This window comes from Bernardetia aquimarina, from assembly GCF_042180575.1.
Taxonomy (GTDB): Bacteria; Bacteroidota; Bacteroidia; order Cytophagales; family Bernardetiaceae; genus Bernardetia.
The window spans coordinates 1,614,801-1,730,143 of the sequence record NZ_CP170094.1 but is presented as its reverse complement, the minus strand read 5'-3'; the positions used below and the strand labels follow the sequence as shown (position 1 = coordinate 1,730,143).

78 protein-coding genes and 1 pseudogene (1 of these 79 only partly in view) are annotated in these 115,343 nt (G+C 32.4%); 35 read left to right on the top strand and 44 right to left on the bottom strand.

Going from position 1 to position 115,343, the window contains the following annotated elements; all coding sequences use genetic code 11:
- Nucleotides 1-11,151 carry the 3' portion of a T9SS type A sorting domain-containing protein gene (locus ACE193_RS07190; protein ID WP_375562326.1) on the top strand. Its footprint begins 288 nt before the window's first position, so the window shows 11,151 of its 11,439 coding nt (coding positions 289-11,439); the start codon falls outside the window, past its left edge; it ends in the stop codon at nt 11,149-11,151.
- Between the two features lie 91 nt (nt 11,152-11,242).
- Here ACE193_RS07190 and ACE193_RS07185 read toward each other — a convergent pair whose 3' ends face one another.
- The 8 genes from ACE193_RS07185 to ACE193_RS07150 form a co-directional block, all read right to left on the bottom strand.
- Nucleotides 11,243-12,991, bottom strand: coding sequence for a 7TM diverse intracellular signaling domain-containing protein (locus ACE193_RS07185; protein ID WP_375562325.1), 1,749 nt, complete (start codon nt 12,989-12,991; stop codon nt 11,243-11,245).
- A gap of 136 nt (nt 12,992-13,127) precedes the next feature.
- On the bottom strand, nt 13,128-13,283 hold the full coding sequence (locus tag ACE193_RS07180; RefSeq protein WP_375562324.1) for a hypothetical protein: 156 nt from the start codon (nt 13,281-13,283) through the stop codon (nt 13,128-13,130).
- Between the two features lie 41 nt (nt 13,284-13,324).
- The gene (locus ACE193_RS07175; RefSeq protein ID WP_375562323.1) at nt 13,325-14,092 is read right to left on the bottom strand and encodes an IS1 family transposase; all 768 of its coding nucleotides are present in this window, start codon (nt 14,090-14,092) and stop codon (nt 13,325-13,327) included.
- Between the two features lie 152 nt (nt 14,093-14,244).
- The gene (locus ACE193_RS07170) at nt 14,245-15,372 is read right to left on the bottom strand and encodes an amidohydrolase family protein (protein WP_375562322.1); all 1,128 of its coding nucleotides are present in this window, start codon (nt 15,370-15,372) and stop codon (nt 14,245-14,247) included.
- 184 nt (nt 15,373-15,556) lie between these two features.
- On the bottom strand, nt 15,557-16,633 hold the full coding sequence (locus ACE193_RS07165) for a YncE family protein (protein WP_375562321.1): 1,077 nt from the start codon (nt 16,631-16,633) through the stop codon (nt 15,557-15,559).
- A 71-nt stretch (nt 16,634-16,704) separates the two neighbouring features.
- Nucleotides 16,705-18,567, bottom strand: a complete 1,863-nt coding sequence (locus ACE193_RS07160; protein WP_375562320.1) for an ABC transporter ATP-binding protein — start codon at nt 18,565-18,567, stop codon at nt 16,705-16,707.
- Nucleotides 18,568-18,710: 143 nt separating this feature from the next.
- Nucleotides 18,711-19,706: a YeiH family protein gene (locus ACE193_RS07155; protein ID WP_375562319.1), complete on the bottom strand. Its 996-nt coding sequence runs from the start codon at nt 19,704-19,706 to the stop codon at nt 18,711-18,713.
- Between the two features lie 108 nt (nt 19,707-19,814).
- A complete protein-coding gene (locus tag ACE193_RS07150; RefSeq protein WP_375563347.1) occupies nt 19,815-21,641 on the bottom strand; it encodes an ABC transporter ATP-binding protein in 1,827 nt (608 codons plus the stop codon).
- Between the two features lie 217 nt (nt 21,642-21,858).
- On the opposite strand from ACE193_RS07150, the gene ACE193_RS07145 reads away from it, so the two are divergent.
- Nucleotides 21,859-22,164, top strand: coding sequence for a hypothetical protein (locus ACE193_RS07145; protein WP_375562318.1), 306 nt, complete (start codon nt 21,859-21,861; stop codon nt 22,162-22,164).
- Between the two features lie 120 nt (nt 22,165-22,284).
- On the opposite strand, the gene ACE193_RS07140 is transcribed toward ACE193_RS07145, so the two are convergent.
- The 3 genes from ACE193_RS07140 to ACE193_RS07130 all read right to left on the bottom strand — a co-directional run bounded on the left by ACE193_RS07140 (nt 22,285) and on the right by ACE193_RS07130 (nt 25,298).
- Nucleotides 22,285-23,541: a serine hydrolase domain-containing protein gene (locus tag ACE193_RS07140; protein WP_375562317.1), complete on the bottom strand. Its 1,257-nt coding sequence runs from the start codon at nt 23,539-23,541 to the stop codon at nt 22,285-22,287.
- Between the two features lie 191 nt (nt 23,542-23,732).
- Entirely contained in the window at nt 23,733-24,461 is a 729-nt protein-coding gene (locus ACE193_RS07135) for a YqjF family protein (protein ID WP_375562316.1), read from the bottom strand.
- A 15-nt stretch (nt 24,462-24,476) separates the two neighbouring features.
- Nucleotides 24,477-25,298 (bottom strand): Uma2 family endonuclease, encoded by an 822-nt coding sequence (locus tag ACE193_RS07130; RefSeq protein ID WP_375562315.1) that lies wholly within the window; start codon nt 25,296-25,298, stop codon nt 24,477-24,479.
- Between the two features lie 256 nt (nt 25,299-25,554).
- Between ACE193_RS07130 and ACE193_RS07125 the strand changes: the two genes are divergently transcribed.
- Both ACE193_RS07125 and ACE193_RS07120 read left to right on the top strand, forming a co-directional pair.
- Nucleotides 25,555-26,121, top strand: a complete 567-nt coding sequence (locus ACE193_RS07125) for a hypothetical protein (RefSeq protein WP_375562314.1) — start codon at nt 25,555-25,557, stop codon at nt 26,119-26,121.
- Nucleotides 26,122-26,507: 386 nt separating this feature from the next.
- The gene (locus tag ACE193_RS07120) at nt 26,508-28,304 is read left to right on the top strand and encodes an ABC transporter ATP-binding protein (RefSeq protein WP_375562313.1); all 1,797 of its coding nucleotides are present in this window, start codon (nt 26,508-26,510) and stop codon (nt 28,302-28,304) included.
- A 79-nt stretch (nt 28,305-28,383) separates the two neighbouring features.
- On the opposite strand, the gene ACE193_RS07115 is transcribed toward ACE193_RS07120, so the two are convergent.
- Both ACE193_RS07115 and ACE193_RS07110 read right to left on the bottom strand, forming a co-directional pair.
- The gene (locus tag ACE193_RS07115) at nt 28,384-28,800 is read right to left on the bottom strand and encodes a hypothetical protein (RefSeq protein ID WP_375562312.1); all 417 of its coding nucleotides are present in this window, start codon (nt 28,798-28,800) and stop codon (nt 28,384-28,386) included.
- 70 nt (nt 28,801-28,870) lie between these two features.
- Nucleotides 28,871-29,287, bottom strand: a complete 417-nt coding sequence (locus ACE193_RS07110; RefSeq protein WP_375562311.1) for a RidA family protein — start codon at nt 29,285-29,287, stop codon at nt 28,871-28,873.
- 253 nt (nt 29,288-29,540) lie between these two features.
- Between ACE193_RS07110 and ACE193_RS07105 the strand changes: the two genes are divergently transcribed.
- Entirely contained in the window at nt 29,541-30,548 is a 1,008-nt protein-coding gene (locus ACE193_RS07105) for a hypothetical protein (protein ID WP_375562310.1), read from the top strand.
- An 88-nt stretch (nt 30,549-30,636) separates the two neighbouring features.
- Here ACE193_RS07105 and ACE193_RS07100 read toward each other — a convergent pair whose 3' ends face one another.
- Nucleotides 30,637-32,865 (bottom strand): peptidase domain-containing ABC transporter, encoded by a 2,229-nt coding sequence (locus ACE193_RS07100; protein WP_375562309.1) that lies wholly within the window; start codon nt 32,863-32,865, stop codon nt 30,637-30,639.
- A 364-nt stretch (nt 32,866-33,229) separates the two neighbouring features.
- Between ACE193_RS07100 and ACE193_RS07095 the strand changes: the two genes are divergently transcribed.
- The 5 genes from ACE193_RS07095 to ACE193_RS07075 all read left to right on the top strand — a co-directional run bounded on the left by ACE193_RS07095 (nt 33,230) and on the right by ACE193_RS07075 (nt 37,838).
- Entirely contained in the window at nt 33,230-33,409 is a 180-nt protein-coding gene (locus ACE193_RS07095) for a hypothetical protein (RefSeq protein ID WP_375562308.1), read from the top strand.
- A 520-nt stretch (nt 33,410-33,929) separates the two neighbouring features.
- On the top strand, nt 33,930-34,154 hold the full coding sequence (locus tag ACE193_RS07090) for a hypothetical protein (protein ID WP_375562307.1): 225 nt from the start codon (nt 33,930-33,932) through the stop codon (nt 34,152-34,154).
- A 344-nt stretch (nt 34,155-34,498) separates the two neighbouring features.
- A complete protein-coding gene (locus tag ACE193_RS07085) occupies nt 34,499-34,714 on the top strand; it encodes a hypothetical protein (protein ID WP_375562306.1) in 216 nt (71 codons plus the stop codon).
- A gap of 122 nt (nt 34,715-34,836) precedes the next feature.
- Nucleotides 34,837-36,450 carry a cysteine peptidase family C39 domain-containing protein gene (locus ACE193_RS07080; RefSeq protein WP_375562305.1) on the top strand — a complete coding sequence of 538 codons (1,614 nt, stop codon included), beginning with the start codon at nt 34,837-34,839 and terminating at the stop codon, nt 36,448-36,450.
- A gap of 41 nt (nt 36,451-36,491) precedes the next feature.
- Nucleotides 36,492-37,838 (top strand): HlyD family efflux transporter periplasmic adaptor subunit, encoded by a 1,347-nt coding sequence (locus ACE193_RS07075; RefSeq protein ID WP_375562304.1) that lies wholly within the window; start codon nt 36,492-36,494, stop codon nt 37,836-37,838.
- Nucleotides 37,839-37,869: 31 nt separating this feature from the next.
- Here ACE193_RS07075 and ACE193_RS07070 read toward each other — a convergent pair whose 3' ends face one another.
- Nucleotides 37,870-38,256, bottom strand: a complete 387-nt coding sequence (locus ACE193_RS07070) for an ester cyclase (protein ID WP_375562303.1) — start codon at nt 38,254-38,256, stop codon at nt 37,870-37,872.
- Between the two features lie 126 nt (nt 38,257-38,382).
- Here ACE193_RS07070 and ACE193_RS07065 point away from each other — a divergent pair, with 126 nt between their 5' ends.
- Nucleotides 38,383-39,654, top strand: a complete 1,272-nt coding sequence (locus ACE193_RS07065) for a carboxypeptidase-like regulatory domain-containing protein (protein WP_375562302.1) — start codon at nt 38,383-38,385, stop codon at nt 39,652-39,654.
- 1 nt (nt 39,655) lies between these two features.
- On the opposite strand, the gene ACE193_RS07060 is transcribed toward ACE193_RS07065, so the two are convergent.
- Together ACE193_RS07060 and ACE193_RS07055 are read right to left on the bottom strand one after the other, a co-directional pair.
- Nucleotides 39,656-41,668, bottom strand: a complete 2,013-nt coding sequence (locus ACE193_RS07060; protein ID WP_375562301.1) for a T9SS type A sorting domain-containing protein — start codon at nt 41,666-41,668, stop codon at nt 39,656-39,658.
- Between the two features lie 148 nt (nt 41,669-41,816).
- On the bottom strand, nt 41,817-45,926 hold the full coding sequence (locus ACE193_RS07055; protein WP_375562300.1) for a WG repeat-containing protein: 4,110 nt from the start codon (nt 45,924-45,926) through the stop codon (nt 41,817-41,819).
- A gap of 631 nt (nt 45,927-46,557) precedes the next feature.
- Between ACE193_RS07055 and ACE193_RS07050 the strand changes: the two genes are divergently transcribed.
- Complete coding sequence (locus ACE193_RS07050; protein WP_375562299.1) at nt 46,558-54,801, top strand: T9SS type A sorting domain-containing protein; 8,244 nt, start codon at nt 46,558-46,560, stop codon at nt 54,799-54,801.
- A gap of 118 nt (nt 54,802-54,919) precedes the next feature.
- On the opposite strand, the gene ACE193_RS07045 is transcribed toward ACE193_RS07050, so the two are convergent.
- From ACE193_RS07045 to ACE193_RS07035, 3 genes are all read right to left on the bottom strand, one after another.
- Nucleotides 54,920-55,897, bottom strand: a complete 978-nt coding sequence (locus ACE193_RS07045; protein ID WP_375562298.1) for an ISAs1 family transposase — start codon at nt 55,895-55,897, stop codon at nt 54,920-54,922.
- 316 nt (nt 55,898-56,213) lie between these two features.
- The gene (locus ACE193_RS07040; RefSeq protein ID WP_375562297.1) at nt 56,214-57,218 is read right to left on the bottom strand and encodes an ISAzo13 family transposase; all 1,005 of its coding nucleotides are present in this window, start codon (nt 57,216-57,218) and stop codon (nt 56,214-56,216) included.
- Nucleotides 57,151-57,420: a hypothetical protein gene (locus ACE193_RS07035; RefSeq protein ID WP_375562296.1), complete on the bottom strand. Its 270-nt coding sequence runs from the start codon at nt 57,418-57,420 to the stop codon at nt 57,151-57,153. The genes ACE193_RS07040 and ACE193_RS07035 overlap by 68 nt, the downstream gene beginning before the upstream one ends.
- A gap of 59 nt (nt 57,421-57,479) precedes the next feature.
- On the opposite strand from ACE193_RS07035, the pseudogene ACE193_RS07030 reads away from it, so the two are divergent.
- The 3 genes and pseudogenes from ACE193_RS07030 to ACE193_RS07020 all read left to right on the top strand — a co-directional run.
- Nucleotides 57,480-57,794: pseudogene (locus ACE193_RS07030) on the top strand (transposase); the annotation flags it as partial.
- A gap of 59 nt (nt 57,795-57,853) precedes the next feature.
- Entirely contained in the window at nt 57,854-58,348 is a 495-nt protein-coding gene (locus ACE193_RS07025) for an IS1 family transposase (RefSeq protein ID WP_375562295.1), read from the top strand.
- Nucleotides 58,335-58,610 carry an IS1 family transposase gene (locus tag ACE193_RS07020; protein ID WP_375562294.1) on the top strand — a complete coding sequence of 92 codons (276 nt, stop codon included), beginning with the start codon at nt 58,335-58,337 and terminating at the stop codon, nt 58,608-58,610. The genes ACE193_RS07025 and ACE193_RS07020 overlap by 14 nt, the downstream gene beginning before the upstream one ends.
- A gap of 180 nt (nt 58,611-58,790) precedes the next feature.
- On the opposite strand, the gene ACE193_RS07015 is transcribed toward ACE193_RS07020, so the two are convergent.
- Both ACE193_RS07015 and ACE193_RS07010 read right to left on the bottom strand, forming a co-directional pair.
- Nucleotides 58,791-59,318 carry a hypothetical protein gene (locus ACE193_RS07015; protein ID WP_375562293.1) on the bottom strand — a complete coding sequence of 176 codons (528 nt, stop codon included), beginning with the start codon at nt 59,316-59,318 and terminating at the stop codon, nt 58,791-58,793.
- Nucleotides 59,319-59,432: 114 nt separating this feature from the next.
- On the bottom strand, nt 59,433-60,125 hold the full coding sequence (locus tag ACE193_RS07010) for an OmpA family protein (RefSeq protein WP_375562292.1): 693 nt from the start codon (nt 60,123-60,125) through the stop codon (nt 59,433-59,435).
- A 476-nt stretch (nt 60,126-60,601) separates the two neighbouring features.
- Here ACE193_RS07010 and ACE193_RS07005 point away from each other — a divergent pair, with 476 nt between their 5' ends.
- Nucleotides 60,602-61,549, top strand: coding sequence for an FKBP-type peptidyl-prolyl cis-trans isomerase (locus ACE193_RS07005; protein WP_375562291.1), 948 nt, complete (start codon nt 60,602-60,604; stop codon nt 61,547-61,549).
- Between the two features lie 126 nt (nt 61,550-61,675).
- Nucleotides 61,676-63,358 (top strand): Zn-dependent hydrolase, encoded by a 1,683-nt coding sequence (locus ACE193_RS07000; protein ID WP_375562290.1) that lies wholly within the window; start codon nt 61,676-61,678, stop codon nt 63,356-63,358.
- 129 nt (nt 63,359-63,487) lie between these two features.
- On the opposite strand, the gene ACE193_RS06995 is transcribed toward ACE193_RS07000, so the two are convergent.
- Nucleotides 63,488-65,632, bottom strand: a complete 2,145-nt coding sequence (locus ACE193_RS06995) for a hypothetical protein (RefSeq protein ID WP_375562289.1) — start codon at nt 65,630-65,632, stop codon at nt 63,488-63,490.
- Between the two features lie 258 nt (nt 65,633-65,890).
- Between ACE193_RS06995 and ACE193_RS06990 the strand changes: the two genes are divergently transcribed.
- From ACE193_RS06990 to ACE193_RS06955, 8 genes are all read left to right on the top strand, one after another.
- Nucleotides 65,891-67,117: a pyridoxal phosphate-dependent aminotransferase gene (locus tag ACE193_RS06990; RefSeq protein ID WP_375562288.1), complete on the top strand. Its 1,227-nt coding sequence runs from the start codon at nt 65,891-65,893 to the stop codon at nt 67,115-67,117.
- 350 nt (nt 67,118-67,467) lie between these two features.
- Entirely contained in the window at nt 67,468-67,623 is a 156-nt protein-coding gene (locus tag ACE193_RS06985; protein ID WP_375562287.1) for a hypothetical protein, read from the top strand.
- A gap of 251 nt (nt 67,624-67,874) precedes the next feature.
- Nucleotides 67,875-68,258, top strand: a complete 384-nt coding sequence (locus ACE193_RS06980) for a helix-turn-helix domain-containing protein (protein ID WP_375562286.1) — start codon at nt 67,875-67,877, stop codon at nt 68,256-68,258.
- On the top strand, nt 68,258-69,154 hold the full coding sequence (locus ACE193_RS06975) for an IS3 family transposase (RefSeq protein ID WP_375563346.1): 897 nt from the start codon (nt 68,258-68,260) through the stop codon (nt 69,152-69,154). Before ACE193_RS06980 ends, ACE193_RS06975 begins: the two co-directional genes overlap by 1 nt.
- A gap of 329 nt (nt 69,155-69,483) precedes the next feature.
- Nucleotides 69,484-71,949 (top strand): T9SS type A sorting domain-containing protein, encoded by a 2,466-nt coding sequence (locus ACE193_RS06970; protein WP_375562285.1) that lies wholly within the window; start codon nt 69,484-69,486, stop codon nt 71,947-71,949.
- A 128-nt stretch (nt 71,950-72,077) separates the two neighbouring features.
- Nucleotides 72,078-74,099: a M43 family zinc metalloprotease gene (locus tag ACE193_RS06965; RefSeq protein ID WP_375562284.1), complete on the top strand. Its 2,022-nt coding sequence runs from the start codon at nt 72,078-72,080 to the stop codon at nt 74,097-74,099.
- Between the two features lie 400 nt (nt 74,100-74,499).
- Nucleotides 74,500-79,818 carry a Calx-beta domain-containing protein gene (locus ACE193_RS06960; RefSeq protein ID WP_375562283.1) on the top strand — a complete coding sequence of 1,773 codons (5,319 nt, stop codon included), beginning with the start codon at nt 74,500-74,502 and terminating at the stop codon, nt 79,816-79,818.
- 101 nt (nt 79,819-79,919) lie between these two features.
- Nucleotides 79,920-80,129 carry a PID-CTERM protein-sorting domain-containing protein gene (locus tag ACE193_RS06955; protein WP_375562282.1) on the top strand — a complete coding sequence of 70 codons (210 nt, stop codon included), beginning with the start codon at nt 79,920-79,922 and terminating at the stop codon, nt 80,127-80,129.
- Nucleotides 80,130-80,193: 64 nt separating this feature from the next.
- Here ACE193_RS06955 and ACE193_RS06950 read toward each other — a convergent pair whose 3' ends face one another.
- Nucleotides 80,194-80,784: a hypothetical protein gene (locus ACE193_RS06950; protein ID WP_375562281.1), complete on the bottom strand. Its 591-nt coding sequence runs from the start codon at nt 80,782-80,784 to the stop codon at nt 80,194-80,196.
- A 237-nt stretch (nt 80,785-81,021) separates the two neighbouring features.
- Here ACE193_RS06950 and ACE193_RS06945 point away from each other — a divergent pair, with 237 nt between their 5' ends.
- On the top strand, nt 81,022-81,597 hold the full coding sequence (locus ACE193_RS06945) for a hypothetical protein (protein WP_375562280.1): 576 nt from the start codon (nt 81,022-81,024) through the stop codon (nt 81,595-81,597).
- Here the strand turns inward: ACE193_RS06945 and ACE193_RS06940 are convergent.
- Both ACE193_RS06940 and ACE193_RS06935 read right to left on the bottom strand, forming a co-directional pair.
- Complete coding sequence (locus ACE193_RS06940) at nt 81,589-83,844, bottom strand: tetratricopeptide repeat protein (protein ID WP_375562279.1); 2,256 nt, start codon at nt 83,842-83,844, stop codon at nt 81,589-81,591. The two genes, ACE193_RS06945 and ACE193_RS06940, sit on opposite strands and share 9 nt — an antisense overlap.
- A gap of 121 nt (nt 83,845-83,965) precedes the next feature.
- Nucleotides 83,966-86,947: a CHAT domain-containing protein gene (locus tag ACE193_RS06935; protein ID WP_375562278.1), complete on the bottom strand. Its 2,982-nt coding sequence runs from the start codon at nt 86,945-86,947 to the stop codon at nt 83,966-83,968.
- A 233-nt stretch (nt 86,948-87,180) separates the two neighbouring features.
- Here ACE193_RS06935 and ACE193_RS06930 point away from each other — a divergent pair, with 233 nt between their 5' ends.
- Together ACE193_RS06930 and ACE193_RS06925 are read left to right on the top strand one after the other, a co-directional pair.
- The gene (locus tag ACE193_RS06930) at nt 87,181-87,630 is read left to right on the top strand and encodes a hypothetical protein (protein ID WP_375562277.1); all 450 of its coding nucleotides are present in this window, start codon (nt 87,181-87,183) and stop codon (nt 87,628-87,630) included.
- 188 nt (nt 87,631-87,818) lie between these two features.
- A complete protein-coding gene (locus tag ACE193_RS06925; protein WP_375562276.1) occupies nt 87,819-88,058 on the top strand; it encodes a hypothetical protein in 240 nt (79 codons plus the stop codon).
- 163 nt (nt 88,059-88,221) lie between these two features.
- Here ACE193_RS06925 and ACE193_RS06920 read toward each other — a convergent pair whose 3' ends face one another.
- Nucleotides 88,222-90,723 (bottom strand): TonB-dependent receptor domain-containing protein, encoded by a 2,502-nt coding sequence (locus ACE193_RS06920; protein ID WP_375562275.1) that lies wholly within the window; start codon nt 90,721-90,723, stop codon nt 88,222-88,224.
- Nucleotides 90,724-90,735: 12 nt separating this feature from the next.
- Here ACE193_RS06920 and ACE193_RS06915 point away from each other — a divergent pair, with 12 nt between their 5' ends.
- A complete protein-coding gene (locus ACE193_RS06915; protein ID WP_375562274.1) occupies nt 90,736-90,900 on the top strand; it encodes a hypothetical protein in 165 nt (54 codons plus the stop codon).
- Between the two features lie 65 nt (nt 90,901-90,965).
- On the opposite strand, the gene ACE193_RS06910 is transcribed toward ACE193_RS06915, so the two are convergent.
- Both ACE193_RS06910 and ACE193_RS06905 read right to left on the bottom strand, forming a co-directional pair.
- On the bottom strand, nt 90,966-91,475 hold the full coding sequence (locus tag ACE193_RS06910; RefSeq protein WP_375562273.1) for a hypothetical protein: 510 nt from the start codon (nt 91,473-91,475) through the stop codon (nt 90,966-90,968).
- 228 nt (nt 91,476-91,703) lie between these two features.
- Complete coding sequence (locus ACE193_RS06905; RefSeq protein ID WP_375562272.1) at nt 91,704-92,399, bottom strand: ATP-dependent Clp protease proteolytic subunit; 696 nt, start codon at nt 92,397-92,399, stop codon at nt 91,704-91,706.
- Nucleotides 92,400-92,647: 248 nt separating this feature from the next.
- Here ACE193_RS06905 and ACE193_RS06900 point away from each other — a divergent pair, with 248 nt between their 5' ends.
- Entirely contained in the window at nt 92,648-95,653 is a 3,006-nt protein-coding gene (locus tag ACE193_RS06900; protein WP_375562271.1) for a type ISP restriction/modification enzyme, read from the top strand.
- A gap of 98 nt (nt 95,654-95,751) precedes the next feature.
- Here the strand turns inward: ACE193_RS06900 and ACE193_RS06895 are convergent, their stop codons facing one another.
- The 8 genes from ACE193_RS06895 to ACE193_RS06860 all read right to left on the bottom strand — a co-directional run bounded on the left by ACE193_RS06895 (nt 95,752) and on the right by ACE193_RS06860 (nt 101,489).
- Nucleotides 95,752-96,069, bottom strand: a complete 318-nt coding sequence (locus ACE193_RS06895) for a YbjQ family protein (protein ID WP_375562270.1) — start codon at nt 96,067-96,069, stop codon at nt 95,752-95,754.
- Nucleotides 96,070-96,099: 30 nt separating this feature from the next.
- Nucleotides 96,100-96,615: a hypothetical protein gene (locus ACE193_RS06890; protein ID WP_375562269.1), complete on the bottom strand. Its 516-nt coding sequence runs from the start codon at nt 96,613-96,615 to the stop codon at nt 96,100-96,102.
- A gap of 15 nt (nt 96,616-96,630) precedes the next feature.
- Entirely contained in the window at nt 96,631-97,155 is a 525-nt protein-coding gene (locus tag ACE193_RS06885) for a hypothetical protein (RefSeq protein WP_375562268.1), read from the bottom strand.
- Complete coding sequence (locus ACE193_RS06880; protein ID WP_375562267.1) at nt 97,152-97,652, bottom strand: hypothetical protein; 501 nt, start codon at nt 97,650-97,652, stop codon at nt 97,152-97,154. The genes ACE193_RS06885 and ACE193_RS06880 overlap by 4 nt, the downstream gene beginning before the upstream one ends.
- Before the next feature lie 11 nt (nt 97,653-97,663).
- Nucleotides 97,664-98,104 (bottom strand): transposase family protein, encoded by a 441-nt coding sequence (locus tag ACE193_RS06875; protein WP_375558619.1) that lies wholly within the window; start codon nt 98,102-98,104, stop codon nt 97,664-97,666.
- Complete coding sequence (locus tag ACE193_RS06870) at nt 98,058-98,600, bottom strand: transposase family protein (RefSeq protein WP_375558620.1); 543 nt, start codon at nt 98,598-98,600, stop codon at nt 98,058-98,060. Before ACE193_RS06870 ends, ACE193_RS06875 begins: the two co-directional genes overlap by 47 nt.
- A 111-nt stretch (nt 98,601-98,711) precedes the next feature.
- On the bottom strand, nt 98,712-99,050 hold the full coding sequence (locus tag ACE193_RS06865) for a YbjQ family protein (protein ID WP_375562266.1): 339 nt from the start codon (nt 99,048-99,050) through the stop codon (nt 98,712-98,714).
- Nucleotides 99,051-99,107: 57 nt separating this feature from the next.
- Entirely contained in the window at nt 99,108-101,489 is a 2,382-nt protein-coding gene (locus ACE193_RS06860; RefSeq protein WP_375562265.1) for a carboxypeptidase-like regulatory domain-containing protein, read from the bottom strand.
- A 134-nt stretch (nt 101,490-101,623) separates the two neighbouring features.
- Between ACE193_RS06860 and ACE193_RS06855 the strand changes: the two genes are divergently transcribed.
- Nucleotides 101,624-102,403, top strand: coding sequence for a LuxR C-terminal-related transcriptional regulator (locus ACE193_RS06855; protein ID WP_375562264.1), 780 nt, complete (start codon nt 101,624-101,626; stop codon nt 102,401-102,403).
- Nucleotides 102,404-102,427: 24 nt separating this feature from the next.
- Here ACE193_RS06855 and ACE193_RS06850 read toward each other — a convergent pair whose 3' ends face one another.
- The gene (locus ACE193_RS06850; RefSeq protein ID WP_375562263.1) at nt 102,428-103,942 is read right to left on the bottom strand and encodes a GDSL-type esterase/lipase family protein; all 1,515 of its coding nucleotides are present in this window, start codon (nt 103,940-103,942) and stop codon (nt 102,428-102,430) included.
- 309 nt (nt 103,943-104,251) lie between these two features.
- Between ACE193_RS06850 and ACE193_RS06845 the strand changes: the two genes are divergently transcribed.
- Both ACE193_RS06845 and ACE193_RS06840 read left to right on the top strand, forming a co-directional pair.
- Nucleotides 104,252-104,467: a hypothetical protein gene (locus tag ACE193_RS06845; protein WP_375562262.1), complete on the top strand. Its 216-nt coding sequence runs from the start codon at nt 104,252-104,254 to the stop codon at nt 104,465-104,467.
- Nucleotides 104,464-104,664: a hypothetical protein gene (locus ACE193_RS06840; RefSeq protein WP_375562261.1), complete on the top strand. Its 201-nt coding sequence runs from the start codon at nt 104,464-104,466 to the stop codon at nt 104,662-104,664. Before ACE193_RS06845 ends, ACE193_RS06840 begins: the two co-directional genes overlap by 4 nt.
- Nucleotides 104,665-104,787: 123 nt before the next feature.
- Here the strand turns inward: ACE193_RS06840 and ACE193_RS06835 are convergent, their stop codons facing one another.
- The 5 genes from ACE193_RS06835 to ACE193_RS06815 all read right to left on the bottom strand — a co-directional run bounded on the left by ACE193_RS06835 (nt 104,788) and on the right by ACE193_RS06815 (nt 108,508).
- On the bottom strand, nt 104,788-105,483 hold the full coding sequence (locus ACE193_RS06835) for a hypothetical protein (RefSeq protein ID WP_375562260.1): 696 nt from the start codon (nt 105,481-105,483) through the stop codon (nt 104,788-104,790).
- 116 nt (nt 105,484-105,599) lie between these two features.
- Entirely contained in the window at nt 105,600-106,403 is an 804-nt protein-coding gene (locus ACE193_RS06830; RefSeq protein WP_375562259.1) for an IS110 family transposase, read from the bottom strand.
- A gap of 3 nt (nt 106,404-106,406) precedes the next feature.
- Nucleotides 106,407-106,613 carry a hypothetical protein gene (locus ACE193_RS06825; RefSeq protein WP_375562258.1) on the bottom strand — a complete coding sequence of 69 codons (207 nt, stop codon included), beginning with the start codon at nt 106,611-106,613 and terminating at the stop codon, nt 106,407-106,409.
- 448 nt (nt 106,614-107,061) lie between these two features.
- Nucleotides 107,062-107,715, bottom strand: a complete 654-nt coding sequence (locus tag ACE193_RS06820) for a 3-oxoacid CoA-transferase subunit B (RefSeq protein ID WP_375562257.1) — start codon at nt 107,713-107,715, stop codon at nt 107,062-107,064.
- A gap of 100 nt (nt 107,716-107,815) precedes the next feature.
- On the bottom strand, nt 107,816-108,508 hold the full coding sequence (locus ACE193_RS06815; protein ID WP_375562256.1) for a CoA transferase subunit A: 693 nt from the start codon (nt 108,506-108,508) through the stop codon (nt 107,816-107,818).
- A 219-nt stretch (nt 108,509-108,727) separates the two neighbouring features.
- Between ACE193_RS06815 and hemB the strand changes: the two genes are divergently transcribed.
- Nucleotides 108,728-109,723 (top strand): porphobilinogen synthase, encoded by a 996-nt coding sequence (gene hemB / locus ACE193_RS06810; protein ID WP_375562255.1) that lies wholly within the window; start codon nt 108,728-108,730, stop codon nt 109,721-109,723.
- Between the two features lie 68 nt (nt 109,724-109,791).
- A complete protein-coding gene (locus ACE193_RS06805; protein ID WP_375562254.1) occupies nt 109,792-110,418 on the top strand; it encodes an RNA polymerase sigma factor in 627 nt (208 codons plus the stop codon).
- A 72-nt stretch (nt 110,419-110,490) separates the two neighbouring features.
- On the opposite strand, the gene ACE193_RS06800 is transcribed toward ACE193_RS06805, so the two are convergent.
- A complete protein-coding gene (locus ACE193_RS06800) occupies nt 110,491-115,260 on the bottom strand; it encodes a gliding motility-associated C-terminal domain-containing protein (RefSeq protein WP_375562253.1) in 4,770 nt (1,589 codons plus the stop codon).
- Nucleotides 115,261-115,343: the final 83 nt, after the last annotated feature.

The window sequence follows — 115,343 nt, the reverse complement described above, 5'->3', positions numbered from 1 at the left end:
AGTGGAAATGCTTTCTCTTATGATGGAACAAATAGCCTTACCATAAATGGAGCTTCTACGAACTCTTCTACACAAGCAATTACTTTTGGAGGAACAAACACCTATACTTTTACAGGAGCTTATACAGCCGTTGCAGCTTCTGAAACTCGTTTTACAGGAACAAGTGCAGTTGATTTTAATAATAGTATAACTATTGGAAATGGCTCTACGTTTAGTTTTACACCTGATGCTACTACTACTGTTACAGGAGTATTTAATTCTACAACTACTTGTGCAGCTTTAAATACGATTAATTCTACTGGTGGAACTGCTAATGTTACTTTTACAGCAGCTTCTACTTGGACAAATACAGATGTTACCAATATAGCAGCCACAGGAAGTGTAACATTAGAAAGTGGAAGTCTTACTACAAGTTCTGGAATTACAGATAATACAACTAATAGAAATCTTTTTTGGGTAGGAGGAACAGGAAACTGGAATAATACAGCAAATTGGTCTTTAACAAGTGGAGGCGCAGGAGGCGAATGTATTCCCACAGCAACTGATGATGTAAATTTTGATGGTTCTTCTGGTTTGGCAGGTGGTACAGTTACTTTAGATGTAGCTGCACCTGTTCGTGATTTTATTTATGATGTAGCTGGTGCTACTTTTGATGCTGCCAATGCTCTTACTGTAAATGGAACAACGACTATTGCAACTACAAGAACAATTAGTTTTGAAGGAACAGATACCTATACATTTGTAGGGGATTATACAGCAGGTGCAACTTCAACAACTCTTTTTAGTTCTTTAGGAACTGTTGATTTTGATAATAATATCACTGTTGGAAATGGTTCTACGTTTAGTTTTACACCTGATGCTACTACTACTGTTACAGGAACATTTAATTCTACAACTACTTGTGCAGCTTTAAATACGATTAATTCTACTGGTGGAACTGCTAATGTTACTTTTACAGCAGCTTCTACTTGGACAAATACAGATGTTACCAATATAGCAGCCACAGGAAGTGTAACATTAGAAAGTGGAAGTCTTACTACAAGTTCTGGAATTACAGATAATACAACTAATAGAAATCTTTTTTGGGTAGGAGGAACAGGAAACTGGAATAATACAGCAAATTGGTCTTTAACAAGTGGAGGCGCAGGAGGCGAATGTATTCCCACAGCAACTGATGATGTGAATTTTGATGGAGCTTCTGGGTTAGCAGGAGGAACGGTTACTTTAAATGTAGCTGCACCTGTTCGCAATTTTATTTATGATGTTGCTGGAGCTACTTTTAGTGCTGCCAATGCTCTTACTGTAAATGGAACAACAAATATAGCTACGACAAGATCAATTACTTTTACAGGTGCTAATACTTATACTTTCATAGGAGATTTTACAGCAGCTTCTGCTACTACTACTGACTTTTCAAATACTAATTTAGCTTCATTTAGTAATGTTACTGTTGAAGAAGGAAGTACATTTAGATTTTCAGCTAATGGCGCAGCAATATCAACTGTTTCAGGTACTTTTACACCAAATGGAAATTGTACAAACCCTGTAGTTTTATCTGGAGATGGAGGTACTGCACCTGTTAATTTTACTAATCCTCAAACGTGGAGTGGAGTAAATGTAAATCAAATTAATTCTACTGGAGCAAACGTAACAGTGAATAGTATTAGTGTAGTTGTAACAGGAAATTTTACGGATAATACTATAATAGGAAGAGATTTATATTGGGTAGGAGGAACAGGAAACTGGTCTGACCCTGCTCACTGGTCACTTGCAAATAATGGAACAGGTGGAGGAGAATGTATCCCAACACTTATAGATAATGTGTTTTTTAATAGTTTTTCTTTTACAGCAGCAGGTCAGACAGCAACTTTGGATGTAGTTGGGCAATGTAGAGATATGACTTGGACAGGAGTAACAAATACACCCACTTTTGCAGGAAATGCTCAACTGACAATTGCAGGTTCGCTTACTTTTGCAGCAGCAATGAATCAAACGGGAAATGCTCCTACTTATGAAGGACTTGTAGTTTTTGGTTCTGCAACTACTCAAACAATCACAATGAATGGAAAAGGACTTAATAGAGTTCGTTTTGAAACAGGTGCAGCAGGAGAATGGATATTTCAAGATGCTTATTTAGTTCAGAATCAAACATTATTAAATTCTGGAATAATAAACACAAATAATCAAGATGTAGTTTCTGGGACAATTTCTACTAATAATAATCTTGTACCTGACAGAACACTAACTTTAGGTTCTTCAACTATCACACTTACAAGTGCTTCTACTACTGTTTTGGATTATAGGAATGATGCCAATTTTACATTAAATTCTGGAACAAGTACAATCAACATTACAGCAAATGCAACCACTATAGAAACTGGAGAATCTTCTAAAACAATTTCTAACCTAAACTATACAGGTGCAGGAAATAGAGTAATTCAAACAAATGCTACTAATTTGATTACATTTGGAGATATTACAACAGGAAATGGAGGACAATTAAATATTAATGGAACTTCTCCGAAAGTTTATAATAATATTACAACAGGAAATAATGTTGGTGGAACAATCAACGGAGTAAATACAAACCTAGGAAATACTATTAATGGAAATGTAACCCTTGGTACAAATGGAACTACTAGTTTTGCTGGAGGATATGATATAATTGGTAATTTTTCTTTTGGAAATAACAAAACAGTTAGGTTTAATACTGCTAATGATAGCAGATTTGGAGGAACTCTTGTTAGTGGAATAGGAAGTACATTCATAGCAGGAGGAAACAAAAACACTACTTTTGTAGGAGCATTTACTTTAAATAATAACGCACAAGCGACATTTAATAATTCAGGAGCTGCAAATATTAATTCATTCTCTGATATTAATATGAATAATGGAACTACGATTGCATTTAGTTCTATTACTGATAATACAGTTTCTGGAGATATAAATGTTTTGGGGCTTTGTTCGAATCCAATTACTATCACATCAAATAATCCTCCCACTCAAGCAAGGTTGCAACTTGCAAATCCTTTAATTTTAGAAGGAGCAATAGTTCAGAATATAGATGCTTCTTCTGGTGCTGCAATTAATGTTTCTAATGGTACAACAGCTAATAACATAAATGTAACAGGAAATACAGTAAGCCGAGATTTATATTGGGTACATAGTGCTGTAGGTGCAGGAAGTACAGCAAATTGGTACGATGCAGCAAACTGGTCTTCTGCTTCGGGTGGAACGACAGGAGAGTGTCCTCCTACAATTTATGACAATGTGTTTTTTGATGCAAGTTCATTCTCAGCAGTTAATCAAATAGTTGATATGGATGCTGATGCTTTTTGTAGAAATATGGATTGGACAGGCGTAACTAATACACCTCGTTTACAGTCTATTGGAGAAGATACAGATTTGTATGTAGGTGGAAATTTAGACTTCGGAAATATAAACACAGCAGGCGCAATGACTGTCGGAACAGGTGGAGTTCAGCCAAACGAAATTCGTAATATTTATTTTGTGGCTACTGAAGAACTTACAGTTCCTTTCTTTACTGCTGCTACATTGAACAACACTATTAATTTAGGTCTGATAGCACCAGCAGATGAAGATACAAACGGAAGGCGTTTTAAGAGAGCTTTTTTTGATAAAAATGCAGCAGCAGGAAATACAGTTGTAAATCCTGTAACTTGGACATTTGATTCTGATTTTAATCTTACTCAAGAAGCTGTTACATCAGGCGCACCTACTTATTCAACAGGAACAGTAAGAATGGTAGATGGAGATTTAATTACAGCAAATTTTAATATTCAAGTTAGAATAATAAATGCTAATAGTGCTGTTGATGCTTCATTAGACATGGGAAGCTCTAGGTTTACTCTTAGAGCAACAGGTATGTCAGTGGATTTTAGAAATGATGCTAATTTTGATTTTATTACTCCAGCAGCAGGTGCTTTTTTTGATTGTACAGTAGGAACAAACTCTGATGTATATGTAGGAGCAAAAGCAAAAGAATTGCCAGATATAGATTGGAATGCTACTGATGTAGATGTGTTTACTGAAAATACAAATAACCGTATTACGTTCAGAAATATTATTCTTGATGCAGGTGTTAATTTTACAATTTCAGGAAATAGCCCAAAGACATATTTAGAAGCTCTTAATCTTCCAAACAACATAAATGCTACTTTTACAGGAAGTGATGGAACAGCAAACACAAATATTTTTACTAATACTGTAACTTTTGGAACAGGAGTACAATCTAATTTTATTGGTGATAATGATTTTCAAGGAGCATTTACAGTAGGTTCAACAGTAAATAATACAACAGGTATTCGTTTTACAGGAACTGGACGCAATCAGTTTCAAGGAGATGTTACACTAGCAGGAGCAAGTAGTTTCTTTTCTCTTCAAAATACCTCTGCTAATCCAAATACCTTTACTAATGTAACACTTGCTGATTCTGATATTTTTGAGTTTAGTCCAAACACAGACAGTAATATCACAGGAAATTTTGTAGCTGTTGCTGATTGTGCAACTCCTATTATTATTCGTTCTTCAATAGCAGGAAATCAAGCAATAGTAGATTTTAATATTGACCAAACTTGGGAAAATGTATTAGTTTCTGACCTAAACAACACAGGAGCAGGATTAGTAACCATACTTAGTATTAGTGCTGCGAATATAGCAGGTAACTTTGTTACTAGCTTCACAAATAGGACACTTTATTGGGTCGGAAATACAGGAAACTGGAGCAATACAGCCAACTGGTCGCTTACTTCAGGTGGAGCAGGTGGAGAATGTATTCCTACTTTAAGTGATGATGTGTTTTTTGATGTGAACTCATTCAATGCAGCAGGACAAATTGTTACTGTTGATATTGATGCTCAAACAAGAGATATTACTTGGACAGGAGCAACTGGAACACCAATTATTACAGGAACAAATGCCTTTAATATGCAAATTGGTGGAGATGTTACACTTATTACAGACATGAACTGGGATTTTAATGGAGTTGTAAACTTCCGTTATACTGATGAGTTAGAAGCTGATGCTAAAAATGTCATTATATCAGAAGGACAAACATTTAATGGTGCTGTCAATTTTGAGGATAATCTTAATGCTATTAATGGTGTTTGGGAATTAGGAGATGCTTTTGTTACAGATGATGATTTCAGACTTACGGCAGGTATATTCACTACTGGTGATGCTCTTACTGCCACCAACACAGTACAAGCTGCTACTATTGATGTCAATCAAGCAGGAAATCTTGCCAGAACATTGAGATTAAATACCTCAGAGTTTACAGTTACTCAAAATGCAGGACTGGTCGTAGATTTTAGAGGAAATACAGGAGATTTTTTACTTGAATCCGAACCTAATTCAAGCATACGTCTTACAGGTACAGGAAATCAAACAATGCAAACTGGAAGTTTTGGCAAAACAATTCCAAATTTATTTATTAATACTGCTCAAACACTAGATATTAACACAGACGCAGGAGATAGAATTATATTCAGAGATATTACTGGTCTAGTAGATGGAACAGATTTTAATGTAAATGGAACTTCTCCTAAAACTTATGGGAGTATTAGTTTTCCAAATAACATCTTTGCTCAATTCTTCGGAACAGAAAATGGTGTTCCTAGAAATATTTTCTCTGGAACAGTTGCTTTTGGAGAAGATACAAGAATAAATTTTCAAGATGATAATGAATTTCAACAAGCCGTAACAATAGCAAGTACAACTAATAATGGAGATGCTGTTCGTTTTTGGAGAGATAATACTTTTTTAGCTACTGCACCACTTACTTTTTCTAATCTAGGGCAAGCAAGATGGAGTTTAGGAGAAGGAGGAGAAACTACGACACAAATTTTTGGAGCACCTGTAAGATTAGAAGGAACACCAAATAATATACAATCGTATGGTAATAATGCAAGTTTGATTACTTTTGAAAGTACACTTTTTGTGGCTTCTACAAGTGCAGCAGCAGGACAAGCACAAGCTGAGTTTGATGTAAATGTTAATTTTCAAGATGAAGTAGAATTTGAAGATGGTGCTGGAGGAAATGCTAGTGATCTTATTCGTTTTAGAAGAAATGTAACTTTTGCAGGTGCTCCAAATGATACTCGTTTTATTATGGGAGATGATGCTAGAGTAGAGATAATAGGAACTTCAAACTTTGAGGATATTTTTGCAGGAGAGAATACACTACTTCGCTTTTATAGAAATTTCACAGTAGAAGACATAAATCTATCTCGCTTTGATGTAGTAGAGTTTCCTTATTCTTCTGGTACACAGCCTCTAGGCACAACAACGATAACAGGATATTTGAATGCTAGAGGAACTCAATGTAATGAATGGATACGTCTTAGTTCTCGCCAGTCTCCTATTCAAGCTGATATTGATTTTCAAAACGACCATTTAGTAGCCGATAATAGAAATCTAGCTTTTGCTTTCATGGAAGATATCAATAATATAGGTGGCACAACAGTAGAAGCATTTCCAGACCCTATTGTTGATGTGTCTAATAATGATGGAATTTCTTTTGTAGGTTCATTGGCAGGAAGAACACTTTTTTGGGTAGTAAGTGATGAAGGAAATCATTCTGGAAACTGGAACGATCTAAATCTAGGAGCTGGGCTTGATAATAATCATTGGTCGCTTACAGATGGAGGACCTTCTTCGGGTTGTATTCCTACACCAAATGATAGAGTTGTCTTTAATGATAATTCTTTTCCTGCTGGCGCACATACAGTTAGTTTAGAGAACTTATATTCTTATTGTGATGACTTCATTTGGGATATTTCTTCAGATAGAGATGTTACTTTGATAGGAACAAGTCCAGTAAATATCCTTCAAATTTATGGAGATGTACAATTTCCTAATAATCCAGCAGACCTTGATTGGAATGAGTTTGAAGGAACTACTGAGTTTAGAGGTACAGCAGCAGATGCAGGTTTTCCTAAAACACTAGAATTTAATACAGGGCGTTTCAATGGTCCTGTAATATTTGAAGCAGAAGTAAGTACATGGATATTACAAGATGAGATGCGAGTAGAAGGAGGTGCAAATGGTAATATTACTTTAAATTATGGAAGGTTAGAAGCCAATGACCAAACTATTCGTCTGCAAGATGACTGGACTGTAAATGCTCCTTTAGCTGGACTTACTTCAACAGAATTTATAGCAGGATTAGGTACAGTTACTTTTTATGGAACAGAAAATAATGTTTCAGATATTACAGTAAGAAATTATGATGCAGGAGAAATTTGTACAGAATGTGCTTCTTCAATCCGAACAGAATGTACAGGTAGTCCTTTTTATAATCTAGTAATGGACAAACAATATAACCGTCGTACTCAACTAGCAACAAGTATATCAGTACTTAATAACGTTCAAGTTTTGGGAGGAACATTTGAAGATGACGGAAACCAAATTAGAGGCAATGCTACTGGAAACTTCGAAATGGTAGATAATACATTGTTTAGAATTGGAGCAGATAATCGTGCAACTGTATTTCCTACTTGCTACCCTAGAGCAAACATTATATTAGCTGATGGTACTACTGATGGTGAAGCAAATGATAATTATAACCCTCAAAGTGGTTCTACCAAAGCATCTATTGTAGAATATCGTTGTCCTGATGATCAGTTTATTAGAGGTTTAGATTATGGTACGTTATATATTAGAAGTGCAGGAGGAGGGAATCATCAAAAATGGTTTACAGGTTCAGCTACTATACGTGGAAGTTTCTTTATTGATGACAATCAACGTCTGCGTGATATGGGATTCCAAATTATAGCTAATAACTTAGATAATACAGCAGCTAATAATCGTAATCGTTTCAGAATGGATAATGATGCTGCACTTTATTTAGGCACTAATCAAAATGTAGGACAAAATACATATATTTCGCCAAATATTCCAGATGCAGTACCTATCCCACCAACAGGAACAGAAGCTCAAGTAGCTTATGGAGGGGCAATCGTACCAAATAATTTAGTTACAGAGTTTCCTAAATTCACAGTAGATGGTGGTGCAGCAGGAACAGCAGATGACTTATTAGCTGACCGTGCAGATGGTGGCAAAATAGACTTCAATAATACATCTTATATCATTTATAATGCAGGAGCAGCACAACAAGTAGCTTCTGGGTTTACCTACTCTAGTGTAAGATTGAGAGCTACAGGGTTAGCAACACTGATACCTAAAACAGTTACACGTTATAATCTCATAAGTGATAGTGAGATGAGAGTGGCTAGAGAACTTCGTATAGAAACCTTCAATACATTGATAGACGATGGAAATCAAATTGTAGGAGTAGGCACACCAAACTTGGAAGCACAAGCAAATACAAAATTAATACTAGGAAATCAAACCGTAGCAACACAATTCCCTACTGTATTTATAAGAGCAAATATAGATTTGAATGCTACTGATCACGAAACCATCTATAATTCTGATGTAGCACAGCTTATGTCCACTGAGCCTGAATATGCCCATGTAACACTTACTGCACCTAATCTAACTACTGATGCTATGGTAGAAAAAAGTTTTTCAAGACTAACTGCACCTAGTAATTTAGCAGATGCATTTATTCGTGGAAACCTTTTAATTAATGAAAGAAATCATTTAATAGATGATGGAAATCAAATAAGAGGACTTAATTTCATTCCTCAAACAGTTACTATGAGAGGAGATGTGCCTAATCAAGGACGTAGTTGGCTAACTTTAGGTACAAATGGAGCAACAGACGTAGCCACAGAGTTTCCAACAGATTTTGAAAGTGTAGTTCTAGAAGATTCTACAACAGTAGTTTATAATGCAGGAAGTACAGTTAATCAAAATGTAAGAGGGTTTGCTAGTGCAGATGCAAATGGAGTAGATTCATATTACAATTTGATAGCACAATCTGGAGGAGAAAATGATGCTGAAAAATGGCTACAACAGGCAACAAGAATTAGGAATAACTTCTATATTTTAGATGGAAACTATTTCAGAGATAGAAGATTTCAGATAACAGGTAGTGTACGCTTAACAGGAACACTTTTGATGCGACCTAACTCTCAATTAAGAATAGGAACAGATTCACCATTAGCTCCTACAGTATTTCCTACTGGATATGAGAGAAGCCGAATAAACATAGACAATAATACTATTGTATCTTATGTATCTAGGTCTGCTACTACGCAACTTGTTTCTAGTGAGCCTGTATATGGAAGTCTTTTATTAGATGCAAACCAAAATACTGCATCACTTACTCTTAGTTCTAACAAAAGAGTTACGGCACAACCAGTAAGTAATGTAAATAATACAATTACTGTAACACGAAACTTAACTGTTGATTATAGAGTATTACTTGCCGATGATTCTGTACAAATAGTAGGAAATCCTACTTATGATTTAATAGTAAGAGATGGCTCTGAACTTGTTTTGGGTAATGACGTAATTGCTACTAGCTTCCCTACCAATTATTTAGCAGCTAATATCAATCTAAATCCGACAGCAACTCTAAAAACAACTGTTACATACAATTCGGGTATTACAGACCTTACTCCTCAAGGAAATAATGTTTCTGAACGCCCTACGTATGGTAATCTTACCTTGAATAATGCAGCAGGAGCAGGTACAGTTACTAAAAACCTTTTGGGAGATATATCTGTATTTGGAAACTTACGTGTCAATGAGAGAAATATCTTTGAAGTAACTATTAATAATTATGATATAAATCTCAAAGGAGATTGGACAGTAGAAACAGATGGTGTATTCAACTCTCAACAAGGAAGAGTTTCATTGACTGGAAATGCAGAGCAAAGACTGACTACAAACTCAGCACAAAACCAAAAATTCTATGAATTAGAAGCAAATTCAGCAGAGTTTGCAGGGGTTGTTCTTGCTAGTTTCCGTATGATGGACAATGTAATAATCAAAACAGGTGGACAAGTAATTTTTGATAAAGGTCTTTTCATTCCTGATGATATTGCTTTAGGAACAGGTAGTACTATCAAAATGATTTTTGAAGATGGAGCTACTGTGGGAGGAACTGGTACTTATACGCCTGCTTCTTGGATTAGTACAGGTGCGCCTGAATTACTTGCAAATGGTCCTAGTAATGTAAGTCATGTGGTAGGAAAAGTAGAAAAACAAGGAACAGATGCTTTTATGTTTCCAATTGGAAATGGTACTAATTATGCACCAGCAGGTTTAGGTATAAGAGGAAATGCAAATTCAGTATTTGAAGCACGTTATGTAGGACCTCGTCTGCCAGACTTAGATGGGTATATTACTGCACAAAAAGAAACAGGCATACAAATAGTAAGTCAAGTGGAATATTGGACAATCGATAAGCTAAGTGCTGTATCTGACCCTGCTTATGTATATTTGAGTTGGGATAATCCTCGTAGTGTTGCCTATCAACCTGAAGGACTTTTAGTATTGCGTTGGGAAGGACCTCCTAATGTAGCAAGTAGTATTTGGCAAAACAAATTCAAAAGTGGATATAATAATGCTTCTGCTAAAGGTGTAATTGCTAGTCAGAATCCAATAGCTGATTTTAGTCCATTTACATTAGGTTCATTTACTAACTTCAATCCACTTCCTTTAGATTTACTCAGTTTTGATGCTAAAGTAGAGGGAGAGTCTGTAAAAGTAACTTGGGAAACGACCAATGAAATAGATAACTCTTACTTTAATGTTCAACGCAGTCAAGATGGAAATTCTTTTGGTTCTTTAGGGCGTGTAAATGCAAAAGGAACAGGACTTGAAGGAATATTTAATTATCAATTTTGGGATGCAGAACCGTTTGATGGACTTTCTTATTATCGTTTACAAATGTTTGACACAGATGGCACATTCAAATACTCTCCAGTAAGAAGCATATTATTTGAAAAAATAATAAGTGGAATAAAAGGAGAAGTTAGTCTCTATCCAAACCCGAATGGTGGCGCACGTTTTTATCTTAATCTTGAAGGAAAATTAACAACAGATGCACAAGTAGAGATTATAGATATGGTAGGAAGAACAGTTCACAAACAAGATGTACAAAAAGGAGCTGCTGATATAATCGTTACTCCAATACGAGTATTACCAGCAGGAACATATATTTTACGTTTTGTTACTCCACAAGAAACTATTACTAAGAAATTTGTAGTAGAATAAATATAGTTTTGATATAAATAGAAAAGCCTTTTATCAGAAATGATGAAAGGCTTTTTTGTTGATGTAAAATTTAAAAAACTAGAAAGATAGTTTAGTTTTCTTTAGCTAATTTCTCCATTTTTTTGTTTAGTCTTGACTTTGCTCGGTGTACACTGGTTGGATTTATATTGAGTAAAGTAGCTATTTCTTTAGCCGACATATTGAGGTGATAATAAGCTGAAAGACGTATTTCATTAGGTGTAAGTGTTGGGTATTTCTCTTTCAAATCTCTGAAAAAATTTGGATGTACTTCCTCAAAATGAATTTTGAATTTATCCCAATCATTTTCTAAATACGAATCATTCTTTATAGTTGATTTTATTTCTCTTATTCCTTCTCTATTTTGTGTCGTAGTATCTTTGAAAGAAAGGTTCTGAATTTGTTTTTGCAGACTAGCCAACATTTCATTTTTTTGATAGAGGTAAAGCGTATTTGCTGTGAGTTCTCTTTGATTGGATTCTAGTTTTTGTTTTAAATCTGTATTTTGATTTACTTCTTGTGCCATTTCAGAAATAATATATTCATTTTCAAGTTCTATATATCTATTACGAGCAAGCATTTTGTCATTTTCTTTTTTTAACGTTTCTGCTTGAAGCTGTTTTTCTTTTAGATCATCTTTGAGAAGATTTATACGAGCTACTAAAGCAATAGCAAAAGTAACTGTTTGAAAAATTAGAGCAATATGAGGAAGTAATTGAATTGGTTGTGTATTATATTTGTATATTAAAAGGTAAATAGCAATAATAAATATAATTAGTAAAGGAAATAGATTAGCAATTAGAAAGTAACGACCTAATTTATATCCTTTTCTGTAAGAAAGAATAGTAATATAACAGATTAATAAAATAATTAGACCAACAGATAAATTTAAAATAGAAGCCAACCAAAAGTATAAAAAAGATGATTTGAAAGATGAAAGAACTAAAAAAAAGACACTATAAAGCGAAAATAGGGTAAGTATATATTTCAAAATTTTATCCCATTTTTTTAGATAAGTAGATAATTGTAAGTAGGTACGAGCAAATTGTATATACCCAAATAATAATATCCAAATAAAAAACAGATTTATAATAGTTGGAAGAGAATAAGAATATAACAGTCCATTAGGTTGTATTTGTATATTATAAAAATTGAAAGGTAGAATAAAATTAAGTATTTCACTAAAATGTGTAATATATAAAACAGAACCCAAAATCATTATGATATAATAAAGGTATGTCTTATCTCTAAATACAAGAAAAATATATAAGTTATAAATAATGAATAGCAGTATAGCAAAACATGTAACCAACCATGAAACAATTACAAATTGTTCGCCTTTTTTATGAGCTACTTTTGATTTTACATATAGCGTAAGTTTTATTGGATAATCTTGTGAATGAAGCTCTTTTACTTTTGACTTTATATAAAAAATATTTTTTTGTTTTGATTGCAATACAATAGGAAGGTAACCTTTTCTTCTTTTAAAATCTGTTATGGCAATACCTGCTTTTTTAGTACTCCATTTTTGATTTTCAAAATCATAATAATATAGAGTATTATCTATCTCTGGTATCAATATAATATATCCTTCTTTTGTATAAACAGAATTATTCTGTATCGAAAAACGAAACCAACAGTAGTCTTCTTTTTCAAATTTGTAATACTTAGGGTTTTCTTGAAAAAAAAGATTAGAATCATTCAAAACCTGTTCAAAAGTGTAGTTTTTGTCAAATAATATTTCAAAACCTTTTATTTCATCGACATCTTTTTCTTGCCACACGTAAGGAGTTTGAGCAACTATAAAAGATGCTTTTAGCAAAAATAAGATGGTTAAAGTAATTTTTTTCAATGTCAATAGCATTTCGAAGTCAGTGAAGTAACATATCAAAATAAAGTAGTACAAGATGTCTCGTCCTGAAATAGCGTTACAGGTTTTTAGATAAATTTTATATAAATCAGACGGTTTCTAAACTGTCTGATTTTTCTTTTTTATAGGTTCTTATTTGAATGTTTTCTTCTTGATGGGTTTGCTCTGGTGTCTGCAAATATAAAGAAAAATGTGGTCTTTCTTGATTATATATTTGAACACTTTGTTTTACCATTTTTTTCATCCATTCTAAATAAGGTGGTGTTCTTTTTATAAGGATGGATTCTATGCAATAATTTCATTGTTGTAATTTACTATAAAATATTTGATTGAATTATAATGATTCTCCCATTTTTTAGAAAAGGATAAAGAAAGCCTAACTAATGGGCTATTTCTCTGTCTGATTGTGTTATTAAAACGCTCAATTTTAGTAGTTTCTTTTTTACCTTCTTGTCGGAGTTGTTTTTTAGGAAATACAGTTCCATAAGAAGCAAAATCATCAGCATAAACAATGGCTTTTTCTCTTAATTTCTTATCTATACTCAAATAAAGTCCTAATGCACCCTCTTGATCTCTACCTCCACTATGAAATCCAACTACCAATCCTGTACGTCTTTCGATAGCTAACCAGATCCATTCTGGACAATCTTTAGCACCTACAAACCGAGCTTGCGAGCTCAGCGTAGCTAAACTCCATAACTCGTCGGCTTCTACCAGATATAAATCTATATCTGCTGAAGCTAAACGACCAATAGGCAAATCTTCTTTTATTCGCTCATAGCAGAGTTTCATACGAGAAGTAACCCAACTGACACTTTTTTTAAAAAGGCGACTAATGCCTCTTAAAGCAATACGTTCTAATAGAAGTTGAGCTACTAACTCATCTTGGTAAGAACTAATAATAGCTTCCTTACTTTCAGGTAAAGGACGTTCTACAAATTGGCGTTTACAAGTTTTACACTTGTAATTTTGCTTATTGTAATAAGTTTGACCGTTTTTTACGGTATATTTGCCTTGGCAATGAGGGCAAATGTGAGTTTGTTTAGTTTGCATTTTACGAATATCACAACTCATTGCCATTTTTTCAACTAAACCATCCTTATATTTAGAACACTACCAGAAATTTCTTTTAGTTACAAAATAGATGTTTTTTTTGTATTTTGAAATACCTGTACTTCGATAGCTTGGAAGCTGACAACTACTGGTTACATATCCCAAGACTGCATAAAAGCAAAATCAGATTTTTTCAGTCCTAGCCATTCCAACGCCGAACCACTCAATAACTGTTCTTTTTGTTTGTCTGTATAATCCATTGAATGAATAAGTTTTCCAGGTTGAAGTTCACCTAATGGAAAAGGATAATCTGTACCCAAACAAATCTTATCAGCACCCATTAATTTGACCACATAATCCAACATTTCAGGACTATGAACCAAGGAATCTAAATAAAATTTGCCTAAATAATCTTTTGGTGCAATCGGATTATCAACAGCACACAAATCTGGACGGACATCAAAACCGTGTTGAATACGTCCGATAGTAGCAGGAAAAGAACCTCCACCGTGAGCAAAAGCAACTTTTAGATTTGGTAATTTTTCAAAAACGCCACCAAAAATCATTGAACAAATAGCTAAACTTGTTTCGGCAGGCATTCCGACTAGCCAAGGAAGCCAGTATTTAGGCATTTTGCTTGTTCCCATCATATCCCAAGGATGCACAAAGATAGCTGCACCCAATTCTTCGGCAGCTTGAAAAATGGGAAATAATTCGGGTGCATCTAAGTTCCAATCCATAATATGCGAACCAATTTCTACACCTGCCAAACCCAAATCTTTTACGCATCGTTCTAGTTCTTTGATAGCCAAATCAGGAGATTGCATAGGCAAAGTTCCCAAACCAACAAAACGATCTGGATAATCTTTTACAATGCCTGCAATATGTTCGTTGAGCATTTTGGATAAATCCCACGTATGTTCTGGTTTTGCCCAATAGCCAAACATCACAGGAACAGTCGAAAGAACCTGCACATCCACATGTTGATGATTACATTCTTGCATGCGACGTTCTGCCGACCAACAATTATCTTCTACTTCACGAAAAAAACGGTCGTCCATCATCATACGAGCGCAACATGGTTTGTGGTGGTCTAAGTGAATAAAACCACCATAACCATATCTATCACGTAGGTTTGGCAAACGCTCAGGCAAAATATGCGTATGAATATCTATTGTAAAAAGATTTGAAGCAGGCGTAAACGTTTCTTTTTCGCTTTGTTTTTGTAATGTATTCGGAATAGTTGTATTCTGTGTGTTTGGCTTGGTATCTTGTGACATTCTTTAATTTATAAAAAAAACTATTATAAAACTTGAAAAGTAGGCTAAATTAAAGAATTGAAAAGGGTTTTCAAAAAAAACTTTTTCAACTAAAACTAATACTTTGCTAAAATCAAATGGTCATACAAGTACTAAACTGGACGATTTTTGCTTCTTTGTTAGATTGAAAGTAGATTAAAACAAATCACTTAAAACAAATATCATTCGGAATAATTCCTACTTTATAGCGTTCTACTTCTCTTTTGGTCTGCAAATCATATTCAAAAATATAACCTTCTTGTTGATAATCTAAAGCATCAGCAAAAAGTAAGCGTCCATTTTTAGGAGAAATAACAGCATTATAAATAAGCGTATTTACAGTTCCTAATCCTTCAATAAAAGGCGTTTGAGGAAGGCGAGAATCTACTTGAAAACTAGAAATTTGATATAAATTATTATCAGAAATCCAGTACAAATCATTATTATAAATACTCAAAAATTTAGGTTTTTCTTCTTCATCAAAAACTCTGCTTTCACTACTTCGAACATCTGAAAGTGAAGATGTAATCAATCTAGCTCTTTCTGTATCCGAACCTGCTGCCAAAATCCAAATTCTGTTTTGAGCTTCATCTGCAACAATCCATTTTGAGCCTTCTGGTGTATTAATGGTATGAATAATTTCATCATTTTGAGAATCAATAACCCAAGCTTTATCTGCATCGTGAGAAGTTACCCAAATATAATCGCCTAGTTTAGCCATTTTTTCTGTCCAAGCTGTTGTACGAATTTCATTTGTGATTTGATTGGTTTGTAAATCAATTACATAAATTAAATCTCTATAAATTGTCGTTACGTAGGCTTTTGAGTCATTTATTCCGATAAAATAACGAGGCGAATGAAGATTTTCGATGGTTGCGAGTTGCTCTAATGTGGTCGGATTTACAACTTCTATTTTTTGTGAATTATTGACTACAATATATCCTTTTCCATTATGAATTGTCATTGATTGTCCTACATTTCCTAAAGGCTCATTATTTACTCTTTCAAAAATGTTATTTTCTACTCTTCCTTTATCTATTCCGTCTTGATGAATAAAAGTGAGCGTCGATTTTCCCCAGCTAAAATTCCCTTCATTGACAACAAAAAAACCATTTTGATAATCTCTTGAAGGCTCGCCAGTATCTACACCGATAGGCGATTGTCCGTCAATTTCGCAGGAAAAAAGGGAAAGAGAAAGGATAAAAAAACAAGAAAGACGTAAAAAGTAAACTAAATTTTTCATAGGGTTTGGAATAGTTTTGTAAAAAAGAGAACACGAATAATAAAACAAAAAACTTGCCGTAGCTTAATATTCTATTTATACCCTTCTGCTTGTAAATTAAATAATTCGGCATATTTTCCGTCTTTTTCTAAGAGTTCTTGATGCGAACCAATTTCTAAAAGACCACCATTTTGTAAAACTAAAATTCTATCAGCCATTCTCACAGTTGAGAATCGGTGTGAAATCAAAACGGCTGTTTTTCCTTCAATTAGTTCTGCAAAACGCTCAAAAACTTCATGTTCTGCCCTTGCGTCTAGTGCTGCCGTTGGTTCGTCCAAAATATAAAGTTGAGCATCTCGCATGTAGGCACGCCCTAAAGCTACCTTTTGCCATTCTCCACCCGAAAGTGAAACACCTCCATTAAATTTTCTACCGAGCATTTGCTCGTATTTTTCAGGTAATTTTTCTACTACATCGTTTGCCAAACTCTTTGTTGCTGCATCTGTAATTAATGATAGATTTTCTCGCTCATTTATATTTCCAACAGCGATATTTTCAGAAACAGTGAGTTCAAATTTCACAAAATCTTGAAAAATTACACCAATTAAATTTCGTAATTGTGTCGGATTGTATTCTCTCAAATCGTGTCCATCTAACAAAATTCTTCCTTCTGTTGGGTCGTAAAGTCTAGCTAAAAGTTTTACAAGTGTAGTTTTTCCTGCTCCATTTTCTCCTACTAAAGCTAGTTTTTCGCCTTTGTGAAGTGTAAAAGAAAGATTTTTGATAGCATAACGCTCTTGATTCTGGTATTTGAAGCCTACATTTTCAAAAATAAAACCTTCTTTTATTGGATTAGGAACTTGTCTTTGCGTTTCGGTAGCAGGAATCAAAGGTTTTAATTCTAAAAATTCAAATAAATCTTTAAGATAAAGCGCACTTTGAGCAATGCTAGAAAAACGTCCCATAATCTGCTGCAACATAAAACGCAAGCGTTCGAACGAACCAGCCAAGAAAGTCAAATCTCCAAGCGAAATAACTTTTGTAATCGTTTCGATAATGATAAGTACATACGCACCATAATAAGAAGCCGTTCCGACAAGCGAAAAAACACTTCCCCAAAAGGCTCTCTTTTGAGTAAGTGATTTATTTTCATTGTAGTAATTATCTGAAAGGAATTTGAAACGATTTGCCAAAAAATCAGATAAACCAAAAACTTTGAGTTCTTTTGCTGAAAAATCACTTGCTCCAATATAACGCAAATAATCTAGTTCTCTTCGCTGAGGTGTCCAACTCAAAGATAATGAATAAGCACGTTCGTTGAAATGTGTTTCTCCCAAAAATGCAGGAACTAAAGCCAAAATAAGAATCAGAATAAGCCAACCATTAAAAGCCACCAAACCAATCGCCAAGGAAATAAGCGTAATAATATCTTGTCCTTGTGATAAAACTTGCGACATCAAAACGACACGCCCAGAAGTCTGTTGCCTTGCTCTTTCTAGTTTGTCGTAAAAAGTGGCATCTTCAAACTGTTCTAAATCTAATTTTGAAGCATGCCGAATAAGCTGAACAGAAGTATAATTGGCTACCAAATCGCCTAAAAGATTATCTGTAAGTGTAATTACTCTACTCAAAATTTCAGAAAAAACAGTCAGTCCTAATTCTATTCCGACCAAAATCCAAAGGTATTTTGTATTTTCAGAAATAAGCTCAAAAGCAGTTTCAGAATTGATAAGGCGTACTATTTCATCAATAATTAGCTTTCCAACATAGAGTGTAACAAGTGGAATAATCGCTTTAAAAACTCTAAGAATAAGCGTAGTAAATGCAAAACGTGGACTTGTCTGCCAAATTAATTTAAAGAAACGAGGTAAATAATTGAGTGCTTTTGCTTGTTCTTTTATAGATAATTTTTCTGCTTCTTCTTTCTGTTTTCGTTTTCCGTCGCCTTTTGCCATTTTATATAAATAAGTAATTTTCTAATTTTTATTTTCTATTGCTATTCAATTACAAATTTAAGGCAAAATAGTTTTTAGATTCCCACTCTTTTAGACCAAAAAAATACTCATCATACTTTTTAGTAACATGACTTAGAATTAGTTTAAGTAATTACCAAAAAAGAACCTACTGAAATCAGAATCCATAAAATAACACCTAAAACCAATGGTCGCCAACCTACTTTTTTTATTTTTTCGATAGACAAACTAAGACCAATCAAGAAAAGCGTCGTAACAAGCAATTTTTTGGCAACCCAAACTAAATAAGAAGAATATTCACTGACAAGAGGAACATAAGTATTTATCAAAATCGCCACTACAAAAAGCCCAATAAAATAAGGAATAGTAATTTTTGGAGTTGATTTTTTTGTTTGCTTATTTTTGTCTGAGCTTTCTAATTCTAATTCCTCAATTTGATTATCAATGTTATTTTTTTTGTAAAACTTCGTAATCAGAACAGAAAGCAAAACCAAGGGAATAATCCATAATGCACGAACGAGTTTTAAAGTCGTTGCAATCTTCAAAGATTCATCGCTAAAAGTCTGTGCTGCACCCACTACCGAACTGGTATCATGAATAGCCACAGCTACCCACATCCCAAAATTTTGAGGAGAAAGATTAAAAAAATGTCCCAAAACAGGAAAAATAAGAAGTGCTACTGAATTAAGAAGAAAAACAACTCCCAAAGAAACCGAAATATTAGAGTTGTCAGCATCAATGACAGGAGAAAAAGCAGCAATAGCACTTCCACCACAAATAGCCGTTCCGACAGAAATAAGTTGAGCCAATTTATTTTCTACTTTCAAGATTTTACCTAGTAAAAGACCAATCCCAAGTGTCAGAAAAATACTACTGACGACCAAACCAATTCCGTTTTGGCTGGCAGAAATTGCCATTTGAAGATTCAAACCCAAACCCAAACCCACAACTGCAATTTTTAGAAGTTGTTTAGTCGTTTTTGCTGTTTGTTCTGGAAAAGGATTTTTTAGAAAATGAGCGAATAAAAGTCCTGTTACAAGTGCCATCGGACTATTTACAAAAGGAATCCAGCACGCCAAAAGACAAGCAAAAAAGAGAACAGGAATGAGTTTATTTTTCAAAATTATTGTGTAAGTGTAGTTTGTGTGTTTTTGTTAAGATACAAAATTACCTACATTTTTCATGAAAAAACCCTAAGGGTCTTCAAGACTCTTAGGGTTTAACATAAATTACACTTCCAAAAGCTGCAAACGAACAAGTTGATTATATGTTCCTTCTTGATTAACTAGACTTTCGTGTGTTCCCTGTTCGCTAATTTGACCATTTTCCATAACATAAATAGTATCTACTTTTCGGATGGTAGCCAAACGGTGAGCAATAATAATTGTCGTTCGGTCTTTCATCAAAGTATCTAAGGCTTCCTGTACAAGGCTTTCAGATTCGGCATCTAATGAACTTGTCGCTTCATCTAAAATCAATATTTTTGGGTTTCGTAAAATAGCTCTTGCAATGGCAATTCTTTGACGCTGTCCACCTGAAAGTTTTATGCCACGTTCGCCTACTAAAGTTTCTAATCCTTCTGGGAAAGTTTCGATAAACTTAAATGCGTTGGCTTGTTTGGCTGCTTCGATGATTTCTTCTTCGGTTGCGTTTGGTTTTCCGTAGGCTATATTTTCTCTGATTGTTCCTCCAAAAAGCAAAATTTCTTGAGGTACAATTCCGATGGCTGAACGATAGAAATTCAAATCATACTCTAAATTATTTTTTCCATCTACTTCTATTGTTCCATTTTGAGGAGTATAAAAACGCTCCAAAAGCTGAATAATAGTAGATTTTCCTGCTCCACTATGTCCAACTAAAGCAATTTTCTCTCCTGCTTTTATATCAAAACTAAGCCCTTTCAAAACCTCTACATCAGTACGTGTAGGGTATGAAAAACGAACATCTTTAAAGGAAATATTTCCTTCGATTGCTTGTTGATTTGTAGCTAATTCTTGCTCATTATAAGTTGATTTTGATTCAGAATCTTCTCCCAAAATTTCCAAAACTCGTTCTGATGCTCCAATTGCTTTCTGTATTTGTCCATAAATATTTCCCAGTCCTCCAATCGAACCAGCAATAAACATAGAGTAAATAATAAAGGTAAACAAATCACCAGGGGTTAAATCACCAGCCTTTAAAAGAGTTGCACCATACCAAAACACAGCCGTAATACTTCCAAAAATCACAAAAAGAATAAAAGAAATAAAAGCTCCTCTATATGTAGCTGCTTTTAATGCTGTTTTTATTACGCTCTGTTGAGTAGTAGAATAGCGATTTGATTCAAAAACTTCGTTAGTAAATGCTTTTACAGTTGCAATGGCTTGAATAGTTTCTTCTACAATAATATTTGAAAGAGCAAGTTGATCTTGTGTCTTTTTAGATAGTTTACGGATAAATTTACCAAAAACAATAGCTCCAATAATTAGTGCAGGCATTACTCCCAACATAAAAAAGGTGAGTTTTGGAGTCATAAAAAATAAGATTCCCAAACCGACAACCAGTGTAATTATTTGACGAAAAAACTCAGCTAAAGTAACTGAAAAAGTTTCCTGCAAAAGAGCTATATCTGCTGTAATCCTACTCATAAGTTCTCCAGAGCGATGTTTATCATAAAAACTCATCGGTAAAGTCAAGTATTTTTGATACAAAGCATTTCGAATATCAGCCATTGAATACTCACTTACTTGAGCAAATAAATAAACTCTCAAAAATGAAAAAATGACTTGAACTACAATCACAACTGCCAAAGCAAGTGTAATTTGATTGATGCTATCTAGTAAAAAACTCTGATTGCCTGTTGCTACATCAACGAGGTTTCCTGTAAGTTTTGGAAAGGCTAAAAGCACCACACTAGAGAGAAAAAGACAAACCATTCCACTAAAAAAATATCCTTTGTAGGGCATCATAAATTTATAAATGCCTAAAAGATATTGAAAACTCTCTTTATTGAGTTTTCGTTTTTTGTGTTCGTCTTCTTTGTTTGCTGGTTCGTTAGGTGTTTCTTTAGAAGTCATATTTTCTGACGTATTTTCTGAATTAGATTCAGTCTTTTGATGCGCCTTTGTGCTTCCGTTTTTATTTATATCTTTGTTCACGTCTTGGTTCGTATTTTTCATAGTTTGTTTTAGAAACGATAGTACGTTTGGTTTTCGAAACGCAAAGATACGGTTTTTGTTAGATAAGTACTAACTAGAAATTTTTGTAAAACTTCTAAATCAAAATTGAGATACTATGTATAAAGGAAATTATGAATTAATTACAGATTTGTCTATTGTAAGACAATATGCTACCGAACGTTATGAAGTAGTGAAGCAATGGGAATATGTAGCCAAAGTAGAGGGAGCTAGAGATGGATTGGTAGATCTTTTTCTAACAAAAGAAGAAATTATTTATGTTGAGATAGATATGGATCCTTTGTATGGAGGTGGATATGCTAAAAGAGAAAAAGTTCAGAAAATAGCAGACTTTAAAGAAAATGGGGCTGCTAGAGAAATTCCTAATGGAATTATAGAGGAATTGAAAAGTTTGATTGTTTAAGCAATCCCCAGCTATATCTTACTAAATTACTATTGTTCATAAAAAAACTATTCTCAATCATCTAAAAAAGATAATGAGAATAGTTTTTAATTATTTAGGAAGGGAGGTATATCGATTTTTTTATTGTAATGTTTTTCCTAGTTCAAATGCTTTTTCATACATTTCTGTCAAGTCTGCATCACTCATATTAGTAAATACAAGAACCCCAATTTTGGTAACTGGGTCAAAAGCCATTTCTGTGCTTGTGCCTTGTTCGCCTCCATTGTGTCCCCAAAGTTCTAAAGATTCGTTTTGAAGAAACATGTGTAACCCCATTGTACCATCAAGATTTGGAACTTGCTTGGTAAGCATTGCCTCAACAGTTGAAGATTTGAGAAGCTCATAACCATTATATGTACCACCATTAGCTATTGCAGCCGTAAATTTAGCCATTTCTCTAGGTGTTGTACGCAACCCTCCATTTGGATAATCAGGGAATGTATAATGATCAACTTTTACAAAATTACCACCATCTACTTCATACGGTTGTACAATCGTCCCTGTAATTTCATCTAACCTCCAGCTTGTAGAAGTCATTCCTAGAGGAGTGAAAATATTTTGTTTTGTATAAGCCGTAAAACTCACTCCTGAGATTTCTTCTACCAAAACTCCAATAAGAGCAGAGCCTGCATTTGAATAATTAAATTCTGTACCAGGTGCTGCTTCTGCAAAATTAGCATCTGCATCATAACGAGAACCACCTACTTTGAGGTAACTTTCCATAAATGGTTTTAGTTCAAGAGGTGTATCTCCATTAAATGTATAATTATCATACAAAGATTCTCCATCTACAATAGAAGAAGTATGAGTAAGAAGCATACGAAAAGTAATTGGTGTATTAGAGTTAGGGTTCACAACAGGAAAAGAAAGATGATCATTTATTGAGTCATCTAAATCAAATCTACCTTCATCATACAAACGAAGTAAAGCAACTCCTGTAACTGTTTTGGAAATTGAAGCAATCAAAAATAAATGATTTTCTTCTAAAGGTAAATTTTGTTCTACATTTGATTTTCCATAATATCCTTCATGTAAAATCTGACCATCTTTGAATATAATTGCACCCACAGCAGGAAGTCGTTGAGAAGACATTTGAGCAGCTATGAAGTCGTTAAAGGCTTGTTTGTCTGTATTGGTATCATTTCCACCACCGTCGTCATCTCCTCCTCCATCACTATCATCTCCATCACTATCATCTCCATCATCATCATCTGCAGGAGGATCTACAACAACTACATCATCATCTGGTTCGGGGTCGTCTTCTCCACCACAACTTGATAGTGAAAAAGTAAATAATAAAGCTAATACTAATAGTACGGGAAATTTGAGAATATTCATAATAAACATACAGTTATAGGTTAAAATAAAGTAAGCATTTCTTAAAAGTTTTATTGTTTCTTTACAATAAAACCTTGGCAATAAGCAGTATAATCTGTTTTTATACAAAAAAAGTATATGGACAAAGTATAGACAACATCACAAAATCTACACCTTAAGGCTCTCAGTATTTCTAAAAAACTATTATTTCTTTATTTAATCTTACTTTTCGGCTCAACTGTAATTTTAGAACCTTCAGCAAGCATGACAGAATCTGGTTTTTGATGATCTAAAAAAGAAAACTCCTCTCCATAAATTCCACCAAAATCAGCATTTATTTTATAGTCTAAGACATCATAGTTGCGCCATGTTGGATGAGTTACTTCGTATTCATTAGTCTCAGTTTCGCTTTGTTTTGCATAACCCCAGTAGTGTTCTGTAATGAATTCGGTTTTGCTTCCTTCTTTTATTTCACTTAAATTTTTAGCTGTTTTGAGATAGATAGAATTGATTTTTTCGTTCTTATTTTTTTGCCATGTATATTCTATTTCTCTATTATTTTCATTTTCTATCCATTGATGACTCATTTTCATGGTTTCATAATTTTCTCCATAAACGGTATTTGCTACAAAAGTAATAGCAGGCTTAGGAACAATTTCTTTTATAAAAACGACACCTCTTTTCAGCATTTTCAAACCTTCTTTTTGTTCAAGTCTTGTAACATAAAAACGCAGATTCACTTCTTCAAATTCGGTATGAAAAGGGATTCTGAAACCTAATAGTTTTACATCTTTAAACATAAAACCAATAAGACTGACATAACATTTTCCTTTCCACAAATCTAATTTTGTACCGAATGGAAGATAAGGCAAAAGTAACTTAGGGTCTATTTCGTAATTTGCAATGGCTAGTTTTCGCCATTCTGCTTTTAGAAAACTCATTTTTTGTGGTTTAATTTAAAAAATATTCTCAATATCTAACTCAAAACCCTCTAAAACTTTAGATTTTATCTTTCCTGTTTTAGCTGCTGTTGAGAAAAGTTGGTAGCTTGGGTTTTTATTTTCTGCATTTATTTCAGTCAAAATCTCTACATTAATTTTTCTTTTTTTAGGATAAATTTCCCAGTATTCTCTTACTCCAAAACCAGCATATTTTTCTTTTTTTTCTTCTCGTAGTTTTTTGTAGTTGGCAGGAGAGATTACTTCAATCACTAAATCAGGAGCTTCATAAATTCCTTTTTCTGTTATTTTTTCTACATTATGATTCAAAACAAGCACAATATCAGGCTGCAAACTATGTCCTTCGTCTATATGAACAGCAACAGGAGCAACAAATAATTTACCTAGTTTATTTTGCATAACAAACATGTTCATATAAGTAGAAACTTTTGTCAGAATTTCTTGATGATTAGGAGTAGGAAGAGCCATAATAAATAATTTATAATTGAATAATTCGATTTTCACAAAAAGGTCTAAAGGAAAAATGGTTTCATCATCTAAATCTTCGGCTGTCCATTTTTTATTTGGAGGAAATAAATTTATAATCTCTTGTATATCTTCTACTGAATAAGAGAGTTGTTCTTTGTATAATTTACCTCCATTTTCCTTTTTTACTTTTTCTATTTTCAAATGGCTTATTCTCTCTTCATATTCTTGTTTTTCATCCAAAAAAGTATCTACAAGAGAAATGATTTTTTCTTGTTGATTTTGACTTAATAATTTTATCTTCTTTATTAATTGGCTCGTCAGCTCTTCATTTTTTTCTTTTACACTTTCCATTCCTAATTTCTTTGAGTGATTGACTTAATTTATAGACTTTGAAGTTTGATTAAAATACGTTCTAAAACAAATATAGTTTAGAAAATTGATTTCAGTTATTAAAAAAATCAAATATAGAAGATTTAAAATTGTAGTATATTTGAATTTCAAACACGAAACCACAGCAGAATACCGAATACATATTACTCACTCGTTAAAAACGAGTGAGAACAGAGATAACTAAAAGAAGCAAATAGTCACATATAATTTAAAAAAAATGAAAAATATTAGATTTAAAGCAGTGTTTTTATGCGTAATTACACTTTATCTTTTGGTATCATTGATATTGTATCTTTTATTGCTAAGAAAAATCACGGCATTTATACCTATTTCTTATCATATTACACATGCTACTTTGATAGGACTTATCATAATTGCTGTTTCTTATAAAGAAATAATTGCAGGAGTAAATGTTAACATTTTTTCTGCAATTATTTTAATTATGGCGTCTATTTGTTTGGCATTTATTAATACTGAAGGAATACTAAAGTTCTCTACTTTATTTTTGCATAAAAAAAATGCATCATTAGAATGTGTTCAAGTAACTGGTACTGCATATAGAACTAAGAAACATATATCTCATGATGCTCTCGTAAAAATATCTAACTATTGGGGTATAACACCTGTTTACCCAATAACACAAGAAGAAAAATCTTTTATTGATAAAAACATCGACTCTTGTGTGTGTGTAGAATTATCATTTTACGAATCCCCACTAGGTTTTACTTATACTGAATATGGAAAAAATAAAGGTGTAATTAAGGTTTGTGATGAGAAAAAATGAAACCAGCCCTAGCTCGGATTTTTTGTGGCTATCCCCTCGTTCGACTGAGTCTTTCAAAAGACTAAAAAATAAAAAAACTAATGTTAGACAAATCTTAGATTTGCAAGTGTAAAGATATTCTAAACAAAAAAAAATAGAGTTTCAAAAAGGAAACTCTATTTTTTTGTGCCTAACTATTTTATTGGTTCTTCCGACTTTTTTAGCTCTTCATTCACTTTACTTCTTAAAAAAATCAAAACAAGCCTTTTTATGCCTAAAAAAGTTAAACTCAAATCTAACTTTTAGTGTACCTTTATCGTTAAGACCAAATCTGTAGTTGATAGCTTCCAAACTATCAGAATAATATTTTATGAAACGACAGCTTGGAAGCTGTCATCTACTCAATTATGAAAGAACTTTTCGCCTTAAATAAATATTTTTATCGATACAAATGGCATCTATTAGGTGGTATTTTTTTCGTCCTTTTGTCGTGTGTTTTTGCGATTATTCCTGCTCAAATAGTTCGTCATGCTTTTGATTTGATAACTAATACTATCCGAATGAATGACCTTTTTGAAGGAACAGCAGGGCAGCAGCAAGTAATGGTTACTTTCAGAAATGTCGTTTTGCTTTATGGAGGTCTTATTTTATTAATGGCTCTTATTCGTGGTATATTTTTGTTCTTCCAACGCCAAACGATTATTGTCATGTCTAGACTAATTGAGTACGATTTGAAGAATGATATTTATGTTCATTATCAAAAATTGCCTTTATCTTTTTATAGAAAAAATAATACTGGTGACCTAATGAACCGTATTTCGGAAGATGTTTCACAGGTAAGAATGTATCTTGGTCCTGCTATTATGTACACCATTAATATGATTGGAACGGCTGTTTTGGTCATTTCTTATATGCTCACAATCAATGTACGTCTTACGCTTTTTGCGCTTTTGCCGTTGCCGATTCTTTCTATTAGCATTTATTATGTCAATAATTTAATTAATAAACGTTCTATCTTGATTCAAGAAAGCCTTTCTAAAATGACAACATTTGTACAAGAAGCCTTTTCTGGTATTCGTGTGATGAAAGCCTATATTAGAGAAGATGATTTTTCAAGAGAATTTGAGGGAGAAACAAAAGATTATTTCAACAAATCACTTAGTTTGGTGCGTGTAAATTCGCTTTTTATGCCTTTAATTGTCGGACTTATCGGACTGAGTACAATTCTGACTGTTTATGTTGGAGGAATTGAGGTAATGCGAGGAACAATTACGACAGGAAATATTGCCGAATTTGTGATTTATGTAAACCTTCTCACTTGGCCTGTCGCTTCTTTGGGTTGGGTAACGAGTCTTACTCAACGTGCAGCAGCTTCTCAAGAACGTATTAATGAGTTTTTGAATACAAAAAGCGAAATTATATCTTTAGAAAACAAAACAACCGAAATAAAAGGAAAAGTAAAATTTGATAACGTAACTTTCGTTTATCCAGATTCGGGAATTAAAGCCTTAGAGAATGTCAGTTTTGAGATTCGTGAAGGACAAACACTTGCTGTTTTGGGAACGACAGGCTCAGGAAAAAGTACGATTGCAAATCTTATTTGTAGAATGTACGATATAAATGAAGGACAAATTTTGATAGACCAAACCAATATCAAAGATTACGAAATTCAGTATTTGCGTTCAAATGTGGGCTATGTTCCACAAGAAGTATTTTTGTTTTCAGATTCTATTCGTAATAATATTGCTTTTGGATTTAATGAAAATGATTTTGAAGAAAAGCAAATCGAAGAAGCTGCAAGAGATGCCGACCTTTTAGAAAATATCGAACGCTTTCCAGAAGGATTCGAAACAATGTTGGGCGAACGTGGAATTACACTTTCAGGAGGGCAAAAACAGCGTGTCAGTATTGCTAGGGCAATTATCAGAAACCCAAAAATATTGATTTTGGATGATAGTCTTTCGGCAGTAGATACCAAAACAGAGAATGCGATTCTTCAAAACATGAAACGTATTATGAAAAATCGCACTTCTATTATTATTTCGCACCGTGTTTCTTCTGCCAAACTTGCCGATTATATTGTGTTCTTAGACGAAGGAAAAATCGTAGAACAAGGAACTCACGAAGACCTTTTGAAATTGGGTGGACTTTATACACAGCTTTATGAAAAGCAATTACATGAAGAAATTGTGAATGATAAATGATGAATTATGAATGGTAAATTGCATTATTTATAGGCTAATTTTTATTTCATAATTCATCACTCACAATTCATAATTCAAATTAAGCTACTTTAATCCATTCTTCGGCAGCTTTTACAGTACTAAAATATTCAATTTTCACAAGTCCTTGGAAGTGTAGACGTGTCATGGCAGAAAGTTGTGCAGCAGGAAAGCGTTTGAAAAAATCACGTTCTTGGATAATTGCCATCGACTGATAACCAGCTTCTAAAGCACGCTCTAACCAATCTTCCATTGCCCATTTTTGGTCTTTTGGAGCAAGTCCTTTTTTGATTTTACGGTCGTCATTTATGATTTTAGAAATTTGGCGTTCTTTCATCCAAACTATTGCATCATTAAGAGCTTTACGGTAGCTTTCACTTTCCATATCGCCACGCCATTTTATCATCAAACAAGGCACTTCTGGATTTAATTTTATTGAATATTTGGGTGTTTCGGCTAAAACTTCGAATTCAGTCATCGGTAATCTATATGTTTTGTATGAATTAAATTTCTTTTTTATAAATGAGATGCAAAATTACACAAATTTATTAAATCATAGCTACACATTTTAATTCAATAGCAATCGGAGTAGGTAAAGCACTAATCCCTAAAGTTGTTCTACAAGGCTGATTGTCTTTAAAATATTCTGCATAAACTTTATTATAGGTCTTAAAATCATCTTCCATATTGGTAAGAAAAACAGTTACATCGACGAGTTTGTCCCAGCTACTTCCACTTGCTTCCAAAATCGCTCTTACATTCTGAAAAACAGTATGACATTGCGCTTCTATATCATAAGCAACTAATTTTCCGTTTTCGTCATAAACATTTCCATGTATTTCATTGGTTTTGGCATCTCTTGCACCTACGCCTGAAAGAAATAATAAGTCGCCTACTTTTCGTGCGTGAGGATATAAACCGACTGGTTTTGGTGCGTTATTGGTTTCGAATTTTTGATTAGACATAATTAGAATATTTGTAGGGAAAAGGCACACCTTTTCCTAGTATAATTGGAATTTTTAAAAAATATGTATTTTGAAATAAACTGTATATAAAGGAAAAGGCATGCCATTTCCCCTACTTAAAATCATTTCATTTACACAAAAAACATTAATTTTGATTTGCTTTTCAGAAGATAGAGTAATTCTTTATACAAATCTTCGTTCCATAAAGATAAAACTAAAAAAATAAAATCAACTCAAGCGACAAATTAAAATTATGCAAAAAATAAAACTAACTGTTTTTGTCTTTTTTATTCTAATTACGTCTTTATTTTTTTCTTCGTGTTCACTTCAAAAGGAAAGCCTTCCAGATATTTCAGATTTGAAAGTCAATGTAGAAATAGAACGAGTAGATAAAAAAATATTTGATGGACAAAGTAAAGAGGAAATTTTAACATACCTAAAAGAAAACCCAGATTTATTATTAAAAGGTTTTCGTGTCAATGATATACGTATTTTGGATGAGCTTGTAAAACGAGCAAATGACCCTTACATTGATACTGTTCAAAACCAAGTAGATGAAATGTATGATTTTGATAAATTAAAAGAGCAATTAAATGATGTTTTTGCTTATACAAAATACTATTATCCCGATTTTTATGTGCCTAAAGTTTATACGATTGTGGCAGGATATGAAATGGATGTAGTGCCTAGTGATAGTATGTTTTTGATTGGTTTAGATTATTTTTTGGGGGAAGAATCCTATTACCGTCCTCCGATTGAAGCCGTTCCAAATTATATTTGGGAGCGTTATCATCCTGAAGCTATTCAAACACACGTTGCAAGAGAACTTTCTGGAAGGTATAATTTAAGTAATCCGTCTGATAATAGCTTAGTAAATGAGATGATTTGGTGGGGGAAAACCTATTATTTTATCGAAAAAGTAGTTCCAAAAGCTGCCGATTCATTAATTATTGGTTATTCAAATCAAGAAATACAAGACTGTGAAACCTATCAAACCGATGTTTGGGGACATTTTGTGAAGCAAGAATTATTTTATGCAACTTCCCAAATCGAAAAACGGAAATACTTAGAAGCTCGTCCTCATACGTTTGAAATTGGACAGGAATGCCCTGGAAGAATTGCTCAATGGCTCGGTTGGCAAATTGTGAGAGCGTACATGAAACAAAATCCTGATGTTACTTTGCCACAACTAATGAAAATGAAAAATCATAAAGAGATTTTTGAGAAATCTAAATATCGTCCGAAAAAACAAGAAGAGTAAAGTTTTGCTCAACCGTCAACGAGACGTAAAGTTGTCGTTGAGGGTTTAAAAACCTCGTTGACGGCGAAGCCTCAAAGACGGTTACTAACTAACCTGCCAATTCCAACTGATTTTTAACTAAATTAAAATACATTCCTTTTTTTTCTACAAGTTCTTGATGCGTTCCTTGTTCCCTTATTTTTCCTTTTTCTAGGAATATAATTTGGTCTGCATTTTTGACGGTACTAAGTCGGTGGGCAATGATAATTTGAGTTTTAGATTCTCCAAATTTTTGTAAATTTTCAGAGATTACTTTTTCATTTTTGGCATCAAGAGCAGAAGTTGCTTCATCAAAAAACAAATAATCTGGATTTTTATAAACGGCACGAGCAATCAATAAACGCTGTTTTTGTCCTTGACTAACACCTTCACCTGACTGACCTATTTTGGTATGAAAACCTAATGGAAGACCTTGAATATGCTCATAAATATTAGCTGTTTGTGTGGCTTTTATCAGTCGATTTTGTGTAGGGCGTTCATCTCCTAAGGCAATGTTTTTGGCTATACTTTCCGAAAAAATAAAACCTTCTTGCATTACTGAACCAATCGTAGAACGCCAAACTGAACTACTAAGCGCAGTCAAAGGCAATGAACCGACCGTAATTTGTCCACTTTGAGGAATATAATATTTCAATAAAAGCTTCAAAAGGGTAGTTTTTCCACTTCCACTTTCTCCTACAATAGCCGTTGTTTTTCCTGCTGGAATATGCAATGTCAAATCATCTATGGCTGGCTGACTGTGTGGTGTTCCGTATCTGAATGTTATATTTTTGAGATAAATATCTCTTGAGTTTTCGCCTTCTGGTAGTTCTTTAATCAAAAATTCTTCTGAATCCTCATCTTTTTGGTCATGAATTTCTCCTAAGCGTTCCAAACTCAGTTTTGCATCTTGTCCTTGTTGAATAAAATTGATAGACTGCATCAAAGGAACTTCCATTTGTCCCAAAACTTGCTGAACTGCCATCATCATTCCCAACGTCATACTTCCTTGAATAACTTCGTAAGCTGCCCAAAAAGTAATAATAATATTTTTGAGTTCGTTGATAAAACCTCCTCCATACTGCTGAAACTGACTAAGACGCAAACTTTGCATGGCTAGTTTAGCTCTCTTTACTTGCAAACGCTCCCACTCCCAACGTTTTTCTTTCTCAAAATTATTAAATTTAATTTCTGCCATTCCTTGTACCAATTCTACTTCATTACTTTGCGTAGAAGAAGAAAGTGCAAAACGTTTGTTGTCTAATACCTTTCGTTTTTTCAAGAAAAGCAAAATCCAAACAATATAAAGCGTACTTCCTACCATAAAAAGTAAAAATATAATAGGACTATAAAAAATAACAAGAATACTAACCGAAAAAAGACTTGCTAAAGAAAATATAAAATCTAATAATGTGCCACTCAAAAACTGTTCGATGCGCTGATTGTCTTGCATGCGTTGGAGAATATCACCTAAATTTTTGGACTCAAAAAATGGCAATGGCAAACGAATCATTTTAGCTAAAAAATCAGAAACAATTTGAATATTCAGACGAACTGAAATTTGTAATAAAATCCAACTCCGTATCAGATTGATTAAGTTTTTGGAAACAAAAAACAAAAGTTGAGCTATCAAAACGACATAAACAAAAGAAAGATTTTTTTGCTGAATACCAGTATCAACGAGAGCTTGAGTAAGCAACGGTAAAAAAAGTGAAAGCAAAGTAGCTCCCAAAAGCCCTAAAAATAATTGAAAAATAGCATTTTTATATGGCTTCAAATAACCCAATAAATATGAAAAAGAGGCTTTACTTTCTTCTACGTCATCTTGATTATCAAATTCGGGAGTAGTTTCTATCAAAAGTGCAATTCCTGTTTCTTCTACTTGCTGATTGCCTTCTCTTTTCTCTGTATTTCCTTCTGAATTAGCTTGAACCCACGCTTTTTTAAATTCTTGATGGCTGTATTCCAATAGCTGAGAAGCAGGGTCAGCTACAAAAACTTTTCTACTTGTGATTTTATAGACTACCACAAAATGATTTTGATTCCAATGTGCTATAAAAGGAACAGGTCTTTCTTCTATAACCGTATCGATATCTATCTGAACAGCAAGTGTGCGAAGTCCTATTTTTTCGGCTGCCGTAGCAATTCCCAATAAAGAAACACCTTGTTTTCCTATATAACAATTTTCTCTAAGATAGGGTAAAGAAAAATTTTTTCCATAATATTTAGTTATCATTTTCAAACACGTAGGACCACAATCCATTTGGTCACGCTGCTTGATATGAGGAAATTTTGCCATTTGATTAATTCTATATAATTCAATTTTATTTTGCTGCAAAATTAGATTAAAATTCTCAAACAACAATAAAAATTTAATTTTTTACTTAAATAGTAAAAAACTTGCTTAAAAAACTAAATTTTTTAAAGCTCATTTTTGACTAAAATATGATTTTATTTATCCAGTAGTACAATTTTTTAAATCATAACATATTGATTATAAATTAGTTAATAAATATTCAAAAAAAAAAAATAGAATTTAGTAGTATTTGATAATTATTTTTTAATACATTTGTGCTATCAAACACACTCAAGTAGGTTCTATAAATTCCTAAGTAGTAAATTTTGATAATCAATTTTATTTATAACTTTTAAATTGTAATTATATGTCTTTGTTAAAATCAAAATTTGGTAAGTTTGCCGTTTCTACTGAAAAAATGGCTAAAATTAATGGTGCAGGTGGAGAATTTCATTGTGTAGGAGCAGATGGCAAAATACGCAACAAAAGGAATGTTAAAAAAGCTTTGCGATTTGTTGAGAAGCATGGTGGTGGTTGTTCTAATTAAAAAATATAGCATAATAAATTTATGTAAGTATTGTTTCAAACTTCTAATACATTTAAAATATATTAGAAGTTTGTTTTATTTAACGTGATAAATTTTTAATAAAGTAGTTACAATTTTATCTAATTTTTACTGAAAGAATGAAAAATACAATAACAATCTTACTAGACAAACTAGGCGTTTCATACACGCCTTTTTTATTTGCAAGAAAATATTTATACAATATTTTTTTGAATGAAAATTACTTGCAAATTATCAAGAATAGAGTTTTACTATAAATTCTTGTTACTATAAAAAGTTGTCTATTTTTAAATTTAACATTTTGTAAACTGTTGATAATTAAGTTATTATGTTTTTTTTATTGAGATTAGGAGTTGTGGTATTTGCATAATTATATTTATTTTTGTAGTATTGTGGTGTGAAATTATTGATACATCATTAATTTTATGTGTGCGAATAATACTGCTACTACTTCTAATAAAACAATTTTTAATTTTTATGTATCTACTCAATTGTTTATTTTATGAAGTCTCTAAAAGAAAAATTCGGAAAATTCTCTGTATCACAAAAACAAGCTAAAAATATTACTGGTGGAGCAGCTCCAGCTCCTTCAGCAATGGGAGAACATGTTGGTCCTCGTGGACCTGTAAGACGCTGTTGTCATTATCTCAATTCTTCTGGCAATGTTTATACTAGCTGTGGAACTCCTCGTCCAGATGCATTAAGATGTTTTCATGTAACTGGATAATATTCTTTTGTCCTTAATTTTGCAACTAAACCTATTATTTAGATATTTGAAAATCTCATTTTCTAATTTTGTTTTACTTAGGAATTGAAATTAAATACTCATTTCAAAGTAACAAATTATTGATAATCAGCGTATTAAATTCGTAATTGTTCCTTAGTTGCCCTCAAGTTTTACAAACACATAAAACTTGATGCCATAACTTTAATGTGAGTTCATACTTAAATAAATTTTTAATTTCTATTTAAAAAGTAAGAAATAAATTTTGTTTGAGTAAAAATATAATATCGCTACTACTTCTAATAAAACAATTTTTAATTTTTATGTCTCTCTTAATTGTTTATTTTATGAAGTCTTTAAAAGAAAAATTTGGTAAATTTGTTGTATCTCAAAAAGAAGCTAAAAGTATTACTGGTGGAACTCCCGTAGCAGCAACACCAATTCAGGTAAAAGACAAAGCTAAAACTTTCTGCTGTGAATATGCAGATAGATATGGAAATCTTTATACTAGATGTGGAGTAACTCGTACTCCTGAAGCATTAAGATGTTTTTATGTTTATTAAAATTGTAGTTTTAGTATTTTAATTAAGTAAGGATTGTTTATATTTTAATATAGACAATCTTTATTTTTTATAAATAGTGATAGAATACATCACTATTTTTTTTAGATAAAAATATATATAAAATGAAGACTATTGTAAGTATTCTTTTAGATAAACTTGAAGTTATTTATACACCAATTTATTTAAAAAAAATAACAAAAAAGTGTAATAATGCTCAAACATTAAGTGATATTGCAGTCCTTTTAGCATATTACAAAGTAGAATCTTTAGCTGTTCAGATTGGAAGAGAAGAATTGTCAGAAATTCCTTTGCCTGCACTTGTGTTGGCTTCTCAAAAAGATGAAAATGGAAAAGTATATAATAACTATTCTATTTTAGAAGAAGTAAAAGAAGATAAGGTAGTCTTGATTAATGTGAAAGCAGAAAAAAAAATAATACAGATAGAAGAGTTTGAAAAAACATGGACAGGTTATACTCTTTTATTAGATAAAAATGAAAATGCAGCCGAGCCAAACTATGCAGTTCACAAAGCAGCAGAAAAAAAACAAAGTATTTTTGATTCTGTTAAAATGACTATTCAAGTTTTGGTAGGAATATCTTTTTTGTTTTTGATTGGAAAAACGTTTTTTGAAACGAGTACTAACAATGTAAAGTCTATTTTTGAAATTTCCTTTTATGTTTTTCATAGTGTAGGATTTATAATTAGTGTTATTTTACTTTCTGGAGAGATTTTTAAAGATAATATCGTTTTCAAAAAAGCTTGTAGTGCTTTTGGAAAGTCTTCTTCTTGTGCTGATACAAATACAAAAGAAAAGAGTAAAATTAATGTAATCAAAAAATATGTTACTTTTTCTGAGTTAGGTGTTTATTATTTTTTTGGAGCTTTTTTGTTTTTGCTGATTAGTAATTCTTTTGCATTGATTTTTCAAAGTATAATTTCAGTTTTGGGAATTTTTGCAGTTGTTGTTTCTTTGTATTATCAAAAGTTTGTTTTGAAAAAATGGTGTTCACTTTGTGTTTCTGTGATGGTGGTTTTGTTTTTAGAATCTGTTTTGGGTGGAAGTTATCTTTTCAGTTTTCAAAATAATTTAAGTGAAATTACTATTTCTTCTATGCTTTATGTTTCTGCAACAGTGGTTTTTTCATTTTTATTGCCTGTTCTTAGTTGGAATATTCTCAAACCTATTCTTACAAAATATAATTCCTATACACACGAAAATAAAAATCTTCATTCTTTCAAATATGATTTTGAGGTTTTCAAAACATTGCTTTCTCAATCCAAAAAGATAGATATTAGTGAAGTTCCTACACATTTTGTTGAGGGAAATACAGCGAGTGATGAAAATCCTGTTTCTTTGGTTGTTATTAGTCGCCCGACGTGTCCACCTTGTGTAACTGCCAAAAAAGATTTGCAAGAATTGAAAGAAATTTTTGGTAATTATTTCAAAATGACGACTTGCCACCTTACAGCCAATCAAAAAAATGAAGACTACAAACAAATTTCAGAATTGCTCTCAAATCTGCCAACCTCTTATTCTGAAACTGAAAAAGAACGTATTATTTCAGAACATTATGCTTGGATAAATCAGCAAGGAATTAATTTTACACCTGCTTTTATTATCAATGGTTATTTGTTACCAGAAAAATATACTGTTTCAGATTTGAATTATTTTATGGTACATTTGGCAAGTGAAATGGAAGATGAAATCAATCAAGAAGAATCAACTTTAGTTTAATTGTCAGACAAGTTTATTAAAAGAAGGACGTAAATTTTATAATGGAAGAAAACAATACAGAAAACGAAACAATTTTTCGCTCTTACTCAGAAGAAACACAAGAATTACTGACTAGTCCACAAGGTTTTTTTATGCGTTCAGGCATTATGATTATTTCTAGTGTTTTGGTGCTAATGTTTTTGGTGTCGCATTTTATACGTTATCCCGAATTATCTACTTCTGAAGTTACAATATTTGCTAATCAAGCAAAGGCGAGTTTGTTTCCCAAAATCAACAGTCGTATTGTGTTTATAAATGCAAAACATAGCCAAGATGTAAAAGAAAATGAACTTTTATTAGTTTTGGAAAGCACAACAAATTGGAAAGAAGCCCAAAAATTAGAGCGTTATTTAGATACACTTTCTAATCAAAATTCAGCATTTGAAGAAGTGGAGTTTTTTCAAAAAAATGAAATTCCTTTGTTTACTAATCTAGGAAACCTACAATTAGATTATGAAAGATTGAAAAATAATATTTTAGATTTTCAATTATTTTCAAAGACAAATTCACACGCTCAAAAACAAGCTGCTATTCGTTCAGAAATAGAAATTCAAAATTCTTTAAGAGCCATTTTACAAGAAAAATACGAAATTCAAGAGAGAGATTATGAGTTGAGTAAACAAAAATATATTACAGATTCATTATTGTATAAAAGTGATGCGATTGCAAAACAAGAGTTTTTACAAACAAAAAGTGCATTTTTGAATAAAGAAAGTAGCTTTTTGCAAAATAAAGAAGCCAATCTAAATGCTCAAATGAGAGTTAGTCAGCTCAATCAGCAACTTGTAGAAGTTTCGATTGCATATCAAGAACAGGCTTTTAAGTATAAACAGCAATTACGTACTAGCTTTGCCACTCTAAAAAAAATGCTAGAAGAATGGAAGGCTTCTTATTTGATTATTAGTCCAATAGAAGGAAAAGTTAATTTTTTCAACCCTCTTAATCTCTATCAATCTGTTGGTATAGACAAAGAAATTGTAGCAGTTTTACCTCAAAAAAATGCTATTTATGCTTATACAAAAGTAGATTCAAAACATATATCAAAACTAAGGGATAAAAAACAAAACGGAAAAGAACCTAATAAAGCAAAAATAAAACTAGAAGCCTATCCCTTTGCTCGTTATGGATGGATAGAGGCAGAAGTTGCACAAATAAGTCTTGCGCCACAAGAAAATAAATATTCAGTTCAACTAAAATTAAATAATGGTTTACAAACCAGTAGAAATGTGGAGCTAGATTTGGATGCAAAAAACGAAATTTATGGAACAGCAGAAATTATTTTAGAAGAAAGAAGTTTGTTAGATAAGTTTTTAGAACAAACAGTTTATTCAGTCGAAGCATTTGAATAACGCAAAAAAACTTCTTTCATCTGTATGTAAATCAATACATTGTATTTGGATTGGCTGACTCTTTAGGTATTTTCTGTATAGCATCCCAATGCTCACATATTTTACCATTTTCATCAAATCTAAAAAAATCCATAGTTACATATTCATTTTGTATGTCCTTTTCTTGCCAAGTTTGATGGGTATGTAAAGCTACTAAATCTCCTTCTGCAATACATCTCACAAACTCAATCGATTTATTGGGATATTCTTTTTGCATCCTTTCAAAATAATCAATAAATCCTTGTGTTCCATCAGCAACATCTGGATTGTGTTGAATATATTCTTTGCCAATATATGTCTCTATTGCTTTTTTAGGATTTCCTTCATAAGCTGTTTTATAAAATGCGATTGCATTTTCTTTGTTTTTTTGTAAGTTCATAGGTTTATTTTTAATTATTTTCAAATCACATAAATTGCAATATCTTAAAAATCTATCATAATCTTTCAAAAAATGAAGCAGTTCAAAAAAATAATATTCTTCTTTTTTCTGGTATTTACTTTATCATTGTTTAGTTTCACTGTTTTTGCTCAAGCTAATTTATTAATAAAAGGAAAAGTAATGGATTCTGAAACGAAAGAGTTATTGTCTTTTGCTTCTATCGGAATTGAAGGGACAAGTGTAGGAACGGCTAGTAATTCGACTGGAAGTTTTGAGTTTCGATTAAATCATGCGTGGAAAGACAAATTTATCGTTTGTTCCTTTGTCGGTTATCAGCCTTTCAAAATAAAGGTTTCAGAAGCCTATCAATATTCTCAAAATAATCAATTAGTCTTGGAATTAAAACCTTCTGAATCGCTCAAAACGGTTACTATTAGCTCAAAACGAATTCCGAAAGTAGAAAAAATAATGAAACAAGTCATTAAAAATCTACCCAAAAATCATCCTCAAAATCCGTATAATGCAGACTTTTTTTATAGAGAATATTTGAAAGATTCGACAGCTTATGTACGTTTGGTAGAGGCTGCCCTTTCTGTTTATGATGAAAGAAGTTATGTTCCAATTATTTATGATTATAAAAATAAAGCAACTGGTAGGATAGAAATTCAGAATTTGGAAGAAGATTATTTTGCACAAGTAAAAGAGCGACGAGCATCGTATGATTATTCAAAATCCAAAATAAATAACTTTTTTATTGATGTAGAATACGGCACAAAATACAATTGGATTCGAAAAAATCAATTTATTTTTGATAAAGAAATGTATAAGGAATTTGAATATGAACTCATAAATCTTACTTCACTAAATGATAAAACTGTCTATGAAATTGCTTTTTCATATAATGGAACGATTGATAGATTCCGAAAGCTCAAAGGAAAGTTATTTGTAAATGATGAAGATTTTGCTGTTTTGCAACTTCATTTTTCATACCTTCCTGTCGGAACAATGGGAGGATACAATGAAAAAGAACGCTATGGATATAATATTTATTTAGAAAATGAAGAACATTTTTACTTCAAAAAATATGGAGAAAAAGAAAATCAAAAATATCTAGTAAGTTATCAATCTTTACGATCAACAGAGAAATATTATGAGAGTTCAGAAGCCTTTGAAGAATCTGTTTCTGAATATTTTGTCGAACAGCTTACCGTAAATGTAAACCTAGAAAACCCAACTCCACAAGAATTACAAGATGATTCGAAGCTAAAAGGAATCACTTATAACCCTGTGTTTTGGGAAAATTATAATGTCTTGGCAGATTCTCCTTTGAATATAAAAATCAAAGCTGATTTAGAAAAACGACAATCTTTAGAGAAGCAGTTTGAGATAGGAAAGTAATTTACTCTTTTATTACTTTGAAATTCATTACTTTATCTGAATTTGATACTTGAAAAATATACATTCCTTGTGCTTGTTTTTGTAAATTAACAATTCCTTTGACTAATTTCCCTTGTTTTGTTCTTGTTTCTTCCCAAATTAATCTTCCTATTGCATCAAATAAGCGAATTTGATAATTTTCTTCTATTTCAATGGGGACATTATAGATAAATTGATTAGGGGTTGGATTGGGATAAATACCTAAAGGTTCTTTCAAAACAGAAACCATAATGAAAGCATTACTTCCTTGACACTTGTCTTTGGTTACTTCTACTTCTATTTTATCGTTATGATGTAATGTATTTGTTATGAATATATTTGAGCTGCCTTTTTGCATGATTTGTCCATTTATTTTGAATGTATAGTTTGTATTTTCTAGAGTTGTATTGGAGAGTTTTGCTATAAAAGTAACTGTTTCATCTTCAAAAAGAATTGTTTTGGAAGCAGATAATGTTACTTTAGGAGTGGGTTTTACTCGTATTTGGATAGAGTTACTTTTTCTATCACATTGTAACCCTACTATCTGAAAATCAACAATATCTCCATCTATTAATGACTTGGTAACAAATGTATCAAAGTGGTCTTTTTGTTGTGTTTTTCCATTGACTCTAAAATCATAGTCTCTAAAAAGAGTAGGGTTGGCTGTGAAAGTTATTTCATCACCTTCACAAATTAGAGTATCAGAAACTAATAATGTCAAATCAAAATCATCATTAACAAAGATTCGTATCGAATTACTCAAAACAGGACAAGTGCCATTATCACTAAATACGGTTATTGTATCATTGTTGGCAATGGAATGAGAGGTAAATATATTTGAGCTTCCATTTTGAATAGATATATTATTTACTCTAAAGTCATAATTTAATAATCCTTCAGTAGCAGTAAAAGTAATTTCTTCATCTTTACAGATAGTAATTTTAGAGGCAGAAAGAAATAATTGTGGAGTAATATTTTCTGTTACTTGCATGGTAATAGAATTACTTGTTTCTGTACATCCTCCTTTTGAAAAAATGACATTCACAACATCATTATTTTGCAAAAAAGGAGTAAAAATATTGCTTGTACTCTCTTGCATGGAAAAACCATTTACATAAAATTTATAAGTTGCACCTGTGATTTTGGGACTGGCTATAAAAACAGACCTTTCTCTCATACAAACGGTGTCTTCTGATACAGAAAGAGATAACTCAAAAGTAGAAAATACATCAACATTTAGACTTTCTTCAATAGGAGAACAGCCTGTATAAAATGCTTTTGCTTTGACAGTAGCTGTTCCTTCAAAAGATTGATTCCAAGTAACCACACCTGTCGAGGAATTGATAGTACCAGCATTTGAAGGGAAAATGGAATAAATAATACTTGTAGAATTAGTAGCTGTCGCTGAATAGGTGCTTGTTGTGGTAGAGTTGAGACATACTTGCTCCGAACCACTAAATTGTACATCTAAACAAGGTAAAATATTACAATCCATTAATCCATTTCCATCTGTTTGATTGACTTTAATATCTGTTTCTTCATTCGAAAAATTGGTTATGAGCATAATCCAAATTTCATTGGGTGTGATGGAAGTAAATTCTAAGTTTTCAAAGCTAGAAGCAGAATAACTACAATTTGTTGGAGCAATAGTACCACTATTAAGTGTCGCACAGATAGTTGCTAAAGAAGTATTGGGTGGAAAAGGTCCCCAAACGGCAACATCTATATCAACTCTTTCAATAGAACTAATTGAAATTTTATGATAACCAGGAATAGAAATTTTAGAAAAAAACCAAGCAGGATTTGGTTGAGAAGCCAAACAACCATAATTTACTTCATCTGAAATCCACCAATTATTTCCTGTATTGGCTGGATAGACAATAGTGGAACCTGCACAAAAAGGACTTGCATTCGAACAAATATCGTTGTTTTGAGCTTGACAGGGAGCGATATTTAAAAATAAATAAAGGCAAAAGATAAGATGAGAATAGCGCATAAAATAATTGTATGAAAGAATAGTTGGTGATTGCTTAAATAAGCATACAAGTTAAGACAGTAAAAAACAAAAAAATGCTGCTTTTCTATGTGAAAAAAGCAGCATTTTTATAACAGAAAACTAATCTGTATTTTCTAATCTCTAAAAACTACTCCTCCCAAATCACTTTTCCATCTAAACCTAAATAGGTAATTTTTCCTGCACGTTCTAGACGAATAACATAACCTTGCACATACTGACGAGCCTCAAAAGAAGGTTTCAAAATCCATTTTCCATCTAAATCTGAATAGCCATAAACGCCACTCGTTACCAAAAGCGTAGAAGTAGGCAAAACAGAAACAGCTTCATAACGAGTAGGCGAAACAAAACTTCCACTTTCATTTATCATCAGCCAATAGCCATCATCAACTTTCTCAAAACCTAAATCTACGATTGTTTCTCCATATTTGGTCTTGATTTTTCTATTCTTCTTATATTTGGCTTGATAATTTCGCATTGCTGTTGCTGAAAAATTCAAGCGAACTGTATCAGGATTTTCAGTTGAACGTCTTAGAAGTTGGTATTTTTCTCCTGTCTTTACAAAAGCCATTCCGTTTCTAAATTGTGTCAAGCTATCAAAATAACTTCGGTAAAGTGGAGTTCCATCTTTTTTGATATGAATAAAACCTCTTTCAGTTTCTATTCCAATAACTCCATTTTTAAAGCCAGTTGCATAATTGCCTATTGCATTTACAGTTTTATATGGAAGTTTTGAAATTCGTTTTCCAGTTTTGTCTATCAAAAAATTCTCTCCAATCGCCATTCCTTCGCCAAAATCACTTCCAGAAGTATAGGCTGATTTAATGACAACTTCGCCTTTTTCATTGATGTACGACCATTTTGTACCTGCTCTTGACAAATCTACTTTTGCCATATTATCCGAAAATGGAAAGGCTTTATAATATGCAAAATCAATTACTTTCTTGCCGTTTTCATCCAAATAACCAAAAAGTTGTTTGTCTCTTGATTTATGGTTTTGCTGAACAGCTATTTTTCCTTCTGACAAAATTCCGATTTCTAAATAGTCAGTTTCTAAAATAGTTTTGACCTCATTATTATTTGAAATGTCGATAATTCCATAAAGCATTTGTTTCGAATTCTTTGGGTCTTTTATTCCTACTTTTGCCCAAGAGGTTTTGCCTACTTTTCCAAATTCTTCTATAAAATCATAAGAAGGATTTACTAAAAATGTTTCTGCACTTGCATTTGTTTTGATTCCATATTTTTCTCCTTGGTTTACAATAACTAGATTTTTGTTTGGATTATCTTCAAGAAAATTTCCTTTTGCATCTAAATAAGAAACGACAGAAGAATCTAAAAATACTTCAATTAAGGCATTTTTTGTATTTGGTTTCTGCAAATATTTGACAGACGAATAACGAATCGGTACTACTGATTGTCCAAAAGGATTGATTACACCCCAATTATTATTTTGTTTGACAAAAGAAAGTGTATCATTCCTTTTGTCCATTCCTATAAAACTGTATTCAAATGGAATGATTGTATTATTATGACGGTCTATTGTTCCATATTTTCCATTACTTTCTTTACTCATTTTTTGGGCAACAGTTACGGCATCTTTTACATCGTAAATTCCATAAAAATCGGCTACTTTCGAAAACTCTAATGGTAAAATTTCTTTTCCTTCGTGATTGATATAACCAATTTTATTTTGATTTTTGACTTCTGAAATCCCCTTTTTTGAATAATAAATTTCTGAAAAATTATTTTCAATCGCATCGTATAAAGGCTCAACGATTACCTTTCCTGTTTTGTCTGCATAACCAACTTTATTATTTTCTTCTATCAAAACAAGTTCATTTTTTTGTTCTACATTAAAAATTTCATCTTCTATGAAACTATATTTTTGTTCTAAAACCCAAGTTCCATTTGTTTTGATGATTCCATTTTTCTTATAGAAAGCGTTTTTTGTTCCGTAGCCATCTTCTTCGATATAGCGTTCCGAACTCACTTTTGCCATTCCATTGCTGACTTCATTGATAAAGTCAGCCTTGATAGAAGGTTCTAAAATGATTTTTGGTGTTTCGTTTTGATTTGATAAAAATCCCCACAAATTATTTTTTCTAATAATAGCTACATTTTCAGAAAACGTACTAATATATTGATACTCAAAAGGCAAAACAGGTTTGTTTTGTGTGTTTACGATTCCCCATTTTCCGTCCTTTCTAGCTCTGATAACCCCGTTTTCTATGCTTAACCTTTCGTATTGAGGTTCGATTATTATTTTGCCTTTATTAGAGGTTACACCCACTTTTTTATTTTTGACAACTAAAGCCATGTTGTTCTCAAAACTTCCAATATATTCGTATTCTAATGGCAAAATAACTTTTCCAGTTTTATCAATAATCCCAAAGTTTTCGCCTAGCTGAACCTTTGCAGTTCCATTTTCAAAAGGCATAATAAAAGAGTACGTTGGTGGCAAAATAACGTGTCCTTTTTCGTCCATCAATCCATATGTCCCACCTGCTTTTATAGGCAAACGATTTTCAGAAAAGTAGGTCATCGAATCAATCATTGTTCCTGCAATTTCGGTCACTAATAGACCTGCTTTTGTCAGAATGGCATTTTCTTTTGTGCTATCTGCATAAGCTCGTGCTACATCTGCTGTTCTGAAATCTTCTAATTGAGCATAAAAAAGTTTGTTTTGACTAATCAACTTTCCATTTTTGTGGTCAATTAGGGCAGCAGCCGAAAGACTTCCATTTACATTATTTCTACCTAGCGTAAAACCTGCAATCGGCTCAACTGAAATGACATCAAAACCGTCTTTAAAAGCTGGTTCACGTTTTTTATTTAATAAGTGCCATTTTTTTGTATTTGGATTCTGAAACCAACGGTAATCTGTCGAAAGTCGATTGGCAAGTTGTGCTGTAAATACTTCTGGTTTGTTTAGCTTGGCATAATTGGAAGACAAAGTTTGGAAGGAAGGAAAAACTGTTTCTTTCTTTTTATTATTTGATTTATCAAATTCTAAAACTATAATTTTTTCATTTTGATAGGCAAAAACAGTCGTTTCATTTTTTTTTGGAATAAAAACATCAATTCCTGTATAAATTGGATTTAAGATGAGTTTTCCACTCTTATCAATAATTCCGTCGCCTTCTGGTGTGGTTACTTTTGTGAAAGGAGAATAGCTTGTAAAATCATATACTAAATCAAAATTTTGATTCAGAATTTTCTTTCCATTGGTGTCTAAAACTGTCCATTTGTTGCTGCTATTTTTTCCTAAAAAAAGAACATTTTGAAGGTTATAAATTTGAGAATAGGTAGGCTCTAAAATAAACTTTGCATCTTTGTTCATTACACCACAGTTTCCATTTTTACAAGCTGTAATTCTGATTTCTTTCTTATTACTTTTATCAGTATTTTCAATTTCTACTACTTCAAAAAACGAATATTCAGCTTCCGTAATTTCTTTTTTAGTTTTCAAATCAAATAACAACCATTCTGCTGTCGGAGACTTCAATGCCAAATAATCCATTGAAAGCGCAACAATAGAGGCGTATTTTGGCTCAATAACTATATTTCCATCTGTACCTGCCACTCCCAACGGACGACCAGCACCAAAACTGGTATAACCATTTGGCAGTAGTGTAATGTTATAAAGCGATTTTTGAGCTAGAGTTTCGTCTTTTAGATTAGGTAAATATTCATCTTTTCCAATTTGTGCAATAACTACATTACTTTGAACTTTGATATTCTGACTATTCAAAAAATAAGCTGTATCAATATTTTCTATCAATACTTTGGCATTCGGATTTATCAAATCATATTTCTTTGTTTTGTTTTTATAGCCCAAAGAATATGAGTTTCGCATTTTATAAATTCTATCAAAATTAGCTTCTGTTTTGGTCCCATTTTTACTCAAAAAAGTATATTTATTTTCTTGATTTTTATAGGCAATTAATAATGAATCAATAACTTTTATTTCAGTTGCATTTTCTGTAAAAGCTAATAGAGGTTTGCCGTTTTGGTCAGTTGCAATCCACTTTTCATTCTTTTTTAAAAGTAAATAATTAAACTCTGCGACTTCTACAAAATCGTATTCAATGGGAACAATCGTTTTTGAGTTTTGGTCGATAACTCCCCACTTTTTACCTTTTCGGACAGGCAAACGAGTAATTTCTGCATCGTTTTTTTGAGCAAAGGAAGGAGTAGAAAATGCAAAAAGTAAAATATAAAGGAGTAAAAAACGCATATTTTGATAGAATTAAGTTGATAATTTTTGGATTCTTTTTATGAAAAAGGAACGAGTGAATATACAATAAATTGTATGATTTTTTTCTTTTAATTTTTGCTATAAGCTCTACAAAAGAGTTAGAACTTTTGCAAAAATAAGGTCATTCTCCATTCAGAAGTTAAACTAACCTAAAAAAGATGATTCTGATACGAAACTCATTTGCTAAAGTTTTATAGAGCAAATACACTAATATTCAACTTAAAGTTGAGTTTTTTATTTCTACTTTAAGAGTCAAACTTTTTATAGAGTATTTGTAGTTTTTATAAATTGAAGGTAGGATATTTCTCTCAAAAATCAGAAGGAGAAATAATTAATTAAAGTGTTGTTTTATAGACCTTAGCAAATAATTGGTAGTATATTTAATTAAATTTAACAAAAAAAAGAAAAAATTGTTTTTTTTTGTTTTAACCAAATGAAAGGTGCTGAAAAGGCACTTTTGTGCTAATTTTTATCTGACTTTATGCGCTTTTGAAATATAAAAATGTTAATTTGTACGACAATTCAATTAACTATAATGTTGGAGGGATGATATCTATTACTGATACACCTACAAACTACTATCTATCTTTTACTACTATCTAATTCAAATATGAGAAAATACTCTCTACTATCTATTTCACTTGTTGGGGTAGCTTTGCTATTACTAATTGGTATAGCAAGTCATTTTATTTGGAATAATGTTTCCATTAATGAACAACTACTGTCTGACAACCAAGGTTTTGAAGTTACAAAACTTGAAGGAAAAGAAAAATATGCCTACTATAAAGCTTTATATACTAAATATAAAGGTTGGACAAAAAAAGACTTAAAAAAAATACCTAAAAAGGATCGTCCAGATTTAGCTGCGCTGCAAGATTATCTACGTACAGCAGATCCAAATACAGGAGATATTCCTTTTGATGCTAGTATAAAAGCAAATGAACTGACAGATGTAAAAGTTCAAGAAATTCGTAATAACCCAAATCAGAGAGCAATTACAGGTGTAAATTGGCTAGAAAGAGGACCTGATGATGTAGGTGGACGTACTCGTGCACTTATGTATGATCCTAATGATGCTACTGGCAAAAAAGTTTGGGCTGGTGGTGTTGGTGGTGGACTTTGGTACACAAATGATATTACAGTAGCTAACCCAACTTGGGTAGCTGTAGATAATTTTTGGGAAAATATTGCTATTTCATCTATTGCTTATGACCCTTCCAATACACAAATCATGTATGTAGCTACTGGTGAAGGTTGGCTTAATGGTGGTGCACAAGTAGGAGGTGGTATTTGGAAAACTGCTGATGGTGGTACTACTTGGAATAGGTTAGCCTCTTCTACACTTGCTGTATCCACAGAGTTTGCTTATCTACAAAAAATTGTTGTAACTCCTACTGGTAGGGTATTAGTAGCTTGTCGTAATGGTGGAAATGGTGGTATTTACTCTTCTACTGATGGAGGTGCTAACTGGGTAGAAGTGCTAGATGGTGAAGGAGGTGCAGATATTGAAATTGCTGCTAATGGCGATATCTATGCAACTACTCACTTTCTAAAATTTGCAGGTTTGAATACAGGGCAGATGCATAAATCTACTAATGATGGAGCTACTTGGACAAACATTACTCCTACTATTCCTTCAGCATCATCTCGTATAGAACTTGCATGTGCTCCTTCAGATGCAAATATAGTCTATGCAGTAGGTAGTGATGGAAGTAATATTGCTTTCTTCAAAAAAACTACTAATGGAGGAACTACTTGGACTGATGTAACTGTTCCAAAATATCTTAATCAAAACTGTACAGTTAGTGCAACTGATTTTACTCGTGGACAATCTTGGTATGACTTAATATTAACAGTTAATCCAACAAACTCAGACCATGTTGTAGTAGGTGGTATTGATGTTCATCGTAGTACAAACGGTGGTGCTAGTTGGACTTCAATATCTTACTGGACTGGTGGATGTGGTGAATATGTACATGCAGATATCCATGCTTTTGCTTACAAACCTGGTAGCTCAGATGAAATGTTAGTAGGTAGCGACGGAGGTATTTCTCGCAGTCCAAATATACAAGCAGCGACTCCTTCTTTTAGTGACAGAAATTCTGGGTATAACGTAACTCAGTTTTATGCTGTGGCAATGCATCCTACTGATGCTTCTAATTATTTTTTAGCAGGAGCCCAAGATAATGGAACACGCAAACTTACTTCAGCAGGGGTTGGTGGTAGTACACAACCAACTGGAGGAGATGGTGCTTTTTGTTTCATAGACCAAGATAATCCTAATATTCAGATTAGTTCTTATGTATTTAACTCTTTCTATAAATCTACGAATGGAGGAACAAGTTTTTCTGCTTTAGGCACTCAAGATCAAAATACAGGAGAGTTTATCAATCCAGCAGATTATCATGATGATTTGGATCTACTCTATTCTTCTTCTACAGGAAGTCGTGATGTAGCAAGATGGACTGTTCCAGCAGGAGGTCGCTCAAATTTTAATGTAACAGGTATGGCAGGTAATGTTATGCACTTAAAAGCCTCTCCTTTCTCAGCAGCTTCAACAACTCTTTACATAGGCACTGATGCAGGTGAAGTAGTAAGAGTAGCAAATGCAAATGCGACAGGAGGAACTAGTAAAGCAGGAACAATATTATCCAATGCTACTATGCAAGCACAGGGTTCTGTTTCTTCTATTGAATTTGGTACAAGTGAAAATGAGATTATAGTTACTTATTCTAACTATGGAGCTCAAAATGTTTGGTACACTACTAATGGAGGAACTAATTGGACAAGTAAAGATAACGGACATGGTTTACCAAATATGCCAGTACGTTGGGCAATGTTCAATCCAAATAATACCAATGAAGTGCTAATTGCTACTGAAACAGGTATATGGAGTACAGATGATATTACAACAGGTGCTGCTGGTGATTTTTGGGAATTAACAAGTACAGGATTAGCTAATGTACGTTGTGATATGCTACAAGTTCGTAGCTCAGATAAATTAGTCGCAGTAGCAACACATGGTAGAGGAGTTTTTACAACAAATGCTTTTGCTGCTGCTAGTGCTAGTTTTTCTAGCAGTGAAGAAATTACTTATGTAAATACCAATGTTACGTTTACAGATTTATCGGCAGGCGCAACTTCTTGGTCTTGGGATTTTGGAGCAGGAGCAAGTACAGCAACTGCAAGTACACAAGGTCCTCATACAATTTCTTACTCTACACCTGGTGTAAAAACAATTACACTTGATATTAATGGTGGTGGAGGTGTTTTGAGTACAAGTAAGACAATTACTGTTTTGCCTAATCGTACTGTTCCCTATTTAGCAGCAGATGGAGGTAACTTTGAGACTAATCCAAATGATTTTGTTGCAGAGAATGTAGGAGGAGCAACTAACTGGGAAAGAGGTAACTCTGCCATATCAGGTAAGAATGGAGTAGCAAGTGGATCAAATGCTTGGGTTACAGGGATTTCAGAAGCTCTGTATTCAGATAATTCACATTCAAATTTATATACACCTAACTTTGATTTTTCTAGTGCAGGTACTTATACTTTGTCTTTCCAAACTAAACATGTATATGAAGCAGACTGGGACGGAATGATTGTGGAGTACTCTACTGATAAAGGGAGTGTTTGGACAAAATTAGGAGATGGTGTTACAGGGGCTATTTGGTATAACTCTACGACAGCAGGACCTACTGATTTTGGCTCTACAGGAACACGTATAATGTCTGGAACAAATGCAAATTATGCTACCAAAAGTATTAATGTATCTTCTCTTGCAGGTAATCCAGATGTAGCATTTAGAGTAGTATTTAGAGCTGATGGTGCAGAACAAGATATTGGAGCAGCAGTAGATGATTTTATTATTGCTTATTCATCGGTAAGTACTCCATCCGTAAACCTCTCAGTAAGTTCCAATACAGGCTCAGAAGCTGCTGCTACTGCTATTACAGTAACAGCCACTGCTTCGTCTGCTGTTACTGGTGATAAAACTGTAGATTTGAATGTAACTGGAACAGGAATTACAGTTGGAGACTATACTCTTAGTAACTCTACAATTACTATCCTTGATGGACAAACTACTGGTTTTGTTACTTTTACTGTTGTAGATGATGCTTTGGCAGAAACAACAGAAACTGCTTCTCTTTCTATTTCTAATCCGTCAAGTGGGATAGCACTAGGAACAACTACTACACAAGATATAACTATTACAGATAATGATGATAATGATATTTGTACGGATGCAGCAATAGCTACTTGTGGCAATACTTATACAGGAACTACAGTAGGAAAAGGAAATGATACACCAGCTACTTGTGATACGGGAAGTGGAACAGGTGGAGGTGTTTGGTACAAAATTGTAGGTAATAATCAGCGAGTTACTGTTTCTACTTGTGGAGGCACTACTAATTTTGATACAAAACTACGTGTGTATTCGGGTTCTTGTGCAGGACTTGTTTGTGTTACAGGAAATGATGATGATTGTGGTACAGCAAGTACAGTAAATTTTGATGCCTTTACAGGAACAGATTATTACATATTAGTCCATGGATGGGATACATCAGAAGGGAATTACTCAATGAGTGTAAACTGTGTTCCTTTTCCTACAGTTAATCTATCAGTAAGTTCAAACACAGGTTCAGAAGCTGCTGCAAGTGCAATAACGGTTACAGCAACAGCATCTAGTGCAGTTACAGGAGATCAGACTGTAAATTTAGCTGCTAGTGGAACGGGAATTACGGCTGGAGATTATTCATTAAGCAATACTACAATTACTATTCTTGATGGACAAACTACTGGAACAGCTACATTTACAGTTGTGGATGATGCACTTTCAGAGGGAACGGAAACGGCTACACTTACCATTTCGAATCCATCATCAAGAGTTACTTTAGGAGCTACAACTACACAGGATATTGTTATTACTGATAATGACCTTTTTCCAAGTGTTGAGTTATCTGTTGATTCAAATACAGGTTCAGAAGCTGCTGCAAGTGTAATAACAGTTACAGCGATAGCATCTAGTGCAGTTACAGGTACTCAAACAGTAAATTTAGCTGCTAGTGGAACAGGAATTACAGCTGGAGATTATACTCTTAGTAATTCTACGATTACCATTCTTGATGGACAAACTACTGGAACAGCAACATTTACAGTTGTGGATGATGCACTTGTAGAAGGAACAGAAACAGCAACTCTGACTATTTCAAGTCCATCAGCAGGAATTACTTTGGGAGCAACGACTACACAGGATATTGCCATTACTGATAATGATAATTATACGATTGCAATTACAGAATTTATTAATAATACTACTGTAAACGATGCCACTGATGAATGGATTGAACTATATAATTATGGTGCAAATCCAATAGATATACAAAATTGGAGATTGAAAGACGAAGGTATTGATAATGATATTATCACAGCTTCAAGTTATTCAATCGCTGCTGGAGAGTATTTAATCTTGGCTAAAGACAAATCTGCATTCGAAACACAATGGTTAGCAGGAGTTGTAAATTCTAAAGTTATTGAGGTTACAGGACTTACATTAGCAAATGGAGCAGATGAGATTGTCGTAACTGATAATTTGGATAATGTAGTTTGGTCTTTAGCTTTTGCAAATGACGAAACAGACGGAAGAGCTACATTTTATAGCGAAAGTACATATACAACAAATGTATGGGGGAATACAACTACTCCTGGAGTAGTACGAAATGGTAATGATGTTACTACTGGTACATTAGGTTATGAATCAAATAATAATACAACTGATGTGTTGGCACGTACTTCTACCACAGGAGATATTGGTAGTCCACTTAACTTGCCTCCTCCCTCTCCTGCCTTCACTTCTACCATTAGCAGTGTAAGCTGTGCAGGAGGCACAGGTGCTATTGATTTAACAGTAACAGGAGGCACAGGAAGTGCTACTTACCTTTGGAATACAGGAGCTACTACAGAGGATATTTCTGGATTAGCAGTGGGTGAATATACCGTTACGATTAGTGATGGAGGAACTGATTATACAGCACGCTACTTTGTAGGTTATGATTTGAATTGGACAGATTTGACTAATTTTACAGTGAATGCAGAGAAAGAGTTAGTCAAAGGAGCTACTACAGGTTGGGATAGTGATGCAAATTCAGTAGAACGAGTAATAGGTGATGGAGGTATTGTATTTACAGCCTCTGAAACAACAAACTCCTATATTGTTGGTCTTTCTTATCTCAATAATACTGTTGGTTTTTCGGATATTGGATATGCTATTTATCTAAATAGACTGGGAGAAGTAGAAGTCTATCAACAAGGAAATTATATAGGAAGTCATGGTAATTATGTATCTGGCGATATTTTCCGTATCACTCGTAGTGGCACAACCATTACGTACTCTAAAAATGGTGTTCCTTTTCGCACTCAAACCAATGCTAAAAGTACAGATTTATTTGTGAGTGCTACTATGTTTGATGCTTCTTCATCAATTCCTCAAGTTCAATTTACGAGTTGTCCTATTTCTTTAGTAGTTTCTACGACTTCAAATAGTTGTCCTGCTACTACTTCAGGCAGTGCAGTGGCAAGTTTAGTAGGAGAAGTTCTTCCTGTTACCTATAGTTGGTCAGGTGGTGGAGAAACTACAGCTAGTATCACAGGCAAACCGAATGGCACTTATACAGTAACAGCTACTATTGCAAGTGCTGGTTTGGTTCTTAGTAAGTCTGTTGTTATTGGTAATATCATTACTTGGGAAAATGAAAGTAATGTTTCTGTTGTAGGTAATGTTGTCTCCAAAACAGATACACAAGGCTGGACAAGTGGAGCTAATTCTACCCAACAGTTGAGTCCTACAGTAGATGGATGGGTCAATAACACAATCACCTCCACTTCCACTTCCTATATGTTTGGTTTAGCCAAATCAAACACAGATGCAAATTATACTTCCATTACGTATGCGTGGTATGTTACAAAAAATGGGATTGCTTATCCTAATTATAATGCTCAATCAGGAGCAGGTGTAGCTTATCAAGTAGGCGATAATTTGAGAGTAGGACGAGAGGGAAGTCAAATCAAATTCTATAAAAATGAAGTTGTTGTTTATCAGTCTGCAGTGGTTACAGGAGAACGTTTGGTAGCTGATGTTTCCATTTATACACTTAATGGGACAGCAGGAGTTTTACAAAATTCATTTTGTGGAACAACAGGAGGTGAAACCTATTCGTCTGTTGTTACCGATTTTGATTGTGGCAGTGGTTCTAGTTTAGGTAGTATTGATGTAACAGGCACAGGTTTTACCTATTCTTGGTCAGCTCCTGGGTTTTCAACCGTTACTACAGAAGATATATCCAATCTACCAGCCAATGGCTACACACTTACACTTTCAAAAGGAGGAATAGATTATAGTTCTTCTTATTTAGTGGGAGCATCTCTCAGTTGGACAGGTTTGACAGATTTTACTCAAGAAGGATTGAATTTGAAGAAGACCAGTTCTAGCAATGGTTGGAGTAGTTCTGCTAATTCTACGGTTTCTTTTGAGGGAGATGGTGGTATTGTATTCCTTGCTCAACCAAACTCATCTTATATGATAGGCGTTTCTAAAGCAGAAGGTGGTGCAGGTTATACTTCTATTGATTATGCAATTTACTTGGCAGCATCAGGTAGTGTTTCCATTTATGAAAAAGGTGTTTTTAAAGGTAATTTTGGAACCTATCAAGCCAATGATGTTTTCAAAATAGAACGTTCTGGAAGTAGTATTCATTATTCCAAAAATGGTTCTTCTTTTTATACAAGTAGCACACCAAGTAACTCAAGTTTACTTGCTGATGTAACTATGCATACAGGAAGTGGTGTTTTACCTCAAGTCTTGTTTACGGATTGTCCTTTATCTATTGATGTAACAAGTTCTGCTGCTTCTTGTCCTAGTGCTGGTGTAAGTGCAACAGCCAGTCTAAGTGGAGGTAATTTTGCTACTTCGTATGAATGGAAAGATGCTGCAAATAACACAGTAAGTTCATCAGCAACGTTGAGTCCTCAAACTAATGGAGGCTATTATACAGTAACAGCGACAGGTAGTTATGGAACATTGACTAAAACAGTCTTTTTGAGTTACCAAAATACTTTTGTGAATCAAACAGAGGTTTCAGTCAGTGGTTCAACAGTTACTAAAAGTACATCTGCAGCTTCTTGGTCAGCAGGCGCAACAACGAGTAATACGTTAGCAGCCAGTAGTTCAGGTTCTATCCTCAATACAGTTGCTCAAAAGGCATCTTATATGTTTGGTTTGGCTATTCCAAATACGATTGCAAGCTATACTTCCATCAAATATGCGTGGTATCTTTCTTCAAGTGGTGTTGCTTATTCAGGTTATAACTCTACTTCAGGTGGAAGTACAACTTATCAAGTAGGGGATAAATTTAGTGTGGCAAGAGATGGAAATATGATTAAATATTTCAAAAATAATGTTCTTATTCATCAAGAATCAGCGATTATGGATGCACTTGTAGGTGATGTATCGATTCATACACCAAATGCATCAGCAGGTAGTTTTGTAGTTTCTTTTTGTGGAAGTGGTGCTAGAATTCCAAACAAAATTCAAGCAACAACTCAACTAGAAAAAGATACATTTAGTATTTATCCAAATCCAAGTACAGGTATTTTCAATGTTCGTTTTGGAACTTCTTTATCAGCAGATACGCAAGTAACTGTTTTTGATGGCATCGGTAGAAGCATCAAAACACAAACTTTTGAAAAAGGAAGTCAGAAATTTACCATTGACCTCAAAAATCAGCCGAAAGGAATATATCTTATTCATTTTAATCAAAATGGAAACACTTATTCTAAGCAGATTATTGTAGAGTAGTAGTAATTTATATAAACTAAAACAAAAAAGAGGCTGTCCAAAAAGTAGGGATAGCCTTTTTTTTTATTGTAAAAAAAGTGTATTTTCGAGGTATATATATATTTCATACAGGGCATGTTCATAAAAATCTTTTGTGTTCAAATGATTCGTACACATTCTTGTATTTGTGAGCTAAATCTTCTCTTAGTGCTGTTAGATTTTCTGGTTTCTGGGCTTCTAACAAGTTTGTAGCCATTGTTATGCAAACTGCTATAAATCTACTTTGATTTTCATTTCTAGTTATTAAATTATCTTCTCCCATTTGTGTATCTCTCGTATTATGATGTACTTCTATTATCCAATGCTCTCTTATAGCCATAAATAGCTCTAAAAAATTAATTTGATTAAGTGTCAAATTAGTTACCCAGTAACTTTTTTCTTTGCTTTTTTTCTGTGTTTTAGTATTTTTTCTATCTCTTTCCACTACTATCAATGTTTTGACTTCTGTTTTATTCCAACGTTTAGGTAATGTTTCTACATTTAAGGAATACCCAAAACCAGTTCGTATTTCCTCCCTTCCGTGTGCTTTTTCCCACGTTGTTTTCTCATAAGGAGTTGTTAAATTATCGTCAATATGCTTACACTCTTCTAAAAGAAGTTTTTGATTTGCCTTTACCTGCATTAAATAAATACCTCCTTTTTTTGCAATCAAAACAGGTAATTCATCGCTTAAATGAAGAGCATCTAAGGTATATTTACCTAATAAATGGTCGTGGGATTTAAAATAGTGAGAAACAACAGGTTTCTCAGAATCTTTGCTGCCATTATACCAGCCTATAATACTTGTTTGACGGCTTCCATGAGAAGTACGAGAAACAATACTTTGACCTCGCTTTTCCCCTACTACTCCATCAATACTACCACGAAGTTCTTTCCCATCAATGGCATACCATTCTGAATCATCTTTCTCAATTCGTTGATTAAAAAAGGATTCATTTATTTTATTAAATTCTTGATAATCAGACTCTTTTAAAATACGTTGGAGTTGAGTGTAGGAAATACAACGAGAAACTTCTATACCCAAATCCTGTGCTAATTCTTCATAAGAACGACACATAAAACGATGTAGAGAAGCGGATAGTAAGCTTTTTATCTGAACGCAAAATACAAATCATAAAAAGAACAACAACAAAGGCTAAACAATGTTGTTTACCACGATTGTCTCGGTGATCTAAAAGGTGAGTTTGTACTTCTTGAAAATACTTTGTAATTTCGTTTTTTGGGGAGTATGCATAATTTTATATTTTGTACGTTAGAATTACAAAAATAGAAAATTTAGCAAACTACCCATTTTTTTTTGAAAATTATTTTTTATGAACATGCCCTGATATTTCATACTTTAGTTAGGAATACAAAATAAATAAAGTTTACATCTATGGATTGACTCTATAATTCAATTCAGGTATTTTAGGATGTCTTTGTATTCTATCATCTTTACTAATTTCTTTATCTACTTTGATTCTTTTTTGATATTCTGCTAGATTTAGTTTTACTACTACCGTTAGTCTCGTTTGAGTAGAAGTAGCTTCAATACGTTCTTTTATAATTTCATAATCACTAAAGACTACCCCACTCATTGCTTGATAAACATGGCAAAATAATCTATGCTCAATTGGATTCCACTTTGAAGCATAGGGTGGATAGTGTGATACCACAATTGATATTCCCAGTTCTTTGGTCAGTTTTAAGAGTCGGTCTTTAAAAATATGATGCCTATATGAATTAGCTCCTCCTGCATCACATAAAAGTAATAGCGTTGAGGCATCAGGATATAAATCTTTACCATAGTTTATCCACCACCATCTCAAATTATCAGTAATACAGTCAGCCGATTCCGTGCTATTTCCAATGAAAATATATCCTATATTTGCCTGCATATCATAGATGCCATGAGGTATTACTTTTCCTTCTGAAAGATGTGAATAGTCATGATCATATACTTTGATTGGCTCTTGTGAGTAGCACTTTCCTTCTCTATAAAGATTGCCTAAAACTTCTTTTTTCTTACAATCAATACTAATAATTGGGCTTTTACAACTCATTATTAGCATTAAATTTGTAATTATTTCGAATTGTAAATTACGATTTTTATATACCCCTGTTGCTAACTGTTTTGATTGTTTACGATAACCATACTTTAGTTTTTTTAAAAGTCTTTTAACTGTACCAATGCTTACTGTTTTTTCGTGTTTTTTATTAAAACCACTAGCAATTTCTTTGGCTTTTTGACTGACCCAAAAAATAATAGGGTCAGTAGGACTACCAGCCTTTAGTGTTTCTATATAACTCGTTAGTAAATGTTCTAAGGTGCTATCGTGATAAATTTTTTTTGCGACCACCACCATCTCTTCGCTGTTTATCAGATGGAATTTGTTCATAAAGAGAAGGGGCTTTTAGTTCTAAAAGACCTTTATCCAAGGTAGGACGACTTATGCTTAATAGAATACTGATATACGTTTTACCACCATAACCTAGTTTTTCGGTTTCAAGAGTGGCATAATGATGTTTATCTTTTTCTGATAAACGACTGTAATGTAATTGTATCAATTCCTCTAATTCTGGAGTGTAAAATTTTCTCATACAACAAATGTAGAGAAAAAATTGTAAATCTTATTTATTTATTGTTCCTTAGATATGCTATGGCAAAAGTAGTTTTTAAAAACCAAAGTGATTCTCAACCCGAACTTTTTCCTGTCAATATATTTGATAAAATTCCAGCCCATCATCCTGTTGGTTTAGTTGAAAAAGTGGTTGATTCGTTGGATATTAGTGATTTAATTTCCCAATATAAAGGAGGAGGTTGTTCAGCTTATCATCCAAGAATGCTCGTTAAAGTGCTATTCTATTCTTATTTATCTAATATTTATTCTTGTCGTAAAATAGCTAAAGCTCTTGGGGAGAATATTCATTTTATGTATTTATCAGGAAATTCTATCCCAGATTTTAGGGTAGTGTTCTAAATATAAGGATGGTTTAGTTGAAAAAATGGCAATGAGTTGTGATATTTGTAAAAATGCAAACTAAACAAACTCACATTTGCCCTCATTGCCAAGGCAAATATACCGTAAAAAACGGTCAAACTTATTACAATAAGCAAAATTACAAGTGTAAAACTTGTAAACGCCAATTTGTAGAACGTCCTTTACCTGAAAGTAAGGAAGCTATTATTAGTTCTTACCAAGATGAGTTAGTAGCTCAACTTCTATTAGAACGTATTGCTTTAAGAGGCATTAGTCGCCTTTTTAAAAAAAGTGTCAGTTGGGTTACTTCTCGTATGAAACTCTGCTATGAGCGAATAAAAGAAGATTTGCCTATTGGTCGTTTAGCTTCAGCAGAGATAGATTTATATCTGGTAGAAGCCGATGAGTTATGGAGTTTTGTAGGTGCTAAAGATTGTCCAGAATGGATCTGGTTAGCTATCGAAAGACGTACAGGATTGGTAGTTGGGTTTCATAGTGGAGGTAGAGATCAAGAGGGTGCATATAGGACTTTATTTGAGTATAGATAAGAAATTAAGAGAAAAAGCCATTGTTTATGCAGATGATTTTGCTTCTTATGGAACTGTATTTCCTAAAAAACAACTCCGACAAGAAGGTAAAAAAGAAACTACTAAAATTGAGCGTTTTAATAACACAATCAGACAGAGAAATAGCCGATTAGTTAGCCTTTCTTTATCCTTTTCTAAAAAATGGGAGAATCATTATAATTCAATCAAATATTTTATAGTAAATTACAACAATGAAATTATTGCAAAGAATCTATCCTTATAAAAAGAACACCACCGTCTTTTTGTGTCATTTTTTATCAGCAAAAAAATAGTCAAAAGACAAAATTTGCTTGCATCCTTAAAAAAAGCAACCAAAAAGAAGAAGTACAAAAAATAGCTGCATAAAAAAGTGGCTAACCTTTTCGGACAGTCTCATTTTATCTAAAAAATAAAAACTATTTGATTATTTCATCACAGGTTCTGCAAAAACACAGGCTTTTACATTTCCAAAATGCAGTGTATCAAAATTTTGTGCTTTCTTTCGAAGCTCATCAATCGTAATTTTGAGTTCTCCGATAAGGTCATCTTCATTATAAAAACGTCCTGTTTTTACACCCATTTTTTTATCAAAATCATAGAATTTGATAGTCAGTTCGGCATTTGGTTTTGTGTCTGGAATATAAAAAGGTTCTACTTTGTCCCATTTTGGCATAAACTCATCTTTTATAGATTCAGATTCGAAAACACGATCTTGTCCAAGCCAAATTTCATAATAAACATCTGGTTTGTGGTCGAAAGAAAACATATTTACTGGATCCCAATTTTTCGCATTATTAGGTGACTCATCAACACTCAAAAAAGTGGGTTTTATCTGTACAGAATACGTATTTTCAGGTTGTTTGGTGCTTTCACAGCTAAAAGCTAAGAATGAAAAAGATAATAGAAATAAAGAAGACGAAAAGTGAGAAAAAAGGTGTTGAGTTAATTTCATATAAATAGTAATTGATGGTAGTGATAGATTTAAAATTAAGCAAAAACTGACTACTTTTAGCAAATAGTCAGTTTAAATAGAAGTTTTATTCAATATTCAAGTAGAAACGAAGTTTTATTCCTTAATAATCTTAACTTCAGTACGACGATTTTGTTGTTTGCCTGCATCTGTACTGTTATCGGCTACTGGCTTGGTATCTCCATATCCTTTTGCTGTAATACGACTAGCATCGATTCCTTTTTTTATTAGATAATCTCTTACTGCTTCGGCTCTTTCTTGTGAGAGTTTTAGATTTGCATTTTTATCTCCTACATTGTCTGTATGACCAGCAATTTCTATTTCCATTGTTTTTTTTGCTGTCATCGCCGATGCTAATTCATCAATCGCTTTAAATGAAGAGTTTTTGAGATTTGCTTTTCCTGTTTCGAAAAGAACATTATCTAGTGTATAAGCTGTTGCTGGCTGAAATTTTACCAATACTTTGAGTTCTTTCAGACGTGCTACATCAGGAATTTGCACTTTTTGATAATCAACCTCTTTTCCAAAATTTTTATATTTGATAAGATACTCACTACCTTTGATCAATACAAAAAAACATTTTCCTTCCTTATCACTAATTTTGCTAAAGACTTCACCTGTTTGTGTATTGACAAACATGACTGTTTCTCCAGGTCTTACTTTCTGTTTAAAATCAACAACAGTGGTATTGATAAGTACTTTGTCATTATCTACTTGTCCAAATGTTAAATTATTTAGACCCAAGAAAAGGAAAACGGAAAGTAATAAAAATGGTATTTTATTTTTCATTATATTTTATGTCCTAATTTATTCTTTATAAAGCCTTTAACTGATTTTTATAATCTTTTTAACTAAGAGTTAGTCAGAATTATTTGAGATATTGAAAGGCTATTGTTTGTAAAATATTTCTATCTAATAATAGTTTTGAGAATAGTTCTGAGAATAAGTTTGTGTCTTAGTATATTTGTGGTATATTTTCAATTTATGCTAAAATGATACCAATTTATCATAAGTCATTTAAACCTACTAATAAAGGCTATTTTACTAGAAAGATTATTAAAAAGATATGCGAAGATATATTTATTACGTCAAAAGTACATCAAAAATTATCGAATTCATACAAATTTTATTGAAGTGTATTACCTTTGTTAAGAAAATCACAATAACTATAAATTTGCTGTTGTTGAGCTTTACATTCGACACTAAAATATAAAATTACAAATTTAATTTCTTATTAAACCTAATTTTTAAATCCTCTAATTCTTATGACTAATTTTTTTTCTAAATCATTTGTACTTATTATTTCCACTTGTTTTTTATTGATTTTTAATTCTTGTACAAATAAAGAAAATTCAGACTGTCCAGAAGGTGCAATTTGTAATGACCAATTACAAACGACCGAAACAGGATTAAAATATATTCATCATATTCATTATCCTAAAAATAGAAAACCAGAATACAATGAAATAATGACAATGCACTATTTATTGTTAGCTGAAAATGGAGATACAATTTCAGATACTTATAAACTCAACGAACCCGTTGGACAGCCTCTTTTGATGCCTGCCTATGAAGGAGCAATCGAAGAAGGATTCCGAATGATGAATGTAGGAGATAGTGCTACTTTTTATGTTACTTTAGATTCTATAAAAGAAGCAGAATTACCGATTGAACAAAATACAAGAGAGAAAATGAAAGAAATTCGTTATGTTATTAAACTGTATAATACACAAAGTAAAGCAGCTTTTGATATAGATGAAGAAGCAAGACTCAACAAACGTACAAAAGAGCAAGTAGCCATTCAAGACAAAAAAATTGTAGAGTATATGAAGAAAGAACTGGTTTGGGAAGGCTCAAAAAAACACCCTACTGGGCTTTACTATAAATTTACAAAAGAAGGAAAAGGAATGCCAGCACAAGTAGGAGATAGTGTTTCTTTCAAGTTTCAAACATGGTCAATTCCTTATCAACAAATTATTGACCATTCAAAAGAAGGCGAAACAGTAGGTTTTGTCATTGGCTCTAGGGCAATGCTTCCTGCTTGGCAAATTGCTTTTACACAACTTGCAAATGAAGGTTCAACTATTCTTCTTTTTACTCCTTCTCATCTTGCTTTTGGAAACAAAAAATATCAAACACTAGCAGCTTTTTCGATGCTTCGTTTCGAAATAGAAGTAGTAGATATTGTTAGAAAAAATGAAATGAAAAAATAATACTAAATTACGAATTACGAATTACGAATTACGAATTACGAATTTTTCTTACTAAAAAACTCTTTGGATTATACTAAAGACTACAGAAACGTAGTTTCTCCTAACCATTAATCACTATAAAAAAACATGAACATCAAAAAAACATCAAAACTAGCTGTTTTATCAATGGCTATCTGTCTAGGCTTTTGGAACTGTACACCAGAAAAAAAGACCACTAATGATACACTTACTGACACAACAAGTGTAGCAATAGAAACAAAAAATGAGCTTATTCGTCCAGAAATTTATGCAAATTTCAAACTCACTACTGATATTAGTTCTCTTTCAGAAAGTGAGAAAAAAATGATTCCACTTCTGATAGAAGCTGCTAAAATAATGGATGGTTTGTTTTGGAAACAAGCGTATATGGGCGATAAAGACAGTTTATTAGCAGCAACTGAAAATGCTGACACTAAAAAATTTATACAAATAAATTACGGTCTTTGGGATAGATTGGCTGAAAATCAACCTTTTATGGAAGGTGTAGGAGAAAAACCTCTTGGCGCAAATTTCTACCCAACCGACATGAAAAAAGAAGAATATGAAGCCTTTGATAATAAAGAAAAATCAAGTCTTTATACACTTCTTCGTAGAGATGCAGAAGGAAAATTAATGACAGTTCCTTATCATGAAGAATTTAAGGCAGAATTAGAAAAAGCTGCTGATTATTTGCGTCAAGCTGCCGAAGTTGCAGAAGATGAAAGTCTCAAAAATTACCTTACTCTGCGTGCTGATGCCCTTGTTACAGATGAATATATGGCAAGTGATATGGCGTGGATGGACATGAAAACGAACGGTATCGATATTATTATTGGTGCAATAGAAACCTATGAAGACCATTTATACGGACAAAAAGCTGCTTATTCGTCGTATGTTTTGGTAAAAGATAAATCTTGGAGTGAGCGTTTGGAAAAATATGCTGCCTTGTTGCCACAACTTCAAAAAGATTTACCTGTTGATGCCAAATACAAAGCTGAAAAACCAGGGTCGGATTCTCAACTCAATGCTTATGATGTTGTTTTTTATGGTGGAGATTGTAATGCAGGTAGCAAAACGATTGCTGTAAATCTTCCAAACGATGAAGAAGTACAACTCAAAAAAGGTACTCGTCGTTCGCAGCTAAAAAATGCTATGAAAGCAAAATTTGACCAAATTTTACTTCCTATTTCTGAAATGCTTATTACGCCAGAACAAAGAAAACATATTACTTTTGATGCTTTCTTTGAGAACACAATGTTTCATGAAGTAGCACACGGTTTAGGAATCAAAAATACAATTAATAACAAAGGAACAGTTAGAGAATCATTGAAAGATATGGCTTCTGCTTTGGAAGAAGGAAAAGCTGATATTTTGGGGCTTTATATGGTTACTAAACTGCGTGAAATGGGCGAGCTTTCAGAAGGCGAATTGATGGATAATTATACTACCTTTTTGGCTGGTATTTTCCGTTCTGTTCGTTTTGGAGCAGCTTCGGCACACGGAAAAGCAAATATGATTCGTTTTAATTTCTTCAATGAAAAAGGAGCTTTTGAGAAATTGGAAGACGGAACATACAAAGTAAATCCTGATAAAATGGCGATGGCTGTAAACGAACTTTCTGCCAAAATCTTAACGCTTCAAGGCGATGGCGATTACGAAGGCGTAACAAAATTGGCTGACGAAATGGGAATCATAAAAGCTGATTTACAGGCAGATTTGGATAGACTTTCGGCTGCAAATATTCCTGTTGATATTATCTTTGAGCAGGGTGCTGATGTTTTGGGACTTTAATTTTATAAAATTGAATTTGTAAATAAAAATCTAAATAAATGCTATTTGCTCGGCAAAATAAAGGAAACTTTTGTTCTTCTTTGACAGCCGAGCAAAGGCTATTAAATTATATAATAATTAAAACCAAGCTCAATTTTTTGCTTTTATAAGTTGTTTTTGTGTCCTATTGGCTTTTTGTTTTTCACGAAGTCGTTGATAATATTCTATAAATTGGATGTCAAAGCCAATACTAACAAAACCATTAGAAAAAGATTTTTTAAAACCACTATTAGGGAGAATTGGAATGCCATAACTAATATTCAAATCAAGAGCATTATAAAATGTAAGTCCAGTTCCAAATCCTACAATAGGTAGGTTAAATTCCGAATTTGTCTTAGTATTTACTAGATTATAAAGTACTCCAGAGCTATAAAGTAATAAGTGCCAATTACTTACTAAAGGTTCGCTAGGAGGAGTTTTTTTTACATATGTGTATCGACGAACGCTATACGTACACGGATTCCACCATTTTCCTCTAAAAGAACTCATTTGATATGTATCTCCGATATTTCTAGTATGCCAAAATGCTTTATCTATGATTTTCCATTTCACACCAATTTTTTCTCCTACATAGCTTAGATTTCTTACAGAACTACTATCATTTAGTTTTAACTCCTCCCTAAAAAAGAAGGCATTATTCATACCTACGGTAAAATTGAACTCTAATCTTCTCCACCTGTAAGGTTTAATATTTTGAAGTTTGAGAATATAGCTCTCAACATTAAAGCTAACAACCCCTTTTCCTTTTTCCTCTTCAAGAATGACTGTATAATCTTTTACAAAGGTTACTACTGTACTTAAAGCATCTTTGATATTGTCATTAGGAAAAATGTAACCAATATCTTCTATCAAAGTTAAGTATTGAGATATAGTACTGGTTTTATCAAATTGATAAAGCTTAGAAACCATAAGTAAAAAAGGGTCTATTTTTTTATTTTCGAAATTTAAAATCAAAGTATCATTTGTAATTAAACTATCTCTAATTAAATAGGCTAAATCATCTGATACAATAGAGATTCCAGAAATCAAATCTAAGTAACTGGTATCTCTGTAGCTCTGATTGAGGAGTAGAGGTCTAAACTCTTGATGAAATGTGTAAATTATGTCAGCAACTGTATGTGAATTAAACTTTTCCTTATTTTTTATTACTTTTTTTGCTTTATCAACATAAAAATACATCTTATTAAGATTTATTAATTCTTGCTTTATCAAACTATCTTGTATGTCTTTTTGAGTTAAGCTACCAATAAGCTGCTTTATGTTATTTTTCAATGTATCCAATCTATTATCTAAACCTTCTGACATTTTATGTTCTGACAAATCGCTATAAAAAGATTCTAATTTCTCATTTCGATAGCTATATTCAGTAACATAAAAATTAATTAGTCCAATATGATCTGTAAATTTAGATAGATGTTTTTCCATGTCGCATTTGATACGCATCGATAAATCTTTAATAACTTTTATTATATCTTTATCTTTAAAAATGTTATATGGAAAGTATTGTTTATCTATTTTTTCCTTCTGAACCTTTATAAAATAGTTCATATACTCATAAGTTGAAGAGTATGATACCTGCATAAGACCAAGCTTTTTGAGTTTTTCATCTTTTCTGACTACTTCACTTGTCATATCGATGAGAAGAGCAAGAAATGCTACAGTCTTTGCTTCGTTATATGCTTCTGATTTCCCCTCCTTTGATTCTTGATTTTTTTTTAAATTGGAAAAAGAATTGAGATTTTTTATATCATCTAAATTAATACAGAATTTGTTGGCTAACTTTGAAAAATTTGTATAAGAAGTATCTGATTTATTTAGTGTAGATAAATAGTAATTCAAATAAGAAGTAACAAATACAAGATTGACTGTATTCTCTAGTACTTTTCTTGTTCTGATTTCGGAGTCTTTCTCAAAAACTAGCTCTCTTATTATATTATCTGTAAAAGAATATACTGTTCCTCCTGAGTTTTGAACCTTTCTTAAGAAAGTTGATTGTATAGCCTTTATTTTTAACTCTTCCTGCTTTTCAGCGATGATTTCCATTATTAGTTGGGCATCTAATGACCCTTTTTTAAATGCTAATTGATCTAGTCCTATTTGAAGTGTAGGTGGGTTTGCTTCTAATTCGTTTTCATCTTGAGCGTATGAGTGTTGTGCTACACATAAAAAAAAAGTAATAGTAAAAAGAAGCACTCTGTGAAATGAAGTTATAATTAAGTAATTTATTGCTCTCATTGTATTAAGTGGTTAGTTGTGTATTTAGTTTTCAGCCATGTACTTTATAGAAAAATAACACAATTTTATTACATTTCAAAAATATAAATATCAAATTCACTTATTTATTTTCCAAAACTATAATTTCCTTTAACCTATAAAATCTACTCAACAAAAATTGCTACCTACCAAACTATTTTTTAGCTTTGTTTTATTAAAATTCTCTATCAAAATTTGCCGTTGTTGGTATTCTATCCAACAGCACTAAACCTACTTTTTATGTCCACAACTGCACAAAGTCCTAAAACGAATACAGATATTTTATCTCGTCGTGTTTCCGAAATGGAAGAATCTCAAACCCTTGCTATGGCTCGTAAAAGCCGTGAGTTAAAAGAACAAGGAATTGATATAATCAATATGAATTTGGGAGAACCTGACTTCAAAACACCTCTTTTCATTCAAGAAGCAGCCAAAAAAGCGATTGATGACGGTCATTTTGGTTATACACCTGTTGCTGGAATTGCGCCACTTCGCCAAGCTATCGTTGATAAACTCAAGAGAGAAAATAATTTAGAATATTCTACTGAACAAATTGTAGTTTCGACAGGCGCAAAGCAGTCTATTGCAAACGTAATGCTTGCTCTTCTTGATAAAGATGATGAGGTAATTATCATTACTCCGTATTGGGTTTCTTATGTCGGAATCGTACAACTTGCAGAAGGAAAGTCTATTTTTGTAGAAGGAAGTCTAGAAAATGATTATAAAGTAACAGCACAGCAAGTAAAAGAAGCTATTACACCGAAAACAAAAGCCGTTATTTTTTCTTCGCCTTGTAACCCTACTGGAAGTGTTTTTTCTGAACAAGAATTGAGAGAAATTGCTGAAGTAATTGCTCCACATGAAAAAATTACAGTCGTTGCAGACGAAATTTACGAATATATTAATTTTGGAGAAGCTCATTTTAGTATCGGAAGAGTAGAATCTTTGAAAGATAGAGTAGTTACTATCAATGGACTTTCAAAAGGTTTTGCCATGACAGGATGGCGTTTGGGTTATGCTGCTGCACCTTTAGCGATTGCAAAAGCGTGTGATAAAATTCAAGGACAAGTTACTTCGGGTACAAATTCTATCACTCAACATGCTGCCGTTGCTGCCCTTAATGGAAGCCGAAAAGAAGTAGAAGAAATGAAAACAGCTTACGAAAAAAGAGGAAAATTAATCAAATCTCTTTTAGATGAAGTAGAAGGATTCAAATGTAATACTCCTCAAGGAGCGTTTTACGTTTTTCCTGATGTAAGTGATTTTTATGGTAAAAAATATGAAGGCAAAACCATTCAAAACTCAGAAGATTTTTCAATGTTTTTATTAGAAACGGCTCATGTAGCTGTTGTGATGGGAGATGCTTTTGGTGCGCCTTCTTGTGTTCGTTTATCTTTTGCAACTTCGGAAGACCTTATCAAAAAAGCGATTGAGAGAATAAAAAAGGCTATTGAGAAATTGAGTTAATTTCAATATTTTTATTTTGCTCAGTTACTTAGAATGAAAAACATATACTGTTTTCTCACCAACATTTTTGCTCTATAACTGTACGAATACTAAAGCGACACAACTCAAGAAAAATTATTTTATTACGTTTGTAACGTTGTAAGTAGTCTTCCATAATTAGCATAACATTTTTTAAAATTAAAAATCTTTACTCTTATCGTTATCCTAAAAGAATGACAAAAGCGAGATGTTACATCAATTTAGTCACACTACTTATTTGAATATAACAGATATTTATTCTTTTCACTTTATTAAAATTATAAACTCTTTAAATAAAGAAATTTGGGAAGTTTGCTATTTCTTCTGAAAAAATGTTTAGACTAACTGGTGAAGCCAATTGTTATGCACAAGTAGGAGAACTGGTTGTTCTTCTTAATAATACGCAGTATGATTTGAATACAAAACAAGGTCAAACTGGAGCTGTGCATGCCTGTCAAGAGGATTCCTCTTGTATAGGATGTTGGTAAAATAGTATAAAGTATGGTATAGTTATACTATCCTTTATTAAATTTACAGGGTTTTCTTATAAAAAAATAAAGTTTTTTTTAAAAAAAACTTTCTAAATTAAACATTCTATTTTTAGATGTAGAAACCTTATGAAACAATCCTGAGACAAGCACCAAGAATTTTTATAAGAAAACCCTGTTCTAGCAATAGAGTTCCTTTTTTTTATTGACAATGTCTCGTCCTAACATAGTGTTACATAACTAATTTTATTATGGAACGTAAATATGTTAAACGTACACAGAAAGACTACACCATGCAGTTCAAACTTCAAGTAGTTAAGGAAATCGAACAAGGTCTTTTTACAGTCACTCAAGCCCAACGGAATTATGGTGTTCAGAGCCGAAAAACAGTTGTTAATTGGCTTGATAAATATGGTAATTTTGATCATTCTTATAAAGTAATTCGTCCTATGAAAACAGCAGAACAACGTTTATTAGAACAAGAACAGGAAATTCGTCATCTAAAAAAGCAAAATGCTACTTTACAAGAAGAACTATCTACTTTAGATAAAAAGGCTATTTTGTTTGATATGATGATTGATTTAGCAGAAAAGGAATATAAAATTCAGATACGAAAAAACTCCAAACCCAAGTAATTAGTTCATTTAGTGAACAGCATGCAACAAGTATAAGTAAAACCTGTAAATTGCTTGGGATAACTAGACGGGTGTATTATTACTCTTTATTGCGAACGAAAAAATGTAAAGAGTTAGCTCAAAAAGTAGTTGATTTAGTAAAAAAGGTTAGAGCGCAAATGCCACGAGTTGGTACTGGCAAACTCTATCATATTTTAGAAACTCCTTTGAAAGCCTTGAAAGTGGGACGAGATAAACTATTTTTTATTTTAAAAGCTAACCATCTTCTTATTTTACCCAAACGGAGGTATCACATTACTACGGATTCATTTCATCGTTTCAAAAAGCATAGAAATTTGATAGCAAATTTAAAAATTGAACGAGCAGAGCAAGTTTGGGTAAGTGATATTACTTATGTTGGAACAAGAGAGAATCCGATGTATTTAGCATTGGTTACAGATGCGTATTCAAAAAAAATAGTGGGTTATGATGTTTCTAATAGCTTAGAGACAATTGGTTGTTCAAATGCTTTGAAAATGGCATTGAAAAACAGAAACTATCCTTTACGAGAACTAACTCATCATTCAGACAGAGGAGTTCAATATTGTAGTGATGAATATCAAACTATTTTAACTAAAAACCATATTCGTTGTAGTATGACAGAATGCTATGATCCGTATGAAAATGCCGTTGCAGAACGTGTAAATGGAATTTTAAAACAAGAGTTTTTATTGGACTCACAAATAACTTATTTGAAGTTTTTGCAAAAAGTGGTAAAAGAAAGTGTGGAAATTTATAACACAGAAAGACCTCATTGGTCACTCTACATGCAAACACCACAACAAACCCATAAAGAGGAAAATATTCAAATAAGAACCTATAAAAAAGAAAAATCAGACAATCTAAAGACTGCCTGATATATATTTAATTTATCTAAAAAACTGTAACACTATTTCAGGACTAGACACAAGGTATTTCTTATTTTTCAAAAATTGAGATTTTAATAGCTCACTTTTAAAAACAAATATTAAAATAAGTAGTCTTCCATAATTAACATAACATTTTTTAAAATTAAAAATCTTTACTCTTATCGTTATCTTAAAATAATAACAAAAGCGAGATGTTACATTAATTTAGTCACACTACTTAACTTATGCTTTTTACAGTCTTTTTAACTAAAAACAAAATAAGGTTTAGTAATTTTGTGAATTATATAATTATTTTGCTCATCAACATATTTATCAAAATGAAAAAAAACATATTTATTCTTTTATTCTCTTTATGTATTGTTATGAAGCTGCAAGCACAGACGATTACTGCAAATGATGAAACTCCATTAAGTGGTTTTATGTGTAATTCAGATGTATTTGCATCTTTTACTACTACAGGGACATTTAATGTAGGAAACATATTTACGTTAGAAGTGTCTGATCAAAATGGAGATTTTACTACTCCTTCTGTTACTGCTACTACGACTACTGTACCACCACTATTTTCTTCTATTACTTTGACTGTTCCTCTTTCTTATCCATCAGGAAATGGGTATTTATTGCGAGTAAGGTCTTCCGACCCTGTTGTAATTAGTGATGTTGTACCTACTAATATGCCTATAGTTCAAGCTCCAATTACTTATACTGCTTCAGCCACTCCAAACGAGGTTTTATACGGCACAGGAACGACTATTTCTCTGTCAGGTTCTCAAGTAGGCATAGATTACAATTTGCGAAATGATTTGACAGGTTCGATGCACGAAATACATTATCTTTCTCCTACATCAGGTACAGGGGGAGTCATTGATTTTTCAACAGGAGCATTGACAACCACAACAAATTATCTCGTTAGAGCAGATTATCCTGCTTCACCTGGTGCGCCTTTTGCTTGTAGGCGTGAAACTGATGTAGTAACTGTAACCGTATATAGTGTAGGAAATCCAGGTACAGGAGGAAGATATGCCACCATTCAAGATGCTGTCGATGCAGCTACAGCAGGACAAACGATTGAGATATTAGCTAATCGTTTTTATGATGAGGATGTAATAGTAGATAAAAATCTTACTTTTACCTCTAGTACAGGAAATTACGAAGATGTAACTATAAAAAATATTCAAGTAAATGATGGAATAACTCTCACTATTGATGGAAATATGGGTATTTCAGAAGTTTTAGAGATGCAAGGAAATGCAGAAGTGATAGTTAATACAGGGGCTGATTTTGTTCTTCGCTCAACCGAAACAGGTACAGCAATGGTTGTTAATAGTGGCACAAATACGGTAAGTGGAAATGTAATTACTGAACGCCTCACACTTGACCCAACAACTATTCCCAATTTCACAGGAACGTATAATGGACAAGGTTATCACATGTTTTCTTCTCCCTTTACAAGTACAACTGCTACTGTTTCTCAGTTTGGTGATGACATGAATTTAGTTTTGACACAATCTTACAATACAGCAGCCGAACCTACTTATACGAATCCTTTTCCTACTTTTTTTAAGTATGATGAACCTTCATCTGCTACTGCTTCGCCATCAGGTCGTTTTAGTGCTTTTACAATGGGCTATAAAGTTCCTTTAGAAACGGATGATTTGGAGGTTGGACGAGGATATGAGGTAAATTTGGCTACGGGTGCAGTCATAGATTTGAAGGGACAGCTCAATAATGGAAACATAACTATTCCTCTTTCAAATACAGCAACTGGTTTTAATCTTATTGGAAATCCCTATCCATCCCCTATCAAATGGAGTTCGGTATATAACCTATCGACTAATTCTGCTAATGTAGAACCTACTATTTATATTGATATCAAAACAGGACAGTATGCTGCCAATTATGCTACTTATAATGCTCTAACAGATATGAAAGTAAATGGAGGGCAAGAAGATATTGCTCTAATGCAAAGCTTTTTTGTCAAAGCGATTGGAACTAATCCAGAACTTGCAATGAATAATAGTGTTCGTCCTACTACCTATGAAAATACACGCTTTTTCAAAACGCAAGCTAATGAAGTTGTTAAAGATGGAGTTATTAAATTAGGAATTTTGTCAGAAGGAAATATGGATGAAACAGCCATTGGGTTTATTGAAGGTGCAACTTCTAATTTTGATAATTTGTATGATGCTCAAAAAATTCATAAAATAAATGGCTATGTTTCTACTTTGTACTCGTACAATAAAAATAACACTACTTCTGAAAATGAATATTATGCTATCAATGTTTTGCCAAAATTTGATGAAGATATGATTTTGCCTTTAGCGATGAATATCATAAAAAGTGGTAAGCACAAAATTGTAGTTCGTGAAATCAAATATTTCCATTCATTAAGTAATGTCTATTTGTATGATTCATTGACCGAAACTTTGCACGACTTAAAAGCAAACCCAGAATATGAGTTTGTAGCCGAAGCAAATAAAGAAGTCAAGCGTTTTGTGATTTTGTTCAAAACAGATAAGAATTTTACACAAAAAGACCACATTGTAGCCTATCCAAATCCAACTCAAACTAACTTTTCATACAGTTTGAAAAATGATAAGGAAGGAGTACATACGATTCGTCTTTTTGATGTAACAGGTAAATTGATTTTGGAAAGAACACAAGACAAACAAGGCGCATTTTTGGAAGGTACAATCAACTTAGAAACACAATCTAAAGGTTTGTACTTACTTCAAATTTCAGATTCTCAAAAAACAACTACTGTGCGTATTGTAAAAGAATAACAAACGATAAAATTTTGATTAAAAAAGCAATCTTAGCAATAAGGTTGCTTTTTTTATGTAAAGCATTTTTTGAGAGAAAAGTAGTATCTTTAAATAATCTAATTATTTATTTCTATACTTTTTCTATTATGTCTAAAAATTACTTCACTATTATTTTTCTGTTTTTCTGCTTCTTGATAAGTCAAGTTTCTTATTCTCAAGAGCCTTGTGCAACAGATATTTTACACCAACAAAAATTAGCTTCTGACCCAGCTTACAAAGCTAATTTTCAAAAAATGCAACTTAGTCTGCAAAAACATATAGCCAAAAAAATGGCTAATGATGCTGTCAGTAAAACAGAGAATAGAGTCTATCAAATTCCTGTTGTGGTACATGTTATTCATACAGGAAGAGAAATAGATACTTTTTATAATCCTAGTGATTCTAGCATAAAAAAAATAATAAAAGTACTTAATGAAAATTTTAGAGCTATTTATAGTGGTGCAGACATAGAAATAGAATTTGTTTTGGCTAAAAGAAGTCCTGATTGTACTCCTACAACCGGTATTAATAGAGTAGATGGTTCAGTACTTGATGGTTATGTACAGAGAGGAGTTAGTATTGGTGCAGAAAGAGGGGTAACTGACCAAGAGATGAAAGCATTAAGTGTTTGGTCTAATATCGATTATTATAATATCTGGATAATAAATAGAGTGGCAGGAGGAAGAGCTGCAGGTTATGCTACTTATCCAAATACAACAAGAAATGAAACAGATGGTATAGTAATAGTTTCGCAAATAGTAAATGCTGTATCAACAACCCTAACTCATGAGTTTGGTCATGGTTTTTTTCTCTATCATACTTTTTATAGAGCAGAAATACATGGAGAAAGTACAGACTCTACTGATTGTCCAGAAAATACAGATTGTACTACACAAGGAGATGAAATTTGTGATACAGATCCTCATGGACGAATGTACTTTTCAGATTGTAAGCAAAGCAATTGTGGAATATTGGTATCTCAAGCTACTTTAAATAACTATATGTCTTATTGTAGTAATAGAAGTAGTTTTACCCCTAACCAAAAAATTCGTATGCGTACTGCATTAGAAACGTTAAGAGGTGGACTACTTACTTCTTTAGGTGCAACTCCCCCTAACCAAAACCTTTCCGTTTCTGCTTGTGTGCCTACAAATATAGGAGTAAAAACTAATGTAGGAATAACTCGTTTTGTTCTAGATGAATTAAATATTTTTTCACAAGATTCAGAGATAGAACAAGAAAATTATTTTGACAGAACTTGTACACAACAACTAATCTTAGATTCAGATTCAAAACAGATTATAAAAGTAGAAACCTCTACTACTTTGCACAATGTAAAAGTATATGTAGATTATAACAATGATGGCGATTTTATAGATGAAGGAGAAGAAATAGCATCAGGAAATACAGAATATAATGGAAACATACAAACGTTTAATGCAATCTATCAAGTACCTTATTCAGACATACTCTTCAATCAACCTTTACGAATGCGAGTAGTTGCTTCTGCTAATGAAGATGGAATAGCTACTTCTTGCCAAGTCTTTAATGGACAAGCAGAAGATTATTCTCTTATTATTAATAAAGTAGCCTGTTTCATTGATTCGATAGAAACAGGAACGCAAAGTGAATGTAATCAAGAAACAAATACATATTCTCAATCACTAACTATTAATTATTCCAATGCACCACCAACAGGAAATTTAGTAATCAATAATCAATCTTTTGCTATTACGCAAAGCCCTCAAACTATTACTCTTACCAATCTTGATTCAGATGATAAACTAGTAAATGTATTGGCTAGTTTTTCAGATGAAACGGATTGTCAATTTATAAAAAATGATGCTTTTACTGCTCCTCACCCTTGTATTATTACAAAAAAGGGTTTATTTATTTATCCAAATCCGACTCCAAATGAGTTTTCATATAGTTTGAGTTCTGAAAGAGAGGGAGAGCATACAATTCAGATTTTTGATGCAATAGGAAAGCTAGTTTTAGAAGAGAAAAAAATAAAAACAGGAGTAGTTTTAGAAGGGACTATCAACTTAGAAACACAACCTAAAGGCTTGTACTTACTTCAAATTTCGGATTCTCAAAAAACAACTACTGTGCGTATTGTAAAAGAATAATAAACGATATTGTAACAGGTTATTTTTACAACTAAACTCTTTTCAAGAGCAATTGAGAGAATAAAAAACAAAAAAGCAATCTTAGCAATAAGGTTGCTTTTTTATTGTAAAATAATTCATAACAAAGTATAGGCTAAAGCCTATAAAAATCAATTTTTGTTAAAAAAAATACTAGAAAAAGCAACCTCTTATGAAAAAAAATAGTATATTTATAGGTATATGCTACAAATAACTCCTTGCTTCTAACCTTATAAAAAGTGTATTGCTCGTGCAAAATCATTTTTTAAGTAACTTATATTCTATATAAATCAAGTGAGTATCACTAATATCAAAGATTGAATCAAATTACTTTAACTCAATCATTCAAATTTACTTTTCATACCTAAACTTTATTTGCCTTATGTACAAAAACTACATAATTGGTATTCTTTTATCATTTCTCTTTTTGATAAATCAGAATGCTTATTCACAAAATTGGACATGTGCGTCTAATGATAAACACCAAGAACTCCTATCTGACCCTCAATATAGGGCTACATTTGAAAAAATGCAATCAGATATAAGAAGACGCATAGATGAAAAAATGGCGAATGCTGCCACTCATAGAACAGAAGCAACAGTATATAATATCCCTGTTGTAGTTCACGTAATTCATACAGGAGGAGGAATTGGTACTATCTATAACCCTACAGTTGCTAACATAAATGCAATGCTTGGTAAAATTAATACTGATTTTAGAAATACAACTTTTGGTGCTGATGTAGAAATAAACTTTGTTTTAGCTCAAAGAGATCCTAATTGTAATGCAACTACTGGAATTAATAGAGTAGATGGTTCTGGGCTTACAAATTATACTGCAAATGGAGTAGGTACAGGTGGAGCTGCTGATGCTGATGTAAAAGCTCTAAGTATTTGGTCTAATACAGACTATTATAATATTTGGGTAGTCAATAAGATTGATGGAGCAGATGGAACAAGTGGTACATTTACAGCAGGATATGCTTATTTTCCTGGGGCAAGTCCTAGTGTAGATGGAACTGTCATTCTTGCTACACAGACAAATGGAACAAGTACAACAATGACACACGAATTCGGTCATGCTTTTGCTTTGCATCATACTTTTCACAAAGCAGAAACAGGAGATGATAGTTCAAATGATACTGATTGTCCATTAAATACAGATTGTACTACTCAAGGGGATTTAATCTGTGATACAGCACCACAAGCTGATGATCCTTTTCAATGTACAACGAATAACTGTGGAAGTACAGATGTCTTGACAAATTATATGTCTTATTCTAATTGTTCGGATAGATTTACTCCTAACCAAGTAACTCGTATGCGTACAGCTTTAGAAACCCAACGAGGAGGCTTAATTACTTCTTTGGGAGGGACTGCACCCATTACAGCTCCTACAACTGCTTGTACACCTACAAATACAGGAAATCATAGTGCTATGGGGGTAACTCGTTTTATCTTGAATAATCTAAATTTATCTTCTCAAAGTTCACAGTTTGAAGGAACAAATTATGTAAATAGAGTGTGTGGACAGGGAACAACTCTAAATGCAGGTTCTTCTCATACTATGACAGTTGAAACTTCTATTAATTCACATAATGTAAAAGTATATGTGGATTATAATAATAATGGAGATTTTACAGATGTAGGAGAAGAAATAGCCTCAGGAACTACTGTAGATGTTGCAGGAACAGAAACATTTACAACTACTTATAATGTACCTAATTCTGGCGTATTATTTAATCAGCCTTTACGTTTGCGTGTTGTTGCAGCATCTCAGTTTGATGGTGGTACAGCTACTTCTTGTGAGGTTTTTAGAGGGCAAGCTGAAGATTATTCTATTACTATTCAAAGTGTAGCAACTCCAACTGTCAATTTATCAGTTAGTACAAATGCAGGTTCAGAAGCAGGAACAACAGCCGTTACCGTTACAGCCACAGCATCTAGTGCTGTAAGTGGAGCGCAGACGGTAGATTTGGGTGTTTCGGGAACAGGTATTGCAGCAAGTGATTATACTTTGAGTGGTACTACAATTAATATTGCTGATGGAGCTACAACAGGTACAATAACTTTCACAGTTGTAGATGATGCCGATGTAGAAGGCACAGAAACAGCGACACTTACTATTTCTAATCCCTCATCAGGAATGACTTTAGGAGCTACAACTACACAAGATGTAGTTATTACTGATAATGATGTTTTACCAACCGTCAATTTATCAGTCAGTACAAATGCAGGTTCAGAAGCAGGAACAACAGCCGTTACCGTTACAGCCACAGCATCTAGTGCTGTAAGTGGAGCGCAGACGGTAGATTTGGATATTTCGGGAACAGGTATTGCAGCAAGTGACTATACTTTGAGTGGTACTACAATTAATATTGCTAATGGAGCTACAACAGGTACAGTAACTTTCACAGTTGTAGATGATGCCGATGTAGAAGGCACAGAAACAGCGACACTTACTATTTCTAATCCCTCATCAGGAATGACTTTAGGAGCTACAACTACACAAGATGTAGTTATTACTGATAATGATGTTTTACCAACCGTCAATTTATCAGTCAGTACAAATGCAGGTTCAGAAGCAGGAACAACAGCCGTTACCGTTACAGCCACAGCATCTAGTGCTGTAAGTGGAGCGCAGACGGTAGATTTGGATATTTCGGGAACAGGTATTGCAGCAAGTGACTATACTTTGAGTGGTACTACAATTAATATTGCTAATGGAGCTACAACAGGTACAGTAACTTTCACAGTTGTAGATGATGCCGATGTAGAAGGCACAGAAACAGCGACACTTACTATTTCGAATCCCTCAGCAGGAATGACTTTAGGAGCTACAACTACACAAGATGTAGTTATTACTGATAATGATGTTTTACCAACTGTCAATTTATCAGTTAGTACAAATGCAGGTTCAGAAGCAGGAACAACAGTTGTTACCGTTACAGCCACAGCATCTAGTGCTGTAAGTGGAGCTCAAACGGTAGATTTGGGTGTTTTGGGAACAGGTATTGCAGCAAGTGACTATACTTTGAGTGGTACTACAATTAATATTGCTGATGGAGCTACAACAGGTACAGTAACTTTCACAGTTGTAGATGATGCCGATGTAGAAGGCACAGAAACAGCGACACTTACTATTTCTAATCCCTCATCAGGAATGACTTTAGGAGCTACAACTACACAAGATGTAGTTATTACTGATAATGATGTTTTACCAACTGTCAATTTATCAGTTAGTACAAATGCAGGTTCAGAAGCAGGAACAACAGCCGTTACCGTTACAGCCACAGCATCTAGTGCTGTAAGTGGAGCGCAGACGGTAGATTTGGGTGTTTCGGGAACAGGTATTGCAGCAAGTGATTATACTTTGAGTGGTACTACAATTAATATTGCTAATGGGGCTACAACAGGTACAGTAACTTTCACAGTTGTAGATGATGCCGATGTAGAAGGCACAGAAACAGTAACACTTACTATTTCTAATCCATCAGCAGGAATGACTTTAGGAGCTACAACTACACAAGATGTAGTTATTACTGATAATGATGTTTTACCAACTGTCAATTTATCAGTTAGTACAAATGCAGGTTCAGAAGCAGGAACAACAGCTGTTACCGTTACAGCCACAGCATCTAGTGCTGTAAGTGGAGCTCAAACGGTAGATTTGGGTGTTTCGGGAACAGGTATTGCAGCAAGTGATTATACTTTGAGTGGTACAACGATTAATATTGCTAATGGGGCTACAACAGGTACAGTAACTTTCACAGTTGTAGATGATGCCGATGTAGAAGGCACAGAAACAGCGACACTTACTATTTCGAATCCCTCAGCAGGAATGACTTTAGGAGCTACAACTACACAAGATGTAGTTATTACTGATAATGATGCTGCCACAGGAAATATCACTAATATAGACCAAAGTACATTTTATTCTACCATTCAAGATGCTGTTGATGATGCAAATGATGGAGAAACTCTCAAAATATTAGTGAATGATACATACGACGAAGACGTAACCATTACAAATAAGAGTTTGACATTTACTTCTGATGCAACAGATTATACACAGATTACTGTTACACAAATTATCTTTAATGGAGTAGGAAAAACACTATCAATTTCTACTCACATGGGAATTTCAGAACTTTTAAATATGCAAGAAGGTAATGTTGTAGTAACAGCAGGTAGTGATTTTGCTCTTCATTCAACAATATCAGGAACGGCTATGGTTATCAACAATGGTACAAATACGGTAAATGGCAATGTCATTGCAGAGCGTTATTTGCCTTCTGTTTCTGATTTAGCGAGTGGCTATGATGCTCAAGGATATCACATGTTTTCTTCACCTTTCTCTGATGCAGCTATTTCACAATTTGGCGATGATATGAATTTGGTTTTGAATACGGCTTATAATACAGCAACTGAACCAACATATACAAATCCTTTCCCTACTTTTTATGAATATGACGAAACAAGTGCAGGAACACCAAGTCCGTCAGGTATTTTCAATGCTTTTACGATTGGTTATAAAGTTCCAACGACTGTCAATCTTGGGGTTGGAAAAGGCTATGAAGCAAATATTGCGACAGGAGTTACAGTTGATTTGAATGGAACACTTAATAATGGTGATATTTCTATTCCTATCACACATCAAGGTTTGAGTTATGCTAATGAGGGTTTTAATTTGATTGGTAATCCATATCCCTCTCCAATAAATTGGACTACTTTGATTGGTTTAGCTGGAAATAATGCGTTAGTTAACGATGCTGTTTATATCGACATTCCGACAAGCCAGTATGGAGCTACGTATGCTACTTTCATTAATGGAGCATCTGTTAATGGAGGAAAAGCAGATATTGCACCTTTCCAAGGTTTCTTTGTTCAAGCCATAGGAGCAGGTAATTTGAATGTAACTAATGCTGTTCGTCCAACTACTTATACAGACAGTCGTTTTTACAAAACAAATGGAGAAGAAGGCGAGCAAGGCTTAAAAGAAGGTTTAATCAAACTGGCTATTGAACAAAATGGAAAATTGGATGAAACAGCTATTTATTTTGAATCAGGAGCTACTCAAAAGTTTGATGGAAAATTTGATGCTTTGAAGATTCATAAAATAAATGGAAGTACACCAACCTTATACTCTTATAATGAAGGAATAGAAGAAAATGGACAAAATACTTATTTTTCTATCAATGGATTGAAGGAATTTAATGAAGATATGATTTTACCTTTAGCCATGAATATTGTCAAGAGTGGTAAGCACAAAATTGTCGTTCGTGAAATCAAGTATTTCCATTCACTAAGTAATGTTTATTTGTATGATTCTTTGACAGAAACGTTGCACGATTTGAAAGCAAATCCAGAATATGAATTTGTAGCTCAAGCAAGCAAAGAAGTTAAGCGTTTTGTAATTTTATTCAAAACAGATAAGAATTTTACACAAAAAGATTATGTTGTAGCCTATCCTAATCCAACTCCAAATCAGTTTTCATACAGTTTGAAAAATGATAGAGAAGGAGTACATACGATTCGTCTTTTTGATGCAACAGGTAAATTGATTTTGGAAAGAACACAAGACAAACAAGGTGCATTCTTAGAAGGAACAATCAATCTAGAAAAAGAGGCTTCTGGTTTGTATTTATTACAAATTTCAGACTCAAAGAATACAACGAATGTTCGTATTGTAAAAGAATAATTTTAAATTATTACTTTTATATTTTGCATAAAATTCAAAAATAGTCGTTATCAAAATAATTTGGTAACGACTTTCTCAAAATACTAAACTTAAATATAAACATGTATCAAAAAATAATTCTAACACTTTCTTTATTTTTTATAGTAGGCATCGCTTTATCACAACCTCCTTTTCCTACCTCAAATGCCATAGGCGCACCCATAGACGGAGGTCTTTCTCTACTTTTAGCAGCAGGAGCAGCTTATGGAGCTAAAAAAGTCTATGATTTCAAGAATAAAGATGGACAAGAGGAAGAAGACGAAATGAAATAATCTATCTTCAATAACTATCTAAATCCTTATTTTTTGCTTTTATGAAGTGAGAAATAAGGATTTTTCATTCTCTACTTTTGGTTAGGAAACTTCTCGCTGTCAAGCTATCCGTTTCTCTAATTTCATAATTGATAAATTCTATCCCAAATTTTCTCCATCGATAATTTGCGACTAAAAACTTTCCACTTTTCTCTTGTTCGATGGTTTTGATAATACATTTTTTCTTCATTTCATCTAAAGAATCAATTAAATAAGTAGGAGAAAAATCTACTAAAGGTTTACTCATTCTTGAACCCAACCACAATGGACGTATTTTTTCCTCAATAATTTTAAATAAAAAAAGGCGTTTTCTCTTCTTCTTATCAAAACGAGTTTCTTTAATTACGCCTACCCAAATATCATCTTGTCCATCATTATCAGCATCGGCAATCTCAAAATTATAAACTGGATAAGGTAATTTCCATTCATCTAAAATAATTTTATTTTCTTTTGAATCATTTTTTAAAAAAGTTTGAATTGCAAAGTTGTGTTTGTGTTTTTTACTTTTTTTCTCAACCAAACGAATACCTATTTTTTGTCCGTTTTTTAGAGTAGTGTAAAAAGTATTTTTTTCTTGTTTGTTTTGACAATTAAAAAAAAGAAAAATTAAGAGCAAAAAATAAAAGTAACGCATCATTTAGTTTACAAAAAAGTAGTTGTATTAATCCTGTATTTATCATAAAAATCCTACAACCGATAGCTCGGCGAAGCCAACTACGAAAGTACTCAGCGAAGCTAAATCACTCGCTAATCCTACTATAAAGTCATTGAATTTATTTTTATCTAAACAAGAAACAACTAATTTACGTTTTTATAATCAAAATCCTATCTCAAGCCACTTACAGAATACATTATGCACGATATAGAACCCTTTTATGGTTGGGAATTTTCTTACGATGCGAATACAGATGAGCGTTCGCCTTTTTTTGAAGCTGAGTATGATACCAATCAATATACCAACACCATTTACGGATATTATATTCATCCTTACTGGGATTTTATAGGCTCTGAAACACTTTATGTCAAGGTTTTGATGGCAGATTATCATCGCAAATTTGTAATTTTGGAGCTTATAGGAGAATGGAACGATGCGCTACACAACGATATTATGCACCTCAAACGAAATGTAATTGATTATTTTACAAATGAAGGTGTCAATCATTTTATTTTGATAGGAGAAAATATCCTTAATTATCACGGTTCGGATGATGAATATTACGAAGAATGGTTTGAAGATGTAGAAAATGGCTGGATTGTATTATTGAATTTTAGAGAGTTTGTACTTAGAGAAATGAATGCTTATAATTTAGATTCTTATTTGATTTGGGGAGGGATTTTGGACGAAATGGATAGTTGGCGCACCACAAATCCCCACAAACTATTTGAATTTGTGAGGAAAGAAGTTGAAAAACGAATTGCTTTATTTTAGAGTTGATTCTATTCTTTCTTTTAAATATTGAACTCTAGTGTTATCTTCTTCAAACTTATTCGAATAAATAGAAAGAGCTTCTTGTAAATGTGTTTTTTCTTTCTGTTTGTTTTTTTCTAAAGCAGCCAAATCAGCATAAGTAACTTCAATTTCTCCAAAATTTATATGATTTTTATCAAAAAAAGTAGCATTGATTTTGAAGGCTTCATCAATATGATTTTTCGCATTATCAACTTCTCTTTTATAAACATATAGTTTTGCCATATTGAGATGAACAGTCGCTAAAGAAGGTGTTGGTTTTTTGAAAATATCTTTATACATACGTAAAGAATAATGAAAAAGACTGTCTGCTTTTACATATTTCTTATTTTCTATCTCTACCAACCCTATTCCATTGAGTGTGATGGCAACAGTATTGCTTTTTATGGAAGAATACTCAAGATTTTCTCCAACTATTTTTTCATAAATTGTCTTGGCTAATTCATTATTTCCCATAGCATAATTTATATAAGCTATCTTATTATTTATATCGTCAAATTCTGTAATGGTTTCATTTAGTTGCTGATATTTTTGTGTTGCTTCATTGACATATTTTGCAGCTTTGTTTTGCTTATACTGATTAATATAAACATCTGCAAGTTGTGATAAGAGTTCTATTTCTTCATAGTTAGATTCATTTTTTAGTTCTCTATTAATTTTTAATGCTTCTTCATACTGCTTTTCTGCCATTTCATAGTTACTCAAAAGAAGGTTTAAACTAGCATAGATAGAAAGGTAATTTACATAATGTGCATTTACTTTGGTAAAATTATTTTTAGTAATTGTCAAAGCTTCTTTTATGTTTTTTTCTGCGTACTCGTATTTTCCTACTGCTCTATTTATTTGACTTAACAAAGCCTTACACTCAGCAATATTTAGTATTTCATTTATTTCTATATTCTCATATAATTGTATGGTTTCTGACAAAATAGATTCTGCTTTTTCGTATTCATGAAGTTGAAAGTGTAGAAAACCATAATAGAATAGATTCTGTATGTATATTTCACTTTCCTTGTTAGTTTCATAAAAGAAAGCTTTCTCAAAACTCTGAATTGCTTGGTCTGATTCTGCTAATTTTGCGTAATTAAGAGCTATTTTTGAGTAATATCCTGCAATACTAGTTCTATTTTCATCATTTAGAGAATCTCTTAAATTGACTTCAATAGAATAACTATATTTTTCGTTTGCTTCTTCATACAACTGTTGTTTAGTCAAAGAATTTCCCAATAAAATATAGGCGTATGTTATATCGCTACCTTGAAGATTATCTAAGGATTTTGTTAATTGAATAGCTTTATCAAAATATTCATTTGCTTGTTCATACCTTCCCATATAACTCAATGTATTAGCTATATTAGCAAAAGAAATGATGTTTTCTTTTTCCCAAAAGCCATTATTTAGGTTATAAATCATCAAGAACTTATGAGCTATTGTATAGTTTTTTAGAGCTTCTTCTGTCTTTCCTATATTATTATTATGGTTTGCTAAATGATTATAAGCCGAATAAAGCCGAGAATACATTGCATTCATAGCCACCAAATCTAATCCTTTTAGAAAAGTAGTATCTACTTCTCCAGGGCCCAAAAATAAAGGGTAATCAGGAAATTTAAAGCCCTTTCTTCCTTCTAATTCAGCTTTTAAAGCATACTCAATAGCTTTTTCATAATTCTCTTTTTCTATTTCTTCTCCTGCTTTTGTATGATATTTTGCCATATTCAGATTGTGTTGTAACCAATCTCTGTTGATATTCATCGCACGTATCAAATCATTGTAAGGCGAAAAATAAACAGGTGTATAAAAGAAAAAGCAAGTAAAAAGAAGAATAATAAAAGAACGAATCAGAATTAATTTGTTTGATTTTACAAAATCAGTTTCATTCTTTTTGACAAAAAATAAAATAGACAGAATTACAAAAAATAGAACATTTAGGAAAGGAAGATAAAATAGAATAGCATTCTGAACAATCATTATCCTAGTCCAAAAACCAATAAGTGCAACGCCAAAAACAAGTCCTCCAAAAATAGAAATAATTGTATTTGTTTTTTCTTTATTTCTTAAAACCCAATAACCACCAACAAAATAAGAAAGAGATAAAAGTGTATTTGATACCAGTAGAGAAAATGAAGTAAAGTTTATATCTATTTTGAAAAATTGGAGGATAATAGTAATAATGAATAAAGCAATAACAACAATTTCGTATAATTTCATGGAAAATATTTTTTGAATATTTAAATAAATTAGATTTATGTATGTACGTTGTTTAGGTTTGAATAGTTTGTTATATTCTTAAATTAGCTTAAAAATTGTTGATTATCAATGCGTTATTTTTTTACTTCTCAGTCTGTATCAACATAAAAGCACCCCAAAAATAAGGTTCTGGATATTCTTTTTTGAGTTTTTCTTGTGCTTCTCTGAATGCTTTATTTACATCTTTTGTTGTCGCCCAATTTTCATAAAAATAAGTCATTAGTTTTGCTGTTGCTTCATCGCTCACTTGCCAAAGGCTCATAATTGTCGATTTTGCACCTGCTAGTTGAAAGGCTCTTTGAAGTCCATAAACGCCCTCACCTGCTTTTATGTCGCCCAAGCCAGTTTCACATGCACTCAAAATTACAAGTTCTGTTCCTTCCAAATTTAATCCTCTTGCTTCGTAGGCTGTCAAGATTCCGTTATTGCTTTCTGTGGTTTCTTTTGATTTTTTGGTGTCTAAAGCTGATTCTGCATTTGTAAACATCAAACCCGAACGCAAAAGTGGATTCTGACGAACTTGACTTGCCTGTAAACCAAACGAACGAGTATTTTCGCCAGTAGAAATTGCATCATCTGGCAGAAAATAACCATGCGTAGCAATATGCAAAATATGTGGATTTTGAATCGATTTAATCGCTTTTTCATCTGCTGAATTTCCTAAAATAATCTCTGTTTTTTGTCCATTTTTTTGTAGTAATTTTTGGATTGCTTCTACTTCAGTTTTCGTTCCAGGGAGGGGAGGAATTTTTCCTGTATTTCCATAATTCGGAAAACCTACCAAAACAATTTTATTATTCTTGACAGAACTCGTTTTGCTTTTTTCTTTTGTCAAATCCTTCAAATTATTCAAAAAAACAAGATTTTGCTTATCAATAACATACGAACCATCGTCAAGACGAAGTGTATTGAGATTGATTTGATTATAAATTCCATCTAAAGAAACAAATATTTTTTCAGTTGATTCTTCTTCTTTTATTTTTTCCAATTCGTCATAAATCGATTTCCAATAGGCTGCAAAACTTTCTTCGTCTTCTATTTTTATTTGAATGGTATTTCTATGATAATTAAAATCGCCTTTGTCTAATTCAGAGCCATTTTTTAGAATAATAAGTTTTGGGGAATCAAAATTTGGAGTTCCTAATAAAGCGACATACTGTGTTTCTGAAAGTTTATTATTCTTCTCTTTTATGTCGTGTTTTGGAAAAGAAATAATATCTACAAAAGCTGTTTTTTGTGGTAATGCGTTTTTGATGTCTTGGTAGGTTTTCAAATCACTTTCTTTGAAAAGTTCTGGCAGACTTGCAGATAGGTTTTTTTCAATTTGATTAGTTTCCTTTTCTAGTGTATTTCTATCAATTCCTTGTTCTTTGAGTTCTTCTGGCGTGTAGGCATAAAGCTCAATAAGCTGTTCTCTATTGCTAATCCATTTTTGATAATCGTCTTTTAGTTGTTGATTATCCGATTTCAAAACTCCTTCCTTAATTTTATTTGTTGTATTGAGTAAAATCGCCTTTGTAGCCAAATGTGCATTGTGCATTTGTGTAACAAGGGCAGGATATTTATTTGGATAGTTAGTTTCTGTATCAGTTACAAAACTATAAAAACGCAAAAAAGTAGGACGGATTTTGTCCCAATAACGTTCCTTTTCAGTTTCACTCATGGCAGGGAAATAATTCTTTATAAAGTCGTAATTATGAGAAATTACGTTCTCAAAGAGAATTATGCTTTGTTCAATTTTATCTTGTTTCCAATATAATAAAGCCAATTCTTCTAAGGTTTCTATGGTTTTGATATGATTTTTTCCAAGCTGATTTACTCTAATTTCTAAGGCTGTTTTTAATTGATTTTCAGCTTTATTTAATTTTTCATTGCTTTCAAAAGTCCTGTAAAATTGCCCCAAATAATGACTAGCAGTTGCGTAGGATAAATTATCATTTCCTAATTTTTTCTCATAAATTCGTTGTGCTTCCAAGAGTAATTCTTCCGTTTTGTCATTCTTTCCCATTTCCAAATATAGAGCAGCCAAACCTGTCAGCATGCGTGCCAAATCTGGGTGATTACGTGTTCCGATTCGTTTTTCTTTTAATTTTATACTCTGTAAAAAAAGTGTTTCTGATTCTTCATACCGTTTCATTTGTTGGTATAAAAGAGCTTGATTTATCAAAAAACGTTGATAAGTATTCGAATTTCCTTTTAAACTCAAAGCTGCAATTTCTAATGCTTGTGATAAATATTTTTCGGCTTCTCTATAACGCCCTAACTCTTGAAATAAAATGGCTTGATTATTCAAAACAATCGCTGAAGAAACCGTTTGATTATTTTTATTTTGAGATTGAATGGTTTTAATTTTTTCAAATTGCTTTTCAGATTCACTATAAAGTCCTTTGTCTTTCCAAATCATTGCTTGATTATTTAGTGCAGCCGTATAATTTTCATTTTCTTGATTGTTAGAATTTGAGCTTATTTCTAAGGCTTTTTGAATATATTTTTCAGCTTCTGAAATCTGTTTGGTAGAATAATAAAGCAAACCTAGATTATTGATAAGTTTTGGATAAAGTGGATGTGAAGTTTTATTTAAACGACTAAATTCTTGCTCTGATTTCAAAAAATGTTGTTCAGCTTTTTTATAAAAACGAGCAGACTGTGCCATTTCTCCCAAATCATAATAATCTTTTGCAGCTTTAAGAGGGTCATTTTGTTTTTCGCCTGTTATTCCAATTTCATCAGAAAAACGCATCAAAAGTCGTTTTGCTTTTTGTCCTGTTTGTTTTTCTTCGTACAAATCAGCATTATCAATAAAAGCAATAGCATAACCAAAAGTAGAAGTATCATACGAACTTCTTACTTCTGTAAATTCTTCATCAGTTAGATTTTCGGCTTTATTTTCTACCTTGTCTTCTGTTTTATCTATGATTTTATCTTGAAGCTCATTTTTCTTGTCTTCTGCTTTTTTCTTGATTTTGTCTAGCCAACCTTGTGCATATAGATTAGGGGCAAATGAAAAATGAAATATAAAAATAAGCAGGAAAAACAATGTCGATAAAAATGATTGCTTTTTCATAATTGAGTGATTTTGATGAGATTAAATTTGGTGTGATTTTATAAATAAATTACGATTAACTTTAATGGAATATTGCAAATTTGGGTTTTATAGAAAATTATAAAAGAGTTGATTAGTTTATTTGAAAATTCATCTCAATCAAAACAATTTATAAATCAAGTTTGTTATATTAGCAGAGATTTTCAAAAATCTATTTTTTTAACTTTATTTTTTCAACTTCAATTTTTAGAATTATGTTTACTCAAAAATCATTAGGTAAAACCTCTTTTTTATTCGCTCTTTTATTTTCTTTTGCTTTTCTTTTTTCTTCTTGTGCCAAAAAAACAGTTTCACAAGGAACAGATGTTTTTGATGACAAAGTGCCAGTAGAAGCTCGTGTTACCAATAAATACACACAGGATGTAGGTGGAACAATGAAATATTTTACAGTCTTGTATTACTTTGCTTCTCCTGAAGTTCCTAATTCAGAAAAAAATACAAACGGAACAAATGAAGATTTGGAGGATGTTTTGGAAGATATTGGAGAAGGAATCAAAAATACAGGAAAAGAAGTAGGAAGAACGGATAATTTGACCTCAACAAGTGTAGAAGTTACTAAAGACCAATATGATAATTTGAATGTAGGAAAAAATGTAGCCATTTATTATTCTACTGAAAATAGAAAAAATGTGTCTTTTCGTTAAAGTAGCCGACAGTTTCTAACTGTCGTAGAAAATATGTATTTCTGACACTTGAAAAGTGTCAGCTACATTAAATCACAAATCAATTTAGTTTGGTTTGTGATTTTTTTGTGGCAAAAAAAGAACATTTTTTTAGAACAAATGTTAAAGAAACTACAAAGTTAATTTATAACAAATCAACCTCAAAATAAATGGAACAATTCAAAAATCAAGAAGCCTACTCAACAATTACATCTTACTCACAACAATTCGAAAAATTATTTGGATTAGCCATACAAATAGATACATCAGATGACAAAAAAGTATCATTACGAGTAAATAAAAACAATCTTAGAGGTGAATATGATATTGACACCCACATAGGACGAATGAATCATTACTTCAAACCTCTAGTAAAAGAAGGAATTGAATTTGATATTGTGGTTTCTTAGAAAAAAATACAAATAGGTCAGTCCCAAAGGGCAGACCGTTTGCAAAAATATACTATAAACGGTCTGCTCTACGAGACTGACCTATATAAAAAACAAGGGTAAAGCAACTTATCTTCATTCATCATATCAATCATAAAAATCACTCGCTAATCAGTACAGTATTTTAAAAACTAGCTCCCAAAGTCAAGAAAAAAGCTCTTCCATCAGCAGGAATAATTCCTGGACCTGGATAACCGTCTGCACGTCTTGTAAAATAAGAATTGTTTGTGAGATTATTTATACTTCCTTCTATTTTTAGCCATTTGTAGGAATAACTTGCTGATAAATCCATTACAGAATAAGAAGGAATAATTCCACTAACAGCCGTCGCACTTCGGATAACATTGGTAGCATCTGTAAAATGTTCTTTTGTATAAGAATATTGATACGAAAGTTTGAAATCTTTGTAGCCAAACTGCAATCCTGTACGCAATGTAATAGGTGGAACTAGCTCAACTTCTCTACCCAAAACTGCTGTTTCTTCCGAATTTGTATATTTACTTTTTAGAATTGAAGTATTCAAATAAAATCCTAAGTATGATTTTGGTAAAATACTCTCTATCCAATTATGACCAATTTTTCCGACATTAAATTCTAAAAGCGATTCAACTCCGTAGATTTTGGCTTGTGCAATATTTCCTCTAAAACGATATGGATTATAAGTTGGAGCAACTCCTTTGCGTTCTACTTGGCTGATTCTGTCATTATAATTCAAGTAAAAAAGACTTACATCAAACTGTAAAAGAGTGTTTATTTTTCCTCTAAAACCCAAATCTGCATTATAACCACTTTCATCTTTTATATCTGGACTAATTACTAAATTTGGATTCTGAATACGCAAATCACTAAAAGTAACCGAACGGTAGTTTTGAGAGAAATTCGCATAAATTTCTAATTCATTTTTAGAATTTACAATAGGTTTATAACTAATTCCAATTCCACCCAAAATAAAACTCCTAGGACGCTCTAAACTTTCCTCATTTTTGGTTTCAGAAATAAGATTTCCTGCAAAATCAAAAACTCGTTCCTTATAAAATCCGTCAGCTTGTGTCTTGATATATTCGGCTCTAATTCCAGGGGTAATACTCCATTTATCAGAAAGATTAAATACATTTTCTATAAAAAAAGAAGCATTTTGATTAGGAAATTTATAAGAAGAATTTTCTAAATTTTCAGAGTTTAAGAAGGTAAAGTTAGGTTCATTAGTTGCATCTGCATCGCCTTGCCTTTGTGTAGTAAAACCGTTGTAATATCTAAAACCTGTTATGAAAGCGTGAGTTTGTTTTTTGAATTTTTCGCCTAAAAAGTTGATAGAATAACGATGTAAAAGACGAGTTTCATTTCCAAAGTTTTTGAAATCTCCATCTATCAATGTTCTATTTTGTCCAAAATCAATGACACTTATTTTATCTAAATTTCCGACTGTTTTTCTTCCTGCATACAATCCGAAAGTACGGCTATTGAGTTGAGTTTTGTCAGAAATTTTGTAATCTATATTTACTGCTCCTAAGTTCCAATTTACGGCAAACCAGTTTCTATCTCTAATCGACTGACGTGGGTTTTGCTCAAACATAACATCAGTAAGTCCTCCAGCTTGTTGTGCTAGATAGTTCATTCCTGTATATTCTACCGAAATTTTGAATTTTGAAGAAGGTCTAAAAGTAAGTTTTGCAAAACCTGTATGAACATCAAAACCAGAATTTTTTCTCCAGCCATCACCACGCTTATACTGATAAAATCCGTAATAACTTAGTTTCGAATCGCCATTTTGATTTGATTTCTTTCCTAAATTTCCACCTACATCAACAAAACTACTCGTAAATCCATAAGAGCCAACAGTTTGTCGAAAGTTAGTTTCAAAATTATCTTTTTTGGGAGCATCTTTCATTACAAAATTTAGCATTCCTCCAAACTGCGTTCCATACTGCAAAGACGCTGCACCACGCACCAATTCAATGCGCTCAACAGCCTCAACAGGTGGCGTATAATAACTTTCAGGATAACCGAGCGCATCAGCAGAAATATCATAACCATTTTGGCGAGTATTAAAATTTGCTGTACGATTTGGCGAAAGTCCTCTAGCTCCGATGCCTAATTGAATACCTGCTCCATCGCTTTCCCATACATTCAGACCTGCTACTTTTGCATAAATTTGTCTTGAATTATTGGCTGCTAAGTTTGCTGTTGTATTGCTCAAAACGATTACTTCACTCTTTTTTGATTCATAAATTCCCATTCCATCAATGGTATTGAGGCGAGCCATTAAGTTAGAGTTTTCTAGCTCGGAATTTCCTTCTACTACGATTGTTTTTAAAGAATCTTGTAATTCTTCTAAGTCAAAATTTATAGTTAATGTAGTGTTATTTTTTATGTCTATTTCTTTTGAAACTGTTTTGAATCCGTATAAATAAGCGACAAGCGTATAAGTAGAATTAGGAGAAGAGGGAGCGAAAAATTCTACTAAAAAATTACCTTTATCATCACTTTGAGCATATTTGCCTAATTCTTGAACGACGATAGTTGCCCCAAAGAGAGGTTCATTTTTGGAATAAGAAGACGTTGAAACATTTCCTTTTATTCGGATTTGTGTTTCTAATGTTGTATTTGTCTTTATAGATGCTTTCAAGCCACTACTATTTTGAGCGAGGCAAAAACTACAAACTACACAACAACAGCAGCAACAACAAAAAGCAAAAATACTTCGATAAAAACAACAAAAAGAAGAGGTAAGAAACGTGTTCATTTATTTAGACTAATTATAGACAATCTCATTTTCCACAAAAATAAGACAGAGAAGGCATAAAAAAAAATGACAGAAGTCATTTTTTAGAATTATTCTAAATAAAGAGAGTTAATAAGTCTTGAAAGTTATTGTTGTATAATCCTTTCAAAAATAACTGCTTCATCTATTGTATCATTTTGATAAACAATAGCTACTTTAGTATATCCGTTTGTGGCTGATATCGTGAATCTTTTGGGATTGCTTTTTTCCATGTTTTCTATCCAATTTTGTTTTCTTGTAGTGTCTAAATTATCCAAAATAGTTTTTATCCAAACTGAATCTTCTGCATTCTCATTTTCTGCATTATACATTCCTATAAGCCATTTATCAAGGTTATTTGCATCTATTTGCAGAGCTATTTTATAATCCCAATAGGAAGCAGCAGAAACAAAAACGACTCTATTTTCAAAACCATTAGCATTAAAAAGAGAATATTCGGCATCCAAAATTTCAGAATATTCTTTAATTTGTTCTGATAAAACTTCGATTCGTTTTTCTTTATTTTCTATCTCAAAACTCTCTAATCTGTTAGATGAATTAGAGGTGCAACTTGCTAAAATCAGTAAACTAAAAAGAAAAAGAGTAAGTTTTTTCATAAGTAAGTAACAGAGCAAAATAAAACATATCTAAAAAAGAATTAGAAAATGGAAATTTAAACTGTCAAGACACCTTTGAGGTGTCAGACAGATTTCATTAACCTATAAATAATTTTGCCCAGTTACTTATAGTTTTTATAAAATGGTATCAAAAAAGCATTACATTCTAAAAAAATAGAATATAATGCTTTATAATTTTAATTATCAAATTTCATTGAAAATTTCTAATTACTTGTCTTTTTTACGCTCCAAAACTTCGTCAATTAAGCCATATTCTTTTGCTTCTGGTGCAATCATCCAATAATCACGGTCGCAATCTCTTTCTACTGTTTCGTAATCTTGTCCAGATTGGTCAGCCAAAATTTGAGTCAATTCTTTCTTGATGAGTAAAATCTGTTTTGCTGTAATCTCAATATCAGATGCCTGTCCTTGAATACCTCCAAGTGGTTGATGAATCATGACACGAGCATGAGGAAGAGCTGCACGCTTGCCTTTCTGACCAGCCGTAAGCAAAACAGCACCCATAGAAGCAGCCAAACCAGTACATACAGTAGATATATCAGGCTTCACATATTGCATAGTATCATAGATTCCCAATCCTGCATATACAGAACCACCAGGGCTATTAATATACATCAATACATCTTTATCAGGATCTGCAGATTCTAAAAACAAAAGCTGAGCTACTATAATATTAGAAATATGATCGTCTACACCTGTACCAAGAAAAATAATTCTATCCATCATTAGGCGAGAAAATACATCAATTTCTTGGAAATGAGTTTGCCTTTCCTCAATAATAGAACGAGTCATGTTTTGGATGCTATTTTGTGCATATCCTTCAAGTGTTGTTGTTGGAATATTCTGATGTCCGTGGGCAAACTTGAAAAAGTCTGTATTATGAAATTTCTTGTGGTCAAACATATAAAAATGGTTTTGTATATAATGAAAAGTAAATAATTTCTTTTTTGTCTTGTTACTTATGGCTATTTTTACTAAAATAAAGCCGTTGTTTCACTAACTGACAAATAGACAGTTATAAGAAAAATAAGTTAATTTTGTTTGATTTTTTCCTAAATCTACAATTTTATTTGGATAACAAACACTTTTACAAGCGATAAGTTAATTTACAAAAAGTTATATTTTGGTTTATATTTAGTTAAAATCTTAAAATGAATTCCCCTTTATTTAATTTCTGTCAGACTTATTTTCCTTCACTATATCTAGTGCAGTTTTCGGCTATGGAGTTTCAGATTTGGGATAATCAGAATGTAATTTGGGCAAAAATTGAAGTGGAAAAAAATAAATTAAAAATCATTTCTATTCAGCAAAAGTCAATTATACTCACTGATTTTGAGGAGCTTAATAAAGAAGAAATAAAATTTTTAGAAGAACTAAATAATTTATCAATAGAATTTTATCAAAAAATAAAACCACTTTCAGAACAAGCTAAAAAAGATAGTATAGTACGAAAAAAAGAAATTGAAAATCAGTTTAGAAAAGGTTTTTCTGCTGGGCAAAAAGAAGATTTGCAACCTATCATTCAGCTTTTGGAAGAAGGTGGACATTCGGTGTATTTAATTTCTGAATGGATTGCTATTTTTGAGTTTTGGAAGGTAATTTATGAGAAAAGTAATTTTAAAAAGTCATTTTTTCAAAGACAGGAAATTCTCAAATCGTTAACTAATTTTCTTGATAGTTTTTATAACAATTCTCAAAAATCTAATTCTCAAAATAAAATCCCTGCTTCTTATCTTGAAATAGAAAGTTTTGTAACTGATTTTTCTCAAAAAAATAAAATCAAGGAAACTGAAATTTTATTATATGGAATTTTGAATGAGTTTTTAAATGATAGTGGAAATAATACAGATTCAAAATTAGGGTTTAGTCCACGTATTCAGCAAAATATGCAAGAAAAAATCAGTCAAATTGAATCTAAAAATAAAAAGATTTGGGTTAATGATAATTTGATTTTAAAAGCATTAGAATTTAATAGCGAAGAGTTTAAGAAAAAAACACTTTTCGGAACGTTTGAGTGTTTTGCTGATTTATTGTTGGCTTTTTCTACTCAAAATGAAACTTCGCAGTTTGCTTTTGCTGCTAAAAAACCAATTTCGCAGGTGGGAATTTTTGGGCTTTCTAAAAATTCAGAGCTAGTAACTCAAATAAATACGGAATCAAATTATGATTTAATTATTTTAGATTTAGAAAAGCAAAATCTTCATTCTATAAAAGAAATTTCGCTTTTTCAATCGTTATCAAAACAAGACAAACAGCTTTTTAATTCTATTCAAAATGGGTTTAAATCACTTTCAGAAAATGGAATTTTATTTATTTTATTGAATGAAAACCAAAACAATTTTATAGAAAAAAAGTCGCTTTCTTCTCTTCGTCGTCTATTGCAAGAATGGTTTGAGAGAATAGAAATTTATCAGAATAAAAATGAAATAGGAATTATTTTTTATAAAAAAACAGAAGCCGAAAAAGGCATTTTTTATTCAGAATTAGACAAAGCAAAAAGTAATTTTGAGAGCAGCTTTATTCAAAATACGTGGAAACCAAAACCAGTTTTGCCAGAATATCAAAAACTTATTCCTGCCATAAATTTGAAGCAAGGTAAAAATGCTATTTTCAAAACGCATTTTAGAGCCATTCCAACTCAAAAAATAGAAAGTTTTATTGAAGTAGATAGTAATGATAATTCTAAAAACAATCTGAAAGTCAAAGTAAATGATTTTATTCAAAATTATAATCAAGAAATTGAGAAGTCAGAAGAACAGGAAAAGAGTAAATTAGAAAAAAAGAAAAATGTTTTAGTTTCTAAACTAGCAGCAAACACACTTTTTGAAAAAGATACTATAAAAGTAATTGAGGAGAAAATTGAGAAAAAAGTTGAAGTAAAAATAAATCAAAAAATAGAGAATAAATCATTAGAATTTAATGAAAAGAATTTAATCAAAACGCAGATTTCTGTTTTTGAAGATGGTTTTTGGTATTATGAAAAACTATTTTTTGAGCAATCTGAAAATCAATATACTTATGATTTAGATAAAATTTTTCCAAACCGAAAAAAAGGCGAAAACATCTTAGTCTTTTGGACAAACACAGAAAATGGAGGCGAAATTTGGGCAACTGACAGACCTGTTCCACCTAGTTTTTTGAATGCTATTTTGCCAAATGCCTATATTTTCCCTTTTTATATATATGACCAAATTGAGGAAAAAACAGAAAATGGAATAAGGAAGAAAGTTAATTTTTCTAAAACAGTTTTACAGAAATTTAGAAGAGGATATGCAGCAGCTTTCGAAAAACGAATTGAAAAAGTAGAAGATGCTATTCAAGTTTTATTTGATTTATCTGATTTTGAGTTTTTGCAAGTCAATCAAGAATTAGCTTTTGAGTTGAGAGCCTTGTCGAATATAGTGGATAAAGATGAGTTCAAAATGACTAGAGAATTAATAGATAATTTGCACCACCCAGAAACGAATACTTACATACAATTTGAGCAAATCGTAAAGGTTTTTACAACTACAAAACGCACTTTTGAAAGATTAGAAAACAAAGCCACACGCAACAAAGAAAGCCACGAAACACTACAAAATTATTTTAAAAAGGGAGAAAAAGCGATTGATTTTATAGAAAATTATTGGCAAAAACTAGAAACTGAAGAAGCCGAAGATTTCGTAGTTCCGACAGAAGAGAATATGACAGAGAAATTAATCTTAGGTTATATTTTTGCTGTTTGGCAGCGTGATTTGTTCAAATCTAAATACAAAGAAGAATTAAAAAATGAACCTCCACGCATTCCGATTTATAAAGACTTTCATCATTTTGCCAATCAAGGAGAGTTTTTATTACAGAAATTTCTTAGAGAACCAAAACACAAAATAGAATTCGAAATTGTAGAGGTTTTTGAAGAAGAAAAAGCTAAAAATGAACCTAAAAAAACGGCAAAAAAATCAAAAAACTGGTTTGAGAAAGAAAACAAAATTTGGTTCGATAAAACTACTTTTTTGCAGCCTATTTTGTCTGAACTAGATTTTGAAAAAATAAAAGAGTTTAAGATAAATGAAAAGCCATTTCTGGAGCTTACCTTAACTTATTTGAGAAAGAACAAAATTGATTTGAATGAAGGAAAAGATATTTTGGAACGAATTATCAATTTTATAATTGCTTAATTTTTTTACTGTAAAACTTGTAGGTTAAAGGCTTGCCTTTGACTGCATTTGAAATAAAATAGTACTCTCAAAGGCAAGCCTTTGCCCTACAAAACGCATTAAAATTTCAATTTTACAGCCGTTCCATACGCAAAAATTTCGGAAGCTCCCTGTGAAATCATCGAACTTTCAAAACGAATATTTACGATGGCATCAGCTCCTAATTGTTGGGCATCTTGGATTACTCTTTGTAAGGCTTGCTCTCTTGATTGAGCTTGTAGCTTTGTATATTCTTGTATCTCTCCTCCAACAAAATTTTTGAAGGCTGCTACAAAATCTCGCCCTGCATTTCTAGCTCTGACGGTACTTCCTCTTACAAGCCCTAAAACTTCTGTGATTTCTTCGCCGTGAATTGTTTCTGTATTTACAACAAGCATATTTTTTGGGTTTATAGTTGAAAAATTATTTTACAAATCAATTTTATAAGTAATTTTTAGCGTGTTTTCTTGGTCTGTTTTTTCTACTTGGATTGGATTTTTGATATAACGAAGTATAAATAGAAGACTCATGTCGTAGTCAAAGTAATATTCTTTTAAAAAGTTGGGAGAACGAGTTCCTCGGATTAACAATTTAATCATTTTTTTCAGACCTTCATCTCCTTCTTGAATCAATATTCTATTACAATTTTGTATTTCATAACAAACTTTATCAATATCTTCAAAATCGTAATGTTCTATCAAAAATTCAAGTACAATACAGTTTTTATATAAAATGACTTGATAGGTTGAATTTGTATCTCTTCTATATTGTTGAGATTGGTTTGTAAAAAGAATTTCAAAAGTAGCATGTCTTTGTTTTCGTTCTATTTTATGACTATCTAAAAAAACTTCTAAAGGTTCAGTATCATTTTTGCGTTCATGCATATCAACTCCAAACCTTCTCATTTCTTCAAAAGCAAAAATAGGAAATTCTTTTTCTATCATACTTCAAGTGTTATTTTACAAATCAATTTTATAAGTAATTTTTAGTGTGTTTTCTTGGTCTGTTTTTTCTACTTGGATTGGGTTTTTGCTTTTCCGAATCAAATCAATAAAATTTAAATCATAGTGGGTACGATATTTTTCCAAAAAAACAGAATACTTTTTTGATTTAACGGAAGCGAGAACTTTTTTGTAAAAATTTTTCAAACCTTCATCTCCTTCTTCAATAAAGAGTTTGTTGCAGTTTTCTATTTTAAAACAAATTTCATCAATATCATAATTTTCATTGTATTCTATTAAAAATTCAAGTAAAATATAGTTTTTATACAAAACAACTTGATAAAATGAATTTCCACCTCTTCTCCACTGTTGCATACTCTTTTCAACGAAAACATTAAAAACAGAGCTTTTTGGTTTTCGTTCTATTTTGTACTTATCTAAAAAAACTTCTAAAGGTTCAATATCATTTTTACGTTCTTGCATACTAACGCCAAACCTTCTCATTTCTTCAAAAGCAAAAACAGGAAATTCTTTTTCTATCATACTCCAAGTGTTATTTTATGAATAAATTTTGTCATTCCTATTTGTCTGTTGGTTTGTCCTTTTTGAACTTCTATGGGAGAGAGCGTTTGTTTGACAATATTTGCAATAGAAAGTGTATGAAAAGGGTGTTTGGCTGCATCAAAAGCATCTGTAAAAAGTTGTAGAAGAGCATCAATTCCTCCTTTCAAATACATAGGATTACAATGTTCGACAGCTTCTACAAGCTCTTTAGAGTCTTCTGTATTACACCAAATATAAAATATGGCTGATGTCTTTGTTTGTTTGATAAGCTGATATTCTAATTCTTTAGATTTATTTTCTAATTCATTAAAATATGTACCCAAGATACAGCTAATTATATCTTTCTCTTTTTTATTGAAAGATAATTTCTCCATTGTTTCTTTGAGTTTTTCAAGTTCCAAGTGAAGATTATATTTGCTTATTGGTGTTCGAACAGGTTTATTAAAAACATAAATCGGATATTCTAATTCTTGCATATTAGACTTTATTACGATAATTTTTGATAGGTTATTCTTGTCTTTACCCTTAAATTATGAATACCACACGCAATTTCCATGACTTGGTCTCTTACCTCTTCTCCCCACAATCGGATTTCATCTAAGACAATTCTAAGTCTTTTTACTCCTGCTATGCTGTGTTCTGCACGTACTCTACGACTAGACTTTTTACTATTTTCAGCCTTGTCCTGCTCCGATAATTCTTTTCCTCTAGGCTTTTTTTTGGGTTGCTCAATAAGGACACCTTTAGGTCTATGACCTTGATAACCAGTATCTTGATGAAGAATAGTTCCCTCAGGAAAGGTAATATCATCTTCTTCTAATAAACGTTTATCGTGTACTTTTCCTGTTTCTGTATCTCCTAAAAAAACTACCTCTTGATGTTTATCTGTAACTAAAGTATTTTTTATAGTGTGCTTTTTTTTTTCCACTATATACTTCTTTTTGAGCTTTGTAATCGGAGGGACGAGGAATTTCACGTTCGCTTCCATCTACCCATAACTCTAAGGCTTTACCTGCTTCTTCAACACGATCTGCAAGTTTTATTGTCCATTCCGATTCATTTCTTGCAGGCAATACATTAATTTTTCTTAAACTTTCTTTTAAAATGGGAAGAAGGCTGTTAATCCATTGATTAACTTTTCCTTGAGAAACATCAAAAGTAAGAGCTAAAGATTCCTGTAAAGGGTTGTTTTTCAAGTAGTAAAGGATAAAAAAAAGTTTCATTTCACTACCTTTTAGTTGTATTTTTGCGTGTTCTCGGAAGGTGGGCTTATTTCTAGCCTTTCCTTTGAGGTCATAATACATATAATGTTTTTCCCAAAGTGGAGAAAAAGTAGCTAATAACTCATCAAACTCTTTGATAGTCAAGCTAGTAAGAGCCATAAAAGGCTTTTCTTTTTTACGTAAGTTAGGTAAATCAATCATAAAGTAAGGATAAAATGACCGCTAATATAATAAAATTTACGTTTTAAAGTCTATTAATTCAAAAAATAAAGTAAAAAGAGTAAGTTATTGGTCATAGAAATAAACTCTATTTTAAGAATATCCTTTAATTTTTCTGTGGGTTGATTTTACAGCCGTTCCATACGCAAAAATTTCGGAAGCTCCCTGTGAAATCATCGAACTTTCAAAACGAATATTTACGATGGCATCAGCTCCTAATTGTTGGGCATCTTGGATTACTCTTTGTAAGGCTTGCTCTCTTGATTGAGCTTGTAGCTTTGTATATTCTTGTATCTCTCCTCCAACAAAATTTTTGAAGGCTGCTACAAAATCTCGCCCTGCATTTCTAGCTCTGACAGTACTTCCTCTGACAAGTCCTAAAACTTCTGTAATTTCTTCGCCGTGAATTGTTTCTGTATTTACAACAAGCATAATTTTATTAGGTTTTGATGATAAATAATTGGTTTGCTAATATATCAATAAAAATCATCAAAATTCTATTTTATAAGCAATATTTGGAATGACTAAAGATTCTTTGTGAGCATCTATGCTACCAGTTCGGAAATTGTATCTATATCCATAAAATTCTTTTGCTGCAAGTGCATTCAAAACTTGTAATGACCATATACTACGGTGTTTTGGTTTGTTCTTTTGATAATTTAATGACAAATGAGCCAAAAATGCATGAGGGTTTTGGTTTTCAAAAGCACGATTATCATCAAAAACAACCTCTTTCTGATTTGCAGAAGCTGTATAATCAATTGGAGAAATTCGTTCACCACCTTGATACGTCAGACGCACACTAAGAGCCATTACATTGTTATTATCTTTACCTACCTGCCATTCTTTTCCAACTAAAGCATTGGTAATAAATTGTTGATTGAATCGTGTATTATGCCAAATTTTATCCCCTCCTTGATAAGTAGAATTGAATAATGAAAGTGTAAATAGATAGAAAAAACCTTTATCCAAAAATTTTTCTACTGTAATATCCAAACCATAATTTCTGCCCTTTCCTTCATTGATTAATTTTTTATCAATAAACCAACTTTGACTTAAATTAAGCAGTGAAAAAGAGCTATCAGCTATCACAGGAACATTAAATAATTCTTGATAATAGGTTTCTACTTTCAAACGCAAGGTAGAAGAAAGCATTTTTTGATAACCCAAAGTAAAATGATGTGCCTTTGTCAAATCTAAGTCTTTATTGAGTGGCTCTGAATTTCCTATATTTCTATTTTTTACCAAATAAATATAAATTGGCTCAATTCTGCTATGAAGTCCATATCCAAAAGTTAGCGTTTGCTTTTTGGGTAATCTATACTCAAATGAAAAACGAGGCTCAATACTAAATTTTTCATTGATGGCTAAATATTGAAAATGACTTCCTAGATTAATTGTAAAATTAGAACTCACATCAATTAAAGATTGTGTATAGCCTTGAAAATGAAGTGCATTATCTTTTGATTGTACTAAAGTTTCTAAATTATTGCTTTCTTGTTTTTGCTTGACTGTTACATCATATTGCCAAAAATTGGCTATAATTCCTGTGCGATTGATATGTTTTTTTCCTAATTGTGTATTCAAATAACTAGAAAAAGTATGTTTGATAAGATTATTTTTAATTTCATTAGAAGGTTGTAAAGCTTCATTTTCATTCAACCTATTTGTTTGTACATCAATTCCATTTCCAGAGCTTGTAAAATTTGTATTCAAATAAGCTACTTTTCCCAAATGAATACGATGATTGATGCCTACTGCGCCCATATATTGCTTGCTATTTGCTTCTTCAAAATTAGCTTCATACTGACGTTTGGTTGAATCTTTTTCTGCTAATTGTCCTGAATTGTCTAGCGCACTAATTCCCCAAATTGAAAATGTACCAGCTTTTTGTGTTGGAAAGTTCATTTTGAAAGATAAATCTTGATAATTTGTTCCTCCAGCATTTTCAGGTAATAAAGGTTGAATCAATCCCAACATGGAATATCGGTAATTAAAAATATAAGATGATTCTTTTCCTTTTTTGAAAGCTCCTTCTGAAGCTACATCAATTCCTAATGCTCCAACTTGAAAAGCATGACTACGTTTGTCTGTTTTTCCATTTCGGATTTTTATATCAAAAACTCCTGACAAAGCATTTCCATATTCAGCAGGAAAGGCACTCAAAAGAAAATCTGAATTAGCTAATAAATGACTACTCAAAGCCGTCAGCCCACCACCTCCAAAGGCGATAATATCAGCAAAATGATTTGGGTTTGGAATTTCTACACCTTCCATTCGCCAAAGCATTCCTTTAGGAGCATTACCACGAACAATGACACCATTATTTCCCAAGCTACCTCCCACACCAGCAAAAGAGGAAGCCAAACGAGCAGGGTCATCAAAACCACCTGCATAACGTCGTGCTTCTTCCATACTTAATGTTCTTCCTCCTGATAAAACCATAACATTTTTTGGTGTTCCATGTTCTTCTTGTGCTGTAATGACGACACCTTTCAATTCAAAACTATCATCTTTCAAGCGCATTTCTACTACGGTTTCATTGAGAGAATTTACGACTACCTCTATTTGGCGAGTTTGATAGCTTACATAACTAACTTGTAAAGTATGACGACCAATAGGCATATTTTTGATTTTGAAATTTCCTGCACTATCTGTTGTTACTCCCATGAGAGGTTCAATATCTAATACAATTACATTTGCAAAAGGAACAGGCTGTCCAGTTCCTTCTTCCAAAACTTTTCCACTAATACTTTGAGTAAGTGTTTGTGCTTGTGTCGTTTGTGTTAAAAAGAGAAAAATAAATAGAAAAAACAGAATTTGAGGTAAGGCATATTGAGCCATTTTTGATATTGAAAATAGATAAGTCATAGTTTCGTTGAAGTTTGTTATATTTGATACTACAAAGTTCAGTATATGACCATTGCTATTCAATACTGATTTTTCAGTAATCTTTCTACTGACTTATTAATTTCATCATTATTTCTACTACTGATTTTATACTTATGTCCAATCTTGCCGAACTTTATGAAAAATATCTTCGTGAACTTACAGCACAAAATATTCAAGCCAAACATTTAGATTATCAAATTTTAGAAAATCATATTCCTTTTTTAGATCAATTAGATAAAATTGGAAATAGTTGTATTACAGTTTTTGATGTCTATAAACTCAAACATGTTTATATTTCAGAAAAATATACTCAAACTTTTGGTTATGAAAGTGAAGAAATGGAAGAAGGAGATAGTGAATTTTTTGACGCACAACAACATCCAGATGATTTAGCCTTAATTTTGGAAACAGGAACTCATTTTATACGATTTATCAATAAAGTAGCTCAAGAGGAAAAGAAGAATTATAAATTATTGGTTGAGTATAGAAGAAAAAATAGTAAAGGTGATTATTTGCGTGTCATTGAACAGTTTCAACACTTAGAATTTGATGCTATTGGAAATATGTGGTTGAGTCTATGTGTATTGGATATTTCTCCAGACCAAGATTTAGATGCTCCTTTTCGCTCTCGTTTATTGAATTTTAAGACAGGAGAAACATTCGTTTTTCCTCCTCCAAAAGCAGAAAATAATCTTAGTCTAAGAGAAAAAGAAGTGTTAGAACTTATCGCACAAGGACTGATTAGCAAACAAATTGCTGATAAATTATCTATTAGTTTTCATACAGTAAATACACATCGCCAGCGCATCATCGAAAAACTAAATGTTACAAATACATTTGAAGCATTGCGTTATGCTGCTACATATGGATTGATTAGTTCTAAAAAAATATAGATTGATTTAGTACATTGATTATCTCTATTGAACTTGCTTTTTGTAATCATCATACGCATTATTGAGAGCATTGTATAGCATTTCGCCTACCAGTTTTGCACCTCTTGCGTTGAAGTGTGTGTAATCACTTTGTGCTAAAGAAGGCTTGTTGTTTACCCACGAAACCATTGAGTTTTCTCCTCCCATAGCATCACGCAAATCCCAAAAAGCACATCCTGCTTTCATAGCTGCATTTCTTTGTGCTTGTCTAATAACTTCTACACTTGGATAAGATTCAAAACGAGTTCCTTTTTTTCTAGCTCTATCCGAAACACTTACTACAAGTACGCAAGCATCTGGATGTAAAGATTTTAAATAATTATACTGACGGTAAAACATTCTTTCATAATAAGAAAGACTATAATTTCCTTCGCCACTAATATTCACTCCAAATTGTACTACAATTAATTTTACCTGCAATTTATCAACCTGTTGCTTCATAAAATCACGATTCATACGAGGAATCTCAAAACCAGAACTTCCACGAATCGAAATATTATCCAAAGCAACACCAGTATTACAATCAAAAGCAACTCCCAAAATTTCAGGGTTTCCTTTACTTCCTAAATGAAGTTGTATTTTATTAAAATCAGTCTTTAAAGGAACTTTATGAATGGCTAAATCTTTGTTTTTAGGAAGGTCTTGTTTATCAATTACTTCATCGCCATTTAGATTTAATTGAAAAGCCAAAGGCGCAGAAGGATTGCGATAAATAAATTTTACATTTTCAATCTTTGTTGCTTTTTTATGTCCTAATTGAGGGTCAGTAAAACGAACCCAAGCGTGTTTCATTTCTGCATGAAGCGAATCTTCATGAACAGTCGGATTGGTAAAACGGTCGTATTCTGTCAGAAGCCCTAATTTATTATGACGAGGACTTTTCTTTTGGTCTATGTAAGCGTATTTTGTCCAGTTGGGAGAATAACTTGTAAAAAGTGTCGCACGTACATTTCCACGCACATAAACAGGAACAAGCCCAACACCACAACCACCAAAACGATGCTGAAAACGTTCTCTCAAATACGAACTAATACGGTCGCCTTCAATCTGAGAATCTCCATAATGAAGAATGCGAATCAGATTAGGTTTTTTAGAAAGGGATTGAAGAGAAGCAAAAAAAGCATTGAGCGCATCAGGATTTTGAGGTGGAAACTCTATCGCTTGACGAGCAGGAACGACAGGTTCATAACGCTCTTCTTGCAAAACGGTATCTTCTACATTAGCAAACTGTAATGAATCTTCTTTTGTAAGCTCTAAAGTATCTGTAGTTAGGTTTTCGGCATTCTCTACTTTATCTTGAATATCTGCAATAAAATCAAGTTCTTTTTGCCCTGTTGTATCAGCAAGTGGACTCAAATCATCCAACGTAAAAACATTCATCGTAAAACTATCACTCATAGGAATTTCGACAGGCGAAAACACCATTATCACAAGTGAAATACAAGTAATATAAAAAAGAAGTGTAAGAGGGCGTAAGGGTTCTACTGATTTTTCTTTCATTGATACTTTTTCTATAAATAAATTCTAAATCTATCGTAAAGATAACATACTAATCTTCACTTTAGCAAAAAGATATTTTTTCAAAGGTCATACTAAAATAAAAGCTAAATTTAATAATAAAAATAGATAGAACCATATACTCTTTAAATCCTCAATATTTTTTCAAAGGTTATATGAAAGATAGATTGAAGGTAGTGAAGACAATTATAGAATATCATATTACTCCTCATGAGTAATTAAATAAAAAGCCTACCAATGAATTTCGACTCTCCTTGGTAAGCTATATTTTCAACGTAAACAGTCAAAAACATGGTAAAATTACAAAAATTTGAAATAGTAAGAGGCTATCATATCTCAACTATTCAACGAGCTACCTATGACACAAAGGAATTAGGTAAAGATTTATTTAGTGCAATTTTGAATAATTGCGAAAATGATTTGGACGATTTGGTTCTAAATGATTTATATAAAAAACTCTGTGATGGAGATTTTCAAATTCAGCTACTCAAATTTATATCACAATGACAAAAAAGTACATAGTCATTGCAAAGATTGGAAACGATAAGTTTATAAAACATCACGTTTCTAACCTTTTGCTCTATACAAATTATTTAGACAAAAACTGGTCTGATTGGCGTTGGTTTAATGTTTTTGATAAAAAAACGAAAGAGCAAATTACTTCTTTTACTAAAAATAGAAGACCTAATAAATCTATTGTATAAATTGAAATACCTACTTGACCTGCAAATCTAAGATTTGCTGAACTGATAAATCGTAGTCGCAGACAACGCTTAACTACTTTTTTTTCATTCTACGCACAACTGGGTGTTATTTTTTTTTTTTAACTAATGACAATTAGAAGTTAAACAAAAGTGTTCTTTAGCTAAATATATTTTTTTCTTGAAGAGTTCTTGTTCATAAAAATTATATACTATTGCTTTAGGAGAAGAACCACTTATTGTATATCCAATAACACGTGGAATTATTGTAATAGCTAATTTATTATTTTCTATGTGGCAAATTCCATGGTATTCTAATCTTGTGTGATTATTTTGAGGAGTCTCTTGATAACTTATCAAGGATGTGAGTTCTACAATATTGTTACCCAAATAAGTTATATCTATAACTTGAGGGTTGGTAGTAAATCCAATTTCTTTTAAACTCAAATTTATCGTCTTGTATAAATCGTCACTATATATGATTTCAATATCTAAGCTATCTTTAGAAGTGGAAATTACCTTATTATAAAATGCACCAATGATACTGCTACTTCTACTACTTTGTTGTATATATACATATATGACAGAATCACTTATTTTTATAACAGGAGCAATCACTACATATTTATCACAACTATCCAAACAGTCAACACTATAAAACAAGCTATCATTACTTTTTAAGTATTTAGGAAATAGTGTAGCAGATTGTAAGTCAGATAAAGTATCATTATAATTAATACCATATGAATGAAAAAGCCATTTATCTTGAGCAAAGCTACTTGATAAAGTATAAAAAAAAATAATAGTAAGAAAATATTTCATTAAGCTAAAGTTTTTAATATAAATGTTAATCTACAGTTACTGTAACTCTGCTGTGATTTTCAGCTTTTGATGTACTACCTGTATTAGTTCCCCTGAAAACTATGGTAAAACCAAGTCTAACCTTTAGAAAAATTGTTAAAATTTATTCCGTTTCTATCATATAGTGTTTTGTTTTTTACACAGGCAAAAATGCGTTGTATAATTTTATTTCGTAAGGCATTAATAACACTCATTTTATTCTTGCCTTCTGCTACTTTTCTTAGATAATAAGTTCGTAATTCTCCTTCCACTTGCAAGGCTGATAAAGCACACATATGCAAAGCTGTTTTGAGTGTTTTATTAGCCATTTTTGATACTCTGGCTCTTCCTTTAAATTTTCCAGATGAATTTTCAAAGAGTACAACACCACAATAACAAGCTAACTGTTTAGCAGTATCAAATTTAGTAAATCCATCCGTTGCTACTAATAACTGAATGGCTGTTACTTTTCCAACTCCTGTAACAGAAGTAGCCAGTTGATAGAGTTCTTTAAGATGTGGGTCGTCTTTTATAATTTGATTCATTTCCTTTTCGATTTGCTCTATGCGTAGTGTCAAATGTTCTAAAGTTGATTTAGAATTTTCTTCAATCAGTTTTTGAGTAGAAGTTTTGCTAAATTGCCTCTGCTCACTCACATAAGTTTCTAGCTCTTGTTTATGAGTAACTAGCGTTTTACGTAGTGTTTGGAGCGTTTTTAAGGCTTCTAACTGCTCACTAGGTGGAGCGTATAGGTTTGCTTTGTCTTGAAAACGAAAGGCATAAGTAGCAATACGCCCAGCATCAACTTTGTCATTTTTACCTCTTGTAACTCCCCCTGAACGCTTTATATGAAGTGCATTTTCTACCCAAATAGCACAAGTAAAATTGCTTAAAGCTATCAAGAGCTAGTTGATATAAATACCTGTATGCTCCATACAAAACAAGCTCTCTTTAATTTCATACAGGTCTTGAAAAGAAGAAAGATAAGCTGTTATAGCTTTTAAATTATTATCAATTCGTTCGTGATTTACTACTTCTCCTTCTTGAAGAAGAGCGATATCTAAATGATCTTTGCTCACATCGATACCTATAAAATTTTGGTAAGTCTGCATAAAAAGTTAATTTAGGAGTTGTTAATTTAAAAGTGATTCATCGTATTCAATCAGACTTAAAACCTTAACTAATGAGTTTATTTTTAGGTCAATAAAAATGCTCCGAAAACTATTTGAGTTTGAGATTGAATAAAGGCAGATAGAGGCTGATTCAGGGGATAGATTTTAATATCTTGCTGTGCCTATAGGTTCTCTATCTGCTAGATGAATTCTTAAATACAAGATAAGAAATTACATCTATTTTATCTACTACAAACCTAAAGGCTCGTTTTTAACGAGTGAGCAATATGTATTCGGCTTGTAGCCGTGTATTTGCATTTCATATTAGTGGCTTTTAATTCTTCATAGAAAAGCATATTTTTCCTGCCTTTGCCCTGTATTTCGTAGCTTAAAAATAATAAAAACAAAGCTGCCACTCGTTTAGGAACGAGCAACAGCTACTAATAATCTATATCTTCATTTCAGGCACATTATCAGGAATAATCAATTTTCCTTCTGTTGCAGCCTTAATTTCTTCTACGCTTACATTTGGCGCACGTTCACGCAAAACAAAACCTTCATCTGTAACATCTAAAACAGCCAAATTAGTAACAATTTTTTTGACACAATTTAATCCTGTAATTGGCAGACTACATTTTTTGAGGATTTTTGATTCTCCTCTTTTGTTGGTGTGCATCATCGCAACGATAATGTTTTGAGCTGAAGCTACCAAATCCATTGCGCCACCCATTCCTTTTACCATTACTTTAGGAATTTTCCAGTTGGCAATATCTCCATTTTCAGAAACTTCCATTGCTCCCAAAACTGTCAAATCGACATGTCCACCACGAATCATGGCAAAGCTCATCGAAGAATCAAAAATTGAAGACCCTGCAAGTGTTGTAACTGTTTCTTTTCCTGCATTGATAAGGTCTGCATCGACGTTTTCTTCGTGAGGATAAGGACCCATTCCTAAAAGCCCGTTTTCAGATTGAAGAACAACATCAATTCCTTCTGGAACATAATTAGAAACTAAAGTAGGAATTCCGATTCCTAGATTGACATAAAAACCATCTTGCAACTCTTGTGCAATGCGTTTTGCGATTCCAAATTTATCTAACATAATCTTTTTGTGTATATGTAGCTGACAGTTTCCAAACTGTCAGAGTTGTTTTAATATTTTATAGTAATTTTATTACGATAGCTTGGAAGCTATCGGCTACTTATGAATTTACTGTACGCTTTTCGATGCGTTTTTCATAATTCTTCCCTTCAAAAATTCGTTGTACAAAAATTCCAGGGATATGAATAAAATTAGGGTCTAATTCTCCATTTTCTACTAATTCTTCTACTTCTACGACCGTTATTTTTCCAGCCATTGCCATCATCGGATTGAAGTTTCTGGCCGTTCCTTTGAAGATAATATTTCCTTTTTTGTCGCCTTTCCATGCTTTTACAAAAGCAAAATCTGCATGAAGGGCTTCTTCCAAAACATACATTTTACCGTTGTATTCTCTAGTTTCTTTGCCTTCGGCTACTTCTGTTCCGAATCCTGCTGGCGTAAAAAATGCTGGGATTCCTGCTCCACCTGCTCGGCAGCGTTCGGCAAGCGTTCCTTGTGGAATTAGATCAACTTCTAGTTCGCCTGACAAAAGTTGTCTTTCAAATTCGGCATTTTCTCCTACATACGAAGAAATCATTTTCTTTACTTGGCGTTTTTGGAGCATGAGTCCAATACCAAAATCATCTACACCTGCATTATTTGAGATACAAGTAAGACCTTTTACGCCACTTTTTACAAGGGCAGTAATAGAATTTTCAGGAATTCCACAAAGACCAAAACCACCTAACATAAGGGTCATGTTGTCTTCAATGCCTTCAAGGGCAGCCTCTGCGTTGGGATAGACTTTATTCATTTTTGATATTTTTTACGTGTTTGTTTGTAACTTTTTTATAATCTGAGTAAAAGGATTATATTTTATCCAAAGTTTGAAAAATAAGAGGAGTTTTCAAAATAGGAATTACTAAAAAAACAATTTTATGGCTTTCTGAAAATAAAAAAGAACAAGAAGGCGAAAATTAAGTTTAAAACTCGTTCACTAATCGTTAATAATTAATCACTAATAACTAATCACATGTCTTTCGATTTTCAATCTATGCGCTCTCGTCCTCGTCGTAATCGTCAATCTGCTGCTTTGCGTGCTATGGTAGAGGAAACTTCTCTTTCTGTTGCTGATTTTATCTTTCCTATTTTTGTTATTGAGGGAACAAATAAAAAAGAACCGATTGTTTCCATGCCTAATATTTTTCGCTATTCTTTAGACAAACTTTTAGAAGAAATTGAGGAATGTTATAATTTAGGAATACGTGCTTTTGCTCCTTTTCCAAGCCTAACCGATGAGCATAAAGATTCGATGGCTACTTCAAGCTACAATCCTGAAAATTTGTATTTAAAAACTATTACAGCCATAAAAGAAAAATTTCCAGATGTTTTTGTGATGACTGATGTAGCAATGGATCCATACAGTAGTGATGGACACGACGGAATTTATAAAGATGGAAAAATAATCAATGACGAAACGCTAGAAGTGTTGGGTAAAATGGCAGTTGCACAAGCAAAAGCAGGGGCTGATTATGTTGCGCCTTCGGATATGATGGATGGAAGAGTAGGATATTTGAGACACGCTTTGGATAAAGAAGGCTTTCAAGATGTGGGAATAATTGCTTATACAGCGAAATATGCGAGTGCATTTTATGGTCCTTTTAGAGATGCGTTGGATTCTGCACCTCGTTTTGGAGATAAAAAAACCTACCAAATGAATCCTGCAAATGTTCGTGAAGCTCTTTTAGAAGCAAAACTAGATATAGAAGAAGGTGCTGATATGATTATGGTCAAACCTGCACTTTCGTATCTTGATGTAATCAGTAAATTAAATCAAAATTCGCATGTTCCGATTGTAGCCTATAATGTAAGTGGCGAATATGCCATGATAAAAGCAGGCGCAGAAAAAGGCTGGATAGATGGTGAAAAAGTAATGCTAGAAGTTTTGTTGAGTATAAAAAGAGCAGGTGCAAAGGTTATTTTGTCGTATTTTGCAAAAGAAGTTGCTCAAATTTTATCTAAAAGGTAGTAGTTGTAATTATCAGTTTATTTAAAACCTCAACGACGGTTCAGACCTCGTTTACGGTTGATGAAATTATGAAAAGAACAAAAAAACAACTCGTTTTTTACGACGAACAAAAACAATTATTGACAGAGTTTTGTGAAGGAAATGAAAAAGCCTTTGCAAAACTCTATCAGTATTATTATGGCTTTGTAGAAAATTATGTTTGTAAAAATAAAGGCACAAAAGAGGATGCTCAAGATATTTTTCAAGAAACATTGATTGTATTTTTAGAAAAACTTAAAAAAGAGGATTTTTACCTTACAGCTTCTCTCAAAACTTATATTATTGCTATCAGTAAAAATTTATGGCTGAATATTTTGAGAAAAAATAAAAAAAATACGGTTTATTCTATTGCAAATTCTGATGATTCAGAAGAGGGAAATGATTTTAATCAAACAGTGATAGAAACTATTTTATCAGAAGAGTTTGATACAGAATTAGAAAATGAAAAGCCACTTTTAGAAAAGTTTGATGATTACTTTTCTCGTCTTACTTCGCATTGTCAGAATTTACTTTCTATTCTTGTAGAAGAAGAAAAAACAACAGAGGAAATTCAGAAAGAGTTTGGTTACACTACTCGCCACAATCTTCACAACCAAAAATATAAATGTGTTAAGCAGCTCAAAAAAGTAAAGGCATTGGCAGAATCAAAAAAATAAAAAAATGGACAACAGTACTGGTAATACTGTGTCCACTAGATTTGCTATCGGTAAGAACACTTCAAATATAATTTAATCTAAAATAGAAAGCACAATTTTTTTATTTCCATCAAGACAAGGGTGTTTTATAAGTAAATAATAAGTTCCTCCAGTTAGATTTTTTGGAGACCAATCATTTTTATAATTATCATTTTTATAAACTAATTTTTCCCAACGGTCGTAAACAAAAATCTGCGCTCCCTCAAAAGGCAAAACGTAGGCATCATTAAAACCGTCATCGTTTGGAGTAATTACATTTGGAAATTCTTCGTCAAAATTTATGATTTCTACTTCAATAGAATAGTTTTTTGTTTCACAACTATTTGAAACTTGAGCTTCATAAACTCCAGATTTTGTAGGAACAAACTCAGTTTTTGTACTTCCATCATTCCATTTTATGGTTTCATTTTCTTTTAAGGCTACATTCAAAATGGCTTCTCCACAATCTTTTTGAGTTAATTTTATTTCTGTATTTATTTCTTCTACATATTCAATTTTTATCGTATCACTTTTTGAAGTACATTCATTACTGAGAGTTACGACATAAAGTCCTGCCGTATTGACACTAATTTCTGCCGTTGTGTCGCCTGTATTCCATAAATAATCAAAATTACCACTTTCATTAGCAGCGTTTAACATCGTGCTTTCGCCATTGCAAAGGATTTTATCTTCTCCTAAGTCAATATTTATGTCGTCATTATTAGGTAAAACGATAGAAAAAGTATCGCTAACATTTCCACATTCATTCGATAAAGTATAAAAATATGTTCCTTCCCCTTGTAAAAAATGACTAAAATCTGTATTTCCATCAAACCAAATAATCGAAACATCTTGATTAGTAGAATCAATTTCTACAAAATAATTTTCATTTTGACATAAAACAGTGTCTTTTTGAGGTGTAAGATTTGGTTTTGATTTGTAATTTATTTGAACAGAATCGGAATAAATCTGACAGTTAGAAAATAATTGTACTGAATATGTACCTTTTTTGTTTATTTCTATACTATTTGTTGTATCTCCAGTATTCCATAAAACAGGAAAATTAGTAGGATTTTCTATGGAAAGTACAACAGTTTCGCCTTCGCAGAGTAGTTTATCTTCACCTAAATCTACTGTTGGTTCTACAAAATTATTTATGATTATAGAATCTCTTTTTGCACCACATTCATTGATTATATCAAAATAATAAATTCCTGCACTAGAAAAAGAACGGTTTTTTGAAGTGTCAGTATCAAACCAAATATAATCATAACTGATTGGTAATGAAATGATTATACTTTCATTCTGACACAAAAGCGTATCAAATCCTAAATCAATATTCGGTTTTTGGTCGAAAGAAACTGAAATTGTATCAAAAGCATTTCCACAATTATTCTCAACTTTTAATATATAATTTCCCTCTTGATTTGCTAAAATACTGTTTTGATTAGATGTTGTGCCGTTTGGAAATGTCCAATTATAGGAATCAAAACCGATAGGAGCAGACAAAGTAGTATCATTCTGACACGTAAAAATATCATTTCCTAAGTCTAAAGAAGGATTTGGAGCAACTTGTATTTTTATTTCATCAGTTGCAGCCCCACAAGAATTAGTAACTGTAAGTTTGTAAATCCCAGTTTCTGAAACGGTAATTGTTTGAAGGTTTGAAACCGAATTATTAGGCAATATCCACGTATAAGAAGTAAATCCACTTGGAGCGTTCAAAATGGTAGAAGTTCCTGCACAAATTTGTTTGTCAATTCCTAAATCCACCGTTGGAAGTGGCGAAATAACGACATCAATATCATCTGTTGCTGTCCCACAGGAATTTGTAACACTTAAAGAATACGTTCCTGCTTCTGTTGCTGTAAGATTTTGAGAATTTGAAGTGGTGGAATTTGGCAAAGTCCAAGTATAAGAAGTAAATCCACTTGGCGCATTCAAAACAGTAGAATTTCCTGCACAAATTTGTTTGTCTGTTCCTAAATCTACTGTTGGAAGTGGCGAAATAACGACATCAATATCATCTGTTGCTGTCCCACAGGAATTTGTAACACTTAAAGAATACGTTCCTGCTTCTGTTGCTGTAAGATTTTGAGAATTTGAAGTGGTGGAATTTGGCAAAGTCCACGTATAAGAAGTAAATCCACTTGGAGCGTTCAAAATGGTAGAAGTTCCTGCACAAATTTGTTGGTCAATTCCTAAATCTACTGTTGGAAGTGGCGAAATAACGACATCAATATCATCTGTTGCTGTTCCACAGGAATTTGTAACTTGTAAAGAATACGTTCCTGCTTCCGTTGCTGTAAGATTTTGAGAATTTGAAGTGGTGGAGTTTGGTAAAGTCCAAGTATAAGAAGTAAATCCACTTGGCGCATTCAAAACAGTAGAAGCTCCTGCACAAATTTGTTGGTCAATTCCTAAATCTACTGTTGGAAGTGGCGAAATAACGACATCAATATCATCTGTTGCTGTTCCACAGGAATTTGTAACTTGTAAAGAATACGTTCCTGCTTCCGTTGCTGTAAGATTTTGAGAATTTGAAGTGGTGGAGTTTGGTAAAGTCCAAGTATAAGAAGTAAATCCACTTGGCGCATTCAAAACAGTAGAAGCTCCTGCACAAATTTGTTTGTCAATTCCTAAATCCACCGTTGGAAGTGGCGAAATAACGACATCAATATCATCTGTTGCTGTTCCACAGGAATTTGTAACTTGTAAAGAATACGTTCCTGCTTCCGTTGCTGTAAGATTTTGAGAATTTGAAGTGGTGGAATTTGGCAAAGTCCACGTATAAGAAGTAAATCCACTTGGAGCGTTCAAAATGGTAGAAGTTCCTGCACAAATTTGTTGGTCAATTCCTAAATCTACTGTTGGAAGTGGCGAAATAACGACATCAATATCATCTGTTGCTGTTCCACAGGAATTTGTAACTTGTAAAGAATACGTTCCTGCTTCCGTTGCTGTAAGATTTTGAGAATTTGAAGTGGTGGAGTTTGGTAAAGTCCAAGTATAAGAAGTAAATCCACTTGGCGCATTCAAAACAGTAGAAGCTCCTGCACAAATTTGTTTGTCAGTTCCTAAATCTAATGTAGAAGCAGGTGTAAAACCAACATTTATACTATCTCGTGCCGTTCCACATCTACTGACAATATCTAAATAATAAACTCCTGTTTGGTTTGCTGCAATAGTAGGGTTTGTAGAAGTTGTAGTTCCATCTGGAAAAGTCCAAGTATAAGAAGTAAACCCACTTGGTGCTGTCAGAGAAACCGACGAACCACAAACTACTGTATCTGATTTTAGATTAAGACCACATTCTGGAATGCCATATTTTGCTAAAAAAGCATTGGGTTGAGTTGTTCCCAAAGATGATACATTTGCTACCCCTGCCAACATATCAAAATCGGCTGTTCCTCGCACCTGCCCTGCCATATAAAAGTTTCCTTTTGTGTCTAGCTCCAAATCTGAACCCGAAACATAACTATTATTATCATTTTGAGGGAATACTTCTCCGTGCCATAAATAATTAAAATCCTTATCAAAACTAACCATTGACAAATCTGAATAATTAGGAAAAGGAGGACTCACTGCTGTGAGGTTTACAGTACCAGTAGCAGATAAATCTATATCTACTGTTCCTTGGTAGAAAAAAGGAAAATATAAATTTCCTGCATCATCAGTAGTAGCTCGCCCTACTCTATTAAGACTACCTACTATCTGTTTTCTGTCTAATAAATTTCCATTCACATCATATTTTGCAAAAAAACTATTAAAGTTTGTTGAGGAGTGTAATGATACAGCGAGACTTGGGTCAAAATCATAATTTTGACTCAAACTACCTGTTATAGTTAAATTTTCTAAATTATCAGTAGAGAGTGTATTATCAAATAAAAATATAGCACTTACTAGATTGCTAGTAGCAAAAATAGGTTTTGCCCAAATGAAAACTCCATTTTCACTATATTTACATATTGCAAAATTTCTTGTATTAAGAAAAGGAGGGGTAATTATATAATCTGAATTACTAACATCAAAATCTGTTGCTGTTTGAAAATCAATAAATATATAAATATTTCCTAAAGAAGAAATTGTGAGTCCCAAAGGACTATTAGCTCTAGTATTAACTATATGTTTTGCCCAAAGAAAGTTTCCATTTGCATCGTATTTAGCGAAAAACATGTTATTAGTCAATGGGGGAGCAGTTAGTTGAAATCCTGCATTTCCTAATTCTATCGTTTCAGCAAAAGTACCTGCTATAACTATATTTCCATTAACATCTACATCAAAGAAAGAAACCGTACTTGCTCCATCAGAGGATACACTCTTTATTGTTTGTACCCATACTAATCTACCATCGCTATTGTATTTCGCTACATAAGAATCTGGAATTCCACTAGGATTTGTTGTTGTTATTATATTGGTAGTAGTTGGATAAATATCAAAATCCATAGAGTTAGAAAAACCTCCTGATATATATAGGTTATCTTCATTATCTATCTTTAAATCAAATAAAAACATTGCTCCTCCAAATCCAGACTCAAAATAATAAGCCCATAGATAATTTCCATCTTTGTCATATTTAGCTAAACACAGAGAAGAAGTTGGTAAAATCAAATTTGCTGTATTTACTGAAGGGTCAAAATCTATAGTACCAGTAAAATATCCAACGCAATATATATTGCCTTCAGAGTCTACTGCTATATTGTTGAAAATATTCGAATTGTTAGAACTACCCACGTTATTAGACCAGAGGTGAGTAGGCACTTGAGCAAAAGCTGCTAAAGTATTGAATAATAAGAATATACCTAGAAGTAGAGAGCATTTCATAGAAATAATAGTTAGTTGCCTTATTTGAATAATCTAAAAAATAGTTTTGAGAAAATATAGATTTAATCTTTAGAAATTTACTA

Coding starts and splice junctions, on each gene's coding strand:
- ACE193_RS07180 (WP_375562324.1), bottom strand. CDS start 13,283: ATGAAAAAAATGGTAAAACAAAGTGTTCAAATATATAATCAAGAAAGA.
- ACE193_RS07175 (WP_375562323.1), bottom strand. CDS start 14,092: ATGCAAACTAAACAAACTCACATTTGCCCTCATTGCCAAGGCAAATAT.
- ACE193_RS07170 (WP_375562322.1), bottom strand. CDS start 15,372: ATGTCACAAGATACCAAGCCAAACACACAGAATACAACTATTCCGAAT.
- ACE193_RS07165 (WP_375562321.1), bottom strand. CDS start 16,633: ATGAAAAATTTAGTTTACTTTTTACGTCTTTCTTGTTTTTTTATCCTT.
- ACE193_RS07160 (WP_375562320.1), bottom strand. CDS start 18,567: ATGGCAAAAGGCGACGGAAAACGAAAACAGAAAGAAGAAGCAGAAAAA.
- ACE193_RS07150 (WP_375563347.1), bottom strand. CDS start 21,641: ATGACTTCTAAAGAAACACCTAACGAACCAGCAAACAAAGAAGACGAA.
- ACE193_RS07145 (WP_375562318.1), top strand. CDS start 21,859: ATGTATAAAGGAAATTATGAATTAATTACAGATTTGTCTATTGTAAGA.
- ACE193_RS07140 (WP_375562317.1), bottom strand. CDS start 23,541: ATGAATATTCTCAAATTTCCCGTACTATTAGTATTAGCTTTATTATTT.
- ACE193_RS07135 (WP_375562316.1), bottom strand. CDS start 24,461: ATGAGTTTTCTAAAAGCAGAATGGCGAAAACTAGCCATTGCAAATTAC.
- ACE193_RS07130 (WP_375562315.1), bottom strand. CDS start 25,298: ATGGAAAGTGTAAAAGAAAAAAATGAAGAGCTGACGAGCCAATTAATA.
- ACE193_RS07125 (WP_375562314.1), top strand. CDS start 25,555: ATGAAAAATATTAGATTTAAAGCAGTGTTTTTATGCGTAATTACACTT.
- ACE193_RS07120 (WP_375562313.1), top strand. CDS start 26,508: ATGAAAGAACTTTTCGCCTTAAATAAATATTTTTATCGATACAAATGG.
- ACE193_RS07115 (WP_375562312.1), bottom strand. CDS start 28,800: ATGACTGAATTCGAAGTTTTAGCCGAAACACCCAAATATTCAATAAAA.
- ACE193_RS07110 (WP_375562311.1), bottom strand. CDS start 29,287: ATGTCTAATCAAAAATTCGAAACCAATAACGCACCAAAACCAGTCGGT.
- ACE193_RS07105 (WP_375562310.1), top strand. CDS start 29,541: ATGCAAAAAATAAAACTAACTGTTTTTGTCTTTTTTATTCTAATTACG.
- ACE193_RS07100 (WP_375562309.1), bottom strand. CDS start 32,865: ATGGCAAAATTTCCTCATATCAAGCAGCGTGACCAAATGGATTGTGGT.
- ACE193_RS07095 (WP_375562308.1), top strand. CDS start 33,230: ATGTCTTTGTTAAAATCAAAATTTGGTAAGTTTGCCGTTTCTACTGAA.
- ACE193_RS07090 (WP_375562307.1), top strand. CDS start 33,930: ATGAAGTCTCTAAAAGAAAAATTCGGAAAATTCTCTGTATCACAAAAA.
- ACE193_RS07085 (WP_375562306.1), top strand. CDS start 34,499: ATGAAGTCTTTAAAAGAAAAATTTGGTAAATTTGTTGTATCTCAAAAA.
- ACE193_RS07080 (WP_375562305.1), top strand. CDS start 34,837: ATGAAGACTATTGTAAGTATTCTTTTAGATAAACTTGAAGTTATTTAT.
- ACE193_RS07075 (WP_375562304.1), top strand. CDS start 36,492: ATGGAAGAAAACAATACAGAAAACGAAACAATTTTTCGCTCTTACTCA.
- ACE193_RS07070 (WP_375562303.1), bottom strand. CDS start 38,256: ATGAACTTACAAAAAAACAAAGAAAATGCAATCGCATTTTATAAAACA.
- ACE193_RS07060 (WP_375562301.1), bottom strand. CDS start 41,668: ATGCGCTATTCTCATCTTATCTTTTGCCTTTATTTATTTTTAAATATC.
- ACE193_RS07055 (WP_375562300.1), bottom strand. CDS start 45,926: ATGCGTTTTTTACTCCTTTATATTTTACTTTTTGCATTTTCTACTCCT.
- ACE193_RS07050 (WP_375562299.1), top strand. CDS start 46,558: ATGAGAAAATACTCTCTACTATCTATTTCACTTGTTGGGGTAGCTTTG.
- ACE193_RS07045 (WP_375562298.1), bottom strand. CDS start 55,897: ATGTGTCGTTCTTATGAAGAATTAGCACAGGATTTGGGTATAGAAGTT.
- ACE193_RS07040 (WP_375562297.1), bottom strand. CDS start 57,218: ATGAACAAATTCCATCTGATAAACAGCGAAGAGATGGTGGTGGTCGCA.
- ACE193_RS07035 (WP_375562296.1), bottom strand. CDS start 57,420: ATGAGAAAATTTTACACTCCAGAATTAGAGGAATTGATACAATTACAT.
- ACE193_RS07025 (WP_375562295.1), top strand. CDS start 57,854: ATGCAAACTAAACAAACTCACATTTGCCCTCATTGCCAAGGCAAATAT.
- ACE193_RS07015 (WP_375562293.1), bottom strand. CDS start 59,318: ATGAAATTAACTCAACACCTTTTTTCTCACTTTTCGTCTTCTTTATTT.
- ACE193_RS07010 (WP_375562292.1), bottom strand. CDS start 60,125: ATGAAAAATAAAATACCATTTTTATTACTTTCCGTTTTCCTTTTCTTG.
- ACE193_RS07005 (WP_375562291.1), top strand. CDS start 60,602: ATGACTAATTTTTTTTCTAAATCATTTGTACTTATTATTTCCACTTGT.
- ACE193_RS07000 (WP_375562290.1), top strand. CDS start 61,676: ATGAACATCAAAAAAACATCAAAACTAGCTGTTTTATCAATGGCTATC.
- ACE193_RS06995 (WP_375562289.1), bottom strand. CDS start 65,632: ATGAGAGCAATAAATTACTTAATTATAACTTCATTTCACAGAGTGCTT.
- ACE193_RS06990 (WP_375562288.1), top strand. CDS start 65,891: ATGTCCACAACTGCACAAAGTCCTAAAACGAATACAGATATTTTATCT.
- ACE193_RS06985 (WP_375562287.1), top strand. CDS start 67,468: ATGTTTAGACTAACTGGTGAAGCCAATTGTTATGCACAAGTAGGAGAA.
- ACE193_RS06980 (WP_375562286.1), top strand. CDS start 67,875: ATGGAACGTAAATATGTTAAACGTACACAGAAAGACTACACCATGCAG.
- ACE193_RS06970 (WP_375562285.1), top strand. CDS start 69,484: ATGAAAAAAAACATATTTATTCTTTTATTCTCTTTATGTATTGTTATG.
- ACE193_RS06965 (WP_375562284.1), top strand. CDS start 72,078: ATGTCTAAAAATTACTTCACTATTATTTTTCTGTTTTTCTGCTTCTTG.
- ACE193_RS06960 (WP_375562283.1), top strand. CDS start 74,500: ATGTACAAAAACTACATAATTGGTATTCTTTTATCATTTCTCTTTTTG.
- ACE193_RS06955 (WP_375562282.1), top strand. CDS start 79,920: ATGTATCAAAAAATAATTCTAACACTTTCTTTATTTTTTATAGTAGGC.
- ACE193_RS06945 (WP_375562280.1), top strand. CDS start 81,022: ATGCACGATATAGAACCCTTTTATGGTTGGGAATTTTCTTACGATGCG.
- ACE193_RS06940 (WP_375562279.1), bottom strand. CDS start 83,844: ATGAAATTATACGAAATTGTTGTTATTGCTTTATTCATTATTACTATT.
- ACE193_RS06935 (WP_375562278.1), bottom strand. CDS start 86,947: ATGAAAAAGCAATCATTTTTATCGACATTGTTTTTCCTGCTTATTTTT.
- ACE193_RS06930 (WP_375562277.1), top strand. CDS start 87,181: ATGTTTACTCAAAAATCATTAGGTAAAACCTCTTTTTTATTCGCTCTT.
- ACE193_RS06925 (WP_375562276.1), top strand. CDS start 87,819: ATGGAACAATTCAAAAATCAAGAAGCCTACTCAACAATTACATCTTAC.
- ACE193_RS06910 (WP_375562273.1), bottom strand. CDS start 91,475: ATGAAAAAACTTACTCTTTTTCTTTTTAGTTTACTGATTTTAGCAAGT.
- ACE193_RS06905 (WP_375562272.1), bottom strand. CDS start 92,399: ATGTTTGACCACAAGAAATTTCATAATACAGACTTTTTCAAGTTTGCC.
- ACE193_RS06900 (WP_375562271.1), top strand. CDS start 92,648: ATGAATTCCCCTTTATTTAATTTCTGTCAGACTTATTTTCCTTCACTA.
- ACE193_RS06895 (WP_375562270.1), bottom strand. CDS start 96,069: ATGCTTGTTGTAAATACAGAAACAATTCACGGCGAAGAAATCACAGAA.
- ACE193_RS06890 (WP_375562269.1), bottom strand. CDS start 96,615: ATGATAGAAAAAGAATTTCCTATTTTTGCTTTTGAAGAAATGAGAAGG.
- ACE193_RS06885 (WP_375562268.1), bottom strand. CDS start 97,155: ATGATAGAAAAAGAATTTCCTGTTTTTGCTTTTGAAGAAATGAGAAGG.
- ACE193_RS06880 (WP_375562267.1), bottom strand. CDS start 97,652: ATGCAAGAATTAGAATATCCGATTTATGTTTTTAATAAACCTGTTCGA.
- ACE193_RS06870 (WP_375558620.1), bottom strand. CDS start 98,600: ATGATTGATTTACCTAACTTACGTAAAAAAGAAAAGCCTTTTATGGCT.
- ACE193_RS06865 (WP_375562266.1), bottom strand. CDS start 99,050: ATGCTTGTTGTAAATACAGAAACAATTCACGGCGAAGAAATTACAGAA.
- ACE193_RS06860 (WP_375562265.1), bottom strand. CDS start 101,489: ATGACTTATCTATTTTCAATATCAAAAATGGCTCAATATGCCTTACCT.
- ACE193_RS06855 (WP_375562264.1), top strand. CDS start 101,624: ATGTCCAATCTTGCCGAACTTTATGAAAAATATCTTCGTGAACTTACA.
- ACE193_RS06850 (WP_375562263.1), bottom strand. CDS start 103,942: ATGAAAGAAAAATCAGTAGAACCCTTACGCCCTCTTACACTTCTTTTT.
- ACE193_RS06845 (WP_375562262.1), top strand. CDS start 104,252: ATGGTAAAATTACAAAAATTTGAAATAGTAAGAGGCTATCATATCTCA.
- ACE193_RS06840 (WP_375562261.1), top strand. CDS start 104,464: ATGACAAAAAAGTACATAGTCATTGCAAAGATTGGAAACGATAAGTTT.
- ACE193_RS06835 (WP_375562260.1), bottom strand. CDS start 105,483: ATGAAATATTTTCTTACTATTATTTTTTTTTATACTTTATCAAGTAGC.
- ACE193_RS06825 (WP_375562258.1), bottom strand. CDS start 106,613: ATGCAGACTTACCAAAATTTTATAGGTATCGATGTGAGCAAAGATCAT.
- ACE193_RS06820 (WP_375562257.1), bottom strand. CDS start 107,715: ATGTTAGATAAATTTGGAATCGCAAAACGCATTGCACAAGAGTTGCAA.
- ACE193_RS06815 (WP_375562256.1), bottom strand. CDS start 108,508: ATGAATAAAGTCTATCCCAACGCAGAGGCTGCCCTTGAAGGCATTGAA.
- hemB (WP_375562255.1), top strand. CDS start 108,728: ATGTCTTTCGATTTTCAATCTATGCGCTCTCGTCCTCGTCGTAATCGT.
- ACE193_RS06805 (WP_375562254.1), top strand. CDS start 109,792: ATGAAAAGAACAAAAAAACAACTCGTTTTTTACGACGAACAAAAACAA.
- ACE193_RS06800 (WP_375562253.1), bottom strand. CDS start 115,260: ATGAAATGCTCTCTACTTCTAGGTATATTCTTATTATTCAATACTTTA.